At 41.9% G+C, this 115,343-nt stretch carries 107 protein-coding genes and 2 tRNA genes (2 of these 109 cut by a window edge); 47 read left to right on the plus strand and 62 right to left on the minus strand.

Annotation, left to right across the window (positions count from 1 at the left end):
- Positions 1-843, minus strand: the 5' portion of a protein-coding gene (yiaK, locus tag FO440_RS00470; RefSeq protein WP_144246272.1) for a 3-dehydro-L-gulonate 2-dehydrogenase. Its footprint begins 147 nt before the window's first position; only the first 843 of its 990 coding nucleotides appear in the window; its start codon is at positions 841-843; its stop codon lies beyond the left edge, outside the window.
- Positions 844-947: 104 nt separating this feature from the next.
- Between yiaK and FO440_RS00475 the strand changes: the two genes are divergently transcribed.
- The 3 genes from FO440_RS00475 to FO440_RS00485 all read left to right on the plus strand — a co-directional run bounded on the left by FO440_RS00475 (position 948) and on the right by FO440_RS00485 (position 3,467).
- Positions 948-1,451: a DUF5004 domain-containing protein gene (locus tag FO440_RS00475; protein WP_144246273.1), complete on the plus strand. Its 504-nt coding sequence runs from the start codon at positions 948-950 to the stop codon at positions 1,449-1,451.
- 56 nt (positions 1,452-1,507) lie between these two features.
- On the plus strand, positions 1,508-2,086 hold the full coding sequence (gene purN, locus FO440_RS00480) for a phosphoribosylglycinamide formyltransferase (RefSeq protein WP_144246274.1): 579 nt from the start codon (positions 1,508-1,510) through the stop codon (positions 2,084-2,086).
- Between the two features lie 157 nt (positions 2,087-2,243).
- The gene (locus tag FO440_RS00485; protein ID WP_144246275.1) at positions 2,244-3,467 is read left to right on the plus strand and encodes an MFS transporter; all 1,224 of its coding nucleotides are present in this window, start codon (positions 2,244-2,246) and stop codon (positions 3,465-3,467) included.
- 9 nt (positions 3,468-3,476) lie between these two features.
- Here the strand turns inward: FO440_RS00485 and FO440_RS00490 are convergent, their stop codons facing one another.
- Positions 3,477-3,839, minus strand: a complete 363-nt coding sequence (locus FO440_RS00490; protein ID WP_144246276.1) for a VOC family protein — start codon at positions 3,837-3,839, stop codon at positions 3,477-3,479.
- 232 nt (positions 3,840-4,071) lie between these two features.
- On the opposite strand from FO440_RS00490, the gene purH reads away from it, so the two are divergent.
- The 6 genes from purH (at position 4,072) to rodA (ending at position 11,526) form a co-directional block, all read left to right on the plus strand.
- On the plus strand, positions 4,072-5,604 hold the full coding sequence (purH, locus tag FO440_RS00495) for a bifunctional phosphoribosylaminoimidazolecarboxamide formyltransferase/IMP cyclohydrolase (protein ID WP_144248163.1): 1,533 nt from the start codon (positions 4,072-4,074) through the stop codon (positions 5,602-5,604).
- A 196-nt stretch (positions 5,605-5,800) separates the two neighbouring features.
- Positions 5,801-6,823, plus strand: a complete 1,023-nt coding sequence (locus tag FO440_RS00500; protein ID WP_144246277.1) for a rod shape-determining protein — start codon at positions 5,801-5,803, stop codon at positions 6,821-6,823.
- Positions 6,824-6,920: 97 nt separating this feature from the next.
- Entirely contained in the window at positions 6,921-7,757 is an 837-nt protein-coding gene (gene mreC / locus FO440_RS00505) for a rod shape-determining protein MreC (RefSeq protein ID WP_144246278.1), read from the plus strand.
- A complete protein-coding gene (locus FO440_RS00510) occupies positions 7,750-8,268 on the plus strand; it encodes a rod shape-determining protein MreD (RefSeq protein WP_144246279.1) in 519 nt (172 codons plus the stop codon). Before mreC ends, FO440_RS00510 begins: the two co-directional genes overlap by 8 nt.
- Positions 8,265-10,259, plus strand: coding sequence for a penicillin-binding protein 2 (gene mrdA / locus FO440_RS00515; RefSeq protein WP_144246280.1), 1,995 nt, complete (start codon positions 8,265-8,267; stop codon positions 10,257-10,259). The genes FO440_RS00510 and mrdA overlap by 4 nt, the downstream gene beginning before the upstream one ends.
- Complete coding sequence (gene rodA / locus FO440_RS00520) at positions 10,252-11,526, plus strand: rod shape-determining protein RodA (RefSeq protein WP_144246281.1); 1,275 nt, start codon at positions 10,252-10,254, stop codon at positions 11,524-11,526. The genes mrdA and rodA overlap by 8 nt, the downstream gene beginning before the upstream one ends.
- Before the next feature lie 72 nt (positions 11,527-11,598).
- Here the strand turns inward: rodA and FO440_RS00525 are convergent, their stop codons facing one another.
- Entirely contained in the window at positions 11,599-12,579 is a 981-nt protein-coding gene (locus FO440_RS00525; RefSeq protein WP_144246282.1) for a hypothetical protein, read from the minus strand.
- A 76-nt stretch (positions 12,580-12,655) separates the two neighbouring features.
- Between FO440_RS00525 and FO440_RS00530 the strand changes: the two genes are divergently transcribed.
- Together FO440_RS00530 and FO440_RS00535 are read left to right on the plus strand one after the other, a co-directional pair.
- Positions 12,656-13,237 (plus strand): thymidine kinase, encoded by a 582-nt coding sequence (locus FO440_RS00530; protein WP_144246283.1) that lies wholly within the window; start codon positions 12,656-12,658, stop codon positions 13,235-13,237.
- Between the two features lie 115 nt (positions 13,238-13,352).
- The gene (locus FO440_RS00535) at positions 13,353-13,721 is read left to right on the plus strand and encodes a response regulator transcription factor (RefSeq protein ID WP_144246284.1); all 369 of its coding nucleotides are present in this window, start codon (positions 13,353-13,355) and stop codon (positions 13,719-13,721) included.
- Between the two features lie 23 nt (positions 13,722-13,744).
- On the opposite strand, the gene FO440_RS00540 is transcribed toward FO440_RS00535, so the two are convergent.
- The gene (locus FO440_RS00540; protein ID WP_144246285.1) at positions 13,745-15,883 is read right to left on the minus strand and encodes a DUF6259 domain-containing protein; all 2,139 of its coding nucleotides are present in this window, start codon (positions 15,881-15,883) and stop codon (positions 13,745-13,747) included.
- A 229-nt stretch (positions 15,884-16,112) separates the two neighbouring features.
- Between FO440_RS00540 and FO440_RS00545 the strand changes: the two genes are divergently transcribed.
- Positions 16,113-16,292: a hypothetical protein gene (locus FO440_RS00545; RefSeq protein WP_246104144.1), complete on the plus strand. Its 180-nt coding sequence runs from the start codon at positions 16,113-16,115 to the stop codon at positions 16,290-16,292.
- Between the two features lie 20 nt (positions 16,293-16,312).
- On the opposite strand, the gene FO440_RS00550 is transcribed toward FO440_RS00545, so the two are convergent.
- Positions 16,313-16,672: a hypothetical protein gene (locus FO440_RS00550; RefSeq protein WP_144246287.1), complete on the minus strand. Its 360-nt coding sequence runs from the start codon at positions 16,670-16,672 to the stop codon at positions 16,313-16,315.
- A gap of 208 nt (positions 16,673-16,880) precedes the next feature.
- Here FO440_RS00550 and msrA point away from each other — a divergent pair, with 208 nt between their 5' ends.
- From msrA to FO440_RS00565, 3 genes are read left to right on the plus strand one after another with little or no spacing between them, the layout of a single operon-like run.
- A complete protein-coding gene (msrA, locus tag FO440_RS00555) occupies positions 16,881-17,513 on the plus strand; it encodes a peptide-methionine (S)-S-oxide reductase MsrA (RefSeq protein ID WP_144246288.1) in 633 nt (210 codons plus the stop codon).
- A complete protein-coding gene (gene msrB, locus FO440_RS00560; RefSeq protein WP_144246289.1) occupies positions 17,510-18,031 on the plus strand; it encodes a peptide-methionine (R)-S-oxide reductase MsrB in 522 nt (173 codons plus the stop codon). Before msrA ends, msrB begins: the two co-directional genes overlap by 4 nt.
- Before the next feature lie 36 nt (positions 18,032-18,067).
- Entirely contained in the window at positions 18,068-18,298 is a 231-nt protein-coding gene (locus tag FO440_RS00565; RefSeq protein WP_144246290.1) for a DUF4287 domain-containing protein, read from the plus strand.
- A gap of 26 nt (positions 18,299-18,324) precedes the next feature.
- On the opposite strand, the gene FO440_RS00570 is transcribed toward FO440_RS00565, so the two are convergent.
- From FO440_RS00570 to FO440_RS00590, 5 genes are all read right to left on the minus strand, one after another.
- Positions 18,325-20,520, minus strand: a complete 2,196-nt coding sequence (locus FO440_RS00570) for a glycoside hydrolase family 3 C-terminal domain-containing protein (protein ID WP_222103914.1) — start codon at positions 20,518-20,520, stop codon at positions 18,325-18,327.
- A 176-nt stretch (positions 20,521-20,696) separates the two neighbouring features.
- Complete coding sequence (locus FO440_RS00575) at positions 20,697-21,260, minus strand: cysteine hydrolase family protein (protein ID WP_144246291.1); 564 nt, start codon at positions 21,258-21,260, stop codon at positions 20,697-20,699.
- A gap of 25 nt (positions 21,261-21,285) precedes the next feature.
- Entirely contained in the window at positions 21,286-22,566 is a 1,281-nt protein-coding gene (locus FO440_RS00580) for an MFS transporter (RefSeq protein WP_144246292.1), read from the minus strand.
- A 66-nt stretch (positions 22,567-22,632) separates the two neighbouring features.
- Complete coding sequence (locus FO440_RS00585) at positions 22,633-23,250, minus strand: TetR/AcrR family transcriptional regulator (protein ID WP_144246293.1); 618 nt, start codon at positions 23,248-23,250, stop codon at positions 22,633-22,635.
- Positions 23,251-23,348: 98 nt separating this feature from the next.
- The gene (locus FO440_RS00590; protein ID WP_144246294.1) at positions 23,349-23,699 is read right to left on the minus strand and encodes a DUF1801 domain-containing protein; all 351 of its coding nucleotides are present in this window, start codon (positions 23,697-23,699) and stop codon (positions 23,349-23,351) included.
- A gap of 102 nt (positions 23,700-23,801) precedes the next feature.
- On the opposite strand from FO440_RS00590, the gene FO440_RS00595 reads away from it, so the two are divergent.
- Positions 23,802-25,565, plus strand: coding sequence for a c-type cytochrome (locus tag FO440_RS00595; RefSeq protein ID WP_144246295.1), 1,764 nt, complete (start codon positions 23,802-23,804; stop codon positions 25,563-25,565).
- Between the two features lie 293 nt (positions 25,566-25,858).
- Here the strand turns inward: FO440_RS00595 and FO440_RS00600 are convergent, their stop codons facing one another.
- The 5 genes from FO440_RS00600 to FO440_RS00620 all read right to left on the minus strand — a co-directional run bounded on the left by FO440_RS00600 (position 25,859) and on the right by FO440_RS00620 (position 32,238).
- Positions 25,859-28,411 (minus strand): phosphocholine-specific phospholipase C, encoded by a 2,553-nt coding sequence (locus FO440_RS00600; RefSeq protein WP_144246296.1) that lies wholly within the window; start codon positions 28,409-28,411, stop codon positions 25,859-25,861.
- Between the two features lie 35 nt (positions 28,412-28,446).
- A complete protein-coding gene (locus FO440_RS00605) occupies positions 28,447-29,571 on the minus strand; it encodes a TIGR03364 family FAD-dependent oxidoreductase (RefSeq protein ID WP_144246297.1) in 1,125 nt (374 codons plus the stop codon).
- On the minus strand, positions 29,568-30,872 hold the full coding sequence (locus FO440_RS00610; RefSeq protein WP_144246298.1) for a DUF5690 family protein: 1,305 nt from the start codon (positions 30,870-30,872) through the stop codon (positions 29,568-29,570). The genes FO440_RS00605 and FO440_RS00610 overlap by 4 nt, the downstream gene beginning before the upstream one ends.
- A 10-nt stretch (positions 30,873-30,882) precedes the next feature.
- A complete protein-coding gene (locus FO440_RS00615) occupies positions 30,883-31,557 on the minus strand; it encodes an HAD hydrolase-like protein (RefSeq protein WP_144246299.1) in 675 nt (224 codons plus the stop codon).
- Positions 31,558-31,656: 99 nt separating this feature from the next.
- Positions 31,657-32,238, minus strand: a complete 582-nt coding sequence (locus FO440_RS00620) for a helix-turn-helix domain-containing protein (RefSeq protein WP_144246300.1) — start codon at positions 32,236-32,238, stop codon at positions 31,657-31,659.
- A gap of 173 nt (positions 32,239-32,411) precedes the next feature.
- Here FO440_RS00620 and FO440_RS00625 point away from each other — a divergent pair, with 173 nt between their 5' ends.
- From FO440_RS00625 to FO440_RS00640, 4 genes are all read left to right on the plus strand, one after another.
- Positions 32,412-32,984, plus strand: a complete 573-nt coding sequence (locus tag FO440_RS00625; RefSeq protein ID WP_144246301.1) for an HD domain-containing protein — start codon at positions 32,412-32,414, stop codon at positions 32,982-32,984.
- 191 nt (positions 32,985-33,175) lie between these two features.
- Entirely contained in the window at positions 33,176-36,514 is a 3,339-nt protein-coding gene (locus tag FO440_RS00630; RefSeq protein ID WP_144246302.1) for a carboxypeptidase-like regulatory domain-containing protein, read from the plus strand.
- 20 nt (positions 36,515-36,534) lie between these two features.
- Positions 36,535-38,115, plus strand: coding sequence for a SusD/RagB family nutrient-binding outer membrane lipoprotein (locus FO440_RS00635; RefSeq protein ID WP_144246303.1), 1,581 nt, complete (start codon positions 36,535-36,537; stop codon positions 38,113-38,115).
- A gap of 278 nt (positions 38,116-38,393) precedes the next feature.
- Positions 38,394-39,719, plus strand: a complete 1,326-nt coding sequence (locus FO440_RS00640; RefSeq protein WP_144246304.1) for a PAS domain S-box protein — start codon at positions 38,394-38,396, stop codon at positions 39,717-39,719.
- 76 nt (positions 39,720-39,795) lie between these two features.
- Here FO440_RS00640 and FO440_RS00645 read toward each other — a convergent pair.
- From FO440_RS00645 to FO440_RS00670, 6 genes are all read right to left on the minus strand, one after another.
- Positions 39,796-39,868, minus strand: a tRNA-Phe gene (locus FO440_RS00645).
- Positions 39,869-40,484: 616 nt separating this feature from the next.
- Positions 40,485-41,453: a DUF5007 domain-containing protein gene (locus FO440_RS00650; RefSeq protein ID WP_246104145.1), complete on the minus strand. Its 969-nt coding sequence runs from the start codon at positions 41,451-41,453 to the stop codon at positions 40,485-40,487.
- Positions 41,454-41,474: 21 nt separating this feature from the next.
- Positions 41,475-42,164 carry a hypothetical protein gene (locus tag FO440_RS00655; protein WP_144246305.1) on the minus strand — a complete coding sequence of 230 codons (690 nt, stop codon included), beginning with the start codon at positions 42,162-42,164 and terminating at the stop codon, positions 41,475-41,477.
- A 19-nt stretch (positions 42,165-42,183) separates the two neighbouring features.
- On the minus strand, positions 42,184-43,692 hold the full coding sequence (locus FO440_RS00660; protein ID WP_144246306.1) for a RagB/SusD family nutrient uptake outer membrane protein: 1,509 nt from the start codon (positions 43,690-43,692) through the stop codon (positions 42,184-42,186).
- Positions 43,693-43,724: 32 nt separating this feature from the next.
- Positions 43,725-46,919 (minus strand): SusC/RagA family TonB-linked outer membrane protein, encoded by a 3,195-nt coding sequence (locus FO440_RS00665; protein WP_246104146.1) that lies wholly within the window; start codon positions 46,917-46,919, stop codon positions 43,725-43,727.
- Positions 46,920-47,573: 654 nt separating this feature from the next.
- On the minus strand, positions 47,574-48,599 hold the full coding sequence (locus FO440_RS00670) for a LacI family DNA-binding transcriptional regulator (protein ID WP_144246308.1): 1,026 nt from the start codon (positions 48,597-48,599) through the stop codon (positions 47,574-47,576).
- A gap of 439 nt (positions 48,600-49,038) precedes the next feature.
- On the opposite strand from FO440_RS00670, the gene FO440_RS00675 reads away from it, so the two are divergent.
- On the plus strand, positions 49,039-50,238 hold the full coding sequence (locus tag FO440_RS00675; RefSeq protein ID WP_144246309.1) for a trans-sulfuration enzyme family protein: 1,200 nt from the start codon (positions 49,039-49,041) through the stop codon (positions 50,236-50,238).
- Between the two features lie 401 nt (positions 50,239-50,639).
- Here FO440_RS00675 and FO440_RS00680 read toward each other — a convergent pair.
- Positions 50,640-50,712 (minus strand) — tRNA-Phe (locus FO440_RS00680).
- A 209-nt stretch (positions 50,713-50,921) separates the two neighbouring features.
- Here FO440_RS00680 and FO440_RS00685 point away from each other — a divergent pair.
- Positions 50,922-52,235 carry a (Fe-S)-binding protein gene (locus FO440_RS00685; protein WP_144246310.1) on the plus strand — a complete coding sequence of 438 codons (1,314 nt, stop codon included), beginning with the start codon at positions 50,922-50,924 and terminating at the stop codon, positions 52,233-52,235.
- 28 nt (positions 52,236-52,263) lie between these two features.
- The gene (locus FO440_RS00690; protein ID WP_144246311.1) at positions 52,264-53,091 is read left to right on the plus strand and encodes a (Fe-S)-binding protein; all 828 of its coding nucleotides are present in this window, start codon (positions 52,264-52,266) and stop codon (positions 53,089-53,091) included.
- Between the two features lie 6 nt (positions 53,092-53,097).
- Here FO440_RS00690 and FO440_RS00695 read toward each other — a convergent pair whose 3' ends face one another.
- Entirely contained in the window at positions 53,098-53,580 is a 483-nt protein-coding gene (locus FO440_RS00695; RefSeq protein ID WP_144246312.1) for a hypothetical protein, read from the minus strand.
- A gap of 46 nt (positions 53,581-53,626) precedes the next feature.
- Here FO440_RS00695 and FO440_RS00700 point away from each other — a divergent pair, with 46 nt between their 5' ends.
- The gene (locus tag FO440_RS00700; RefSeq protein WP_144246313.1) at positions 53,627-54,112 is read left to right on the plus strand and encodes an ABC transporter ATPase; all 486 of its coding nucleotides are present in this window, start codon (positions 53,627-53,629) and stop codon (positions 54,110-54,112) included.
- A gap of 76 nt (positions 54,113-54,188) precedes the next feature.
- Here the strand turns inward: FO440_RS00700 and FO440_RS00705 are convergent, their stop codons facing one another.
- Both FO440_RS00705 and FO440_RS00710 read right to left on the minus strand, forming a co-directional pair.
- Positions 54,189-55,337: a TlpA disulfide reductase family protein gene (locus tag FO440_RS00705; RefSeq protein WP_144246314.1), complete on the minus strand. Its 1,149-nt coding sequence runs from the start codon at positions 55,335-55,337 to the stop codon at positions 54,189-54,191.
- 57 nt (positions 55,338-55,394) lie between these two features.
- The gene (locus tag FO440_RS00710) at positions 55,395-56,576 is read right to left on the minus strand and encodes a formimidoylglutamase (protein WP_144246315.1); all 1,182 of its coding nucleotides are present in this window, start codon (positions 56,574-56,576) and stop codon (positions 55,395-55,397) included.
- 145 nt (positions 56,577-56,721) lie between these two features.
- On the opposite strand from FO440_RS00710, the gene FO440_RS00715 reads away from it, so the two are divergent.
- Complete coding sequence (locus FO440_RS00715) at positions 56,722-57,687, plus strand: NAD-dependent epimerase/dehydratase family protein (RefSeq protein WP_144246316.1); 966 nt, start codon at positions 56,722-56,724, stop codon at positions 57,685-57,687.
- Between the two features lie 54 nt (positions 57,688-57,741).
- Positions 57,742-58,359 (plus strand): YdeI/OmpD-associated family protein, encoded by a 618-nt coding sequence (locus tag FO440_RS00720; protein ID WP_144246317.1) that lies wholly within the window; start codon positions 57,742-57,744, stop codon positions 58,357-58,359.
- Positions 58,360-58,517: 158 nt separating this feature from the next.
- On the opposite strand, the gene FO440_RS00725 is transcribed toward FO440_RS00720, so the two are convergent.
- The 4 genes from FO440_RS00725 to FO440_RS00740 all read right to left on the minus strand — a co-directional run bounded on the left by FO440_RS00725 (position 58,518) and on the right by FO440_RS00740 (position 61,560).
- Positions 58,518-59,501 carry a type I phosphomannose isomerase catalytic subunit gene (locus FO440_RS00725; protein ID WP_144246318.1) on the minus strand — a complete coding sequence of 328 codons (984 nt, stop codon included), beginning with the start codon at positions 59,499-59,501 and terminating at the stop codon, positions 58,518-58,520.
- 111 nt (positions 59,502-59,612) lie between these two features.
- A complete protein-coding gene (locus tag FO440_RS00730; RefSeq protein WP_144246319.1) occupies positions 59,613-59,945 on the minus strand; it encodes a HepT-like ribonuclease domain-containing protein in 333 nt (110 codons plus the stop codon).
- Positions 59,938-60,231 (minus strand): nucleotidyltransferase family protein, encoded by a 294-nt coding sequence (locus FO440_RS00735; RefSeq protein WP_144246320.1) that lies wholly within the window; start codon positions 60,229-60,231, stop codon positions 59,938-59,940. Before FO440_RS00735 ends, FO440_RS00730 begins: the two co-directional genes overlap by 8 nt.
- 99 nt (positions 60,232-60,330) lie before the next feature.
- The gene (locus FO440_RS00740) at positions 60,331-61,560 is read right to left on the minus strand and encodes an NADP-dependent isocitrate dehydrogenase (protein WP_144246321.1); all 1,230 of its coding nucleotides are present in this window, start codon (positions 61,558-61,560) and stop codon (positions 60,331-60,333) included.
- Positions 61,561-61,705: 145 nt separating this feature from the next.
- On the opposite strand from FO440_RS00740, the gene FO440_RS00745 reads away from it, so the two are divergent.
- From FO440_RS00745 to FO440_RS00755, 3 genes are all read left to right on the plus strand, one after another.
- A complete protein-coding gene (locus FO440_RS00745) occupies positions 61,706-62,161 on the plus strand; it encodes a lipocalin family protein (protein WP_144246322.1) in 456 nt (151 codons plus the stop codon).
- A gap of 2 nt (positions 62,162-62,163) precedes the next feature.
- A complete protein-coding gene (locus FO440_RS00750) occupies positions 62,164-62,871 on the plus strand; it encodes a porin family protein (RefSeq protein WP_144246323.1) in 708 nt (235 codons plus the stop codon).
- 70 nt (positions 62,872-62,941) lie between these two features.
- On the plus strand, positions 62,942-63,355 hold the full coding sequence (locus tag FO440_RS00755; RefSeq protein ID WP_144246324.1) for a hypothetical protein: 414 nt from the start codon (positions 62,942-62,944) through the stop codon (positions 63,353-63,355).
- Between the two features lie 40 nt (positions 63,356-63,395).
- Here FO440_RS00755 and FO440_RS00760 read toward each other — a convergent pair whose 3' ends face one another.
- From FO440_RS00760 to FO440_RS24270, 3 genes are all read right to left on the minus strand, one after another.
- Positions 63,396-63,941: a hypothetical protein gene (locus FO440_RS00760; RefSeq protein WP_144246325.1), complete on the minus strand. Its 546-nt coding sequence runs from the start codon at positions 63,939-63,941 to the stop codon at positions 63,396-63,398.
- A gap of 48 nt (positions 63,942-63,989) precedes the next feature.
- On the minus strand, positions 63,990-65,801 hold the full coding sequence (locus tag FO440_RS00765) for a DNA polymerase III subunit gamma/tau (protein ID WP_144246326.1): 1,812 nt from the start codon (positions 65,799-65,801) through the stop codon (positions 63,990-63,992).
- 175 nt (positions 65,802-65,976) lie between these two features.
- Complete coding sequence (locus tag FO440_RS24270) at positions 65,977-66,267, minus strand: hypothetical protein (RefSeq protein ID WP_186292536.1); 291 nt, start codon at positions 66,265-66,267, stop codon at positions 65,977-65,979.
- Between the two features lie 229 nt (positions 66,268-66,496).
- Here FO440_RS24270 and rpsF point away from each other — a divergent pair, with 229 nt between their 5' ends.
- The 4 genes from rpsF (at position 66,497) to mtgA (ending at position 68,564) form a co-directional block, all read left to right on the plus strand.
- Entirely contained in the window at positions 66,497-66,862 is a 366-nt protein-coding gene (rpsF, locus tag FO440_RS00770; protein WP_144246327.1) for a 30S ribosomal protein S6, read from the plus strand.
- On the plus strand, positions 66,862-67,125 hold the full coding sequence (gene rpsR / locus FO440_RS00775; protein WP_067054791.1) for a 30S ribosomal protein S18: 264 nt from the start codon (positions 66,862-66,864) through the stop codon (positions 67,123-67,125). The genes rpsF and rpsR overlap by 1 nt, the downstream gene beginning before the upstream one ends.
- A gap of 17 nt (positions 67,126-67,142) precedes the next feature.
- Positions 67,143-67,586 carry a 50S ribosomal protein L9 gene (rplI, locus tag FO440_RS00780; RefSeq protein WP_144246328.1) on the plus strand — a complete coding sequence of 148 codons (444 nt, stop codon included), beginning with the start codon at positions 67,143-67,145 and terminating at the stop codon, positions 67,584-67,586.
- Positions 67,587-67,874: 288 nt separating this feature from the next.
- Positions 67,875-68,564 carry a monofunctional biosynthetic peptidoglycan transglycosylase gene (mtgA, locus tag FO440_RS00785; RefSeq protein ID WP_144246329.1) on the plus strand — a complete coding sequence of 230 codons (690 nt, stop codon included), beginning with the start codon at positions 67,875-67,877 and terminating at the stop codon, positions 68,562-68,564.
- Between the two features lie 45 nt (positions 68,565-68,609).
- Here mtgA and FO440_RS00790 read toward each other — a convergent pair whose 3' ends face one another.
- Positions 68,610-70,259, minus strand: coding sequence for an NAD+ synthase (locus tag FO440_RS00790; protein WP_144246330.1), 1,650 nt, complete (start codon positions 70,257-70,259; stop codon positions 68,610-68,612).
- A 124-nt stretch (positions 70,260-70,383) separates the two neighbouring features.
- Here FO440_RS00790 and gldB point away from each other — a divergent pair, with 124 nt between their 5' ends.
- On the plus strand, positions 70,384-71,433 hold the full coding sequence (gene gldB, locus FO440_RS00795; protein ID WP_144246331.1) for a gliding motility lipoprotein GldB: 1,050 nt from the start codon (positions 70,384-70,386) through the stop codon (positions 71,431-71,433).
- Positions 71,434-71,498: 65 nt separating this feature from the next.
- On the opposite strand, the gene FO440_RS00800 is transcribed toward gldB, so the two are convergent.
- The 3 genes from FO440_RS00800 to FO440_RS00810 form a co-directional block, all read right to left on the minus strand.
- A complete protein-coding gene (locus FO440_RS00800; RefSeq protein WP_144246332.1) occupies positions 71,499-71,684 on the minus strand; it encodes a hypothetical protein in 186 nt (61 codons plus the stop codon).
- A 108-nt stretch (positions 71,685-71,792) separates the two neighbouring features.
- Positions 71,793-72,812 (minus strand): beta-propeller domain-containing protein, encoded by a 1,020-nt coding sequence (locus FO440_RS00805; protein WP_186292537.1) that lies wholly within the window; start codon positions 72,810-72,812, stop codon positions 71,793-71,795.
- A gap of 124 nt (positions 72,813-72,936) precedes the next feature.
- Positions 72,937-73,647 carry a TlpA family protein disulfide reductase gene (locus FO440_RS00810; protein ID WP_144246334.1) on the minus strand — a complete coding sequence of 237 codons (711 nt, stop codon included), beginning with the start codon at positions 73,645-73,647 and terminating at the stop codon, positions 72,937-72,939.
- A 203-nt stretch (positions 73,648-73,850) separates the two neighbouring features.
- On the opposite strand from FO440_RS00810, the gene FO440_RS00815 reads away from it, so the two are divergent.
- Positions 73,851-74,729, plus strand: coding sequence for a cupin-like domain-containing protein (locus FO440_RS00815; RefSeq protein WP_144246335.1), 879 nt, complete (start codon positions 73,851-73,853; stop codon positions 74,727-74,729).
- Positions 74,730-75,243: 514 nt separating this feature from the next.
- Here the strand turns inward: FO440_RS00815 and FO440_RS00820 are convergent.
- Entirely contained in the window at positions 75,244-75,642 is a 399-nt protein-coding gene (locus FO440_RS00820; RefSeq protein WP_246104147.1) for a YybH family protein, read from the minus strand.
- A gap of 122 nt (positions 75,643-75,764) precedes the next feature.
- Between FO440_RS00820 and FO440_RS00825 the strand changes: the two genes are divergently transcribed.
- Positions 75,765-76,640 (plus strand): carbohydrate kinase family protein, encoded by an 876-nt coding sequence (locus tag FO440_RS00825; protein WP_144246336.1) that lies wholly within the window; start codon positions 75,765-75,767, stop codon positions 76,638-76,640.
- A 1-nt stretch (position 76,641) separates the two neighbouring features.
- Here the strand turns inward: FO440_RS00825 and FO440_RS00830 are convergent, their stop codons facing one another.
- A complete protein-coding gene (locus FO440_RS00830; RefSeq protein ID WP_144246337.1) occupies positions 76,642-76,923 on the minus strand; it encodes a GNAT family N-acetyltransferase in 282 nt (93 codons plus the stop codon).
- A 408-nt stretch (positions 76,924-77,331) separates the two neighbouring features.
- Here FO440_RS00830 and FO440_RS00835 point away from each other — a divergent pair, with 408 nt between their 5' ends.
- The 5 genes from FO440_RS00835 to FO440_RS00855 all read left to right on the plus strand — a co-directional run bounded on the left by FO440_RS00835 (position 77,332) and on the right by FO440_RS00855 (position 82,802).
- The gene (locus FO440_RS00835; RefSeq protein WP_144246338.1) at positions 77,332-78,429 is read left to right on the plus strand and encodes a vWA domain-containing protein; all 1,098 of its coding nucleotides are present in this window, start codon (positions 77,332-77,334) and stop codon (positions 78,427-78,429) included.
- 66 nt (positions 78,430-78,495) lie between these two features.
- On the plus strand, positions 78,496-80,007 hold the full coding sequence (locus FO440_RS00840; protein WP_144246339.1) for a sigma 54-interacting transcriptional regulator: 1,512 nt from the start codon (positions 78,496-78,498) through the stop codon (positions 80,005-80,007).
- 7 nt (positions 80,008-80,014) lie between these two features.
- Positions 80,015-81,277 (plus strand): metallophosphoesterase, encoded by a 1,263-nt coding sequence (locus FO440_RS00845; RefSeq protein ID WP_186292538.1) that lies wholly within the window; start codon positions 80,015-80,017, stop codon positions 81,275-81,277.
- Between the two features lie 24 nt (positions 81,278-81,301).
- Positions 81,302-82,198: a UbiA family prenyltransferase gene (locus FO440_RS00850; protein WP_246104148.1), complete on the plus strand. Its 897-nt coding sequence runs from the start codon at positions 81,302-81,304 to the stop codon at positions 82,196-82,198.
- Entirely contained in the window at positions 82,182-82,802 is a 621-nt protein-coding gene (locus FO440_RS00855; protein WP_144246340.1) for a class I SAM-dependent methyltransferase, read from the plus strand. Before FO440_RS00850 ends, FO440_RS00855 begins: the two co-directional genes overlap by 17 nt.
- Positions 82,803-82,842: 40 nt before the next feature.
- Here the strand turns inward: FO440_RS00855 and FO440_RS00860 are convergent, their stop codons facing one another.
- Genes FO440_RS00860 through FO440_RS00870 form a run of 3 tightly spaced genes read right to left on the minus strand, consistent with a single transcriptional unit; the run spans position 82,843 to position 87,086 of the window.
- Complete coding sequence (locus FO440_RS00860) at positions 82,843-83,535, minus strand: response regulator transcription factor (protein WP_144246341.1); 693 nt, start codon at positions 83,533-83,535, stop codon at positions 82,843-82,845.
- Between the two features lie 2 nt (positions 83,536-83,537).
- Entirely contained in the window at positions 83,538-85,184 is a 1,647-nt protein-coding gene (locus FO440_RS00865) for a sensor histidine kinase (protein WP_144246342.1), read from the minus strand.
- Between the two features lie 12 nt (positions 85,185-85,196).
- Complete coding sequence (locus FO440_RS00870) at positions 85,197-87,086, minus strand: alpha/beta hydrolase family protein (RefSeq protein ID WP_144246343.1); 1,890 nt, start codon at positions 87,084-87,086, stop codon at positions 85,197-85,199.
- 142 nt (positions 87,087-87,228) lie between these two features.
- Here FO440_RS00870 and FO440_RS00875 point away from each other — a divergent pair, with 142 nt between their 5' ends.
- From FO440_RS00875 to rfbC, 3 genes are read left to right on the plus strand one after another with little or no spacing between them, the layout of a single operon-like run.
- A complete protein-coding gene (locus FO440_RS00875; RefSeq protein WP_144246344.1) occupies positions 87,229-89,031 on the plus strand; it encodes a tetratricopeptide repeat protein in 1,803 nt (600 codons plus the stop codon).
- A gap of 38 nt (positions 89,032-89,069) precedes the next feature.
- Positions 89,070-89,372: a DUF4286 family protein gene (locus FO440_RS00880; RefSeq protein WP_144246345.1), complete on the plus strand. Its 303-nt coding sequence runs from the start codon at positions 89,070-89,072 to the stop codon at positions 89,370-89,372.
- Between the two features lie 3 nt (positions 89,373-89,375).
- Entirely contained in the window at positions 89,376-89,924 is a 549-nt protein-coding gene (rfbC, locus tag FO440_RS00885; protein WP_144246346.1) for a dTDP-4-dehydrorhamnose 3,5-epimerase, read from the plus strand.
- Between the two features lie 76 nt (positions 89,925-90,000).
- On the opposite strand, the gene FO440_RS00890 is transcribed toward rfbC, so the two are convergent.
- The 20 genes from FO440_RS00890 to FO440_RS00985 form a co-directional block, all read right to left on the minus strand.
- On the minus strand, positions 90,001-90,849 hold the full coding sequence (locus tag FO440_RS00890; RefSeq protein WP_144246347.1) for an OmpA family protein: 849 nt from the start codon (positions 90,847-90,849) through the stop codon (positions 90,001-90,003).
- 19 nt (positions 90,850-90,868) lie between these two features.
- On the minus strand, positions 90,869-91,531 hold the full coding sequence (locus FO440_RS00895; protein WP_144246348.1) for a DUF2461 domain-containing protein: 663 nt from the start codon (positions 91,529-91,531) through the stop codon (positions 90,869-90,871).
- Positions 91,509-91,916, minus strand: a complete 408-nt coding sequence (locus tag FO440_RS00900; protein WP_144246349.1) for a DUF983 domain-containing protein — start codon at positions 91,914-91,916, stop codon at positions 91,509-91,511. The genes FO440_RS00895 and FO440_RS00900 overlap by 23 nt, the downstream gene beginning before the upstream one ends.
- Before the next feature lie 33 nt (positions 91,917-91,949).
- A complete protein-coding gene (locus FO440_RS00905; RefSeq protein WP_144246350.1) occupies positions 91,950-92,222 on the minus strand; it encodes a hypothetical protein in 273 nt (90 codons plus the stop codon).
- A gap of 44 nt (positions 92,223-92,266) precedes the next feature.
- Entirely contained in the window at positions 92,267-92,842 is a 576-nt protein-coding gene (locus tag FO440_RS00910; RefSeq protein WP_144246351.1) for a DUF420 domain-containing protein, read from the minus strand.
- A 105-nt stretch (positions 92,843-92,947) separates the two neighbouring features.
- Positions 92,948-93,649 (minus strand): SCO family protein, encoded by a 702-nt coding sequence (locus FO440_RS00915; RefSeq protein ID WP_246104149.1) that lies wholly within the window; start codon positions 93,647-93,649, stop codon positions 92,948-92,950.
- On the minus strand, positions 93,649-93,996 hold the full coding sequence (locus FO440_RS00920; protein WP_144246352.1) for a cytochrome C oxidase subunit IV family protein: 348 nt from the start codon (positions 93,994-93,996) through the stop codon (positions 93,649-93,651). The genes FO440_RS00915 and FO440_RS00920 overlap by 1 nt, the downstream gene beginning before the upstream one ends.
- A 22-nt stretch (positions 93,997-94,018) precedes the next feature.
- Positions 94,019-94,750 carry a cytochrome c oxidase subunit 3 gene (locus FO440_RS00925; protein ID WP_144246353.1) on the minus strand — a complete coding sequence of 244 codons (732 nt, stop codon included), beginning with the start codon at positions 94,748-94,750 and terminating at the stop codon, positions 94,019-94,021.
- Positions 94,751-94,776: 26 nt separating this feature from the next.
- Positions 94,777-95,358: a cytochrome c oxidase subunit 3 gene (locus FO440_RS00930; RefSeq protein WP_246104150.1), complete on the minus strand. Its 582-nt coding sequence runs from the start codon at positions 95,356-95,358 to the stop codon at positions 94,777-94,779.
- Positions 95,358-96,248 (minus strand): heme o synthase, encoded by an 891-nt coding sequence (gene cyoE, locus FO440_RS00935; RefSeq protein ID WP_144246354.1) that lies wholly within the window; start codon positions 96,246-96,248, stop codon positions 95,358-95,360. Before cyoE ends, FO440_RS00930 begins: the two co-directional genes overlap by 1 nt.
- Positions 96,245-97,306, minus strand: coding sequence for a COX15/CtaA family protein (locus FO440_RS00940; protein ID WP_144246355.1), 1,062 nt, complete (start codon positions 97,304-97,306; stop codon positions 96,245-96,247). The genes cyoE and FO440_RS00940 overlap by 4 nt, the downstream gene beginning before the upstream one ends.
- A 139-nt stretch (positions 97,307-97,445) precedes the next feature.
- On the minus strand, positions 97,446-99,221 hold the full coding sequence (locus FO440_RS00945) for a cytochrome c oxidase subunit I (protein ID WP_144248170.1): 1,776 nt from the start codon (positions 99,219-99,221) through the stop codon (positions 97,446-97,448).
- Positions 99,222-99,338: 117 nt separating this feature from the next.
- Complete coding sequence (locus tag FO440_RS00950; RefSeq protein ID WP_144246356.1) at positions 99,339-100,514, minus strand: cytochrome c oxidase subunit II; 1,176 nt, start codon at positions 100,512-100,514, stop codon at positions 99,339-99,341.
- Positions 100,515-100,562: 48 nt separating this feature from the next.
- Positions 100,563-101,822, minus strand: a complete 1,260-nt coding sequence (locus tag FO440_RS00955) for a quinol:cytochrome C oxidoreductase (RefSeq protein ID WP_144246357.1) — start codon at positions 101,820-101,822, stop codon at positions 100,563-100,565.
- A gap of 12 nt (positions 101,823-101,834) precedes the next feature.
- Positions 101,835-102,419 carry a c-type cytochrome gene (locus tag FO440_RS00960; protein WP_144246358.1) on the minus strand — a complete coding sequence of 195 codons (585 nt, stop codon included), beginning with the start codon at positions 102,417-102,419 and terminating at the stop codon, positions 101,835-101,837.
- Complete coding sequence (locus tag FO440_RS00965) at positions 102,403-102,939, minus strand: DUF3341 domain-containing protein (protein ID WP_144246359.1); 537 nt, start codon at positions 102,937-102,939, stop codon at positions 102,403-102,405. Before FO440_RS00965 ends, FO440_RS00960 begins: the two co-directional genes overlap by 17 nt.
- A 3-nt stretch (positions 102,940-102,942) precedes the next feature.
- Positions 102,943-104,415 carry an NrfD/PsrC family molybdoenzyme membrane anchor subunit gene (gene nrfD / locus FO440_RS00970; protein WP_144246360.1) on the minus strand — a complete coding sequence of 491 codons (1,473 nt, stop codon included), beginning with the start codon at positions 104,413-104,415 and terminating at the stop codon, positions 102,943-102,945.
- Positions 104,416-104,436: 21 nt separating this feature from the next.
- Positions 104,437-107,484 carry a TAT-variant-translocated molybdopterin oxidoreductase gene (locus FO440_RS00975; RefSeq protein WP_144246361.1) on the minus strand — a complete coding sequence of 1,016 codons (3,048 nt, stop codon included), beginning with the start codon at positions 107,482-107,484 and terminating at the stop codon, positions 104,437-104,439.
- Positions 107,485-107,524: 40 nt separating this feature from the next.
- Positions 107,525-108,802, minus strand: coding sequence for a cytochrome c3 family protein (locus FO440_RS00980; protein ID WP_144246362.1), 1,278 nt, complete (start codon positions 108,800-108,802; stop codon positions 107,525-107,527).
- 339 nt (positions 108,803-109,141) lie between these two features.
- A complete protein-coding gene (locus FO440_RS00985; RefSeq protein ID WP_144246363.1) occupies positions 109,142-110,122 on the minus strand; it encodes a deoxyhypusine synthase family protein in 981 nt (326 codons plus the stop codon).
- A gap of 644 nt (positions 110,123-110,766) precedes the next feature.
- On the opposite strand from FO440_RS00985, the gene FO440_RS00990 reads away from it, so the two are divergent.
- Complete coding sequence (locus tag FO440_RS00990) at positions 110,767-111,909, plus strand: BamA/TamA family outer membrane protein (RefSeq protein WP_144246364.1); 1,143 nt, start codon at positions 110,767-110,769, stop codon at positions 111,907-111,909.
- 174 nt (positions 111,910-112,083) lie between these two features.
- On the opposite strand, the gene FO440_RS00995 is transcribed toward FO440_RS00990, so the two are convergent.
- Positions 112,084-112,869 (minus strand): O-methyltransferase, encoded by a 786-nt coding sequence (locus tag FO440_RS00995; RefSeq protein WP_144246365.1) that lies wholly within the window; start codon positions 112,867-112,869, stop codon positions 112,084-112,086.
- A 42-nt stretch (positions 112,870-112,911) separates the two neighbouring features.
- On the opposite strand from FO440_RS00995, the gene FO440_RS01000 reads away from it, so the two are divergent.
- Both FO440_RS01000 and FO440_RS24665 read left to right on the plus strand, forming a co-directional pair.
- Positions 112,912-113,769, plus strand: a complete 858-nt coding sequence (locus tag FO440_RS01000; protein WP_144246366.1) for a transglutaminase-like domain-containing protein — start codon at positions 112,912-112,914, stop codon at positions 113,767-113,769.
- 136 nt (positions 113,770-113,905) lie between these two features.
- On the plus strand, positions 113,906-115,343 hold the 5' portion of the coding sequence (locus FO440_RS24665) for a sensor histidine kinase (protein ID WP_222103915.1). It continues 104 nt past the right edge of the window; only the first 1,438 of its 1,542 coding nucleotides appear in the window; the start codon lies at positions 113,906-113,908; the stop codon falls past the right edge of the window.

The raw sequence follows: 115,343 nt of genomic DNA on the forward strand, positions 1-115,343 counted from the left end.
GATCTCTTCGATCAGGCCATCCGTCTGCTGGCCTGATTGTGGTTTAATGGCTATAAACACCTGCGACACGCCAAACTCCATCCCCTGCCCGGTAATTTGCTTTACCGATTTGCCCTGGCTCAGGATAGTTGCCAGCAGGTCAAGCACCATAGTCAGGCCCGAGCCTTTCCAAAACCCGATGGGCAACACCCGCTTTGAGTCGAGAATAGCTGTTGGGTCAGTACTTAAATTACCTTCATTATCATATCCGCCGGGAACAGGTAGCTGTTCGCCATAACTTTGGTACTGTAGTATTTTACCTATTGAGAATTGAGAAATGGCCATATCCAACACCACATGCCCGCCTTTGCGCGGCACTGAAATTACCAAAGGGTTATTACCTAAAGTTGGCGTAGTGCCATCCGAAGGAGCTACATTGGCTATAGTATTAGTAAAGTTAATGCCAATGTAACCGGCATCAGCCGCTTGCCAGCCGTAAGTACCACCGCGCATCCAGTGGTTAGTATTCCGGATAGCTACGCAACCTATCCCGTTATCTTTAGCAAGGCTGATAGCTCTGTCCATACAAAAAAGGGCGTTGATAATACCTGGCGCCAGGTTACCATCCCATTGCTCTAAAGCGCCAAATGCATTTATCAAAGTTGGTTGGTTATGCGCTTTGATCACACCCTCTTTGATATACCTTACAAACGTAGGGAAACGATTAAGCCCGTGCGTATAAACACCGTCGCGACTGTTTTCTGCAAAAACCTGCGCGCATAAGTCAGCTTTATTTGTTGGGAAATCAAGTTTAATCAAGACCCTGTTAAACTCGGCTTTTAGTTCTTCAAAAGGTATCCGCATAGAGCAAATATAGCTGCTAATAAAATAATACTGATTTAAAACAGTTATAATTGCCACAGGTTAGTTATCCATAACCGTTAATTTTTATTTTTGCTGTCAGTTAAATGAAACACAAATCACTATATCTAATTATAACAGCGTTAATATTAACGGGGCTATTTATCAATTCCTGTAAAAAAGACAAACAGGATTCTATAGCAATAACCTTGTCGGCGGGGAACTGGCAATTATCATCAGTAAGGGTAACTACCACTGTTGGTGATACGATAAAACTGGATACAACCTATAATACTGTATGCGATTCGCCCCAAGTGCTTAAATTTAATTTAGATAATACCTGTACCTACAAAAATTTCAATTGTGTAAAGCAGCCAACTGCCGTTGGGCACTGGAGTTTAACGCCAAACCGCCTCTTTTTAAACTGCGATATAGTTTGCAAGGACACAACGGCAACCGGTACTTCAAAGCCGTTTAGCTATGCGCAGATCTTTAACGCGGGCGATTATTCGCTGGTATTAATAACCGGGGATATACAAAACTTTGTAAGCAGCAAAAAGCGTACAGTTTTGCGGTATGGCTTTATTAAGCAAAAAACTGCGGTACAATAGTAATTAATTTTAGTAAAGCTTTATATTTGGGTCGTAACTAACTCTCTTTCGCAGTTTTGAAAAAACGAATAGCCATTTTTGCTTCGGGATCAGGATCAAATGCTCAGAAAATAATGGAGCATTTTAAACGCAGTACAGAAGCTGAAGTAGTATTGGTGCTTACTAACAACGCGCAGGCTTACGTGTTACAACGGGCTGATAATTTTGAGATCCCATCGCATATTTTTACCCGTCAGGAGTTTTATGAAACGGATGATATCATCCGCATGCTTAAAACCCTGCAGGTAGACCTGATCGTACTGGCCGGCTTTTTATGGCTGGTTCCGCAAACTTTACTGGCAGCTTTCCCTAATAAAATCATTAACCTGCACCCTGCCCTGTTACCAAAATACGGCGGCAAAGGCATGTATGGCGATAATGTACACAAGGCCGTTTTAGCCAATGGCGAAGAAGAATCAGGCATTACCATTCATTTTGCTAATGCGCAGTTTGATGAAGGTGAGATCATCCACCAGTCGAAATTTAAAATTGAGCCGGGCGACAATCTTGAAATGGTAAAATTTAAAGTCCAGCAGTTAGAACATCAGCACTTCCCCAAAGTGATCGAGAATTTGCTAAAAAAGATGAAGAGTTAATTGTTAACTCAATAATATATTGATCGTAGAGACACAATACATTGTGTCTCTTTTTGTTTTACCTGTTTATTAAAGACGCAAAGTATTGCGCCCCTACAATCGGTTAAAATAAATATATTAGCCTGCTGAAAGTTAAACCTGTTTACTATTAATCTTCATGCCCCAAAAACCGTCCACCAGCATCTTCCAGCTTGCCGTAATTGTTAGCGCACTTGGTTTTTTTGTTGATACTTATGATCTGTTATTATTTGCAATCATTCGTAAACCCAGCCTGGCTTCGCTTGGCTTAAACCCTGCTGAGGTATTATCAAAAGGCGAATTGCTGATCAGCATACAAATGATAGGCATGGTGATAGGCGGTATCATCTTTGGCATATTGGGCGATAAAAAAGGAAGGCTTAAGGTTCTCTTTGGATCTATATTGCTCTATTCTATTGCCAATATTTTAAACGGTATGGTAGTAACCTTAAATCAATATATCCTATTACGGTTTATTGCCGGTGTTGGCCTTGCCGGCGAATTAGGTGCGGGAATAACCTTAGTGAGCGAATTGTTACCCAAAGAAAAACGCAGCACCGCTGCAGGTTTTATTGCGGGCTTTGGCCTGTTTGGCGTGGTGGCGGCATCAATGATCAGTAAGATGGTTGACTGGCGGGCATGTTATTATGTAGGCGGCGCACTTGGGCTGATATTATTACTCATGCGGATCCAGGTGCAGGAAAGCACATTGTTTAAAGAGGCGCAACTGGGCGAAACAACCAAAGGCAACTTCCTGATGTTTTTTAATGATCGTAACCGCTTTGCAAAATATATGCAATGTATCCTGATAGGGCTGCCGGTTTGGTACATCATTGGTATTTTGGTTACTTTTTCTGATCAGTTTGGTAAGGCAATGGGGATAAACGGAGTTGAGCCGGGCTTTGCTATCATGTATCTTTACATGGCCATTGCCGCCGGAGATTTTAGTGTTGGCTGGCTTAGCCAGCGCTTACGAAGCCGCAAAAAGACGCTATTTATATTTTACGGTATAGCTATGGTATTTACCGTACTTTACTTTTTACAACACGGCGGCACTCCGGGCTGGTTTTACTTTATTTGCGCGGGACTGGGATATGGTGCCGGTTTAAATGTAGTGTACATTACCAGCAGCGTTGAGCAATTTGGCACCAATCTGCGCGCATCGGCTGGGATAAGCATACCCAATATGGTTAGGGGCACGCTGCCTTTAATGATATTGCTGTTTAAATTTACCCGCGAACTTTTTGGCAATTATTTAACAGGGGGATGGGTAACCGGCTTAATTATATTTGTTACCGGTATCACTGCTGCCTGGCTACTTGACGAAACTTATGGAAAAGATCTTGAGTTTACTGAAGTGTAATATTCCACATTAAGTAGATTGCTGCACAATAACGCAAACATGGCTTTTATCAAGCAACGCAAACTCTTTTAAACCCCAGGGCTGTAACTTTACTCGGGATAAGTTGGGATGAAACAATTTTATTTCCTTCGCGGCAAGTTCGTTATACAGCGTGTCAATATCATCGGTAGCTATTCTTATTTCAGGACGATCCTTTTGCGCGTATTCATCATCCTCAACTAAAGAAATTGTCACCCCATCACGGTCAATAATGTAGAATGCCGGTTTGGGTTCACAATATTTCACTTCAAAGCCAAGTACATCTATAAAAAGATCAAGGCCATCTTTAATATCCGAGTAGAATATTTTTGGTATTACTTTAATCAGTTTCATCTTCAATATGATTTGGTTTATCCAAAGTTGGTTAAAGTAATGATAGAATAAAATTATATTTTCAGTGTTAAAGTAAACAATTATACAGGCACAATTCACCGTGATATTAATTGTAAAAAAAGCCCGGTAAAATCAAAAATCGTCGACTTTCATTTTTCTTAAAAAAACTGATCCTCAATCTCTAATCTCTAATCTGTATTTCATACCTTTGCGGCTCAAAATTTTCCCGCAAATGAGCCAGTCTGTTGCAATTAAAAATGCCCTTATTTCAGTTTACTATAAAGATAACCTGGAGCCAATCATTCAAGAATTAAGCCGTCTCGGAGTAAACATATACTCAACCGGTGGTACCGAAACTTTTATCCGCAGCCTTGGGGTTGAGGTTATTGCAGTTGAGGACCTTACCTCTTACCCATCTATCTTAGGCGGCCGTGTAAAAACGCTGCACCCTAAAGTATTTGGCGGCATATTGGCCCGCAGAAATAACGACAGCGACAAACGCCAACTGGTACAATATGAGATCCCGGAAATTGACCTGGTGATAGTTGACCTTTACCCGTTTGAAGAAACTGTAGCTTCAGGCGCGGGACATGATGATGTGATCGAAAAGATTGACATCGGCGGCATCTCATTGATCCGCGCGGCTGCGAAGAATTTTAAAGATGTGGTGATCCTGGCATCAAAAGATGATTATGTTGAGCTTGCTGAAATATTAAAAACGCAGGATGGTGTAACCACTATTGATCAGCGTAAAAAATTCGCGCATAAAGCATTTAACATTACATCAAATTACGATACTGCCATCTTCCAATATTTTAACCAGGAAGAACCCCTGCCGGTATTTAAGCAAAGCATACAAACCAGCAAAACTTTACGTTACGGCGAAAACCCGCATCAACAAGGCACTTTTTATGGTAATCTTGATGCTATGTTTAACAGCCTGAGCGAAAAGGGTAAAGAGCTTTCTTATAATAACCTTGTTGATGTTGATGCTGCTGTAGCACTGATAGACGAATTTACCGAGCCAACAGTAGCCATATTAAAACATACTAATGCGTGTGGCGTAGCCACCCGCCAGTTTATTAAAGAAGCCTGGATAGATGCTTTAGCTTGCGATCCGGTTTCAGCTTTCGGTGGTGTGATCATTACCAATACAGAAATAGATGCTGAGACTGCTGCTGAGATAGATAAATTATTTTACGAAGTACTGATTGCACCTGCCTATACAGATGAGGCTGTGAAAATCCTTACTGCACGCAAAGGACGCATCATTTTGATACGCCAACCGGTTGAATTGCCGCAAAAACAGTTCAAAACATTGTTAAACGGTGTTATTGAGCAAGACAAGGACCTGGTGATTGAAGGCCCGGCCGAGATGAAAACTGTAACTGAGCGCCAACCGAGCGAACAGGAATTAAAAGATCTGTTCATTGCTAATAAGATCACAAAAAACACCAAATCAAACGCTATTGTGTTGGTTAAAAATAACCAGATGCTGGCAAGTGGAGTAGGTCAAACATCGCGCGTAGATGCCTTAAGGCAGGCTTTAGCAAAAGCCGAAGCATTTGGTTTTGATGTAAAAGGAGCAGTTATGGCATCAGAAGCGTTTTTTCCATTCCCTGATTGTGTAGAAATTGCTGCAGATGCCGGCATCACAGCTGTTTTACAGCCGGGTGGATCTATCAAAGATCAGTTGTCTGTTGATATGGCTAACCAAAAAGGTATTAGCATGGTTACTACAGGTATCCGTCACTTTAAACACTAATTTTTAGTGATTGGGGATTAGCTGATTAGAGATTAGTTATCATCAATCAACACTATTGTTACAGGGTTAAGCGTTGTTGTGTATGCGATTGGCATTTTTTTAATATTTTTAAAATAAACCGATCAACTATTTAACTTAATGCAACTTAGTCAACAAATTTTATCAACTTTGCAAATTATTTTGAAGCAAAAGAGAAATGGGCTTATTTAATTTTTTTACACAAGAGATCGCTATAGATTTAGGTACCGCAAATACCCTCATTATACATAATGATAAAGTTGTTGTTGATGAACCATCAATAGTAGCTTTTGACCGCACCACTAATAAAGTCATTGCCATTGGGCGCCAGGCCATGCAAATGGAAGGTAAAACCCACGACAATATCCGCACGGTAAGGCCACTTAAAGACGGTGTAATTGCCGACTTTAACGCTGCCGAGCACATGATACGCGGGATGATAAAAATGATCAACCAGGGCAAAGGATGGTTCTTCCCATCGTTACGTATGGTAATCTGTATCCCTTCAGGTATTACCGAGGTTGAGAAACGTGCCGTGCGCGACTCGGCCGAGATTGCCGGCGCTAAAGAGGTTTACCTGATCCACGAGCCTATGGCAGCAGCAGTAGGTATTGGTATAGACGTAGAAGAGCCAATGGGTAACATGATCATTGATATCGGTGGTGGTACTACCGAGATCGCAGTTATTGCCTTGTCAGGTATCGTGTGCGACCAGTCTATCCGCGTAGCGGGAGATAACTTTGACTCTGATATTGTTCAATATATCCGTCGCCAGCATAACATCATGATAGGCGACCGTACTGCTGAGAAAATTAAGATCGAAGTTGGTGCTGCATTGCCTGAATTGAGCGATCCGCCATCTGATTTTGCCGTACAGGGCCGCGACTTGATGACCGGTGTACCCAAACAGATCATGGTATCATACACAGAAATTGCACACTGCTTAGACAAATCAATTTCAAAAATTGAAGAAGCGATATTAAAAGCACTGGAGATCACGCCACCTGAGCTTTCTGCTGATATTTATCAAACCGGTATATATTTAACCGGTGGCGGCGCGTTGTTACGCGGTTTAGACAGAAGGATCTCTGCCAAAACCAAACTGCCTGTTCACGTTGCTGAAGACCCGCTACGCGCCGTAGTACGCGGAACTGGTACCGCGCTTAAAAATATTGGTAATTTTAAATTTTTAATGCAGTAATTTTAGAAGCAGGAATCAAGAGCCAAGAATCAAGAAGTAGATTTTACTTTAATTATCTTGTCTTTTGATTCTTGACTCTTGACTCTAACTTCAAACCATGCGTAACCTGTTAATCTTCATTACCAAGTACAACGCGTTTTTTCTGTTCATTATATTTGAGGTTACTGCGCTCATTATCTACGTTAAATACAACTCTTTTCAAAAGGCCACTTTTATTAACAGCACCAACCAGGTTACCGGCAATTTATATGCCCGTGTTGATCAGTTAAAAAGTTATATCTCTTTGCGCGAGGTAAATGACAGTCTTTCGCTTGAAAACGCCAGACTGCGCGGACAACTTAAAGCCTCTTATTATGTTGACTCTGTTGCCAAACATAAGGTAAACGATACCATTTACAAGCAGCAGTATGAGTATATAGATGCCGCTGTTATCAACAACTCTGTTAATCGCCGTAATAATTACATCACCATTAACAAAGGCAGCCGTGCAGGCATAGCCAAGGGCATGGGTGTAATTTGCCCGCAGGGTGTTGTGGGTAAAATTGTTTTTGTGGGCGACCATTTTTCGATCATACAATCCCTGTTACATAAAGAAACCATTATCAGCGCGGCTTTAGCCGGCACAAAGGACCTGGGCTCATTTACCTGGAGCGATAATCTGGACCCGCACGCAGGTTTGTTGTATGATGTTTCAAACAGCGCCTCACCAAAATTAGGAGAGATGGTGGTAACGTCTGATCTGTCTTTATTTCCGGCGGGCGTTCCTATCGGCAAAATATCAAACCTGCACTCAAAAACTGCAAAAGGTTCATTCCTGAATATGGATGTAACCATTGCCGTTGATTTTAGCAAACTACAGTACGTTTATGTGGTAGATAACAAGTTTGCTGCAGAGCAATTGGGACTGGAGGCCCAGCAGAAAAAAGATGAGTAGAGTGATCCTCCTTAATTTGCTCAGGTTTATAGCCCTGGTGTTTATACAGGTGTTCCTGCTCAAGAATATCAGTTTGTATGGCCTTTCTACGCCGTACCTGTATATTCTGTTTATTCTGTTATTGCCTTTTGAAACTCCTAACCTGTTGCTGTTTCCATTGGCATTTATTTTAGGTTTAACAATTGATGCTTTTTACGATACACCGGGGCTGCACGCCATGGCTTGTGTGCTACTGGCATTTGTAAGAGTGTTGTTCATTAGCATCACCGTACAAAAAGAAGGCTTTGACAACGAGCCCGAGCCTACGTTCAGTCTGATGGGGTTCAGGTGGTTTTTTACCTACACGCTTATTCTTACTTTATTTCATCATTTTTTTCTGTTTATACTGGAAGTATTCAGGTTCACAGAAATACAGTATACACTTGCGCGTGCGCTGTTAAGTTCAATATTTACCATATTTTTGATACTTATTTCGGGCCTGTTATTTTATAAAAATAAAGAGCGTAAATGAACCAGTATTTTGAACGGAGGTATATTATCGGCGGCATATTCATCACCCTTATACTGGTGCTGCTTGGCCGCTTATTCTACATCCAGATTATTGATGACAGGTATGCATTATATGCTAATAAAAATGTCATTCGCCCGTTTATTCAGTATCCCGCACGCGGCACTATTCTTGACCGTAACGGAAAAATATTAGTTACCAACGCGCTCGTTTACGACGTAAACGTTACACCCAAAGAAGTTAAAGCTTTTGATACATTAGCATTTTGCAAACTGCTGGGAATTGACAAAGCCGAATTTGATAAACGTTTAGCTAAAGCAAGAAAGTATTCTCCAAACCTGCCATCGCCGTTCGAGAAACAATTATCCCCACAATTATACGCATCGTTGCAGGAACGACTATCGGAGTTTCCCGGTTTCAGGAGCGGCCTTCACCCTATCCGCAGTTACCCCGACTCTATAGCAGCTCAGTTTCTTGGTTATATCGGCGAGGTAAATGATAACATCATTGCCAAATCAGGAGGATATTATCATTTGGGAGATTATATCGGCATATCCGGTGTTGAAAAAGCTTATGAAAATGTTTTACGCGGGCATCTCGGTATAAAAAATATGCTGGTAGACTCAAGGGGTGCACAAATGGGCTCCTATGCAAATGGTGCTTTTGATACACAGGTCGTTTCGGGCGAAAAACTAACCTCATCCCTTGATCTGCATTTGCAAAAGCTTGGCGAGAAGCTGATGCAGCACAAGGCAGGCAGTATTGTTGCGATAGAGCCATCATCCGGCGAGATATTGGCATTTGTAAGCACCCCAAGCTATGATCCTAACCTGTTGGTAGGGCATGACCGCAGCGTCAATTATAGTAAACTGAACGACGACCCTTATCAGCCATTTTTTATACGTCCGATACAGGCCAGCTATCCTCCAGGATCGTCATTTAAGCCGCTAAGCGCTTTGATAGCCATGGAAGAGGGCATTATCACACCTCAAACCACATATAATTGCCCGGGCTATTATATAGCAGGGAACCGCCGGATAAAATGCTTTCACGGCGAGCAGCATGGTACAGTTAACCTGGCAAGTGCCATAGCCGAATCATGCAATGGGTATTTTGATATGGTGTTTGAGAAACTGATAAACCGCCTGGGCCCCAAACAAACAGATTCTGCCTTTACATCATGGCGCGATAATGTGGCTAAGTTTGGCCTTGGTAGCAAACTTGATCTTGATCTGCCAAGTGAAGGCACCGGGCTTTTGCCTAAGGCATCGTTTTATGATAAAATGTACCATAAAGGTGGCTGGCGTTCAAGTACAGTAATATCGCTGGGTATTGGCCAGGGCGAGCTGGGTGCTACGCCATTGCAACTGGCCAATATTGAAGCTACTATTGCCAATCATGGATTTTATTACAAACCGCACCTGATCAAATCAATCGGTGAAAGGCAGGTGATTAAATCAGAATATACTGTTAAAAATTATGTGGGTGTTGACCCGCAATACTTTGAACCAGTAATTGATGGTATGCAGGCTGTGGTTGAACGCGGCACCGCTGTAACTTCAAAAATACCCGGTATAATAATGTGTGGTAAAACCGGAACGGCGCAGGTAAATGGCGTAGACAATTCTGTATTCGTGGCATTTGCCCCCAGGGAGAACCCCAAAATTGCTATAGCCGTTGTGGTCGAAAATGGCGGCCAGGGCGCCAGTTGGGCCGCTCCTATCGCCAGCTTTATGGTTGAAAAATATTTGCGCGACAGTATTACTGCTCGTCCGTCAGGGATTGATCCGCAACGTTATATGAATGCCGACCTGATGCCTGATATTTCAATATATATCAAGCAGCAGAAAAAGCAATTGCGCCGGGATAGCATCCGCCAGGCAAGGATTGACTCTATCAAGAAAGCGCAAGCCACCAAATCGGCAACAAACAAGAATCACAAACCTGCCGGAACAAATTATTTGTCAGCGTTAAAACCTAAAGACGATGAGTAACCAGCAACGCAGTTTCTTTTTTAATGTAGACTGGCTAACGGTGCTTATCTACTTGGCACTTTGCACTATTGGTGTACTCAGCATCCACTCGGCCGTGTTTGACCCTAAGAATGCATCTATTGTTGATCTGGACACCAATTACGGCAAGCAGTTTGTATTTGTGATAGTGGCTATTGTGCTGGGCATATTTATCTTATTGCTGGAAAGCCGCTTTCTCTCTGCCCTGGCCCCTGCTATATATGGCATCACTACTGTGTTGCTATTATTAGTACTGGTGGTTGGGCGCAATGTTGGTGGTAACCAGGCGTGGATCCCGCTACCCGGTGGCTTCAGGCTGCAACCTTCTGAGTTTGCCAAATTTGCTACCTGCCTGCTGTTAGCACGATATTTAAGCGGAACTAATGTTAAAGTAACCGAGATCCGATCATTTGCTATCGCGGCAGGGATCATCTTTTTCCCGATGATACTTATTCTGCTTCAGCCCGATGCCGGGTCGACCCTGGTATTTAGCTCGTTGCTGTTTGTGTTATACCGAGAGGGTCTATCGCCTTATTTTCTGATTCTGGAAGGGCTGTTCATCACCTTATTTGTGCTGACGCTTAAACTCAATAACCTGCCATTAATTATCGGGAGCATTATAGTGATTACCATCGCAATCATCCTGCTATTCAGGCGTAACCGAAAACTTATGATGACGCTGCTTATTGGTGCCGGTATATTGATAACCTTTGTTTTAAGCGTTCAGTTTCTTTACACCAAAGTATTAAAGCATCACCAAAAAGAGCGTATAGATATTGTATTAGGTATTGAAAGTGATCCGCATGGTAAAGGGTATAATGTTAACCAGTCAAAAATAGCCATTGGCTCGGGCAAACTCTGGGGCAAAGGGTACATGCAGGGCACACAAACCAAGTACAAGTTTGTGCCTGAGCAAAGCACCGACTTTATATTCTGTACTGTTGGCGAGGAATTCGGTTTCGCCGGATCTGTAGTAGTATTAGGGCTTTACCTGTTTTTGGTGTTACGGATCATCTACATCGCCGAGCGGCAACGATCACCCTTCTCGCGCATTTACGCCTATGGGGTGGCATCTGTCATATTCTTTCACGTGGTGATCAATATCGGCATGACCATTGGTATTGTACCGTCAATAGGTATCCCGCTGCCGCTGATCAGTTATGGCGGCTCGTCGCTGTTAAGCTTTACCGTAATGCTGTTCATCCTGATCAAACTAGACTCGAACAGGATGGGTATGATCTACGCGTAACCCCCCTGCCCCCTAAAGGGGGAGATTACTAAGCGTATTTAGGATATCACCAGTGTAACTAACCTCTGATCGCTAATTAGCATAGCGCCTTTTCAGCAGTTCAAAAAACTTGTTGGCGGTGTCGGGTTTACTGTCCCAATTATTTTTAACTGTATAGTTTTTAGTCAAAAACCGGTTAGCTTCTTCAAACGAGTTAAAGCGATTCAATATCTCAATAGCTTCGCTGTAAGCAAGGCTGTAACCATTAAACAGGTCTTTAATATAAAGCAGTTTGTCATTTAAAGTAATGGCCTGTTTAAGATTGGCTATGCCCTGCGTACCGGCTTGCTCAGTGATAGTAGCAGCAGCGGCCCTTTGTGCCGATATCCTTTGATTAATGGTTAATACCTCTTCTTTTTCTTTAGCTATCTCGTCGTTTTTTACTACCGGCTTAACAACTTCCATAACCGGCGCTTTAGGTTGCTCAACAGGCTTAACTTCTTCAACTTTTACTTCGGGTACAACCAGTGCCGGCTTTACGGGTTCAGGTGCGGCGGGGGCCGGTTCTTCTATTACTTCTTCGGCTATATCTTCTGTTACTTCTTCGTCCTCATAATCAGACTCATCCACCACCAGTTCATGCCTGATCACTTCGGGTTCTTCTCTTACAAATGAATAACTATCCTTTGGTGTTGTTGCCGAAAGATCAATATGAGCTACAGCTTCGTCATGTGTAGCAGCGTTGGTCTTTTCGGCTTCGGGCTGCGGCTCACGTTTGGGTTGTTGTACTACGGGTTCAAAAAACTTTTTTACTATAGGTGCAGGCTCTTTCGGTTTTTCAGGCTCAACGGGCTGTTTTGGCTCTGCAGGTGGCTGAACGGGTCTGTCAAGCTTATTTCGCTGGTTAAGCTTGCTTAGTATTTCGGCATGGTCTGCCAGAAAATGAGCGTTTGCCACAAACAGCTCCAGTTCAAGATCGTTTAAATTGTCAGGATTAGCTTCAATGTATTTATATTGGTCATTAAGCTCTTTTATTATGCCACCTATTTTATGAAATACCTCTAATTGCTTCATTACAATACTATAGAAAATTTGCTTATCAAAATTAAGCATTAAATTCTGATATTAGACGTTTACAAAAAGTTTACCAATGCAGCTCACCGAAGATATTTTTAGGCGAAAAAATGAAAGCGGTGGTGGTATTGAGGTTATTTGCGGGTCGATGTTCTCCGGCAAGACCGAAGAATTAATAAGACGGATTAACCGTGCCCGCTATGCCAAACTAAGCGTTAAGATCTTTAAGCCAAAGCTTGATATCCGTTATGACGATAATGACGTGGTATCGCACAACGCTACCGCAGCCGCGTCAACTCCCGTAAATAAATCGGCAGAGATACTACTACTTGCCGGCCACGCGCAGGTTGTAGGCATTGACGAAGCCCAGTTTTTTGACAATAAATTGCCTGATGTATGTACAACGCTTGCTAATAAAGGCATCAGGGTAATTATTGCAGGGCTGGACATGGATTTTAAAGGCCGCCCATTCGGCCCCATGCCTACGCTTATGGCCATTGCCGAATCAGTAACTAAAGTACATGCTGTATGCGTAAGGTGTGGCAACCCGGCGCTATATTCATACCGTTTAGTGCCCAGCAAAGAAAAAGTATTGTTAGGCGAAAAGGATAGCTACGAGCCACGTTGCCGCATTTGCTACCACAGCAAAGCTTTTTAAACGGCCGCTATTCATCATATTTCTGTCTTATTGGTCATAATTAAACTAAAATTTACTGTAGAGTAAAACAAAAAGCATATGCTTATTTGTTGTTGTATTATTACCTAACACTACAATGGCCAAAAAGATATTAATAATTGAGGATGATAAAGACATTAGAGAATCTATTGTTTATGTTTTGCAGGAAGATGGTTATGATGTGACCGCTTCGGAAGATTCAAAAATTTTGAGATCTGTAAATGAGCTTGCCCCCGATATGATATTATTGGATAACTGGCTCACCGAGTGGAAAAGCGATGCCAATGGCGAGCAGCTTAGCCGCGAACTAAAAAGCAATCCGGCAACCAGCCACATTCCGGTTATTATTATATCTGCAGTAAGCAACATTAAGGAAATAGCCGTAGCCGGTTTAGCCGACGATTATTTGCGAAAGCCTTTTGACGTAGCAGACCTTACTGCTATTGTTAAAAAGCATATTAAATAACAAAGCGTACGGTCCCTCAAAAATCATTGTTCCATCACCACCACTGCTGATCTTGGCGGAACTTCAACGTTACCATCGGTAGCAGTTTCGTCCTGGTTTTCTGGTGATACCAAAACCAATTTCCCTTGGTTAGGCAGGCTCACTTTGCAGTTAACTGTTTTACGTACAGGGTTAACCAGTACCACTGCTCTTTTCCCGGTTGATGTTGTAAATACCGAATATTTATGATCGCCGTTGGCAGATACTGTCGCGCCTAATGTATCGTGAAATACCCCATCCCATAGATAAGCTTTGTAGCGTTTACGCAACGCATCAATTTTCTTTCCATAATCAAGCGTCATTTTAAAATCAGTAATATGGCCTTTAAAGTTATAGGGTTCATAACTGATAATGTACCGATCCATCAAGATCAGGTTCAGCATTTCGCGGTCGTCAAAACCGTTTACAGCAACTATTAAAGGAGCTTGCGGATCAAGGTATCTGCATACAGGTATTGAACCGCCATTTATCCGGAAGTACGAGGTTGAATAGTACTGCATCAACCAATCCATATGCCCCTCTCCGGCAAACAGAAAATCAGGACTGATCTTATCCGCAGCCGCGCGCAGTTGTGACGCCAAAGGCATATCGCCGCCATAAATATACCCCGGCGCGGTGTAGCCGTGATCTGCGGCAAAACTATATTTAACAGGGCCATGATGGCAGTTCTCATCAAACAACCAGCCCGAACCGCCAAGGTCAAGTAGTTTTTGAAACTCTTTGGTAATTAAGTTGCGATATTCAGGACTTACAAAATCCATTACTGCCCGGCGGCGGGTGTTTATGCCGGCCAATTGCGTAGGTGTGTAGTAACTGTAACCGCCATGTTCATAAGGGATGCCATAAGGATCGGTAGCTGCGTATTTGTAAAGTTCTTTCTTATACCAGTCTTTAGTTTTATCTGCCCAGTTTAGCTTGCCGAACATGATCATTTTAACACCCATCGCCTGAATTTTAGCTATGGATGCTTTCAATTCTTCTTTTGTACCTAATCCCGGGTCTGTGTTTTGACTGGGGTCCCCTCCGTCTTGCCCATCCTCATTCCAGCCTACCAATTGTATGGCGCCTACGCCATTATCAGCACATTCTTTTCCGTATTGAACAATATCCTTGTATTTGACCCTGTAATCTTGTTCAGGCGAGCTGATCTGCAGTTGAAACCACGAATGCACATCGTTTATCCAGCCCGGTGTATGGGGTGCTTTGAACCAGGTATTGCGCCATTGTTTATACATGTCAACACCTGCGTGCCAATCGCCGGTATAACATTTCATGACCACGGGCACCAGGTTAATGTTGGTATGCGGATGGGCAAACACGAAATGGCATGTCCTGAATTCAAGATTTACCGCATGCCCGTCAATCTCATCGGTATTGGGTACCGGTGCGTTAACAGATTGTTCCACACCGGGATTTTGTACGAAAGTAAATTGCAGCAGGTATTGCTGATAAGGGTCTTTCATCTCCACGTACATACCCTGATCAGGTGCCTGGATCAAACAAAATATGCTCCGGTTCGAGTCGAAGGTTTTCATAGCGGTAAATGTGCCCCAGTAACCTTTGTCATTACCAAAATTAGGGAACAGCTCTACCGATTCCAGGTTACCATACCACATCGTTTTTACCTGCATTGGTGATGTGGGGGCCGGCCGGTTAAAATCACCTAAATAAGGATAGTCTATCGTTTCGACAGTAAGGTTTGAATTATTTTCGAGTGAGGCATTAAAAGTGAGTTCACCATTATTTAGTGTTACAATTCCGGTAAATTTCATGGGTAGTACACCACCATGATCGCTTGTAAGTTTATCCCAATGTATCCGTACTTCGTGTTCTGATATTTTTTCTACGTGGGCGGGTTGGCCCTGTCCTGATACATAGTTACTTCTTTGATTTGGCAACGGTACCAACATCCTGAAAGTAGCACCTAATTCTGCACGCTTTTCAATTAACCAATGGGTTGATTTACGTTCCATCCGGACCAGCGCACCATTATTAGCATCAAAAGCAACTAATAGCGAATCGTCCTGTATAATTATTTCTTTATCGCCAACCGGCGCTGCCTTTACACTAATAGTTGCGCATAGCAAAACACAGGCTATTACTAACTGTGATATAATTTTCATGAAAAAGTATTGCGGTTTATAACTTGTAAAAGTAAAGTTAATGATTAAGCTGAATAATCATTATGCTACCTGTTCATAGTACAAACATCAATTAATACCGCCGTAAATAAATATACCGCTGTATTATGCGTACCTTGCGGCATAATCGTAAAGGCATCCCGATTTACCGGGATGCTTTTTTTATTCACTAAAACCCACGTACCCTATGGCTAAATCCCAAGCAACTTTCATGAAAAAACAATTAGAAAAAAATCGTCAAAAAAAGAAAGAAGATAAAGCACAACGTAAACAGGATCGTAAAGACAACCCAACAAGTGGCGACCTGGACAGTATGATGGCTTATGTAAATGAATTTGGCGAAATTACCTCAACTCCCCCTGCTCCACCCAAACCAACCAACAGGGATTAACCTGTTTACTGCTAAATATTTCAGTCGTTGTAATGGCCGCGTTTTATCATATCCTTAAAGACTTTCGTTAAAAATACTTTATCCGTATTGCTTAAATGTCTTTGTTTTTCGTTACCGTTTATTTGGTAAGTAATATCGCCATGGCCATCACGCGAAGCAATTAAAGACTGACCGTCTTTTTCATACTTTGCAAAGCCGTTTGGCGTAATGCGTGTAATTTCGGTGCTGTCGTCACTAAAATAAGTACGGCCCACGTATTCAATTTTAACACCGCCGTTACCATCATCTTCAGAAATAACTACATGCCTGCCAGGTCTGCCGCAAGCTGTTATCATAGCTACAAAGCTTAATAGCGCTACTGTGATCTTTAAATTTTTCATTGTGTATTTTATTAAAATGAGCTAATGTTCAATTATTTAATGCAAACATAAACAATTATTATAGTACTATGCAATACATAATACTATTTATTTTATACTTATCTGCAAATTGTCAATCGTATATCACAATTTATAGAAAACGTTACTTTTGCCCTGTTTTACCCGTAACCGGCAATACGACACGTCATTTTTTACGTTAGTTACCCATATGAAAAAGATATTTTGTTTTTTACTGCTGATGCAATTTGCCGTATGTGGCGTGTTTGCATTGCCCCGTCAACCCATTGTTAACCATTCAAAACCTGCCACCTTAGATACCGCCACCTTTGCTACAGGCTGTTTTTGGTGTACCGAAGTAAAGTTTCAGCAACTAAAAGGGGTTAAAAAAGTGACATCAGGATTTGCAGGTGGCCATGTGGCCAACCCTACTTATGAGCAGGTTTGCACCGGGACAACAGGTCATGCAGAAGCCTGCAATATTGTTTATGACCCGAAAGTGATAACCTATGATGAATTGATCGAAGCGTTTTTTGTAGCGCACGACCCTACCCAGCTAAACAGGCAGGGTAATGATGTAGGCACTCAATACCGTTCGGCAATATTTTATCACAACCCGGCTCAAAAAGAAAAGGCTGATTATTACGTGAATAAGCTCAACGCCGAAAAAGCTTATAAGTCTAAAATTGTGACACAAATTGTTCCATACACTGTTTTTTACAAGGCCGAGGGTTATCATCAAAATTATTATAACCTGAACAGTAGCCAGCCGTATTGCAAATATGTTATACAACCTGAGCTGGAGAAATTTAAAAAGGTATTTAAAGACAAATTAAAGCAATGAGAACCGCATTAATTATAGCCGCCATTTTGTTGGGATCGGTAAGTGCTTCTGTGGCGCAACATCTTAAAACAACCGGCGGGCACGAAAATAATCCATATTACTCGAACACAGACACCAAGCATTTAAAGGTATCAGATGCCGAGTGGAAAAAGATCTTGCCGCCCGCGCTTTATGCTACAGCGCGCGAACAGGCAACAGAGCGACCCTTTACGGGCAAGTTCTGGAAAAGCGATGCCAAGGGAACTTATTATTGCGCGGTATGCGGCAACGTACTTTTTCGGTCGGATGCTAAATTTGCAAGCGATTGCGGCTGGCCCAGCTTTTTTGAACCTGTAAGAAAGAACGCGGTAATTTATCGCGAAGATGACTCTTACAACATGAAACGGATAGAAGTGATATGTGCCCGCTGCGACTCGCACCTGGGGCATATCTTTGATGACGGCCCCCCGCCTACCGGTAAAAGGTTTTGTATGAACTCGGTGTCGCTGGATTTTTTACCTGATGATTTTAAGAAATAAGCAATGATGATTACTTTGGTTTAAAATCTAACGATCATGTCATTCCAGGGATATTTAAATAACATTGAGGCCAAAACAGGTAAAACCGCGGATGATTTTAAAAAACTAGCCGAAGCTAAAGGCTTTACCAAAAATGGCCAGCTTACTGCCCAAACTAAAGCCGGCGATATTGTAAAGTGGCTGAAAGATGATTTCGAGCTTGGCCACGGGCATGCCATGGCTATTTACGCGCTACTAAAGGGTATTAAAAAAGAGGGCGACCAATAAAGGTACCCTCTTAAGTTACTTTCATTTTAATCCATTACCTTAAATTGTGACTTCAGTCGGATATCTGCCGATGAACTGCCAACCAACACATCAATCGGTTCGGGTTCAACCCTGAAATCGTGGATCTTTTCGTCATAAAAAGCCAGTTTGCTGCCCGGAATAGTTAGTGTAACTGTTTTAGTCTGGCCGGGATTTAGGGTGATCCGCTCAAATCCGCGTAGCTCTTCCATCGGACGTTTTAGGCTTGGCGCAACATCATGGATGTATAGCTGTACTACTTCATCGCCGGCCATTTTACCCGTATTTTTCACATCGACCGATACGGTAATGGCATCTGTCGCTTTGATCTGATTAGCCGACAATTTTAGGTTACTATAATTAAACGTAGTATAGCTTAACCCATGCCCAAACGGAAACAGCGGCTTACCGTTAATATACATATAGGTAAAACCTTTGGTTACATCATATTCATCCTGCGAGGGAACCTGATCTGCAGAGGCATAAACTGTCAAAGGCATCTTACCACCGGGATTGATATTGCCGAAGATCGCGTCGGCAATGGCGTTACCACCTTGTTCACCAGGCCACCAGGCCTCTATAATGGCCGGGGCGTGTTCTTTGATGTAAGGTATGGTTAACGGGCCGGCATTCATCAACACCACAATAGTGCGCGGGTTAACTGCCAGTACCGCTTTAACCAATTCTTCCTGGTTGCCGGGTAGTTCTAATGATGTACGGTCCTTACCCTCGGCCTCGACATTTAACGTGGTACCGATGTACAAGATAGCTACGTCGGCTTTTTTAGCGGCATCTACTGCTTTTTGCAATTCGGCTGCTTTATCAAATTCGGGCGCGTTTTTACGTGGTGGGGTTATTTCAGCACCGGCTGCGTAAATAATTTCCGTACCGGGGGCCATCCTGTTTTTAATTCCCTGCATGGGGTTCACCGCATTAATGGGTTTACCGCTGTAACCACCTGCGGTAAACATATCCGCATGCGGGCCAATTACAGCTATGGTCTTTATTTTATTTTTATTTAAAGGCAACAAATGGTCTTTATTGGTCAATAAAACCATTGCCTCTTGCGCGGCTTTTAATGCCAGATTGATGTGCTCAGGGCTGCCAATTACGCTCATGGGTATTTTGCTGTACGGCACCTTTTCCTGCGGATCAAACTCGCCCAGCAAAAAACGATCGCGCATTACGCGCGAAACCGATTCGTCCAGTTTAGCCTGTGTAAGCAAACCCTTGCTTACTGCGATGGGGATATATTGCATAAATTCTTTGTCCGAAAAATCGCAGCCGGCGTTGATGGATTTTGCTACGGCTTCTTCATAACTCATCTGCCCTTTTTCGTGACCGTTCACCATGGTATTAACCCCGCCCAGGTCAGATACTACAAAACCCTTAAAGCCCCATCGGTTTTTAAGGATATCGGTCAGCATCATATGGTTAATATTATTGGGCACCCCGTTGATGGCGTTGTATGATGCCATGATAGATTGCGCGCCGCCTTCAACAATACAATCCTTAAAATGGGGCAGCCAAAACTCATGCAGCATCCGCTCGCTTACAGTTGCCGATCTGCTGGTACGGTCGGTCTCCACATTATTAACCGCGTAATGTTTTAAGGTAGATACCAGTTTAAGGTATTTAGGATCATTACCCTGTAGGCCTTTAACGTGCGCCACGCCTATGCGCCCTGTTAAGAACGGATCCTCGCCAAAACACTCGTTAATACGTCCCCAGTACGGATTACGGCTCACGTTGATCACCGGCGACCGGTAAATTAAACCTTTCTTTTCGCCTTGAAAATTGGGGTCCTGGTGCCAGCCGTTGTAAATGGCACGCGCTTCGTCTGATATCGCAGTAGCTTCGGTATAAACCAATTTGGTATCCCAGGTAGCAGCCATGGCGATAGAAACCGGGAACATAGTTGTTGGCCGCGTCCACACAACACCGTGCAGGCTCTGGTTCCATTTATCAGACTTGATACCGAATTTAGGGATATCCGGCCCAACGTGGTTCAGGTATTCCGCTTTTTCCTCAAGTGTCATCCGCGATAGCAGGTCTTTTACACGTTCGTCTACCGGTTTGGTGTAGTCGAGGTATAAAGGTTTATCTGTGTCCTGAGCGAGTGACCTGTTGCCGGCCATCAGGGCTATCAACAAAAACAACAAGGCTGCTTTTATCGGACTACACTTGCGAGGTTTTAATTTCATTTTAGGATGTTTAATATTGGCGTGGTTTGAAACAATAGTTCTGTTTAACCATCACAAATATATTTAAAACCCACAGCCGCAAAAGCATTTAAACCCCTCAACACAAAATTGTTACCTAAATAAAGAGCGCTTACCTTTACCGGGTAAGCGCTCTTTGTTATGCTTTGGTTTGATGATTATTGTTTCTCCCAGTCGGCCACATTCAGTACATCTGCCTGGCGCGGGAAAACTTTTTCTGTTAATACTTTATGTACTTCGGCATCGCCATCGGCACAGCAATCAGCCAGTACGGTTAAGCGGTAATCCTTATCAGATGCCTCGCGTACGGTTGATAATACTACGCCGCTTGTTGCTATACCGGTTAAGATAAGATGCTGCGCGTTATAAGCCCTAAGGATCACTTCCAGATCGCTACCTGTAAAAGCGCTCACTCGGCGTTTGGCTACAATCACTTCGCCTGCCTGCGGTTTTAAGTCGTCATGTACGTGCATAAACTGGGCCATATCTACACTGGCAAATCTTTCCTTGCTTGCAGCGAACCCTTTATTGTTCATACTGATCTCTGGCGAACCCTCCCTAAAACCAACCACTACATAAATAATCGGGATGTTTTTCTCACGGGCAATAGCTATAGCTTTAGCTACATTGCCAAGAATAGCGGCGCTATCAGGCAGCATAGCTACTATACCTGCCTGCATATCCATCACTAAAAGCACGGTGTTTTTTGTGTTCTGTTCCATTTTGATGTTTTTTATGGTTTGATGTTTAATTAATTTTTTCTGATTCTATTATTTCAGCGGCCATATCAGGCTGGTCGGTTGTTTGAGCGATCCTACTCTTTTTGAAAAGCTGAAAGAATACCAAGGCGATAATTAACGCAATTATCCCTTGGCAAAACATGGTTAAAGGCGCGCCTATTTTTTGCGAAACTGTGCCTATCAACAAGGCGCCCAAAGGCAATACACCGAAAAACGACATGGCCATATAGCTCATTACCCTGCCCCGCATATGGGTAGCTGCCTCCATTTGTATAATGGTGATACAGGTTGACATGGGGGTTAAAGACCCTAACCCTATGATCATGGCAAAGGGCAATGCCAGCGGCAAATAACTTACGCGCGAAAACAGGATTAACCCGGTAGCCAAAACCACAATACTGCCTATCAGGATGGGTTTTAAGTCGGTGCCTTTTTTTACAGACGCCAGCACTAAACTACCAATTATGGCACCCAAACCCACAGAGCTGCTGATGTAGCCGTAAGTTGTAGCGTTGCCTTTGTAAACAACTTTGGCAAATATGGGTTCAGTGGTATCATAAGGTAAAACAAACAGGCTTAAGCTCACCAGCACCAATAGTATTATACCTATGGCCGGTGTTTCCCTGATATATTTAAAACCTTCGGCAAGTTCTGACATTACCTTTTTCTTTATAGTAGGTGGATTAAATTTTGGAAAATTCATTAACAATAGCGACGTGATAACAGCTATAAAACTCACCGCATTTAATGAAAAACAAATACCTGCGCCAAATCGCTGCAGCACAATACCTGATAAGGCCGGGCCAACCATCCTAGCAATATTTACCATGGCCGAGTTTAAAGAAATGGCGTTTGCCAAATCTTCTTTATTCTCTATCAGTTCCAATATCATAGGTTGCCTTGCCGGCACGTCAAAAGCATTGATGATGCCTAACACAACACTTAAGGTCAATATCTCCCAGATAACATAATGCCCGGTTAATATCAAAGCGGCCAGTAATATGGCCTGGATCATTGAGGCGATTTGCGTAACCAGCAGGATCTTATACCGGTCATAACGGTCGGCGACTACGCCGCCAAATAACGAAAGCAGGAACGACGGAAACTGCTGCGCGAAAACAGCAAAGCCAATCATCGAGGCAGAATGCGTGAGCGAATAGATCACCCAGATAACCGCCGTACGCTGCATCCAGGTACCTATTTGTGAGATAGACTGCCCGCCAAAAAATAACGCATAATTACGGTTATTAAACGCCCTGAATGTGCTTGATGATTTACTTTTTTCCATTAGCTATATTTACCAGCAACCATTTCGACATTTTTTGTCACTTTGTCGAAAACGATTCAAATTTTTTTACTTCTTTATCCCGTTCATGATCACGCGGGTAAAGGTCTTTACAACCGACTCGATATTTTCAAAATTATTGTCGATTATCATTTCTCTTTTGATGCCATGTACGCCGCTTAGCAACACAAAAACCAATTCTTTTTTATCCTGCTCTGCCACTGGTTTCAATTCGCCGCGTTCGATACCATAGTTTAAAATTTGCTTTAATAAAGCCCCTTCCTTTTGCATGATCAGCCCGTGATGAATCACTTTGGTTTTGTTAAAATCAGACATCGCGTCAGCATCCATACCCGCGTCAAGCGTATTATAAAATCCACGCCTTTCGCGCAGTATATTCAGCTTGGCAACACAAAACGCATTTATTTTTTGTTCGACAGTTTCAACACTATTTACCGCGACAGCAATAGCGCCTACCAAGTCTCCTATCTCCAACTGCATCACCGCATCGAAAATCTCGTCCTTACTCTTGTAGTAATAGTAAAGCGAACTGCGACCCTTGCCGATAGCTTTAGCCACATCGTCCATAGTTACCTTATAAAGCCCATGCACCTGGAACAGCCGTTTGGCCGCCTGCAGGATCTGGTCTTGTATGGCATCTTCTTTTATGGGGGTGGTTACAGTCATCTATTTAGTTAGAGACACAAAAGTAGATTATTTAAACATTTAAACAAATTTTGTCGAAAAGTTTATAATAAGTGAAGATAGATTTAACAGTTCGCTGACTATTGGCCGTTATTAATCAATTTAATATAGGTATTCAACTTATTTAGAACGATCTCTATCGGGATATCTTCATTAGGGTCTATCAACATTGACTCGTACTGATCTTTTGGCTTTATCCCTGGTGTCACTTCCTGCAAACTTTTATCCAAACAAAAGCCCAGTTTTAGCTTCTTTTTGTCGAGCCATAAATAAGCAAGTTTCTTGTCTTTATAAGTAAAGAACGGGATCTGGAATTTACGTTCATAAACAATTAATGGGTTAACGCTTAAAATAATGTCCCGTAATGCCAGCAGGCAGCTTTGGTAAGGCTCGGGCTTGGATAGATAGTAAGATTCAAGCGTTTTGATCATGAATGTAAATCTTAGCACTAATGTAAAATTTTTCAGAAGGTCCGCGCCGTCGTTTTCTAACCTTTTTATAAACAATGTGCAACAGCAGGACGTTTGCACTTTATGCCATTCAAAAAATACAGAAAATTCTGTCTGCCCGGAATCTTGTTTACCTTACTGCTGATCAGTTTTACCACAACCAAAAAGAAACCTTCATTTTTAAAAGCTGATCCGAAAAATGGCGGTCTTTATCTTCCGGGTGGTTTTGAGGCAATAACGGTTGCGGATAGTTTATCCGGCCGCGCGCGTCATTTAGCGGTAAATGCAAATGGCGACATTTATGTTAAGCTAAGGTTCCCGGACGATACCTCCGGCAACGTGGCGTTGCGCGATACTAATAACGATGGCAAAGCCGATATCATTAAACGGTTTGGCAATTATGAGGATAAAGGCTCGTACGGTACAAGTATGCGCATCCATAACGGCTACCTGTATTTTAGTTCGGAGACAAACGTTTACCGCGAAAAGCTAAACCCGGCAACGCTGATATCAGACGGACCGCCGGAACTGATCTTACATGACGAAAACGGGCAGCATGAGCACGACGCCAAACCAATAGCTTTTGATAATGCTGGGCATATGTATGTGGCCTTCGGCGCGCCGTCAAACGCCTGCCAGGTTGCAAACCGGGTACCGGGATCGTTAGGGATAAAAGGCTGTCCGCTGCTGGCCGAATATGGCGGAATCTGGCGCTTTGACGAAAACCGTGCGGGCCAGACTCAAAAAGACGGCAAGCGCTATGCAACCGGGCTAAGGAGTGTAGTGGCGATGGACTGGAATCAACAGGAAAATTGTTTATACGTGGTAGCGCACGGGCGCGATGATTTGCGGCTGCAATTCCCCGGTAAATATACCGCCTGGCAAAGCGCAGTATTACCTGCGGAAGAATTTTTAAAGATCAGGGAAGGAACCGATGCCGGCTGGCCCTATTATTACTACGACCCGTTTCTGAAAAAAAGAATGTTAAACCCCGAGTATGGCGGTGACGGTAAAAAAGAAGGAAATGGCGCAAAATTTATCAAACCAATTTTTTCATTCCCGGCACACTGGGCTCCGAATGATCTTTTTTTTTACACAGGCACGCAATTTCCGGCGCGTTATAAAAACGGGGCTTTTGTAGCGTTTCATGGCTCAACAGACCGGTCGCCATACCCGCAGGCGGGTTTTTTTATTTGTTTTGTACCATTTAAAAACGGTCAGCCTACCGGGTCTTGGGAGATCTTCGCGGATGGTTTTTCGGGCCGTGATACGGTTGTCAGCGCCAGTGACGCTGTTTACCGGCCAATGGGTATTGCCATGGGTGCAGACGGTTCATTATACATCAGCGAGACAGAAAAAGGCCGCATCTGGCGTATTGTATATAAAGGCGATAAAAGCAAGTTTGGTCAGCCCCAATTGGCAAAAATGAAGCTGAGAAAAAAGCTTCCAAGTTTCAGGACGCCGAATCCTGTCCGCGATAATTTAATGAAGGGAATGCTTAACGGCGGCACCAAAATTTATAATACCTACTGCGTTAACTGCCATCAGCAAAACGGCAAAGGCGACGGCAATATGTACCCACCGCTAAGCGGATCTGAATGGGTTACCGGCGGAAAATACATGGAGAAAGAGCAGTCCATAACCGTATTGCTGCAAGGTCTTAACGGACCAATAAAAGTAAAAGGCCTGCCTTATGATAACACCATGCCGCAACATAGCTTTTTAAGCGATGGGGATATTGCACAAGTGCTTACCTATGTAAGAAACAACTTTGGTAACAACAGCAGCCTGGTTACAACGGATGAGGTAAAGACTGTAAGGAATAGTTTAGGGTTAAGCAAAAAGTAGATCGTAATATACTAAAATCACCTTGCTATAAAACAAAAAACCCGGCGCATCATTACGATCACGCCGGGGTATTAACGTATTATTTGATCTTTTTATGTAGGGCTACGTGCAACGTGCGGCACTTTAACGGTGATCAGGTAAGTTCTTTTCTGGAATACCTAACCGTGAATCTTGAATTGTAGATAGGCCTTGAAGAGCCGGATTACCTGATAGCCGACCTGAACAAAGCCTTAACCAAAGCATCATTAATCGCAAAATCTTTAAGCGGCGTTAGCTAAAGTGGTATAACTATATTATACCACCCTGCCCATGTGCGGATCGCTAAAGCCTGTGCGGCCTGTTTCAACCCGGCCTGCATATCTTTTCTCGAACAAGTCATGACCTTTTACTTTCGCACTGAAATCGTACCAGTTATGGCTTTTGTCCAGGTTTAAAACCAAGCTTGTCTCACCCGACGGAACTACCGTTTTTACGTGGTTGTTTGTTTTATATGAATGATCAATAATTTCGACAACCTGCTGCTTTTTGGTATTATTCTTTATTTTAAGTACCACATTACCGCTAAGCTGATTGCTGGTTAGTCCCTTTTGGTAATCAACATGAATGTCAAGGGCTGGGTCGCTATGATCACCTTTAAACTCGCGGTAAAATCCGTTCGGGCCGTAAACTCTTAAATGATAATAATCATCGCCAAACTCATGCAGCGGCCAGCTATCAGCTAAACTGTCGCCGGCTGTTAACCCGTACGACCAGGTGCGCACATCTTCAAACTGTTGCGGATCGTCAGCTTTAACATATTTGCCCGGAGCATATACATTAAACGGAGCGCCAATACTTTTTTCGCCAAAAACTTTATTACCTGCTGCAAAGCTGATCTCGAAAACTTTTTTATCTGCATTTAGTTTTCCGTCAACATGCAATTCATAAGGCAGAGCACAAGCTGGTTTTATTCCCGCCTCCTGCTTGGCCATGTAAGGCGAGTCACCGGGGTTATGGTTTATAGCAGCGATCTCTGCCGGGTTAAGCAATTTATAAGTTGGCAGTTCCTTAAATTTTGCCTTATGTATGCCTTCTACAAAAACATTACGGGCTAAAAATTCGGGCGTTTCAATTTTTTCCCTATTATATGGCCTGAATGCAGTAGTGAGGTCGCCGCATATTGTACGGCGCCAATCACTAATGTTTGGTTCTACCACTTTTTTACCTGTCTTTTTACTTAAAAATCCCTCTAAAAACTGCAGGGTCGAAGTATGGTCAAATACTTCTGAATTCACAAAGCCGCCTTTGCTCCATGGTGATGCAATTACCATCGGTACACGGAAACCCAAACCTATTGAGCTTTCGCGGTCATATTTAGCCGGAAAACCCTTACGGTCATTTTCCTGCTCGACAGTTACAAACTCTACACGGGTATCTATTCCTTTTGAAGCAGCACCTGTTCCGGTTTTGTGAGAGTGTGGCGCTACAAACGGGGGCACGTGGTCGAAATAGCCGTCGTTTTCATCATAAGTAAGAATAAAGATGGTCTTTTTCCAAACCTCCGGATTCTGCGTCAATATGTCTAATACTTCAGATACATACCATGCACCATACCATGCCGCCGTTGGGTGGTCGCTAAAGTTTTCGGGCGCGCTTAACCATGATACTGTGGGCAGCTTACCGGTTTTCACATCATCCCTGAATTGGTATAATACATCACCCTTAGGTACCTGCACTTCGCGCTCAGTACCATTATCATCATACTTTAATGTGATCAGCTCATGATAATCAGGATCGTTTTTATTGGTACTAAAAGCTTTAAAGTGAATACTTTTTTCCCTGTCAGATAAACTATCAAACTGGCCTGGTTTAATTTTTTCTTTTTCTTTTTTAAAATCCTCCAGGTACTTCTGCATGTATCTCAGTTCAAGCTTCAGGTGATCAATATGCGCATCACCGGCTGCCAGGCCATCTATGTTTTTCTGCTTCTCGGCTATCATGCCCGGCAGTTTTTCTATACGGGCATCCAAGGCGTCTAAATGTTTTTGGTGCAGGTGGATGTTGTATTGCTCAAAAAACTCCAGCGGATTGTCCTGGAAATTTGATAGCCATGCATCCTGCTCGCCCTCAAAACCAACATCAATACTCATTTCGTTCTGGTAGCATTTCCATGAGATCCCGTGATCTTCCAAACGTTCAGGGAAAGTGGCCCATTTTAATGTACCATAGTCCATATCGTCGTTCCATACGTTGGCACGTGAGCTTTCATTTTGCTCTTCCCTTATAGTCCCTGTCCAAAAGTAAAGTCGGTTGGGGTTGGTACCGGTTAACGACGAACAAAAGTTCTGATCACACACGGTAAAGGCATCAGCCAGCGCATAATAAAACGGGAGATCTTCGCGGGTGTGGTAGCCCAGCGTTAAAGGCATGTGGCTGTATTGCTTTATGCTGTTCTTCTTTTCAACAAGCCACTGGTCAAATTTACCGTCGTTGCGGCTGTTTACCTGGTTTGACCATGAGTGCGGCAATGAACTCATCCATGTAGCTTTGGTGTTTTTTATGTCGAGATGAAAAGGCGCATAAGTTTCGCCTTTTTCGTTGGATTGCAGCCATACCTTATTTTTGTTAGGCAGATCGATGGCACGTGGGTCATTATAGCCCCTTACCCCTTTTAATGTACCAAAACAATGGTCGAAAGAACGATTTTCCTGCATCAGGATAACTACGTGCTCGGCATCCAGATAAGTACTGCCTTCAGCCGCGTTAATAGCCATAGCCTTTTGTATTGAGGCCGGCAACACACCGCTAACACTTGCGGCGCCGGTTAATAATGCAGCTTTCTTTAAAAAGTCTCTCCTGTTATCCATCTCTGTTTTTTTGGTACGTTAATATTAAGGATATTTTATTTTCTCGAAGTAAAAAACTCTTCACACAAACCGAATGATAAGGTCATTCCGTTACCGCCAACGCCATTTATTATGGTTACGCCGGGTTCAATTTCTTTGATCAGTTCGGTTTGGCCATTCATCATTTTAGGGTAGATACCATGCCATGACTGTAACAACTGCCAATCCTTAAAATTAGCGAATGTATGTAAGTAGTCTGTTATTAGTGTATTAATAAATTGCTTGTCGAAGGGGTCATGCACCAAGCCATATTCGTGCGAATCGCCGATGGTAAGTTCGCCACTGCCATTTTGCGATACCATTACGTGGATACCCCATTTAAGGTAATCGGCATATTGTTCTTCGTAACGTTTACGCAACGCGGGCAATGACGCGGCAACCTGGAAACCGGGATAATGGATCATGGATAAACCTCCGCATAATGACGGGCCGATACGCCACTCATCCGGCTGGCTTACCAAACGCATCATTTGCAGTTTACATTTGGTGATGTTGGTCTCTAAAAATAATTCCGGGTAAAGCGTTTCAAAATCAGCGCCGCTGCAAACAAATATTTCATCGGCTTGCCAGAACTTTGCTCCCGAGTAAACTTTAGGGTGTTCTATTTTTCTGATGGCCGTATTCCAGTGAAATTGCACACCGTATTTTTCTGCAAGGTATTTAGCTATCTGCCCTACGGCTACTCTTGATTCAACGATCATTTCTTCGCCGCTCCACAACGCGCCTTTCAACCCCTCCGGATTTACAGCAGGCGATTTAAGCAGTGTTTCTGATGCGTTAAGCAATCTGCAATCGCGGTGAGCGTGGTTTATATCTACATATTCTTTAATCACCTGCAATTCATCGTCATGATAAGCCAGGTGTAATGAACCAACCTCATCATGCCAGATGTTGGCTTCTTCGCAAATTTCTTTCCAGATGCTTCGCGATAACATAGCCCTTTCAAATAGCGGCCCTGTTTGCTGCCCAATTGGCCAGATCATCCCAAAATTGCGGATAGAGGCACCTACAGCCTGCTCGTTACGTTCAAAAACGGTTATGCTGTAACCGCGTTTGGCTAATGCGCGTGCGGTAGCAAGGCCAACTATGCCGGCGCCAATTATTATTGCTGATGGTTTCATGCGGTTGCAATATTCATATTTGTAGATTTGCCCTTGTCCTGGTTTCGGGCAATGCTTAAAAAATAAATTAATGACAGTACGGAACACGTGCCCCCTATAACGGCAACGGTTATTACGCCTTCCTGGAAAAAGGTACCCCAGCTGATATTTGGCCTGCCTAATTCTTTAACCAGTAAAACGCTCACACTGCCCAGATAACCCATAGAATCGGCCACGTAGATTAAGAAGCCTACGTTACCTTTAAAATGATATGAAGCCAGTAGTCTTTCAAAAAAGACCGCATTGTAAGGTACGTATCCAAAATAAAGGCCAAGGCCGGTAAGTGTCATCCAGGTCATAGGCCCAATTAATTTAAGGCCGAACAAAATGGTGCTCACTCCTATTAGTATACAGCCACCAATGATGAGGTAATGTATAATGCTGAATGCCTTCAGGTTTTTCTTTACCAGTATCAGCAGGCTCATAGCCACCAATACTATAATTGATATAATGGTATCTATCTGTGTAAATATGGCATTGTTTTTTACACCTAAACTGGCCCAGATCTCCACCTCAAAATTATCACGCACGTCGCGCATAATGGTTAACAGCACATAAATAACCAGGGTAAGTATTATACCCGGTAAAAACCTGGCTAAAAAATCCTTACGTTCGGCCGCGTCCATCGGCAGGCGCTTGGTGCGTAACTGAATATCTTCGGCAGTAGGCGGTGGCATCAGCTCAAGGCAAAAAACAAAGAGCAATAACGGCAATACAAACAGCGCGCCCGTTATAAATGGCATCTGGAATTCTGAGATATGGAACGAACTCATCAGCGTACGTGCAACAGTTTTCACAAAGCCCGAAGCAAATATCAGGCTGATGGAAAGTACCGCCGCCATAAACTCGGTAGACTTACGCCCCTCTAAGTATCCAAAAACCAATCCCCAGATCAGCCCTAACGGAAATCCATTAATGAAAAGGAATATGATATTGTATGGCGCAGGCACAATAGCAAAGCACAATAACGCCAGCCATGCAATACCGATTAATACCAGGATACTTTTAGCACGCTGGCCCGGCTTTAATTCAGATATAAACTTTATACCATAAAACTTACTCATGGTGTAGCCAATGATCTGGGCGATTACCAGCCACACCTTATAATCAATATGAAAATATTGCTGCCCGGTAAAGGTACCGGCAGAATAAGCCTTTCTGAATGCGTACATACAGGTATAAGCACCAAATGATGCCATTGCGGCAAATACCGATACTAACCCATAGGGCCATTTGGCAACCTTAGCGCGCAGCTTTTCCATACTGATAGGTCTATTGATTAATAATATCTACTACGTCGGCTATATCATCAATAATATGTGTGGGATGATAAGGCTCCAGCTCTTCACGGGTAAAGCTACCTGTGGTTACGCCTATCACATACTTACAACCGGCGTTTTGGCCTTCATTTACGTCAACCTCAGTATCGCCAACCTTAGCCACTTCGTTGGCATCGATAATGCCAAATTCGGCCATCATTTTTTGTATCATGTAAGGATGCGGGCGGCCTTGTTCAACCTCGTCTGATGCGATAAGATAATCTATCAACCCTTTTTCTTTCCATTGCAGCCTGTTGATGATGGTATCGGCTATAGCACGGGTAAAGCCGGTATTTAAACCGATCTTTATGCCCTGCGCATGAAGGCGCTCAAATGTTTCTTCAGTATGAGGGAATACCTCGATCTGGGGCGATGTACGATAAAAGTTTATCATGTGCTCCACAAAATCGTTGTGGATAGCCTGTATCAATTCTTCAGTTACACCTGTTTCATTTTTTAACAAGATGCGGATAGCCTCTATCTTTTTATAACCCATTACCAGGGCTATTTCATTAATTGGCGCGTCATAACCATGTTGGTTCATGGTCGACTTAAAAGCATTCATTACACCTATTTCATCTTGAATGGTGGTGCCTGCTATATCAAAAACTACTAATTTTATACTCATTACAAAAGGTTATAATTGTTCAACAATACTAAAATTAGTTTATTAATATTAAACTAAGCCTGTATTAAGAAAAAATTAATTTGTAATGGGTAAAGAGCTTTAAGCTTTCTTTTCTTCAAAGAAATAGATCACAAGTGTAGTCGCAATATCAGATCCCAGGTTTCGGGGAGTATGGGGTATCCTGCCGTCAAACAAGATAGAATCACCTTTTGATAGAACTATTATTTCATCATTGAACCGGTATTCTATTTCACCGGACAATATGTATTTATATTCATAAGCCTCGGTTTCAACCAATGGCCTTTTGGCATCAGGCTCAAGTTCTAATATCACAATATCAACTGTCGACTGCGATATATATTGGGTAAAGATCCGTTGATAATGAAAGCCTTCGGCATGTTCCTTCTCGAAGCGCTCATACTCGTTTTTGCGCTTAACCAGTATAAGCTGCTGGTTAGTTTTGGTATGGATGTCTTTGAAAAATATATTCAGGTCAATATCAAGCGCCTTAATAATATCTATCAACACAATAAGCGAGGGTACGGTACGGCTATTTTCTATTTGTGAAATTAGCCCTTTACTTACATTGGCACGGGTAGCCAACTCTTGTACAGTAATGTTTTTTTCGCGGCGTTTTTCCTTAATATGATTGCTTATCTGTATAATAATATCCTCTTCCATAGAAATAAAGTTGCGGCAAAGTTATATTTTGTTTAAAACCGTCAAGAATAAAATTTAGTTAATTAAAGTTAAATGATAGCATTTAGGTTAAACTTTGTATAGTATTTGTAAAACATATCATATAAATTTAACACTCACATAATCTCTGTTCGGCTAATTTGTTAAAAAATATCATGGCTGCAAATACTAATATAGATAAGGTAAATAAGGTGTTTTCATTATATGAAAAATATGGTGATGAAGACTACATAGGCGAACCTGTATCTCAATTAGAACATATGTCGCAAGCGGCAGAAATGGCCAGGATTGAAGGTTATGATGACGAAGTGATATTAGCAGCATTTTTTCATGACATAGGCCATTTATGTGCGGATGACAACGAAGCCGAAAGCATGGATGGTTTAGGCAATGTTGACCATGAAAAATTAGGTGCTGACTATTTACTTAACCTTGGCTTTTCTGGAAGGCTTGCAGCGTTGGTAAAAAGCCATGTTGTAGCCAAGCGCTATCTTACTTATAAATATCCTGAATATTATAATAAACTTTCTGACGCGAGTAAAGCCACCCTTGCTTTCCAGGGAGGCGTTATGACTGAACAGGAAGCAATAGCTTTTGAAGCTAACCCTGATGCCGATCTAATAATAAAATTCCGCGAGTGGGATGATGCCGCAAAAGAAACAGAGATCCCGGTTAATAACATTGATTATTTAAAATCGATCGCTATCCTGCATTTAGATAGTCAATAATTAAAATAACCCTCCCAAGGTTAATTTTTTGTAAGCTGATTGTAACCGCCCTGTTACTGAAAACCCCAGCTTAATATGTTCTACACGGTTTGTTCAACATAGCATAACATAGACTTAGTTTACAAATAATAAACAAAGTTTAGTATTGCTGCATGAAAAATCCCTTAATAATCCTTATTTAAAATTAACCGATGAAACAAATTTACCAACAATTTACAAAGGTAATGACAGTATTGTTGTTGCTTTTGGCCCCGGCTTTAGCGTTTGGGCAAATCAAGATCGGGGGTGTAGTAACAGACCAGAATAAACAACCCATCCCCGGGGTTTCAGTAAGAATTGGCGGTACGCAAGGCGGCACCATTACTGATATTGATGGTCATTATTTTATTACTGCGCAGGCAGGGCAAACCTTAACATACACTTATGTAGGTTATACAACCGCAAGTGTTATTGTTACTGATAAAACAGTTGTGGATGTAACCTTAATTGGTGACAACAAAACATTAAACGAAATTGTAGTTACCGCCCTTGGTGTTAAAAAAGAAACCAGGGTAATTGGTTATGCTACACAAACTGTAAAAGGAAGCGACTTAACAACCGCGCGCGACCCTAACCCTGTTAACGGATTAATAGGTAAAGTTGCCGGTTTATCAGTGGCGGCAACTTCCGAAATTTTAGGTGTACCTAACGTGACTATCCGTGGTGGTACAGTTACACTGTTTGTAGTTGACGGTTTGCCTATTAACTCGGACACCTTTGATTTGAGCCCGGACGACATCGACAGCTACACAGTTTTAAAAGGCCCTGCTGCAGCGGCGTTATATGGTAGCCGTGCACAAAACGGCGCGATTGTTATCACCACTAAAAAAGGTGATAAAAACAAAAAAGGTCTTACTGTTGATATAAACAGCAGTACGGTAATGAACAAAGGCTTTTTAGCGTTCCCGCGCATTCAGAACAAATTCGGACCGGGTGAAAATACCTTTTACACGTTTGTTGATGGTAAAGGTGGCGCACCGGGTGGCGTGGATAGCGACTATGACGTTTGGGGACCATATTTTGCAGGTCAGTTGATCCCGCAATATGATAGCCCGGTAGTTAATGGCGTACGCCAGGGTACTCCATGGACTGCAAGAGGCGCAAACAACCTTGCAAACTTTTTGCAAACCGGTTATCAAACTAACAATGAAATAGCTGTAGGTGCTAATGGCGATAACTATACCACCCGCGTTTCAGTATCTCAGCAACATCAAACAAGCTATATCCCGTCTCAATATCTTGATATTTTTAACGGTAACTTCTACGCGCAATTTCGTCCAATGCCAAAGTTAACATTCGAGGCAAGTATTGATTTTAACAGACAAACTACTGATAACTTCCCGGACGTTCAGTATGGTCCTAACAGTATCATCTACAACATGGCGATATGGACAGGTGCTGACTGGAATGTTAACGCACCCGATATTAAAGGCATCTGGCAGCCGGGTAAAGTAGGTACGCAATCTGTGTTTGCAGAATATACCCGTTACCATAACCCATGGTTCCTTACAGAGATCTGGACCCGCGGTCATTATAAAAATGATACTTACGGTTATGTATCAGGTAACTATAAAATTAACGACAACCTGAACGTTAGCTTAAAGAACCAGATAGATACCTACAACATATTACGTACGGAAGACCTTCCTTTTTCTGCCCACCCTTATGGCCGTGAAGGTAACCAGGGTGATTACCGTGAAGACCGTCGTGATCTGTTTGAAAACAACACTTTGTTGACTTTAAACTATGATTACACCGTTAATAACTTCTTTAATTTATCAGGTTTAATTGGTAGTAACCTGCGTAGCTTTAAATATAATTCAAGCTGGACATCAACTGATTATTTGATCATACCTGGCTTATATTCATTCAACAACACAAAAAACCCGATACAATCTACAAGCTTCAATTCGGCTGAACGCCAGTTAAGTATATTTGGCTCATTGGACTTGTCATTCGGCAAATATGCTACTTTATCAGGCACATACCGTGTTGAGCATTCTTCAGCATTCTCAAGTGTAGCTTCATATAGATATCCAAGTGTTTCAGCAACAACGGTAATATCTGATTACGTTACTTTGCCTGAAGCTATTTCTTTCTTAAAAGTTAGAGGATCTTATGCAAACATCCGTTCAGATGCTACAACCCCTACTATCGGCCCTGCTCCGTTTAATACTATTTCAGCATATGGAGGGCAGACCTTAAACAATAGCCCTACAAGTGATCCGTTATTTTTGAATCCATTAGGTTATGGCACCACTTATAACAGCCCTTATAACGGACCTAATTATTCATTGAACACGTCGTATTCAACAGCTAAACCCTACAACAATCAAACAGCAGGTTACGGTCCAAATTCGCTATTTCAACCTGGTATAGTAACGTCAACCCGTGTAAATTACGAAGAAGGGTTTGATATTAAATTTATTAAAAACCGCTTAGGCTTAAGCGGAACAGCTTTCCAATATATTGACGGTCCGCAAATTCTGGCTAACCCTATTTCAACTGCAAGCGGTTACACTACAGAACTTTTAAATGCGTTGAAAACTAAAAAAACAGGTTATGAGCTTTCTTTAACCGGCACACCGATAAAAGACCTAAGTGGTTTTGGATGGGATGTATTGGTTAACTGGTCTACCTACAAAGAAATTTATACAGAACTGCCTCCGGGACAATCAGTTTATAACACTTTCTTCCACGTGAACGACAGAGTTGATAAATTTTACGGTACCAAATTTGTAAGAACACCAGACGGCCAGATCATCTACAACTCGCCTGACGCAACAGGTAAAGGTGGTGGTGAACCATTGGTTTCTCCGACAAGACAATATTTAGGTCATCTTGATCCGGACTTTACCTGGTCTTTCTCAAACAGGTTCCACTACAAGAACATAGGTTTGAGTTTCCAGCTTGACGGCTCAGTTGGTGGTGTAACTACAGATTATGTGCACAACAAAACTATCCGTGGTGGTAGTAACGCCATAACAGCGGAAGGTGCGCTTGGTGATGCACGTTACCAGGACTGGCTGCATTACCCTGCAAACAATCAACAGCCTGATGCAAACTATAAAGGAACTTATGTAGCTAAGGGTGTGCAAATCTCAAACGGTGTAGCACCTAATTATGACTCTGCTACAGGTGCCGTTTTAAACTATGGTGCATTGCAGTACAAAACAAATAATACGCCGGTATTGGTGCAGGAGTATTCCAGTGAATACTACAATGTGGACGAGGCTAACCTGATGAGCAAAACATACACTAAACTGCGTGAGGTAACAATTGACTACACTTTCCCTAAAAAATGGCTGGAGAAAACTTTTATAGCTAAAGCTTCAGTTTCTCTTTACGGACGTAACTTATTGTATTTCTATAAAAACCCGGAGTTTAAAGACGTAGATCTGGATCAGTACGCTAATACACGTACTTCACTTACCGGCTTACAATCTCCTTCAGTACGCAGCTACGGGATTAATTTAAAAGCTTCATTCTAATTTAAAATTGGATAATGATTATGAAAAAGATATTTAAAATTTATTTACTGCCGGCGCTTATGCTATTGACAGTAAACAGTTGCAAAAAAAGTTTCCAGCAACTGACAGTAAACAACAACGTACCAACAAGTGTACCGTCATCGTTACTTTTTAACGGAATATTAAACAGTATGGTTGATTTTCCGGATAACTCAAATGAGATATACTGCCAGTATTATATTTACAACTATAACTATTACGGTAACAACACCTACAATTTAGGTTCTGGTGATAACTACTACACAGCCTTAAAAAACGTAACGTTAATGGAGCAACAGGCACTTGCAGTAGGATCGCCGGCGGTTAATCCTTACAGTGCTATGGGTAAATTTTTCAGAGCCTATTTTTTCAGCAAGATGAGCCTGGAAATGGGGGATATCCCAATGACACAAGCTTTAGGTGGCCTTAGTATGTTAAAGCCTAAATATGATACACAAAAGGCTGTAATGATACAATGCCTTGCCTGGTTAGAAAGTGCAAATACCGACATGGCGGGTTTAATAACCGCAGGTGGCAATACACTTGAGGGCGATATATTTTTTAAAACTGACAACCTTAATCATTGGCAGAAAGTTATCAACACCTTCAGAATAAGATTGCTTTTAGAGCTAAGCAAAAAAGCTGCTGATCCGGATTTGAATGTTCCGGCACAATTTGCCACCATATTGGCATCTCCTGCCAAATACCCACTGATGGCAAGCGCTGATGATAATGTGCAATATATTTTCCTTGACCCAACAAATTATTATCCTCAAACTCCGGATAACTTCGGTCAGAATGGCTCAAGACAAAACAGCTCGCAAACTTACATTCAATTGCTTACTACTTTGAAAGATCCAAGGGTTTACGTAACTGCAGAGCCTGCACGTCATTTGGTTGACGACCTGCACCAAAGCCCAACTGATTTTGCATCATTTGTTGGTGCAGACCCGGGTGAGGATTTAGGTGTGATGTATGCTAACGCAGGTTTAGGTGACTATTCGTTTCTTAGCAGAAAGCGTTACTATTCAACCTATACGGGCGAGCCCAGCATCCAGATCGGCTATCCTGAACTAATGTTCAACATAGCCGAAGGCATTAATCGCGGATGGGCTCCGGGCAATGCAGAAAATTATTACATAGCGGGCATACAAGCGTCTATGGCGTATTACAGCATCCCGGCAACCGGAACTTTTACTGCTTATTTTTATCGTCCGGGTTCAAAATCTACGGCTGATCTAACTAACTATGATGCTTTTCCTATTACTACTAACTGGAACACTTATTATGCTGCGCCTACCGTTAAATACACTGCAGGCGCAGCAGGTTTAACTCAGATATTGCAGCAAAAATACCTGGCATTATTCCGTCATTCAGGTTTAGAGTCGTATTTCACTTACCGCAGAACAGGCGTTCCAAACTTTACAACCGGACCGGGTACAGGTAACGGCGCACGTATAGCTTTGCGTTTCCAATATCCTTCAAGCGAGCAGACTGCCAATACGGCTAATTATAAAGCGGCATTGGCAAGCCAATATGCCGGTAATGATGATATTAATGGCAAAATGTGGCTGTTACAATAAAGTTCATTAAACCATATTCTTTTCAACAAAAGCGGGCTTGTCTCGCTTTTGTTGTTTGTAACCTTTGGAAGCGCTAATAATGCGGCACCTACTCCAAAAGGTGTTTAAAAACCAAAAGCTTATTTCTTGAGTGAAATAAGCTTTTATGTTTTGTTCCGATAGAGATATAACTTCCTTACCTCCGCTTTAACTATAAATAATATCACTCAAATTTTCCTCAGCAGCACTTTTAAATAACTATCTTGCAATTATTATCTATTGATTAACTTTTATTTAACATGAAGGAAAATATATTAACAAAATATATATCGTTTTATAAATTCTGGAACAATTATGCTGATTATGTGAAGGGCGTTATGCATGTGCCCGCTAAAAACCAGCAAAGTCATGATCAGTTATCAAACCGTCTTTTTACCCATACCATCATTTATGCATTGCCTGTTGCTTTCCTGGCACTTATTCCGACAACAATTATAGCATTAAATCAAAAAAATCCCTTTTTAGCATTGTTCGGAATAGGTATTGTTCTCGCTGTTACATGTACAGCATTTAACCCATATTGGTCAATGTCTTTACGTAAATTTACCGTTTCGGCCGCGTTAGTCGTTATGGCAGCTGTACTTATAGTTGCCAGGGGCACCTTTTCTATAGGCTATATTTATTTGCTTGCATGCAGCGTTTTTTATGCGCTGCACTTATCACATAAAATTGCAATTCGCGCTGTTTTGGCTAACCTCATATTTTGTATATTATTTTGGTTCATTATTGCTTTCCACCTTATAAAATCCGGTCCGCTTGCTACTACATTAACCTGGGATTGGCTGATACAATCTATTAATTTTCTGTTTATCAATATTGTAATTGTTGTAATGATCCGCTATACGATCGATCACCTGGAACACACTATGAAAGCTGAAAATGATGCTCACCAGCAACTAAAAGATGAACTGCGGGAAAAGCAATTATTAAATGACTACTTGCAGGAATCAGAAAGCAGATACAAAACACTTTTTTCATTAAGCCCATCTGCCAAACTAATTTTCGATAGTAAAAATTTACGTTTCCTTGAAACCAACAAGGTAGCATCTGAAGTATATGGTTATTCTGAATCTGAATTTCTGACTATGAAACTAACAGATATTCACTTAAAAGGAGATCTGCCTGGCTTCCTAATCAAGCATTCTGATAGTAATAATACTAACAATGTAGCATCTCCCGTTCGTTCGCGTCATTTAAGGAAAGATGGGAGCATGATTGATGTGGCACTATTGGGTAATGATATCAACTTTAAAGGTAATCTGGCGCACATTCTTGTTGTTAATGACATTACACGGCAGATTAAGCAGGTAAATGCAATTGAAAAACAAAATGCTAAACTAAGGGATGTAGCGTATATTCAATCGCATTTAGTACGATTGCCTTTAACAAAGATCATGGCGCTAACCGAATTAATTGTTGATGAATTTACAAGCCACGGAGATCAGGAATTATTAAAGGCATTGGCGCATTCATCAGTTGAGTTAGATAACATGATCCGCAAAATAGTATACGAGAGTGCCGATATTCTGGCCGAACTGGATAGACAAGCGGGCGAAAGTTATTGATGACCTATGTTGTTTACGGCTACCGACATTACTTCCAAACAAAAAAGCCCTCAGAAATTAATCTAAAGGCTTTCTGTGGTATCAGCTGGGATCGAACCAGCGACACAAGGATTTTCAGTCCTTTGCTCTACCGACTGAGCTATGATACCGTCCATTTAAGAACTGCAAATGTAGACTGAATATAAGCTACTTATAGCCAACAAACGAAGAAACTAAGGCCAAGTCTAATACTTTACATTGAAAGTGCGCCAAATGAGTACCGAAACACTAAATTACACCGAACCCCAAATCGTAACAAGCAACGACCTGTCAAAGCGTTCGTATATTGAATTCTATTTAAATAACAAAAGAGTTCGCTGATATTCTCAATCAACGAATAAGCCCTAACCGAGCTAAGTCCATTCCTGAGCGAAACGCCTTGCTAAAGTTAGTTATTTTAATTATGAAATTACTGATTCTACTCACTAAGTTAGCTGATACATCAACATACAGCCACTTCGTTTCAAGGTAGTACAACGTAAATATGTACCCCAAAAGGAACCCACCATATTTAGTTATATGTCCACCTTGCCTTAATGCTTCTGTTCAGCAGTGAGCTGTTCGAGAATTCGCTCGACATTAAATCTACTGCAATGACAAACATTAAACACTCGGCCATATTGAGTTAAAAATTTGAAACGAGCTTTATCAATTCACCTTTGTAAACAAAAAACCCGGCGCATCATTACGATCACGCCGGGGTATTAACGTATTATTTGATCTTTCTTATATAGGGTCGCGTGTAACGTGCGGCACTTTAACAGTGATCAGGTAAGTACCTTCCTGGAATAGCCTTACGGTAAATCGTGGGTTAGCACTATATATCCGGGCCGATGTTGGTGTCCAGCCTGCGTCAAATTTTGCAAATTTGCTTGGGATACGGTAATAAATAGTAAACCCTTGCGCAGCTCCCTGGTATGGGAAAGGTGTTATTTCAAAATTACAGGTTAATGATGTATCAGATACAATTACAGGGTGAAACTTGGCAAAAGTTGTAAAGTCGCTTCTGTCACCACGTGTAATATATTCATTATTTTTAGGGTTAAACGGAACACCATTTTCATCAACAATTTTTAAAATAGCCAGTGTACCTTTAGGCGACAGCTTTTGAACCGTAACCGGCGGGTTGCCCGTATCACCATTTGCTGAACTATTATCCTGGAACCAGGCGCTTCCACCTGCATCAATTTCGGCTACATCGCCTTCAACTAAATTCAAGATACCAATATTCTTATACGTTTTTGTGCCGTTCTGGTTTGTAGCGCTGATATCAAATTCATATTTACCTAAAGGAACATTGATAGAACTATTGTAAAAAGTGAAACCGCCTGTATGTTCGTTAAATTCAAACGCAGGTGTATTCACAATCTTACGGATGCTATTAAGTAATGCTAAAGTAGTATCAATATCCGGGTAAAATTGTGATAGAAATACATAACGCGGACGATTTTTATATAAAGAGTCGGCATGCTTGTGCGTAACGGCATCACGAATATCCAACAATTTATAGGTAACCGGGGCACTTGAGCCATCATTATCGACAGCAGATGTCTGCACCACATAGCCTTGTGGAATTGGGATAGGGCTATCACGGTAACGGATCTGTGAACTTAGAAACCCATGTGGCGCTTTAACACAAGCGGCAACGCTGGCTACTGTGAAGACAGCGATCAAAATTTTATAATTTATTTTCATTGTTAGTTTATCTAAAGTTTATTAATTGACTACAGCATCAAAATAGGTAAACGTATGGTTGTTGCTAAGTACATGCAAAATTCCTGTTGTGGTAATTATACCCGTGGTTTGACAAAGCACAGTGAATAATTGTTTAGGATCAGCTGCCAGCACACCGGAAATATCAACGGGCACCGGTCCACCTGGCGTCAATGGAAGCACTTTAGTAAGATATATATACTGTGGATCTGTGGTAAAAATGTTGTTTGTATAATCGGTAGTTGGCCGCAAATTTATCAGCCTTTTTTCACCATCAAGCGCAGTAGCATAAACACCAGTTTGCGTTAAATTATCACGCGTATATTTATCTTTAAACATGTAGGCCCTTAACGAGTCTTTAAGTGATGTAAAATCAAGCGAATCAAACTTCAGTTTAAAATTTTCATCATTTAACTGAATCTGCAATTGCGTTTGTTTGGCCAAAATGTAATTATGGATTGAGTAGTTGGTAAGTGCAAAAAAGGTACCGCTGCTGTTAACATCGTTCTTTAACTGCATTTTATCTATCATAATTACCAGCGTATCAAATGCATGGTTTGTTTTCAGATAATCATACGTGGTCATGTTAACATTAGCCTTAAATAAGTCACCGCCAATCACATAACTCTTTTTACACGACAACAACCCGGTTGCCGCAAATAACAGGAGCGCAAATATTTTTATATTTTTCATTTTACGATATTTTAAAGGATTACAGTTTACCTACCCAGTAAGGGGTTTGTGTTAGCGTCAAATCGTCCTTAAACATGGCAGGGTCAATTGGCCAATAGTTTGCACCTAATGCAAGTTTAGTATCACTAAAGCTTGAATTATATTGATCTATAAAACCTGATAAGGGATTGCTAACTTTTTTGGTACGTACAAGATCATAAAAAGATTGTCCTTCATAAAACAATTCCCGCAGCCTTTCTTCAAGTATGGTTTGTGCAAGCTCATCACCCGATTCTGATGTTATTGAATGAACAAGCGCCCTGTTTCTTACTTTGTTAAGTAAAACTATTGCTTCAGCATCTCTGCCCAAGTGGTTTAAGGCCTCGGCGCGCAGCAACATAATATCTGACAATCTAAAGATGTTCAGATTGTTAGATAATCTTGGGTCGTTTTTTGCAGATCCATCAGCATAAGTAATATTGGCATATTTAATTGTTTGCCCGGCATTCGATTCAGGCTGGAAAAAGTATTTTTGATACCTGATATCCTTTTTAGAATCTGTATCATTAAACAATTGTTTAATGTATACGGTGCTTAACGGCCATTCTAAATTGGATTTACTATAAATGAAAGGGAAGCTCAATGTAGGTGCGTAGCCAGGATTATTAGGACCTGCAAGGGCTATACCTTCACTTTGGCCATAGCTGATATTGATCTCAAAAATACCTTCTGAAGATTTACCAATAAATATCTTACTAAATTGAGACGTATCTTCTACCAACTGGTACTGGCCATTGTCAATTACTTGCCCGGCAGCTACATCACAAGCGGCATAATTGTGCAGCCAAGCTTGTATGTGGGCCTCTAACGCAAATGCGCTTCCTTTATTTGCCCTTACAGCTTGTTGTGACGGATCAGTATAACCAAATACCAGGTCATTTTCTGCAATTTTCAAATCAGCTAAACATTGTTTCAACACATCGGCAGCAGGTGTGCGCGGTATATTTTTTGCCTGGCTTATATCCAGATCAGGCGTTAATTTCAACGGGACGTCGCCCCATATCCGGCTCATGTAGAAATAAGTGAAGGCGCGCAAAAAATAGGCTTCACCAATAATTCTTTGCTTATCGTCCTGGTTTGCAAAAGTGCCAATCGGTATATCAGGAACTTTAACTATGATCAGGTTTATTTGCTGTAGTAACTGGTAGTAGTTTGTCCAATTCCAAAAGCCACCATCTACGTTTAAGCCTGTAAACTCTCCGTTCGAAATATTATAGGCCGCGTCGTCCTGGCCTGAGTTAATGCTAAACTCTAACGCGGTAGCATCACCATACACATGAAATGATGTCTTGTTAAGCAATGCAGAGCGTAAAAGGGCATATGCGCCAGCTATAGCCGTATTTGCATCAATACCATTTGTAAAATAAGCACTGGTAAACGTAGAGTTGTGAGGCTCAAGGTCAAGTATCTTTTTACAAGATGTTGTTACACTTACTAATCCGGCTATCAATAATAACCCGGCAGTGTATTTTAGTTTCTTTATTTTCATTTTCGTTTTTTTTGAATCCACCTGAATAATTATTATAAGCTTAAATCAAGGCCCAGCGTAAACTTTTTAGGAATTGGATAGCCGCTGCCGTTATAAACACCATAAGCATCAACCTCTTCAGCATCAGGCACATTTGATTTTTGAAAGATGTGCAGGTTATCAACCATGCCATATACTCTTAAACGGCTTATGTGAAGACTACTTAAAACAGCTTTATTAAATGTGTAACTAAGCGATACCGTTTTTACGCGCAGATAATCTCCATTTTCAACCCAGGCTGAGCTTACAGCTGCATATTTGTAATGGGTACCGCTTACTGAACTTAAAGAAGGATAGGTAGCATTATCTCCCGGATTTTTCCAGTAGTTGATACCTGAAAGATCAGGGAACGCGCTATGTGTAATGTCATGATACACATCCGGGTCACCGTCATCATTAGGCACAAGGTGAGATAATTTACCTACTAAATAATCATTATAGATCTGACGGCCCAAAGTGAATGTACAGAATATTGATAGTGACCAGTTCTTATAACCAAACACGTTGTTAAAACCACCGGTAAATTTGGGATTAGGGTTACCTGCGGGCACATAATCTGTTGCATCAAGAACCCCATCACCGTTTGAATCTTTCCATATTGGGTCGCCCCCTTTAAACGCGTAACCATAAAAGTTAATTGGCGCGCCGGTAACCGGATTAATTGGTACATCAGCATCTGTTTTATAGATACCTGTTTGTTGGAACAAATTAAACTCATTTATAGGCTGACCTTGCCTTAACAGATATTTATCTAAATAAATATCACGTCCGCCATTTGGCAGGGCCGTGATCTCACCTTGGTCATACGCAATATTGAAGTCCGTTTCCCACTGAAAAGTACTGGTTGGCTTAAAATAATGTGCTATAAATGAAGCTTCAACACCTTTGTTCTGCGTGCCTATTGAGTTAGTATAAATAGTTTGATAACCTGTTGTTACCGGTAGTACTAAATTAAAAAGGCCTTTACTTGTATTCTTAACATAGGCATCAGCAACAAAACTAAAGCGGTTATCAAGGAATGCCAGATCAACACCGATGTTATATTGCTTGGAATGTTCCCAGGTGAGGTCTTTATTACTTAAACCGGCACCAAAATTAGGCGATATAGCTGCCACCCCGTTATATGTGGTAGATAGGTTTTCGCCGGTTTGGGGGCTTTGGCTGCCTGAAAAGCCACCAGCGCCAATACTGTAAGCGTCAAATGCCAGGTAGTCATTCCCCCCGTCCGGCTGCCTGCCTGTTATACCAAAACTGCCACGTACTTTAAACATACTAAGCCAGTTACTTGCAGATTTCATGAAAGGCTCATCACTAACCAACCAACCGGCAGAGATAGACGGAAAGAAACCTACCCTGTTACCAGCTCCAAATTTTGAGGATGCGTCTGCATTCAATACGCCTGATAATAAGTAGCGTTGCTTGAAGTCATAGTTAACCCGCAAGAACTCAGTTGATATGCCGTTTTCAAGCAGGTCTGAAAAAGCTGTTGAGCTGTTTTTGTCCAAAACCTTTACAACCGAGATCTGATCGTTTGGTATGCCGTCTGCCGCGGCGCTGGTTGCCCGGTAGTTGTGATATTCGGCGTTTTGGCCTAATAACACGTTAAGGTGATGGTCTTTATTTAGCGTGGTACTATATTGAAAATTACTACTTACTAAATAATTTTCAGAATTATCAACAAAGCTCGAAGCATATCCATAACCACTTTGCCTTACTGCGCCCGGTGTAAAGGTATCTTTGCGGCTACCGGCGCTTTCATAAGACAATACTGAGTTAAATGAAAAGTGATCAGATATTTTCCAATCAATAGTAGGGCTGATGGTAACACTATTATTAGTGTTATTGTCGGTGTTGTTAACTGTACTGCCAAACAGGTAATCTTTATTAGCCTGTGTTAAGTATAAATTTGATGAGGGCAGCGGGCTATTTGCGTAATAACCACCAGTGAACGGGTTTACGTTACCACTAATGTCGCTAAGCGATGTAGGTCTGTCAACCCGGTAAAAACGTATTTGTGTACTGATCTTAAAACGTGGTGATATGTTTAAACCAACCGTACTGTTAATTGAGTAACGTTTTAGGCCGGTTTTTTTGATAATACCAGATTCATCATAATAATTTATGCCATAGCGATAATTAACCAAGTCATTGCCACCGGTTATTGATAACTCATAGTTATCAACTACGCCGGTTTGATATAATTCTTTCCTGTAATCATTGGCGTTGTTAAATGCAGGATTTAAGGTATCCGTTAAAATTTGAGGGATACTCTCCAGGTTGTTATAGTTTCCGTAATGATCAATAAGCGCAAGTTTTGCTCTCGTCTCTTCTGCACCTGTAAGTACTTTATCTAAATTAGGCCTGCCTGTAACGCCATGGTAGGTTGAGAAATTTATACGGGTTTTACCGGCAACGCCTTTTTTAGTGGTGATAAGAATTACACCGTTAGCGCCTCTTGAACCGTATACGGCTGCCGCAGACGCATCTTTTAATACAACAATATCGTCTATGTCGCCAATAGGGATGCCTGCTAAAACATCAGTACCCGTGCCAGATCCATAATTAATAGCGGCGATATCTTCGGTACTTTGTGGCACCCCGTCAATAACATATAAAGGACCTGATAAGGCCCTCGCCAGGCTGGCTTTACCTGCCTGCGTGCCCGTGTTACTATTAATATCACGGCTTACTGCCGTGTTACCTCTTAACACCACGTTGCTTCGCACACCCGGCTCGCCCGAAAAATTCTGGACGTTCAAACCAGCGACACGTCCTTGCAGTAACGCGTCAAATGTTGGTGCAGGTATGTCGGCAATGGTCTTAGGATCAATAGATGTAATCGCGGCAGTAACCGTTCTTTTCGCTACAGACTGGTAACCGATTACCACAACATCGTTCAATGTTTTTTGATCTGTTTTAAGAACGATTATTAAGTTTGATTTTGCTTCGGTTATATTAATGGTTTGGGGGATATAACCAAGCATCCTGATGGTAATTGATTTACCGGTTGGTACTTTTAATGAGAAAGAACCGGCAACATCGGTAGTAACACCTAATGTTGTGCCTGTTACTACAACAGATGCACCCGGTAGCGTCTCGGATCCATCTTTTACTACTCCCGAAACAACAACCGCCGGACCAGTGACAGGAGCGTCTTGGGCTTTTACAGCAACGGTTCCCAAAACCATTAGGATATTGAGAACGCATGCATAATAAAAGATTTTCTTTTTGTATAAGAATTTAATCATAATTAGAATTTGAATGAGCAGTTAATTATTTTGAATTTTTTCGGCAATGCCGTTAGCGGTGGGGGTTAATTTTAATTTACTTTTTATCCATGCAGTATTATTTAGTTAAAAAATATATTTATTATGATAAAACGTTTTATCAAATGAAGCGCTAAAACAGACCTGCCATAAATCCTCAAATAAATTAAAATCTGGCCTTAAATCTTTTAAATAAGCTGTTTTATATAGCTTATAATCTCTCAAACAGTTGATGCATTATCAGATCAACTATCTTAAAAAAAGTTTCAATGTAGATTTTATTTCAAACTTGTATATACAATTTACTAAAAATTAGATAAATCGTTTTATCAATTGCTACGCTGTACTACTTATTTTGGCAGTAGTGTGATCCAAATATAGAATAGTAAAATGTTTTATCAAACACAAAACCTATGTTTTATTAAAAACACATTAAATTTTATCGTATTTTCAATTTGATATGGAATTTTTTATAAAAATCATTAAAATAAGTTACATAATTGTCGATAAAAATTGACCAACTTGAAAAATATACAATTTTTAAGTAATTATTAAAGCCACAAAATCAATTAAAATCTATTTAAGATTACTTGTAGAACCTCTTTTAACTATTTCAGCGGGAATTTGAAGTTTAATTTTCGAAATATCATATTTTTTACCACCCATTTGCGATAATAACATATCAATTGCTGATTTTGCAATATCATAAGCGGGTTGTTTTACTGTAGTAATACCCGGAGGGTAAAATTCAAAGATCTCGTTTTCATCAAAACTCAGCATGGCCAGGTCATTGGGGATATTCAGGCCAAGTTCGGTAATGCTTTGCAGCCCCATAATGCCCAGGTAATTGGTAGTAAAAAACAACGCGTCCAGGTGTTTTTGTTGTTTGATAAACGCCTTTATCAATTTTACGGCTTTATCCCTATCGGTATCAAAAGGTATTTTTAAGATCCTTTTCTGATCATCATTTAATCCATGGGCCTTAAGCGCATCGGTATAACCCTGCATCCGGTCTTGCAGCTGTATCAATTCAATATCGGCAGTGATCAGGCCTATATTGCTATAACCTGAACTGATCAGGAACTCAATAGCCGTATATGAACTATTATAATTGTCTACCAATACGTGCGGAATATCCAGCCCCGGGAAATAGCCGTCTATCAGTACAACAGGTTTGTCGTTATTAACCAGGTTCTGAACTTCTTGCTCCAGGCCTTTAAGCGGGGTGATAATATAACCGTCAACCTGCTGACGAGACAACATCCTGATAACATCTTTGCCCTTTTGGATATTATTGTTGGTGCTGCAATAAATTACACCGTATCCCTGCTTTTCGGCTTCTTCTTCAATTACTTTAGCCATTGCACCAAAAAATGGCCCGCCAATAGCTTCAACCACAAAGCCTATAACTTTTGACGACCCTGTGCGCAAGCCCACCGCCATGCGGTTAGGTTCATACCCGTTCTCGCTGGCTATTGCTAATATTTTCTCTGAAATTTCTTTGCTTATGCGCCCTTTGCCGTTTAACACAAATGACACGGTTGTTATTGATGTATTGGTAAGTTTTGCAATATCTTTTATCGATATCTTCTTTTTGATCATGACAATTGAGCGCTGAAAACTCAGGGTTAGGGGTAAACGGCTTTATTTATAAATCCATCAATAAGCAAAGCATAGCGATATTTGCTTAAATTTTAATGATAATAACAGTTAAGTTTACGGAATAAAGGCCTGCAAGCCCTTTATGCATTAATTGGTCCTTGGGCTAAATATAATAATGATTAATCGATTTACTATATTTTGATAGGTAAAATAAAAAAATCATCCCGGAGAGGCACCCCTGCATCATGATTTTACCGGCCGATAACTGAAAACGAGCGATAAATTACCAAAATGTCACCTTCGCCATAATTTCCTGACAACAAATTTGTTACTAATGTCAAAATATTTTGACGGGCATAGTTCCGTTTGTACATTTGTTATAAGGCATGTTATATATATTGTTACCCGATACTGCCATAACCAATTTTAACAACTTATTATGGATATTTCATTTATTTTAAATGAACTGGGCGAAGACCGGGAAAACTATTTTAATGCGGTTGCACCACCTATTGTGCAAACCACAAATTTCGCTTTCAACACGGTAAGCGAGCTGAGGGATGCCATGTCTGACGAGTTTGATAGCAATATATATTCGAGAGGGCAAAACCCTACAGTTAATATCCTAAGAAAAAAGCTGGCGGCCCTTGATGGTGCCGAAGATGCTTTGCTGTTTAACAGTGGTGTAGGCGCTATCAGCATTGCCGTGCTGTCATTATTAAAAGCAGGCGATCATGCTATCAGTGTTAAGTCGCCCTATAGCTGGACAAATAAGTTATTCGACAAGATCCTGCCTAAATTTGGCATCAGCACTTCTTTTGTTGACGGCACTGATTTTAAAAACTTTGAACAGGCCATATTAAGCAATACACGCCTGATATTTTTAGAAAGCCCTAATACTTATAACTACCAGTTGCAGGATCTTAAAAAGATAGCTGCCATTGCTCAGTCGCGCAATATTATTACCATTATTGATAATAGTTATTGTACGCCTTTATTTCAGCAACCTATAAAGATGGGGATAGACGTGGTTGCACAATCGGCTACAAAATATATTGGCGGGCACTCTGATGTGGTTGGCGGGGTTTTAACCGGTAGCCGTGCAATGATAAAACGCATTTTTGAAAACGAGTTTATGAGCATGGGCACCACCCTATCGCCAAACTCGGCCTGGCTTTTGTTAAGGGGGCTAAGAACCTTACCCCTCAGATTAAACCGCAGTTTTGAAAGCGCCAAACTGATCACCTCATGGTTAAACCAACACGAAGCCGTTGAAAAAGTGATATGGCCCTTTAGCCCTGATTTTGAACAGGCAGCGCTTGCGGCCGAACAAATGCAAGGCTGCGGCGGCTTATTCAGCATCATTTTAAAAGACTCGTCGTTCGAGAAGATAGAAAGCTTTTGCAATAACCTGCAGCATATACTGATAGCGGTATCATGGGGAGGGCATGAAAGTTTGGTGATACCGGCTATTGCGTCTATGAAAAAAGAAGATTATTGCGCCGATAACAAACAACACCAGTTAATTAGACTATATGTAGGTTTGGAAGATCCAACTTACTTAGTTACAGACCTTAGTAAAGCTTTGAACAAAATATCTTCTGGTACAAAGCTATTAAGCAGCGAACTAACGGAATAATAGCGAGAGTATCTACCTAATAAGAAGGAAAATACATCATATTGCAGTAAAATTAGGCGTTTGTATGCTGCAAGGCAAAGATTATTCATCAATAATTTAGAAGTATTCCCTTGTAAATTTAACGGAAATCAATTCTTATTGTTTCCGTATTTACAATTTACACCTACGACAGTTGACTACAAGGAATCTTAATAACTCAATTTAAAAAAAAGTGTAGCAAGGACACAGATGCGCCAAATCATTTTAAAAATATGATCCTACAACACAGATAGCATTAAAAACAAGAAAAAATCAAAAAATCAATTTAGTGATTAACAGAATTAAAAACCTGCATTTAGAGATTGTAGAGGCCCTTTAAATACAAAAAGGCTTTCTTCATGAAGAAAGCCTTTTATATGCTGTGGTATCAGCTGGGATCGAACCAGCGACACAAGGATTTTCAGTCCTTTGCTCTACCGACTGAGCTATGATACCGTCCGTTTAAGGACTGCAAATGTAGACTTTTTTTTGTTTATCGATAGCTTTTTTTGAAAATTTTTCAGCACATTTTTTCATCAGCAATTAACTGCACAGTAAATCAAACAATTACACCGTATAATTATTTTTTAATCTGGTAAACGCTTGTCGATATTTTTATAGTTGGCGGATAAGTCTATCTTTGATTAAATTACTATGCACGCATAATGATTTCACAGATATTGTTTAGCATTATTTTAATTGCCGCGATTTATCTATTCAGCAAAAACGCGGGCAAGATACGCCGTAATATTTTGTTAGGTCGTGATGTTAACCGGTCTGACCGCCGGGCCGAGCGCTGGCGAGTAATGGCAAAAGTTGCTTTAGGGCAAACCAAAATGGTTAAACGCCCGGTGGCGGCCATAATGCACTTTTTTATTTACGTCGGCTTCATCATTATCAATCTCGAGGTTCTGGAGATCATGATAGACGGCATATTCGGCTCGCACCGCATATTTTCAAAACCGCTGGGGAGTTTATACGGCTTACTGATCGGCAGTTTTGAGGTACTGGCAATTTTAGTGCTGGTGGCCTGCGTAGTTTTCCTTGCACGCAGAAACATTGTCCGCCTGAAGCGTTTTAGTGGGACTGAGATGACCGAATGGCCCAAAAGCGACGCCAACTATATCCTGATCATAGAAATATGCCTGATGACGGCTTTTTTAACTATGAACGCTGCCGATTATAAGCTGCAGGCTTTACACTTTGGCCATTATATAAAAGCGGGCAGTTTCCCGGTCAGCAGTTTAATTGCCCCTTCCCTGTCGGCAAACCCTTACTCATTAGAAATTACCGAACGGGTTTGCTGGTGGTTCCACATTATTGGGATTTTGGCTTTTTTAAACTACCTACCCTATTCAAAGCATTTTCATATCCTGCTGGCTTTCCCAAATACATGGTACTCAAATTTAGAGCCGAAAGGCGAGTTTTCCAACATGGCATCGGTAACCAACGAGGTAAAAGCCATGCTTGATCCGTCTTTTGTGCCTGAAAATAATGGCGAGCCGGCAAGTTTTGGCGCTAAAGATGTAACCGATCTCACCTGGAAAAACCTGATGGAGGCCTACACCTGTACCGAATGCGGCAGGTGTACATCTGTTTGCCCGGCAAATATTACGGGTAAGCTGCTATCGCCCCGCAAGATCATGATGGATACCCGCGACCGCATAACCGAAGTGGGTAATAATATAGATAAACACGGCAAAGACCACCAGGACGGCAAAACGCTGCTTGACGACTATATAACCCGCGAGGAACTTTGGGCCTGCACTACCTGCAATGCCTGTGTTGATGCCTGTCCCGTAAATATTAACCCGCTTGAAATTATAACAGAAATGCGCCGTTATGTGGTGATGGAAGAATCGCAGGCACTGGCAAGCCTGAACAATATGTTCGGTAATGTTGAAAATAATGGCGCCCCGTGGAAATATAGTAATGCGGACAGGTTTAACTGGGCGGAGAAATTGGGCAGTGGGCAGTAAACAGTTTGCAGTTATGACAAAATAAGCAATGGAAAATCAAAATAATTCCGAAATCGAAATTCCGAAATCCGAAATCACGATACCAACCATGGCCCAAATGGCTGCCGAAGACAAGCAACCCGAGATACTGTTTTGGGTGGGCTGCGCGGGTAGTTTTGATGAGCGGGCGCAAAAAATTACGCGCGATATCTGTAAGATCCTGCATCACGTAGGCATAAGCTATGCGGTATTAGGCACTGAAGAAAGCTGCACCGGCGACCCTGCCAAACGTGCCGGTAACGAGTTTTTGTTCCAGATGCAGGCCATGACCAATATCGAAGTATTAAATGGCTACGATATTAAAAAGATAGTAACCGGCTGCCCGCATTGCTTTAACACCATAAAGAACGAATATCCGGGATTAGGCGGTAATTATGAAGTGATCCATCACTCGCAGTTGATACAACAATTGATTGACGAAGGTAAATTAAAAGCCGATGGCGGCGAAAGCTTTAAGGGCAAACGCATTACATACCACGACCCTTGCTATTTAGGCCGCGGCAATAATGTGTACGAAGCCCCGCGTAAAGCTTTAGAAGTGTTAGATATCGAGCTGGTTGAAATGAAACGCTGCAAAAGCAATGGCCTGTGCTGTGGTGCCGGCGGCGCCCAAATGTTCAAAGAACCCGAGAAAGGCAACAAAGACATCAACATGGAACGTATTGACGAGGTGATAGCCATTAACGCGCAGGTAGTAGCTGCGGCCTGCCCATTTTGCATGACCATGTTAAGCGACGGGGTAAAGAACCACGAAAAAGACCAGGAAATTAAAGTTTTAGACATCGCGGAGATAACCGCACGGGCAAACGGGCTGTAAAGTACCTTACAAGTTCTTCATCTTAAAATAATTCAGCGCTTCTTCCAGGCTGTCCAGTCGTTTTGGTTCCATATTCTTTAGCGGGATATTAAGCACATTGGCCATCGAATCTATGTTGCCTTGCCTGTCGTTATACGTTTGCACAATAATGTCGTCGGCTTTTGCTTTTAACTTTAGCATGCCTGTAGTGGCATCGCCTGTATAAGATATGCTGTCCAGTTTTTGCAGTTGAAAAGAAAAGTACTCTTGTTTGTTATTTTGATAGGTTTTACGCAGGCGGATAAAAGAATCGTCGGTTAGCAAAACCTCCCATTTTTTTAGCTTGGGATCTATGGATGGATCAAAGGACTCTGACAGGCATTTATTACCCCAGCTTAGCCAGTCCTGGTCTGTCATGCCGGCAACAAAGCATAAGCTGATCGCGGCAGCTGTAATAAATGAAACAATGAACGCTGATTTTTTATTCTTTAACAGAACTGATTTTAGCATGACAACAAAACTACAGGCCTAAGTTAATAATTTGATAACTTTGTACATGCAATTTTCTGAAAATTCAAGGGTATGGATCTACCAGTCTGACAAAAAACTGACTGACGATGTGGTGCAACAAATACAACAACGTTTAAACGGCTTTACTGCCGAGTGGACCGCGCACAACAACCAGCTTAAAGCCAAAGCCGAAATCCGCTACAACCGTTTTTTAATACTGATAGTTGACGAAACACAGGCCGGCGCCAGCGGTTGCTCTATCGACAAATCGGTTAATTTTATGAAACGCCTGGAACAGGAATTTGGCATCAGCCTGTTTGACCGTTTTAACCTGGCTTACCGCGATGCCGACGAAGTATTATCCCTGCCCCGACATGGCTTTGAAGAATTGCTAAAGCAAGGCAGCATCAACACCAATACCATCGTATACAATAACCTGGTACAAAACCTGTCTGAATTACAAACCAAATGGGAAGTACCTTTTAAAGATAGCTGGCATATCCAGCTTTTCAGGGATTTGGTTACTGTTTAGAAATTCTTAGTCCAAAGTCCTTAGTCTTAAGTCAGATTTTACTTTCGACTTAAGACTAAGGACTATCGGCTTAAGACTATATCTTCCCCAATAACTCCGCCAGTTTATCTTCCAGGTCTGTACCGCGCAGGTTTTTAGCTACGATCTTTCCATTAGGATCAATCAGGAAATTGGCCGGTATTGACTGAACAAGATACAATACAGCCGCTTCGTTTTTCCAGAATTTAAGGTCAGATACCTGTGTCCAGGTTAGGCCGTCGCTTTTAATCGCGCCCTGCCAATCGGCTGTAGCACCGGGCTTATCTAACGATACACCAAGTACGGTAAAGTTTTTTCCTTTATATTTATTATAAGCTTTTACAACATTAGGATTTTCTGCACGGCAAGGGCCACACCATGACGCCCAAAAATCCACCAAAACATATTTACCCCTGAACGAAGATAATTTAACCTGGTTACCGTTTACATCCGGCTGTGAGAAATCAGGCGCCATGCTTCCTATATCGGTGACTTTTTGATCATCAATTGATTTTTTGATCATTTTGGCTATTTCCAAATCTTTTAATGACGGATCAAGGCTATTATACAGGCTTTCTACTTCCGCAGGCGCAGCGCCCTGTCTGCCCAGTAAGTTGATCACCATTAAGCTGATATAACTTGCCGGGTGCGCGGTAACAAAGCCTTTTAAAATTACCTCCTGCTTATCCTGCAGGGTTTTCATCCTGCCGGCTATTTGACGCTGAAAATCCTGCGAGTTTTGTTGGCTTTGCGGTGCGGCATTTTTCTCGTCGTTGACCTTTTTGGCCTCGTCGTTAATTGGCTTTAACAGGTTGGTCAGGTATTTATCATCATCATTAACTGCAGAACCGGTTATTACGCCTTTGCTTACAGAATCCTGGTTTGCTGTAACCGTTGTCGTGCCTTTATCCAGGAAAAAATTAAGCATATCGGGGGTATTGCCTAAATTCTTGTATCCTACTCCCAAATGATCTATCACCAATAAAGAATTTGACGGGGCCGGCACAAAACCGCTGATGGTAAAGCTTCCGTTAGCAACTAACGATGAGTCGACAACCTGGTTTGCACCTATCGAGTAAAATAAATAAGCCCTCGCCGGCGACCCTACATTGCCAACCTTGCCGGTAACTGTAAAATTAGAGGTTGCTTCCTGCGCGAAGAGCGCGGAAGGTAATAGGGCTATGATAAAAAACAATAATTTCTTCATGAACTGTATTGATACTATAAGCTTGATTAACGTATAATCAGGGTATGGATTGTATTCTTAGGTTAATTTTTGATAAGTGCGCCACCAAAGATCAGGCATTTCGCCGGCTACTGCTGTTTTATAATCCTCATGACGGCAGGGAACCAGGTGGAAACGTTCGTTTTTTGAACCACCTGTTGGATATGGCACCTGCATCCACCAGCGGTCTGATTTTTTGCTCTTTACAAACACCAGCTCATGGTCATCATGCCTTAAACTGGTTTTATAGATCAGGTATTGAGATTTTGGACTAAGCGGGAAATCTTTCTTGCGATTATATACCCCATCAATAAAATACCAGATCATTTGTGATAGCAGCATAGCCGTTTGGCCATTACTATCATAAGCCGGGTTAAATTCGTAAAAACCTATCGAGGTTAGCTTGTCATTAAATCCCGCGTAGCGGCAGATCTGGCAAGCCTCTTCACCATAAAAACCGTTTGGCTTAGCGTTGGCATTAGCCGCCGCGTCTGACGAACGGATAGCACCGATATCAAAGCTCAGCATATTAGCGTTGCGGATGGTGGGTTCGGTAACGGCTATATTATTACTTAGCGTACCCAAACGGTGTGCATCGAAATACAATTTATCCATCACCCGTAAACTGTCCTGGCTGGCAAAATAAGTTTGATAACCCAGGTTGCTGAAATTAAACAGGTAATTAGGCTCATGCAGGAATATCTTGCTAAGGTATGATTGCGAGGTGGTTTCAATACCATCATGCAGTTCATCATCCTCCAGGTCAAAGTGCGAATCGATCACTACCAGGTCGACCTTTTGCTCCAGTGTTTCATAACCCATGTATTGCGCGTAGGTAAGGTCCTGTCCCCCGCCTATTATCAGCGGAATGATATCCATCCTTATCAGTTCGGCAACAACGGTTTTAAGTGCGAAATAGGTATCGGTTACCGTATCGCCCTGGCGGATGTTTCCTAAATCGACTATCTGCGTGCTATAAGCGCCTTCATTTAGCTGGTACAGTTTTTCGCGGATATAATCGGGTGCCAACGCGCAACCCGGGTTATTTATAGCGTGCCTGTCTTCCTGTACACCAATAATAGCAATATCCGCCGGCCGTTCCAGGTCGGGAAAGTCACTAACATACAGATCAACCTTGCTGCCTAACTGGCTGGTGTAATAACCGTTTTTAGGTGCAATAGTATCCAGGTTAATGGGTGTAAAGAAATCAGATAAAGACATGTTTCGATGTGCAAATAAGCAGTTACGCAAATATGCAGATAGATGTGCGGATGTGCAAATAGATGTTCGAATATGCACATTAAACAGCACTTGCATATCTGCGCATCTATCCGCACATTTGCACATCTGCACATTTGCAAATTACATGATACTTATAACTGGCGCGACAGGTTTTTTAGGAGCAGAACTGGCTAAACAATTGGCCGATAAAGGCGAAACCATCCGTTGCACAAAACGCGAAACCTCCATTATCCCCATGTTGCTGTTGCCTTACACCCAGATACAATGGGTTGTGGCCGATATGCTGGATGTTTTTGCGCTTGAAAACGCGCTGGATGGCGTAACACAAGTGTATCATTGCGCCGCGTGGGTATCATTAAGGCAAGCCGAAAAGGCCCCCATGATACACACCAATGTTAACAGCACGGCCAATTTAGTTAACCTGTGTCTTGACCGTGACATTAAACTGGTGCATGTAAGTTCGATAGCAGCCATAGGCCAGGCAAAGCCGGGCGAACTGATAACCGAAAATCATCATTTAGATATAGCTGCCGAGAATGATGGTTACGCCATATCAAAGCTTGAAAGCGAAATGGAAGTATGGCGCGGTATAGCCGAAGGACTGGACGCGGTGATAGTTAACCCTTCTTTAATTATCGGCGCAAATGCCGGTACAGAGGGTAGCGGGCAACTTTTTGAAACCGTACGCAAAGGGCTTAAATTTTATACTGAAGGCACAGCGGGATTTGTAGATGTGGAAGATGTTGCCAAATGTATGATTGCTCTGATGGAAAGCGATATTACCGGGCAACGCTACATTATCAGCGCCGAAAACCGTAATTATAAAGAGCTTACTGCCGAAATAGCCAAAGGCTTTAACATTTCACCACCCGCTAAACTGGCCAAACCCTGGATGATGGAACTGGCCTGGCGCGCTGCTGCCGCTTATGCCTACCTGATCCGTAAATCACCAGCCATAGACAAAGTTGCCGCACAATCGGCATCGCAGGTGAAGGATTTTGATAACAGTAAGATCAGGTCGGCAATAGCTATTGAATTTAAGCCGATAAGCAGGTCTATTATCGAGATCTGCGAGCGCTTAGCCAGTTAAAAACTTGTACCTGCACCATTGATGAATTAACCTATAAATTATTAACTTGGTGTTATGGAACAATATGATCATCGTATAGACGCTTACATTGGCAAAAAACCGGCCTTTGCGCAACCCATATTAAATCATTTAAGGGCGTTAATGCATTCCGTATCTCCGCAGATCACCGAGACCATAAAGTGGGGCCACCCATTTTTTGAATATAAGGGGATATTTGCCAACATGGCCGGCTTTAAAGAGCATTGTGTTTTTGGTTTCTGGAACAGTTCAGCACTGGTAGACCCTCATGGTGCCATACTTCGGGGTGAGGACAAAGAATCAGCAGGTAATTTTGGCCGCATTACAAAATTATCTGACCTGCCCAGCGATGACATTTTAAAGGATTTTATTTTGCAGGCCATCGCTTTAAAGGACAGCAATTATCAGCCACCCGCAAAAACAACGGCTGCAAAAGCCCCGAAAGCCGAAATACCCATGCCCGATTATTTTGCCGAAGCATTGGCAACAAATCAGAAAGCACTGGCAACCTACCAGGATTTTAGCCCCTCATGTAAACGCGAATACCTGGAGTGGATAACCGAAGCCAAAACCGAACCCACCCGCCAAAAACGCATTGAAACAGCTTTGGAGTGGATGGCAGAAGGCAAATCAAGAAATTGGAAGTATAAGTAAACACTTATTAAAAAACAAGGGTGTCATGCTGAGGCTCTCGAAGCATGCGGGCCGGGCCTTACGCTCACCCTTCGAGAACCTCAGGGTGACACCCTGATTTGTATTTTTTTTCAGCATAAGACTTACGAAGTTTTAAAAACTTCGTAAGTCTGTTTTAACTATGCTATGAAGCTTTCCAAAATTTTAAAACCACCTTCAGTTTCCAGTTCAATCTTGTCAATTGTTTTTGGTAACAGGATACACTCTCCCATTTTTACAGGATAAGTTTCGCCATTGTAGTTGATGGTGTAGGCACCGGCAAGGCAAACATGGATCACAAACGAGTCCAGATTGCTGTAGTCTTTGCTTGTGCCTTCGGTAGCATCTAAAACACTGGTAGTAAAGTATGGGCAGCTAACCAGTTGTACGGTTTCGTCCTTTTCGGGCGTGTATTTTGTTTTATAATCGCCATAGTAATGATAATCTATCGCGGCCAAAGCTTCTTCGGTATGCAACTCGCGTTTATGTCCGCTGGCATCTACACGGTCAAAATCATAGATCCGGTAAGTAATGTCTGATGTCTGCTGGATCTCGGCCAGCAATAAGCCTGCGCCAATGGTATGCACACGGCCGGCAGGTAAAAAGAACACGTCACCCTCGTCAGCGGTTTCTCGGTTCAGCACATCCATCAAATGGCCGCTGTTAAACTTCTCCAGGTATTCTTCCTGATTCAGTTCTTTGTTAAAACCGGCAATCAGGGTCGAACCCGGATCAGACTCGATGATATACCACATCTCGGTTTTACCGAATGAATTATGGCGCTTTTTAGCCAGCTCGTCATTAGGGTGCACCTGGATAGAAAGGTCTTCGTTGGCATCAATAAATTTCACTAATAGCGGGAAGATATTGCCGAAGTGTTTGTACACTTTCTCGCCTACAAGGTCGGCACCGTACTGCACCAACAGGTCTGCAAGCGACTCGCCGTTTAAAGCGCCGCCTTCAACGATTGAAACATCAGACTTTACACCCGAAATTTCCCAGGTTTCGCCGCAATTTGGCAGATCGCCAAAATCTTTATGCAAATAAGTTTTTATTTTTTGGCCACCCCAGATCTTGTCTTTGTAGATGGTTTTGAATTTTAACGGATATAATGTTGCAGACATATTGTTTTGAATTTGATGCTAAGTTATCAGTAAAACACGAAAAGAGAAAAGTTGATTTGATTTATTAGATTTTGCGTCGAATATCGAACCTAAATAAAAAGCGTTGAATACTTAAATAAGCGTTTTTATTTGTTTAATTAAATCCGGCAGATAGTTTTGGATAACGTCCCAAATGATTTGATAATTTATACCAAAATAATGATGAGCAATTCTATTACGCAGGCCCCTGATTTTGTGCCAATCGATTGATGGATTAGCATCTTTTATTTCGTCCGGCAAGCGGTTGGTAGCTTCGCCAATGATTTCGAAATTTCTTGCCACTGCATCGATAGTTTTACTATCTTCAGTAAATTCTTCAAAAGTCAAAGATTCAGTGTAGCTGATGATCTTTTCAGCACTATCAAGGATATCCTCTATCAAAAGCTTTGGATAACGCTCAGACATAAATAATTTGAGGGTCTATTAAGTCTAAATATTTTTGTTTAATCCCTCCTCTCGAAACTAGATCAACTTTGCAGTTCAGTTTCGCTTCAAGTTCATCGGCAAGCGTGACAAACTCAATGCCTATTCGATCATTAAAATCAACAATAATATCTACGTCGCTTTCAGCAGTAAAATCATCGCGTACAATTGAGCCAAATAATCCTATTGAAGCAATAGGATACCTTTTTACCAAATCGGGCTTTAACCTGGTAAGTAAATCTTTTATGGCAATTAATTCTGCGCTCATATACAAATATAATCAAAACCAATATCGCATTAATAAAAAAGTCCGCATAGAAACTATACGGACTTTCAATATTACGTTAAGACGCAAAGTATTGCGTCTCTACTTACCCAACTTCTTTTTCAAGTTCTCGTCAATTGCTTCCAAAAACTCTTCGGTGTACAGGTAATCAGTACCGTGCTCAACTTTTGGTTTTATGGTAATGGCCAGATCTTTGGTCATTTTACCGCTTTCAACTGTTTCAATACAAACTTCTTCTAAAGCTTTGCAGAAGTCTATCAGTTCCTGGTTGCCGTCAAGGATACCGCGAAACTCTAAACCACGGGTCCATGCAAAAATAGAGGCAATAGGGTTAGTTGATGTCGGGCGGCCGGCCTGGTGCTCGCGATAGTGGCGGGTTACCGTACCGTGTGCAGCTTCAGCTTCCATTGTCTGGCCATCAGGTGTAACTAAGGTAGAGGTCATTAAACCTAATGAGCCAAAACCTTGTGCTACCGTGTCAGACTGTACGTCGCCGTCATAGTTTTTACAAGCCCAAACAAAGTTGCCGTTCCATTTAAGGGCAGATGCCACCATGTCGTCAATTAAACGGTGCTCATAAGTAATGCCCGCGTCAGCAAATTTTTGCTTGTAATCATTTTGATAGATCTCTTCAAAAATATCTTTAAAGCGGCCATCGTATTTTTTAAGGATGGTGTTTTTGGTAGATAAGTATAAAGGCCAGCCTTTCATCAATGCCTGGTTAAAACAAGCATGTGCAAAGCCTTTTATTGATTCGTCGGTATTGTACATGGTTAAAGCAACACCATCGCCTTTAAAGTTAAATACTTCGTATGATTGTACTTCGCCACCATCTTCAGGAGTAAAGGTTACGGTAAGCTTGCCTTTGCCTTTAGTTAAAAAATCGGTAGCGCGGTACTGGTCGCCAAAAGCATGACGGCCAATGCAGATAGGCGCTGTCCAGTTTGGTACCAAACGCGGCACATTGCTCATTACAATAGGCTCGCGGAAAACAGTGCCATCCAGTATGTTACGGATAGTTCCGTTTGGCGATTTCCACATTTGTTTCAGGCCAAATTCTTCCACACGCGCTTCGTCAGGAGTGATGGTAGCACATTTAATACCTACACCATATTGTTTAATAGCGTTTGCAGCATCAATAGTTACCTGGTCATTGGTTTCATCACGATATTCTAAACCAAGATCGTAGTATTTAATATCCACATCCAGGTACGGAACAATCAGTTTATCCTTTATAAACTTCCAGATAATGCGGGTCATTTCATCACCATCCAGCTCAACAACCGGATTGTTTACTTTAATTTTTGACATAGCAGGTGTTCTATTTTTTTATCTAATGGCTTCAAAGATATAAAATAGACTTTATCAATAATTGTATGTAATTGTAAAATAAGTAATAAATTTTAAATAAATTCGAGGCGATATTACTATCGATATCGTTAAACAATGCCGGTGCATGAAAAAACCTTTACTCTTTATTGCAATAATTGCCAGTGTAATTATTGGCTGTAAGCTTGATGAATCTGGCTTTAATAAAAGTTCAGCCCCGGGTACCAACACATCTACACCAAATACAAATGCCTCTATCGTAGGTATGTGGTTTGTAAAAACGCAAATTACAAAGGGCAGCGCCCTGGGTATAGCTATTGATGATACTACTACTACTTTTACGCCTAAAGACTATTTTACGTTTAAGAGTGATAAAACTTTCATTTATTCTGAAGCTGACTCAGCATCTGTAACAACAGGCACATATAATTACAATGCTTCGGCTAAAACGCTTGCACTTACAAATGATGTAGGTACTTTTACTGTCAATAAAGTAACTGCCGACAGCCTTATCCTTGGCACACATATTTCTATACCTGCGTATAGTACAGAAACCGATGTCATTTTAAAATTCACACACTAAAAATGAAATATTTTATAAAAGCTATTTTTTCATTATTGTTTGTTTGTTTACTTGCAGGTACGGCAAAAGCCCAGATAGGTTATAACTATGCCCAGTATGATCTGGGGCTGGGCCTTGATATCAACAAGGTTTATGGCGATGCGCAAACTATTAAAAGTTCTAAATCTGCCCATTTTAATTTTAACGTTAACGCCGGGCCATATATCAACTACATTATTGAAGTGCAAACCGGCGTTTTGCAGGGCGGCGATTCATTAACAACCACAACCGGCAGGCAATTTAAAAATAACTTTAATGCGGTAATGTTTAGGGCACAGCTGCAAATGGGTGAAATTCTTGACTATGCAGATAAGCCCATCCCTAATGCTTTTAAAAATTTATACATATCGTCCGGCGTTGGTTTTGTAGTTAACCATATCACCAATATTAACAGGGAATCTATCCTCACCCCGGGGTTTTATACACCCGGCGAGCTAAACAGCAACGAGATCGTTATCCCGGCGCGCATAGGATATGAATTTAAGGTATACAACAGCTATGATGAGCCTGCCTTTAAAATTGACCTGGGTTACCAGTATAACTTTGTGCTGGGCGACAGTTTAGATGGCTTTACTGCTGGTACTCAAAAAGATCATTATTCGCAATATTCCATCGGCATAAAATTCGCAGTAGGCAGTAAAACATCATATAGAAAACAAATTCCGTATTGATCATTATTTTGATGGCATAATTGATTTTGGCAGGGTTTTTTCTATGTATCTTTAATAAAAGATTTAACCCATGAACACTGATCCATTTGACAACGAAAACGACGACAGGGACAGAACCCTGAAAGACGAACTTGGCGAAACCATTGACCAAGATCAATTAAGGTATAACGCCGATGATAACAGCTATGAGCTTGATGTAAAAGGCGACGATCCTGATTACGACCACCCGGATCCGTATAATACCTCGCAAAAAAACGGTGCTGACATGAACTCAACCTATGATGAGGCTAACCCCTATGATGTGGTTGACGAGTATATCCCGAACGAATCGTTAGAAACAGATGTTGACCAGTTAGGCATGCACGTAGATGACGGCGAAATTGTTAATGTAGACCCGATTGATGCCTTGCTTGCCCATACTCCCGAAGATGACCGCGATGACCTGGATGAAGAAGGGTATCCTAAAAATGACAGGCCGAGATAAAACTAACAAAAAACAAAAACGCCCTTTAATAAGGGCGTTTTTATTTGGTAAAAGTTACCTGGTAGCCTTTATGGTAATACCTGCCATCCAACACGGTCGAGGTAGTATCAAGCGCAACCCAGGTCATTTCTGTGGGTGTTAAGTGCGTAACCCTTACAGTGCTGAATGTACTGTTAAAAAACGGATTTGAAGATAATTCGATATAGAGTACATTATCAGTAACCGACAATTTATAGGTACCTGTTGGTTGTGCGAAAGAATTAACCAGGCCGGTATAACTCACGCTTTTATTCCTGTCATTCAATGTTACGTTAGTAAACAGGTTATTTACATAAGTGCCGGAGATAATAGTATTTGATGTATCATAAAGCTGCAATGTAGTTTGTTTAGCTTTCCATAGGGATGTTAAATAAGCGTTGTCAACCCTTGGCCCGTTTACCACTATTCCTAAAACAGTTTGATCTGTAATCTCTACATCGTCAGCCTTGGGTGCCGGAGGGGGTGCAGGCGAGTCAAGCTTGCATGAGCCGGCAAACATGATGCCTGGTATAACCAATGCCAATAATAGCTTAAAACATTTCTTCACCTAATTTACTAATAAAGCAGTTTGGCTAAAGGTAAGTGTTTGCCGCAATCAATCAAAATCAAGGTTAAAGCGCTTGCGCAGCTCGGCCAGTTGGGGATTTTTAGCAGCCATGTGCTGGTATTTTTCAAGGTCTGTATAGGGGCGTTTGGCCACTACCTGTTTATCAACGCGCGCGTTTACCTCAAGGTCAAAGTTTTTAAGCGTGGTGCGCATATAATTTAAAAAGTCGGCCCTTTCTGCTTTAAAAAGATCTTCCTGCACTTTATTGCCTACAACAATTTCAAAAACATACGGCCGCAGCATAGTAGGTGCTTCGGTTATAAAAACTGGCAGCAGGTTCATTTTGCCTTCGCCCTTTATTTTAGCAGCATAGACGTTCCACTCCCTTAAAAAATCGTTAAAGGTAAAATCCTCTTTGGCATCACCTTTCAGGTAAGGGTCTTCCTCTTCAACTATACTCTCTTTTACGTTACCTATATCTTTTAAAGAAGGGATTTTTATGGAAGTAGTACCGGCATTAGGTATAAATGCAGGCTTTGGTTTTTCTGCAGCGGGCGGCTCTTCTTTTACGCTTTCTGCCGGTGCCTTAACCGGTTCTGTAATTTTTGGCGATGTAACATAAGTTGCCAGCGCATCGCTTACCATGGCAACCTCATTGTTTACAGCAACCGGTTTTGGTGTGCTTACTGTTGAGGTATCAGGTTTTTTTTTTAGCTGCTCGTTAGTATCGGGCATTGCAGTTAGCGGCGTGGTAGCCAGGCTAAACACCGAGAGCAGGTGGCACATTTTAAGCAAAGCCAGTTCGACCTGTAAGCGTTGGTTTTTGCTGAGCTTATAATTAAGATCGCACTGGTTGGCAATATTCATTGCCGATAACAAAAACGACACATTTGCCGCCTGTGATTGCTGAAGGTATTTGGCTTTAATACCCTCGCTTACTTCTAATAATTTTAAAGTGGATGGATCTTTGGTCACCAGTAAATTGCGGAAATGTTCTGACAGGCCCGAGATAAAATGCGCGCCGTCAAAACCTTTGTTCAAGATCTCGTCGAAAAACAATAAGGTTTTAGCCGTATTTTCCTGCAATAAACTGTCTGTTATGTTAAAGTAGTAATCGTAATCCAGTATATTCAGGTTATCAATTACCGCGCGATAGGTAACATTGGCATCAGAAAAACTTACGATCTGATCAAACATCGATAAAGCGTCGCGCAAGCCGCCATCTGCCTTTTGGGCGATGATGTGCAGGCCGTCAACCTCATATTTAATTGTCTCTTTTTGCGCTATTGATGCCAGGTGATTAGCCATATCATCAACACTGATGCGGTTAAAATCAAATATCTGGCAGCGCGAAAGTATGGTGGGCAGTATTTTATGCTTCTCGGTAGTGGCCAGTATAAATATGGCATAATGGGGCGGCTCTTCAAGCGTTTTCAGGAATGCGTTAAACGCAGCCTGCGACAGCATGTGCACCTCATCAATAATATAAACCTTAAAACGGGCACCCTGTGGCGGTATGCGCACCTGCTCAATCAGGCTGCGGATATCGTCGACCGAGTTATTTGATGCCGCGTCAAGCTCATGAATATTAAATGAGTTACCATTTTGGAACGATACACACGACGGGCAAACGCCGCAGGCCTCGCCGCTGGGCTGTAAATTGGTGCAGTTAATGGTTTTGGCAAGGATACGCGCGCAGGTAGTTTTGCCCACACCACGTGGGCCGCAGAATAAAAATGCCTGCGCCAGCTGATTATTTTTAATAGCGTTTTTTAACGTGTTGGTGATATGTTGCTGACCAACAACAGTTTCAAAAGTAGCCGGGCGGTATTTGCGTGCCGAAACAATAAAATTATCCACAGCTACTAAGTTAGCAAGATTTTACTTTACCTGAAAGCGCCGGGACGGATTGTTGATAAAATGAAAATTAAGAAAAATGCTGTCACCCTGAGGCCCTCGAAGGGTGAGCGTAGGCCCGCCCTCATGCTTCGACTAAGCTCAGCATGACACCCCTATTTTAATTCAATATAATATACTATTGCAATTCCTCTTCCGGCAGATGGTCGTCGTCCGGGTCAGGGTTGGTCAGATCATAATCGTCTTCGCCCGGCTCATTAGTGTCATCACCTACGCGGATCTCGTTCAGGTCATCTATATCTTCTGCCTCATCTTCAAACTCTTCGTCGTCAAAATCTTCATCATCCTCATCTTCATCGGTCCAGTTACTTTCTGAAAAATCCTTTTCGCCCGGGGCCTGGAAATAGATGGTATCATACATGAAATTCGAACTTTCTGTTCTGTCGTTGTTAAAGTCGGTAAATTGCATGGCGGTAATGTTTTGTTAATTAATAGACACCCGAACTTAGGCTTATGTTTTGTATTACATGTTAATTTGGTGTTTTATTTTTATTAACAAAGGTTGATTGCCCAACCTCATTAACTACCTGTATATAAGCTGTTATAAAAAACATGCTTTAGTTGGATAAATAAATATTTCTTCCTACATTTGCAGCCCCGAATTGTCGGGTAAATAATTAAAAATTAAAGCAATAACAATGCAACAGTACGAAATCGTGATCGTTCTAACCCCGTTGTTATCAGAAGAGACTGCTAAAGAGGCAATAGCCAAATACAGCAAAACCCTTACTGATGGCGGAGCCGAAATTGTCCAGGAGGATAATTGGGGTTTGAGAAAATTAGCGTACCCAATCCAAAAGAAAACTACAGGGTACTATCACTTAACTGAATTTAAGGCTCCAGGTGAATTAATTAACAAATTGGAAGTCGAGTTAAGGCGCGATGAGCGTGTTTTGCGTTTCCTGACCATAGCTTTGGATAAACATGCCGTAGCTTACAATGAAAAAAAACGCAGCGGTGCTTTTAACAAAAAACCGGCAGCTAAAGTGGAGGAAGCAAACTAATGGCAAACGACCAAATTAAATACGTAACTGCCCCTAAAGTAGAGGACAACCGTAAAAAATACTGCCGTTTTAAAAAGAACGGTATCAAGTACATCGATTACAAAGACGCTAACTTTTTATTAAAGTTTATTAATGACCAGGGTAAAGTATTACCACGCCGTTTAACCGGTACTTCATTAAAATTTCAGCGTAAAGTGGCTCAAGCTGTTAAACGTGCGCGCCACATCGGTTTATTACCTTATGTTACAGACTCATTAAAATAATCAGGAGGTAAAAGACAATGGAAGTTATTTTAAAACAAGACATAAAAAACCTGGGTGATAAAGACGATGTAGTAACCGTTAAACCAGGATATGGCCGTAACTATCTTTTCCCGAAAGGTTATGCCGTATTAGCTACTGAATCTGCACGCAAAGTTTTAGCTGAGAACCTGAAACAAGCTGCATTTAAACAAGAAAAAATACGCAAAGATGCTGACGCTATTGCCGCACGTTTAGAAGGTGTAACCCTTACTATCGGTGCTAAAGCCGGCGAAACCGGTAAGATCTTTGGTGCTATCAACACTATACAAGTTGCTGATGCCTTGAAGAAAGAAGGTTTTGACGTTGACCGTCGCCGTATTACTTTTGACCAGGATCCGAAATTTGTTGGTGATTACACCGCAATTATCAACCTGCATAAAGAAGTTAAGGTACAAGTACCTTTTACAGTAGTAGCAGAGTAATTTTATTTCGAATATCGGATTTTCGATTTCGGAATTTGAATTATAAAATATAAAAAGGTGTTGAGCGATGCTCAACACCTTTTTTATTTACTCCTCTGCCCCACCGACCGTTAAAGCGTCCACGCTTTAACGTATACCCTTAGTGAGCGTCCACGCTCACGATTATTTATGCGAGCGAAGACGCTCGCTTTATCATTCAGTAAAGCGTGGACACTTTACTGTGCGGTTCAGATACAAAATCCGAAGTTGAACATTCGAAATCCGAAATAATTAAGATATTTTCGCTGCATGAAAGGTCTTGGCAAACTTATCTGGCGCTTCGTAAAATTATTCCTGATACTATTTATTGGCATTACCGTGTTTTGGGTAATACTCTACCGTTTTGTAAACCCGCCCGTAACCTGGCTGATGATCACCCGTGGCTTTGAACGCAAAGCCGACGGTAAAGAATGGAAGATAGACAAGCAATGGCGCGACTTTGACGATATTGCCGACCCCATGAAACGCGCCGCCGTAGCCGCCGAGGACCAAACCTTTTTAGAAAATCACGGCTTTGATTTTCATGCCATAGAAAAAGCTATTCAAAAAAACTCGCGCAGTAACAAACTCATTGGCGGTAGCACCATATCACAACAAACAGCCAAGAACGTTTTTTTATGGCCCGGGCGATCTTATGTACGTAAAGCTTTTGAGGCCTATTTTACCCTGCTTATAGAGATCTTCTGGAGCAAACGCCGCATTATGGAAGTGTACCTGAATGTAATTGAAATGGGCGATGGCATATACGGTGTTAACGCGGCGGCGCAGGCATATTTCCATAAAGAAGCATTTGATCTGAACCGCCAGCAGGCAGCGGCTATCGCATCCATATTTCCCAGCCCGCTCAAGTGGTCGGCTACCAACCCTACCGAGTATTTACAGCACCGGCAATACCTGATCATGAAAAATATACGCAGATTGGGGCCAATGGATTTTTAACCTCGCCCCCTACCCCCCTAAAGGGGGAATGTCTAAAGATTTATTTTATTGCAAATACTTCCCTACAATCGGCATGCGCCTGCCCATACCAAAAGCTTTTGGCGATACGCGCAGGATGGGCGGCGTCTGGTAACGCTTATGCTCAGCCAGGTTGATCAGCTTTATTGCACGGTAAACCGTTTGCTCATCGTAACCCATTTTAATGATCTCGGCAGATGAGCAGCGGTGCTCAATGTATTCGGCCAGGATCTTGTCGAGGATATCGTATTCAGGCAATGAGTCCGAATCTTTCTGCCCGGGCCTTAACTCGGCCGATGGCGGTTTGATAATCGAGTTTTCAGGGATGATCTCGCGTTCGCGGTTAATGTACCGCGCCAGCTCAAAAACCTGTGTTTTATAAACGTCACCGATAACAGAGATACCTCCGCACATATCGCCATACAGAGTACCATAGCCCACAGCGGCCTCGCTTTTATTTGATGTGTTGAGCAATATAAAACCAAACTTATTGCACATGGCCATGAGCAATATGGCGCGGCTGCGCGACTGGATATTCTCTTCGGCTATGTTAAATGGCAGGTCCTTAAACTGCGGCTGCAGCGCCGTTTCAAACGATTCGGTAATATCTTTTATAGCGATGGTCTGACTCATGCAACCCAGGTTATCTACCAAGTCGGCAGCGTCTTTTATAGAGTGGTCGCTTGAGAACTTTGAGGGCAGCAGCACCGCCATCACATTTTCAGGCCCCAAAGCCTCGGCAGCCAAAGCACAAACCACAGCCGAGTCTATCCCGCCCGACAATCCCAGAATCGCACGACTAAACCCGGATTTCTTAAAGTAATCGCGGATACCCAGGATCAACGCGTCATGGATCTGCGCGATATCGCTTTCACGTTCGGCTTTTACGGTCGGTGTATGATCAAATGAGATCCCGCCGTTATCATTTAAAGTATAATAGGTTATGCTTTCCTCAAAGTAAGGCAGCTCATCAACCAGTTTGCCGGTATTATCAAATACCAATGACCCACCATCAAATATCAATTCGGTTTGTGCGCCTACGTGGTTTACATAAAATAAAGGCAGGTTATAGCGTGCGGCATTATCTTTTAAAATAGCAATACGCTCTTCGTCATGGTTATAAGCAAACGGCGATGCCGCGATGTTGATCATCAGGTCCGGCTGTTGCTTGATCAGCGTGTCCATTGGCCGGGTAATGTACAGCGGATTCTCAATGGTGTTCCACAGGTCCTCGCAGATGGTCAACGCAATGCGCTTGCCCTTAAAGTCAATGCAATTAAACTCGGTTGATGGTTCAAAATAACGGTACTCGTCAAATATGTCGTAATTAGGCAGCAACGCTTTGTTTACAATTGCCTTAACTTTTCCGTCCTCTATAAAATAAGCCGAGTTATTTAAGTCTTTACCCTCGGTTTTGTTATTGGGGATAGGGATGCCGATGATGCAGGCAATGTCGGTACACTCGGCAGCTATTTCTTTTGCGGCTGTATCGCACTGGTTAATAAACTCGCTAAACTCTAAAAAATCGCGCGCCGGGTACCCGCAAACACATAACTCGGCAAACACAACCAGGTCGGCGCCATTTTGCCGTGCTTTTTTTATGTGCTGGATGATGTGCGCGGTATTCGACTCAAAATTTCCAACGTGATAGTTAAGCTGGGCTAAAGCTATTTTCATTAATATAAAAAATTATCGTTGATGAACCTGTTATGGGCTGTCGCCCATTTGGTTCATAATATATTACAAGTACCTGTTTGCACCTAAATGCAAATAATAAATTAATTTTGCTGAAAGTATAAAAATGATAGCATCCTTATATAAGTTCAAACAAATTTATTTAATTTTTATTATCGGGGCCTTACTAACTGCCTGCGGCCGCAATAAAAAAATTGATGTAAGCAATATACCAATTGATGTTAAGATAGAGCGCTTTGATCATGATTTTGACGGTTTGCGTACAAAACCCATGGCGCAACAAGCTGCTTTCCTGCAAAAAAAATATGGCGACTTTTACCGCGACTATACCAGCCAGATCCTGGAAGCGGGTAGTATTAAAGATACCGGCTATTTTAGCGTGCTGCGGTCTGTGTTTAAAGGCCAGGCATATGTTGACCTTAAACATGATGTAGATGCCCTGTATCCCGGCGAGCTAACCAAACAGGAAACCGAGCTTACCGATGCTTTTAGAAGAATAAAATATTACTATCCGCAGAAAAAACTGCCTAAGGTTTATGCTTACTTTTCGGGCTTTAAAGCGCAAACCTCTATTGGCGATGGTTATTTTGGCATCGGGCTTGATCTTTTTTTAGGGGCTGACTCGCGCTTCTACCCTGCATTGACCGAGGTATTCCCACGCTATATATCAAGGCGCTTCACGCCCGACAATATTACGCCACGTGTTATCGAGGGGTTGGCACGCGAGGATATGTTCCCGGAACCTGACGCGGATAAAACACTGCTGTCAAAAATGATCTATGCCGGCAAGATCTTGTATTTTATGGACCAGATATTGCCCGATGTGCCCGACACGATAAAAATTGGCTACACCACCAAACAGGAGAAATGGTGCAAGGAACACAGATCAGTTATATGGGCCTATCTTTTAGATCAAAGCCTGTTGTACGAAACTGATTACCAGAAAATACAGACTTATACCAACGAAGCGCCGTTTACACCGCAACTTGGCGAGCATAATGAGTCGGCACCCAGGTTAGGCATCTGGACTGGATGGCAAATTGTTAAAGAATATATGGAGAAGCGCCCTGACGTGACCTTGCAAAAGCTAATGGAAAACAGCGACGCGCAAAAAATACTGAACGATTCAAAGTACCGGCCCAGGGATGACCAGTAGGCTTAAAACAAAAAGCGTCCGGTAAGTAATTTACCGGACGCTTTTTTTATATACTGTTGTACAGATTACTTAATGATAGTGAACACCGCTTTAAGGCCCACACCAACACCCACAGCCATAATTACGTTAGCCACAGCCGAAGCATGTTTAAAATCCGCGAAGCGTAAATAAACACCCACCAAACCTATAATTACTGCAATGATCAATAATATGTAATGACGTTCTGAATTTGCTTCTTCCATTGAGCTCATAATGCGTATTTTTTTGTTGGTACAAAAATAGAAATGTTTACCGAAAAAGGAATAGCGTTTTAAAGATTTTAAATATTGTTTCAATCACGCAGGAAAGTTGATATTCTACTACCTGATATCCCCAAAATGCACATGCTCTGTTATCGCGTTAGCATCATTTAATAACTGTATGGTTGTTGACGGGCCAAGGTTTAGCGGGGCGGTCCACGAGCGCAATGCCCATACTACTTTTTTGTCCGGCGTAACTTCAATAGCCTGTACCGGTTGGTTTTGCGGATCGATCTTGCCGGGGCCTTCCCACGAATTAAACCAATTGTTAATTAACGTATTGCCATTGGCCAGGCGGGTGGCTATCTGCGGCTCGGGGAAACTATAGTCGGGAATATCGCTCATCATGTACTCCCACACTATCTCGCCCTTGCGGTTAACTTCCCGGGCGTATGATGTTCTGTGCCCCTCGTGTCCACAGGCCAATATATTATCGTTTTTTAACGGCTCGACAGACCATACGCCCGGCATATCGATAGACAAAAGTTGCTTGCCGTTAATATCATATTCGCAGATCTTGCCCAGGTCCATATGTGCCACCAGGATATTACCATCTTTAGTCAACCTTGCATGACGGAACTGCCCGTGAGTTCCCGTACCTTTTGTAGGCAATATAAACTGGCGTTCTAATTTGTTTGTTTTGATATTCATTACAAATAGTTTGGCAGTGTCGCCATTCTGGATAAAAACTACGTGATCATTCCCGATTGGTTGCGCGGTATGTGTTTCATGATTTTTTGGGGCATCATAATTCCAGAGCACGTTCTTGTTTTTGTCTATCAGTGTAACACCAAACTGGTGAGCAAAAAGAATATTGCCATTTTTCATCAGCACGGCGTCGCTTATCTCTCCCCTGCCCGTAGTATCAATGTATGACCATGTTATTTTGCCGTTACGCACAATATACATTTTACGGTCTTTGGCTTCGCCTGCGTAAAAGAAATCAAATTCGGCAGGGCCCTTACCCGGCAATACCGCGGGAGCGGTTTGTTTTACAGGGACAGTAGTTTGCTGCGCTTTAGCATGATTAATAGATCCGGTTAACAAAAGCAATAAAATAACACGATTTGAAAAAGACAAGTTGCACCTGTACTTAGTTTTTATATGAGTCATAAAGGCATCTTAATTAGTATTTAAAATTACCCAATGATGGATAGCTTATAAAATATATCAGGGTTAAAATGTGCAATCGTTGCCGTTAAAGCTATTGATCATTATGGCTTATCAGGAAATCTACGTCGTCTTTTAATTTTTTGTAATTCATATTAAATGCTTGCTCTTCAGTTACAGTTATAGATTTCCCATCCGGCCCAACATAATTAACAGCAACCGCAGCCCCTTCTTCATCATATTTAACAATTTGCTTGTTAGTTGTTACCATATAATTTGTAGGGTACCCTCTAAAATGTTTAAAACCACCAATGTTTATCTCATGAATATCGTCTGGTACTTGTGTAATAGATGGTACAATATAAATTGCATTATCATACAAAGCAGCAAGCTTTTCGGTTTCCTCCCGGGTGTTCCAAAACAATACTATAAAATCAATTTTATCTTTATAAGCTTTCGTTATTTTGTTTAAAGCGGGAATCTCGGCACGGCACGGGGCACACCAACTTGCAGATACTGTTATTAAAACAGGCTTTTTCATTTTACCAAGGCTGATAGTTTTACCTTTTAAATCCTTGAACTGATGATTACCCAAATAACTGTTGGTGATACAACGGTTGATGGAATCGTAATAAGTTTGGGCCCGCTTTTCATCTTTGGCATCCCAGGCTTTATTACAATCAATAAGGTATTGTTTTACTAAAGGCTCGGTATCAGCAAACATCTTTTTTGGTTGATTGGCAGTTTGCGCGTAACAAATTGTTTGGGCTATACAGCATATTAACCCAATTGCAAGGTTTTTCATGGTTTAAGATTTAAGTTTCCAATAAACGCTGTTAGCAGCAATGTAGTATTCGGTTAAATACATTTAGCGCAAATTTGCCGGCCCACGAAAAAAAATAACAGTAGCTTAATATACTGCGTTATTTAATTTCGTTATTTTGTTGTATTGGGTGTAAGTTGCGCAACTTGTTTGCGGGGCAATATGTTCCTGATCCGAAATAATATATGAGCTTTATTCTGCACCCAATTGATACTGTTGACACCATTTCGCCACAGGATTTTAAAAAAAACTACCTTGATCCACGCCGGCCGTTGGTTATTAAGCACCTCACCGACAACTGGGCCGCACGCGAAAAATGGACTCCAGAATTTTTAAAGCAAACTGTTGGCAATAAAGAGGTGCCTTTGTATGACAACTCAAAGGCCGATCCGTCAAAGCCTATTAATTCGTCGGCTGCAAAAATGCCTTTTGATAGCTATATCGATCTGATCATGTCGCAGCCAACCGAGTTGCGCATTTTCTTTTTTAATATATTTAAACAGGCTCCGCAATTATTAAACGATATTGTTTTGCCTAAAGACTTGATGGGTGGCTTTTTAGAAAGCATGCCGGCCATGTTTTTCGGCGGATCAAACTCGGTCACTTTTTTGCATTATGATATCGACCTGCCGCATATCTTTCATACCCATTTTGGCGGACGCAAGCATATCATCCTGTTCGAGAACAAGTGGAAACGCCGTTTATACTGTATCCCTAATGCTACCTACGCTTTAGAGGATTATGATGTGGCAAACCCGGATATCAAAAAATTCCCGGCCCTTGACGGCGTTGAGGGTATCGAACTATTTTTAGAGCATGGCGATACCCTGTTCATGCCTACCGGCTACTGGCACTGGATGAAATATGTAGAAGGTGGCTACTCATTAAGCCTGCGCGCCTGGGATGCGTCTATGGCCCGCAAAGCAGCAAGCGTATATAACCTGGCCATTAAAGGCGGGGTAGACAGCGTTTTAAAAATGGCTTTTAAAGGCAGTTATGCACGATACCGCGAAAAGCTGGCTGTGAAATGGGCGGATAGAGCTTTAGCGGCGGGGAAACCGTAATTGCTATAATGCTTGATTGAACGCGTCGCAGCGCTCAATTGCCATTGTGCCTTTGTTACTTTCGTTGATGAAAGTAACCAAAATCAAGTCAGCAAAGAGGCTTCTTTGCGCTCTTGGCTTTTGCCCTGCAGTCCAGGTAAAACCTCGGGCCGCGCCTCTTTTGCCCCGCTATCGCACCCACATTGCCTCCGCTTCAGCAAAACCTGCGGATGCCCGTGCCAACTCACAAGGCCACCATTGTTTTACCTTCCCTCACCTGAAGCTTTTTTGCTGACACACTGTTCTAACAATAATTTTGTATCTGAATAAAATTCAAAAAAAGAAGCGCAAAGGCCAGTCAGGGCGCGCGGCCGGGAGTCTGGCCCTCGGGTGGTGGCAGCGATCGGCCTGACTTGATCTTTTGGTTACTTTTGGATCAAGCCAAAAGTAACAGCCATAGCGGCAATTGAGCGTTACCAAGCGACAATAAAGCGTGTAATAAACCAAGGCCACTAACTGGTATGATCACAAACAATCACCCACTTACCATCAATCTTTTTAAACCATAAAGTATAATAACCACCAACATCACCTTTATCCGCTTTAAATGCCAACCGCCAAACACAAAGGCATTTTTAGCGTCAAGCACTTCAACCTTTAAAATATTAAAAGCAAGTTCACCCATTGCGGCTTTGTCGGGATAGCCTTTTTTATAATTATTAAGCGTGTTCTGCCAGCCATAGGTAGGCGCGGTTTTTCCTACAAACATCAGCGAATCCGACTTCCAGTAGCCCTGCATAAAAGTTTCAACATCGCCACGGTTCCAGGCCTGGCGCTGATCTTCCATCACTTTTAAAATGGCTTGGCGGTCTTGCGCATGTAAAACCATGCAGGTGCTTAATAGCAGCAGGCATGAAAGTAAAAGCTTTTTCATTAGTGTTTGATTTGAGGATTTGAAAATGAGCCTAATCGGTTAAATATAATTAATCACTAACAATTGGCTGATGCTAAATCAAAAAAACATTTTAGCTTTGAATTTTAAGTACAGCCTGAATTATGAAGAATAGCATATTGTGTTTTGGTGAAGTTTTATGGGATGCCTTTGGCGAAGAAAAAGTAGCCGGCGGCGCAACCATGAATGTAGCGTTCCATTTGGCGCAGCAAGGTGCAAAGGCTGCTTTTGCCAGCAGCGTGGGCACCGATGCTTCGGGTGCCGAGCTGGCAGATTTTCTGAAAGACAACGGCTTGTTCAGCGAACTGATTCAACATGACTCAACGCTGCCAACCTGCGAGGTTACCGTGCAATTAGACGAACACCAGCAGGCAACTTATATTATCCCCCAGCCTGTAACCTGGGACAATATTAAACCACAACAAGTACTTACCGCATGTGCTAAAAATGCCGCTGCCGTTGTGTTTGGCAGCCTGGTTTGTCGTGAAGACACATCGCGCAATACCTTGCTGGACTTACTGGACGTAGCGCCGGGTCTGAAAATATTTGACGTGAACCTGCGCCCGCCGCACTACACCTTAGAAACCATACAAACCCTGGCCGCGAAAGCTAATGTGGTAAAAATGAACGAAGAGGAAGCCGACCTGCTCATCAGCGATACCGGTGGCGACCTGAAAGATAAAATGACCGCGTTCCGCGAGCAATACAATACCCAGACTATTTGCGTAACCCGTGGCGCGCATGGCGCCATTGTATGGCACGACGGCGAATTTTACGAGCACCCGGGCTTTAAAGTTAAAGTAGCGGACACTGTGGGTGCAGGCGATTCTTTTTTAGCAACTTTTATTGTAGGACTGACCAATAAATTACCTATGCAGCAAGTGTTAGAAAGGGCTTGCGCGGTAGGATCATACGTTGCCAGTAAACGCGGCGCAACACCGCGCTATGTTGATGGTATTGTGGATTTGATGACGAAGTAAATTACGCTAGTAACCGCTCCCATTTAGGGTGCCGTTTCAGGTAAACTTTGACGTACTCGCAATACGGCACTATTTTATCATTGTGCGCTTCAAGGTATTTAAAGGTTTTTTCAACCAGCGCGGCGGCTACGCCCCTGCCCTCTAATTCCTGAGGGACTTCGGTATGGATCAGGAAGAACTTGTCGTCCCTTTGCTTATAGTCAATAAAAGCGCGGTGTCCGTCAACAAAGAGTTCAAAATTGTGGATAGCCTGGTTATTTATGAGTTGTAAGTCTTCGTACATGAAATAAAGGTATAAAACACCTTCGATTTAAAAGCCTGCTTAAACTTTATTTTAACAATTGGTGGCAGCGTAATTGATCGATCAATTTTTAATTTATAATACTCTTATAAACAACTATTTATAACGTTATACAGCATAAAATCACTGACATAAAAGTTGTGCCAAACTGTATCTTGAGATTCACAATAAGAAATTAATTATTTTATTATCAACAGATTGCAAAAACAGGTGTACCAAGTGTTCCAACTGTCACACACTCGCGTGGTACAGCACAGCACTATCCCCGCACATCCCGATAGCTATCGGGACACCACTATTGTCATAGCTAACTAACAATTCAACTTAATACCCCTTCATACCAAACTTTTGCGCAAAATATTCCGTTATTTTATAACTGAAAGGCAAAATATGCGTGGTTTCGGATTTTCGAAGTTTACCCCCAACCAAATCCCGAAAGGCGGATTTGAAGAATTATTAAAACTATTCCTGGAATTGCTCAACTATACCGCGGGCGATGCCGGCGAAGCTTTGGCCTGGCTGAACGAGCTTGATAAACAATACAACATCACCAATGACGATTATGGCATGGGCGATTTTATTGACGAGCTGAAGCAAAAAGGCTACCTGAGCGATGACAACCAGAATGGCGGATTTAACATCACTGCTAAAACAGAACAAAGTATCCGTCAATCGGCTTTAGAAGAGATCTTTGGCAAGCTTAAAAAGTCAGGCAAAGGCAATCACCGTTCGCCGCAAAGCGGGCAGGGCGATGAACGCAACTCAGAGCACCGCGAGTTTGAATTTGGCGACAGCCTTGACCAGATAGACATGACGCAATCTATCCATAACGCCCAGGTCAACCATGGCATCGGCGATTTCATGATGACCGAGCGCGACCTGGAAGTAGAGGAAATGGATTATAAAACCCTTACCTCTACTGTGTTGATGATAGATATATCGCACTCCATGATCCTTTATGGCGAAGACCGGATAACCCCGGCCAAGAAAGTAGCCATGGCACTGGCCGAACTGATCCGCACCAAGTACCCTAAGGATACGCTGGATATTGTTGTGTTTGGTAATGATGCATGGCCTATTACCTTGCAGGACCTGCCTTATTTGCAGGTAGGCCCTTATCATACCAATACCTATGCCGGCTTAGAGTTGGCTACTGATCTGTTGCGCCGACGCAAGACATCAAACAAACAGATCTTTATGATAACCGACGGTAAACCCACCTGTTTAAAGGAGGGCACTAAGTATTATAAAAACAGCATCGGCCTGGATAGAAAGGTGGTAAATAAAACCTTAAATATGGCAGCCCAATGCAAGCGTTTAAAGATCCCTATCACTACATTTATGATAGCTAAGGACCCTTACCTGCAACAGTTTGTGCGCCAGTTTACAGAAACCAATGGCGGCAAGGCATTTTATAGTTCGCTGAACAACCTGGGCGAATACATTTTTGAGGATTACGCTAAGAATAGAAGGAAGAACGTGAGGTAAGCCCCCCCCAGCCCCCTAAAGGGGGAGTAATTGAACAATACTAACTACCTAATGACAAAATGACTAATGACAAATAAGCTAATTAATATAACAACCCTTGGCCAGTTAAAGCAGACCGGCTACAAAAGCGAATCGGTAAAGGATGAACTGCGTCGCAACCTGATCACCCAGCTTCAAAAGAAAGAAGAAGGTGGCTTTGAGGGCATCATCGGTTTTGAGGATACCGTAATACCTGATCTGCAGACGGCTATCCTGTCGCGCCACAACATATTGCTGCTTGGCTTACGCGGGCAGGCTAAAACACGTATTGCCCGTTTACTGGTTAACTTACTGGATGAATATGTACCATATATTGAAGGCTCAGAATTGTTTGATGATCCGCTGAACCCTATCTCATGGTTCGGGCATAACATCGTACAGGAGAAAGGTGATGATACACCTATCGGCTGGATCCACCGCAGCGAGCGCTATACTGAAAAACTGGCTACACCTGACGTTACCGTTGCCGATTTGATCGGTGATGTTGACCCTATCAAGGCCGCTACCATGAAGCTGACATATTCTGACGAACGGGTTATCCATTTCGGTTTAATTCCGCGTGCGCACAGGGGTATCTTTGTGATCAACGAGCTGCCCGATCTGCAGGCAAGGATCCAGGTTTCGCTGTTCAACATCCTGCAGGAAAGGGATATCCAGATCCGTGGCTTTAAACTACGTTTACCACTGGATATCCAGTTCGTGTTTACCGCCAATCCTGAAGATTATACCAACCGCGGATCAATAGTTACGCCGTTAAAAGACCGTATCGAGAGCCAGATCCTGACGCACTACCCGCGCTCTGTTGAAATTTCACGCAAGATCACACAGCAAGAGGCATCGCTTACACAGGCACAACGTACAGCTGTTGAAGCCGACGGATTAGTGAAGGACCTGGTTGAGCAGATCGCATTTGAGGCACGAAATTCAGAGTATATCGACAAAAAATCGGGCGTATCTGCACGTTTAACCATATCGGCTTATGAAAACCTGATCAGCAATGCTGAGCGCCGCATGATCATTAATCATGAGGACCGCACATTTGTACGTATTGCCGATTTCCTGGGCGTTATCCCGGCTATTACAGGTAAAATAGAATTGGTGTATGAAGGCGAATTGGAAGGCCCGGCTAAAGTGGCTAATATCCTGATCGGCAAAGCTATAAAAAGCCTGCTGGTTAAGTTTTTCCCTGATCCGGAGAAAGCAAAAAAAGCAAAAGCACCTAACCCATACGCCGATATCATCAACTGGTTTAGCGATGGCAACAGCCTTGCAGTGCTTGACGACCTGCCGCTTGCCGAATATAAAAAGGTGCTAAATTCTGTTACCGGTTTAAAGGACCTGGTTAAAAAATTCCACCCGCGTTTGGTAGAGAGCCAGCAGCTGATCCTGATGGAGTTTGTATTGCACGGGTTGGCCGAGTTTTCGCAATTGAGCAAGGGCTTTTTAGATAATGGCTTCGCTTTTTCGGATATGTTTAACAGTTTGTTTAATTTGCAGCCTGATGACGACGATCTGGACCTGGACGATGATCGTTACTAAAGGATAAATGCAAAGTCAGTTTTTCATTATTATACTACTGGGCCTCGGCCTGTTATTGTTCGACCAATATTTATTCAGCGGCTTCGCGGCCGCTTTTAAAAAGAAAAAGTGGGCCGGCAAAAAGAGCTTTAAGATCGGCTATACCATATTTTCTGTAGCGTTGATCATCGGCACGGTAGTCAGTATTTATGTCAAGATCCCGGTTGGTATACGTGCCGGGTTTTTAATGGTGTTTTTTGTGCTAATGATTGTTAAGGTCACCTTCCTGCCTTTTGTTTTGGCCGATGATATCAGGCGGTTAATTGCCCGCCTTAAACCCAAACCTGTGGTGACATCCCCTGTTCAGGAAAAAGCGACTATCCCACGTTCAGCGTTTTTAATGAAAGCCGGCTTGATCACTGGGGCGGTCCCGCTGGCATCTATAGGTGTCGGTATATTGGCGGGCGCTTATGACTACCGTGTACGTAACCAAACGCTTTACCTGCCTAGCTTGCCTAAAGCTTTTGACGGGCTTAGAATAGGGCAGATCTCTGATATTCACTCAGGCAGCTTTTATAACAAGAAAGCGGTGTTAGGAGGGGTAGAAATGCTGCTGGGCCAAAAGCCCGATGTCATATTTTTTACCGGCGACCTGGTTAACAGCCGTACAGATGAAGTACGCGACTACCAGGATATTTTCAGCAAAGTAAAAGCACCACTTGGTGTATTCTCTACCTTAGGCAACCATGATTACGGCGATTATGCAGATTGGGCATCGCCGCAGGCTAAAGCAAAAAACCTGCAGGACCTGATAACTACCCATAAAAATATGGGCTGGGATATTTTATTGAACGAGAACCGCCGGTTAAAGGTTAACGGCGAAGAAATAGGCATATTAGGCTGTGAGAACTGGGGCGAACTAAGCCGCTTCCCTAAATACGGCAAAATGGAGCCAACCATAAAAGGCACTGAAGACTTGCCGGTTAAACTTTTATTATCGCATGATCCGTCGCATTGGCGGGCACAGATCTTGCCCCACTACCCTCAAATAGATGTTATGTTCTCGGGCCATACGCATGGGATGCAGTTTGGCGTGCGTGCAGAGCATTTTCAGTGGAGCCCGGTTGAGTATGTATATAAAGAATGGGCGGGCCTGTATAATGAAGGAAACCAGCAATTATATGTAAACGTGGGCTATGGCTTTTTAGGTTTTCCGGGCAGAGTTGGAATATTGCCGGAGATTACGATATTTACATTAAAATCTGCCCATGCCGCTTTAGCCAAAGCATAACAGCAAATGGGCATTTATTCATAAATGAAAAAACTAATAAAGCCTGTTTTTGATTTTATATTATTCAGTAACTTCTTCATGGCCCTATGTGCTGTCGCGCAGGGATTGGTTACCTTCCATTTAATTGGTTCAAAGCAGCCCATTTATACCATACTGGCGCTTTTATTTACTTCGACAATAGGCATTTATAATTTTTCGATCTTGCTGACAAAGCCTGAGTCACCCGAAAAATCTCCGCATTTACGGGTACGCTGGTTCTTCGCGCATCATCGGCTGATGGTTACATTTACTATCGTATCCATTCTTTCGCTAATTCCGTTATTCTTTTTAATATCAACTGAATCAAGAATATTACTGATCTTTTTGGGCGTTATATCAGTTGCCTACAGCCTTCCCTTGTTCACACTTGGCGATCAGAAATTTGGCCTGCGTAATATCCCAGGCCTTAAGCAATTTCTGATAACCCTGGTGTGGACAATGAGCACTGTTTTATTACCGATACTTGAAGCACAGGATATGCACCTCGCCAATATCAATTTGCGTGATACCACTATCCTGATCGCAAAGCGGTTTTTATTCATTGCAGCGTTAACTGTTCCGTTTGATATCCGCGATCTTTTTGAAGACCGCGAATCGGGCCTTAAAACCATACCCGTGGCAATAGGCGAAAAGCGCGCGTACCTGTATTGCCAGTTCCTGCTGGCCGGTTACATTGTGTTGCTGTTTTTATACCGTAACAATGGTTTCAACACCGACTTTTTTGCGCTTACCCTAACCGCTATTTTAGCCGGCTGGCTTATCTTTAAATCAGAGTGGAAGAAGAATGAGTACTATTATTTTTTTTATTTGGATGGGGTATTGATTGTGCAATATGTGATCTTGATAGTGTTTAACTGCATGTCACATGGCATCAAACTATGATAACTCAGCCTGGTTCTATGATAGGCTGTCCCGACTGGTTTACGGCAAAGCGCTAATTAATGCACAGGTATACTTATTGCAGTTTATTAAGCCAAATTCAAATATCCTGATTGTTGGTGGTGGTACCGGCTGGATATTGGAAGAACTGGCGAAAATTCATCCTACCGGCTTAAAGATTACTTATATTGAAATATCAGCAAATATGATGACCCTGTCAAAAAAAAGATGGGTAGCTGATAACCAGGTTACTTTTATTAATAGCGCTGCCGAAGATGTAGCCGCAACTACCCGGTTTGATGTACTCATCACACCCTTCCTGTTTGATAATTTTAAGGAAGAAACACTGCAGAAAATATTTGCCCACTTACATGCCCAGCTCAAAACCGGCGGCATATGGCTCAACACAGATTTTCAGTTAAGCGGCAAATGGTGGCAAAACGTGCTGTTAAAGAGTATGTTTATTTTTTTCAGGCTGATCTGTGGGATTGAGACATCCGTTTTACCGGATATTGAAAAGGAATTTAACTTATATAAGTACAACGTAATTGCCGAAAAAACCTTCTTTGGCGATTTTATACTCTCAATCGCTTACAACAAAAGCTAACTAAAAAACAATGGCAACCTTTTGAGTTGCCATTATATTTTTATCCGGCGTAAGCAAATTTATATCCTACCCCTCTTACAGTTTGCAAATATTGCGGGTAATCAGGGTTTGCTTCTATTTTTTTGCGGAGACGTACAATGTGCATGTCCAGCGTACGGGTGTTTACGTCGGCGTTATATCCCCATACTTCCATCATTAGCTCCTCGCGGTTAATTACCTTGTTTTTGTTTTTCAGGAAATATAGCAAGATGCGGTTCTCCAATATAGTAAGCTCAACTTTACGTCCATCACGAATCAGCAAGTGCGTATTTGGATGGTGCTCCATGTTTGCAAATGTGTAGGTTTCTGATTTATCGTTATTCAGTGCAAATTTTATCTTGTTCTCTATCAGCGCGACCACCACGTCCATATTAAATGGCTTGGTAACATAATCAGATACGCCAAATCCGTAGGCGGATATTTTGTCGATATCCTGCTGTTTGGCAGTGGTCATTATTACCACGCCTTCATAACCTTTTGCACGCAGATTGGTGCAAACTTCTTCACCTTGTTTGCCCGGCAGCATCCAGTCAAGCAGTACAATATCCGGTTGTTCCTCTAAGATCATTGTTTCTGCATCGTCGCCGTTATTGGCTTCCAATACTTTATAACCTTCTGATTGTAAACGCTCTGCAACCAGGAAACGCAGGTTTTCATCATCTTCAACAAGCGCAATCTTAATTTCTTTATTCATATCTAATTTGCGTATGGCAGTGTTACAATAAACTCAGAACCAACATCAACTTTACTCCTGACGGTTATATCGCCATCCATAAAGTTTACCAGTTCTTTGCAAAATGCAAGGCCGAGGCCAACACTTCCGTTTTGATTATATTGGTTTTCTAATCTATAAAATTTTCTGAATATATTATTCAATTCATTTTTAGGAATGCCGATCCCTTTATCGATAAAAGAAAATATAATATTACGCTTTTCAAGCGCTATATCTATAAAAAGTTCTTTCCTGTCGGGGTGTGAATATTTATAGGCATTCTCTATCAAATTCTGGAAAACGCTGCCTAATAACACGGTATCTGTGTAAAAGAATTTGGCATCCTTATCTAATGAATAATCCAATTTAAAATGCGGGTATTTTATTTTAAAAGTATCTATGTACCCTTTCACAAACGAATCGATCTTTACCTTATCTTTTTTTATGGTGATGGATTTATTTTCCAACTGCGTAAATGACAGCAATTTGGTCATCAAATCATTCAGTTTATCGGCCTCTTCATCCAGTATTTTGCCATAGTGCTTACGTTGCCGTTCAGTAAGCTCGTTATCACCTTTAAGGTTTGAGCCCGCAATTTTTATTACGCTTACAGGTGTTTTAAACTCGTGCGTAAAATTGTTGATGAAATCATACTGCAGCTTAAACATTTTAAGGTTGACACTCAGGTTTCGGTAAATGAGCCAGCCTATCAGCATAAAAACCGAATAGATCAAAAACAAGATACCCGCTACCGGTAAAAAGCGGTGATAGATCTCGCCATTCAGGTACTCGCGCGGCGAACTGAAATACAGCTTATAATCGGCAAAAGCACCAGGTAAGGCCACCTCATCAGTAATGATCCTTGAATGGTCAATATCCGGCGGATCATACGTAACAGGTCTGATGTAAATCGCGCTGTATAATTCAGGGTGCACATTTTTTATCCTGAGTTTGTATGGGTCAAGATAAAAGGTCATCATGTTTTGCTTATAAAACGACTCGGAGTTCCCTGCTTTTTGAAGATCATGATAGCTTTTCAGATCTGCCGAAACAGGGATATTTAAAAAACTGACTTTGCCAGGCCTGGTATTGTAAAACGCGGCCTGCTGGTCTGCGCCTGGCCCTTTCAGGGTGTCGTAACGTGCTATGTAGTCGTTTAACTTATCGGCCATCTGCCTGAAATCGTTGACGTTGGCGTCATCATCATTTTTTGATTTATGCACCAGGCGTTTACCGGGGTAATATTCATAAACCGATTTGGCCGTTATCCCCAGGTTACTATTGGTTATACTACCTTGCAAACGGCTGCCCACAACTACCTGGAAAAAAACTATCTTATTTACAAAAACATAGTTATGGAAAACAGAATCGGCATATTTAGCAGCAGACGAATAATCAAGCAGCCCTGAATATAAGTTTATCTCGAAGATCTTATTCTTGTAAAGGTCATTATAAGGGCTGATGGTTTGGTCGGCAACGTTGCTTTTCTTGGATGAGAAATCGCCCTCAACACTTTTTGAAGTTAACTGGTAAGCCACTACCAGGCCCACAATTAATGTTACCGACACCAGCACCAGGAAGGTAACTATCAGCGTAAAGTTTTTACGATAAACCGTGTTTGGCCCTTTCATGGCTAACGGTGGTTAGGGTTTAACATGCATATTGGCATCAAGAAACTTCTCAATGTCCGCATAGTTTTGCATCCGCCTGTTTTCGCCGCCCTGTGATCCGCGCTCATACTTGTTAAGAGAATATTTTACAGCCGGGTTATGCTTCTGTAATTCACGAATATAATGATTTACTTCGCTAATGTTGGCGCGCTGGTCTTTATAGTCCTGGAAAAACAACAACGGGACAGTAGGCTTTTCAGGATGAAATACCGGCGATATAGAGCGCAGCAGGTCAGCATCCTTTTCCGGGTCGCCAATGGTGGCATACATTTTTTGCAGTATCGGCTTATAGTATGCCGGGGCCGTTTTAATATAGGTAAACAGGTTGATCAGTCCATTTTGTACAATAGCGCAGTTATACATTTTGGGGTTAAATGTAATAGCGTACAAAGCGGAAAAACCGCCGAAACCACGCCCGTAAATAGCTATTTTTTTAGGATTGGCAATTTTATTGGCAATAAGCCAGTTTACGCCATCTGTAATGTCTTGCTGAATTTTACCGCCGACTTCTTTAAATCCTGCACTATAAAAAACCTTGCCGTAGCCGGATGATCCCCGGTAATTTACCTGGAAAACCGCATAACCCCTGTTTGCCAAAAACTGCACTTCAGAGCTGTAGTTCCAAGAGTCGCGCATGCCAAATGGCCCATCGTGCGGTATAACCACTACGGGCAAATTTGTCTGCTGGTCTGTATGGGGCAATGTCAGGTAGCCATTTATTAATGTGCCGTCGCTTGCGGTATAGCTAATTGCTTTCTTTTCGCAAAGCGCGTTCGGATCAATGCCTGAATAGTCGGCAAGTTTAGTAAGCTTGTTATTTATACGATCAAAAAGATATACCGATCCGCGATTACGGTCTGTATAGCTTTGTACAATAAATTTTCGTTCTGCACTATCCCTGTCGGTAATATTTACCTCATAGCCGCTAAGCTGCTTGTATATAGTTTGGTATACCTCTTTAATTTCGGGGTCAAAAAAATGCTTCTTTGGTTTGGCATCATCCCAAGCTACCAGTTCAAGCCGGCTTTTTCCTTTTGAATAATCAACCCTTTGAATGTCCGTATTTTTATCGGCGTAAATTACACGGGTTTCCTGTCCCGTAACAGCATTTATCTCAACAAAGGCAGTTTTGTCACGCCCCACGTTTGACAGTGCGTAGAAATTTTGAGCAATACCGCTAAAAGCTATAGGCCTTACATAATTCCTGAAGTTATTCCTGATGATTGGTTTAAACTTTGCCTTATCATTAGGGCGATATAATATCGTTTCATCAACGCCATCCGTAGCTTTAATCAGGCGGATATTGGCATCAGCATCAACCAGCCACTCTGTAATATTACCCGGGTTTACCAGGTAGGTTTGTAATTCGCCACTCTTAATGTTTAACCGGTAAACATCAAAATTGGCCGAATCGCGTTTATTCAAACTTATGGTTATGATATCAGGCGTTTGCCTGTTTTTATTCAGGATCCTGATACTGGCTTTTCCTTCAGAAAGCAGTACCCTTGTTTTCTGTGTATTCAGATCCAACGCCATCATCGGGTGCTCATCGCCCGGTTTTTCCTGGGTGAAAAGTATCTGGTCATCATAGGTCCATGTGTAATCGCCACGTACAGAGAAATCACTGAAAGATGTCGCCATCATATTCTCCTCGTCTTCAATTGCCTGGATGCAGATATTTTGCTTGCCGTTGTATTTTTTTAAATAAGAAATAAACTTGCCGTCGGGCGATATTTTAAAAGCAGTTTTTTCAGGAATTTTAAAAAACTCACTTACAGGTATTTCTGCCGCCTTCTTCTTAACACACGAAGACAAAGCTGCCGCCACAACAATCACTAATAAAATCTTAAAACTCCTCACCATTTATACCGTTTCAGCTCAGGTTAATTTATAATCAGCTTAAATTATAAATTTAACTTAGCTTTATTAAAAATGTCACTACAATTTTACCCGATGTTAGCGTTATATGATTAACCGTTAACTATTAAATATTTATTTTTATACAATGAAGCAAATACTGGTGATCTGTTTTCTTGTTGCTCTTTGCTTCTCAAAAGCCTTTGCGCAAAATGATGAGCTGTTATTAGCTAAACAATATAGCAGCAACGGCGAATATCAAAAAGCGCTCGACATTTACCAGAAATTGTATAAACAGGATAACGATACGTATTACTTCAACTACGTTAAAACCCTGATATCACTTAAAAAATTTGATGATGCAGAAAGCGCCACCAAAAAGATGATTCGTAAACATCCCGGCGATAACGAATATGTTGTTACCCTCGGGACAATTTACACACAGCATGGCGACGTTGATAAAGCCAACACGCTGTATGATGGCCTCATTAAAACCCTGCCGGCCGATCAAAATACCATAGCTGTCTTAGCCTCGCAATTTTACCAGGGCACCAATGTTGATTATGCCATTAAAACCTTTTTGCAGGGGCGCAAGCTCTTGCATAGCGACGATGTATTTTCATATGAACTGATCACGCTTTACCGTTTTAAAAGAGACAAAGCCGCGCTTACGGAAGAATACCTGAACATACTGCCTCAAAACCCATTATTTATAAGCCAGGCAGAAAATGCATTCTCTACTTTGTTTGAGGGCGATGCCGACTATGATCTATTGCGTGTGGCTTTGTTAAAGCGGATACAAAAAGATCCGCAGCAAGTTGTTTTTGTAAACTTATTAACCTGGCAGTTTTTACAGCAAAAAGATTTTGACCAGGCCTTAAACCAGGCACTGGCATTAAACCGGCGCACCAATAATGACGGCAGCGATATTTTTGAATTATGCCATACGCTGGTTTTTAATGAGGCTTATGATGCGGCTATTCGTGGTTATGAGTATTTGATCAGCAAAGGCAAAGACGAGCAATATTATGTATCTGCCAAAATTGAGTTGCTTAACACCAAAAGCTTAAAGATAACTACAGGAAAATACACGCAGAATGATCTGACAGAACTTGAAAAGAATTACATAGACTTGCTGACCGAGTTTGGCCAAAATAGCTCAACCGCTTTTGCCATGCAAAAACTGGCTAACCTGCAGGTATTTAAATTGCATAAGCTAAATGAAGCCCAAAAGGTATTAGAAGACGCAATAAAGATCCCGCAAGTGCAAACCAATTTGCTGGCCTCTTGCAAACTTGATCTTGGTGATGTTTATTTACTGAACAACCAGCCATGGGAAGCTACCTTGTTGTACAGCCAGGTAGAAAAGGAATATCCCAATACAGTTATGGGGCAGGATGCCAAATTCAGAAATGCAAAGTTTGCTTATTACACCGGCGACTTTACCTGGGCCAAAGGGCAGCTGGATGTTTTAAAAGCCGCCACCTCACAATTAATTGCAAACGACGCGCTTAATTTGTCGCTACTAATTGCTGATAACATTGCTACCGATACCAGTGGTAAAGCCTTAAAAATGTATGCCCGGGCCGACTTGCAGATCTTTGCCGAGCAGCAAGACAAAGCCATCAGCATACTGGATAGTATCAATGTTAAATTCCCCGATAATAAGTTAAGCGATGATATTTTAATGGCAAAAGCACGTATAGCCATTCAGAAAAAAGACTATGCCGATGCCGTGACCGATCTGAAGAAAATAGTAGCCGAACACCCTACCGACCTTTGGGCAGACGATGCGGTTTATATGCTGGGCGATATTTATGAAAATCAGCTTAATGACAAAGAACAGGCTAAAGCCTATTATCAAAAAATCATTACAGATTACAGCGGCAGCTTATATATAAACGATGCCCGTAAACATTTCAGGGCATTACGCGGCGATGCTGCATCTTGATTTAATAAACTATCTTATATTTTGTATTTTTGCACTATATGATAATTTATAATGAAACCATAATAGTTGATGAAGCTATTCATAAACAATGGTTAGGCTGGATACAGAATGAATATATACCCATGGTAATGAAAACCGGCCATTTTAATTCATATAAGATCTTAAACGTACTTGACTCGCCAAATGAAGGCGTTACCTATTGTATACAATATCTAACAGATTCCCGTGATAAATACAATCAGTTTAATAAAGTACATCTACAAAGATTACAGGCTATCCATCAGCAAAAATTCGAAAATCAATTTGTCTTGTTTAACACTTTAATGCAAACCGTAAACTAAAAAATGAAAATTACAGAAACCAGTATTAAGGGATTGATGGTAATTGAGCCGAAAATATTTACCGATAGCCGCGGCTACTTTTTTGAAAGCTACAGCAAAGCAAAATTTGCCGAAGCAAGCATTAACATTGATTTTGTACAAGACAACCAATCATGCTCTAACAGGGGCACGGTTAGGGCGTTGCATGCGCAATCTGCGCCCCATGCGCAAACTAAATTAGTACGCGTGATACAAGGCCGTGTTATAGATGTGGCTGTAGATGCCCGTAAAGATTCGCCTACCTTCGGAAAGTATGAAACCATTGAGCTAAGCGCCGAAAACCAAAAGCAATTTTTGATTCCGCAGGGATTTTTACATGGCTTCGCTGTTTTAGAAGATAACACCATTTTTGCGTACAAGGTTGACAACTACTACAGCAAAGAGTGTGAAACAGGCGTACGCTGGAACGACCCTACCCTTGCCATTGACTGGGGCATCCCGGCCAATGAAGCTATCATATCAGACAAAGACCAAATATTACCATTGTTTGCTGATTGGGTAAGCCCGTTTTAAATCTAACATCAAAACATATAAAAGCGAAAGGCTAACCATAATGGTTAGCCTTTCGCTTTTATGATTCGTTCTATTTTTATTTTGTGATCAGGTTATACAACTCGTCCAATTTAGGGCTAAGCACAATCTCGATGCGGCGGTTTTTAGTACGGGCATCGTTGTTATCAGCCGGGTCAATAGGTTGGTACTGGCTTTTACCTGTAGCGGTTAATCTATGCGGATCTATCTTTTCAACTTCGGTTAAGTAGCGGGTAACAGATGTTGCGCGTAATACGCTCAGGTCCCAGTTATCTTTGATCTGACCAAGGTTAATTACTTTTTTATCATCGGTGTGGCCTTCAACTGCCATATTGATATCCGGTTCTTTGTTAAGCACTTCGGCTAATTGTTTTAAAGCAGCTTTACCACGCTCGTCAATTACAATGCTGCCGGAAGGGAAAAGTAATTTATCGGTTAATGAAACATAAACCTTACCATTCCTGATATCAACAGTTAAACCGTTTTGCTGGAAACCAAGCAGCGCCTTTTGCAGTTTATCTTTAAGGGCATTGGTGGCCTCATCGCGTTTACGCAAAATATCTTCTACTTCTTTTAGGCGCTCTTCCCTTTTTTTCAGATCGCTTGATAGTTGATCCATTTTTGAGTTGGTCGAAGTCAGGTTACTATTCAACGCGTCATAATTACCTTTTAAAGTATTATAGCTTTTGCGTTGGTCGGCAAGCTCGCTTTTCAAACCGGCAATTTCATGGTGCAGGCGCGCGGTGTCACTTTGCAGTTGTGATGATTGTGCTTCTAAATTAGTGGTACGGGTAAAAAGCGAGTCACGCTGTGCCAGCATGGCTTTATACTTTTTGTTAGACAATATCTGGCATGAGTGTAATGTCATTGACAGCAGCAGGGCAAATAGTAAGTACTTTACTTTCATTATGTATCGGGATTTAAGGTTAAACAATAGCGTTGCGTAAAAAAATATTAAGCGGATATATTTTGCTGCACAATTGTGCAATGGTATCAGCGGCCTTATCGCTCATGATCTCTTTATCTGTTAAGCTGTGCATGGCAATAAAGCTTTTTAGCTTTAACAGTTCAATGTTTTCATTATCGGCGGCATAATCGCGCGGTAAGGTTTTTAGCTTGTCCTGCGCCCTAAAATCGCCAAATAATTTAACAAATTCGGGGTTGTCAATAATTACTGTCAGGTCATGGCCATTATAGTCAATTTCCTGGCGGATGGCTTTGAGATGATTGGCCTCGGGCATCCAATAACCGCCGGCGATAAATGATTTGCCGGGCTGGATATGCAGGTAATACTCGGCGCCACCTAATTTGGTACCGGTAGTGGGTAAACTAATGCCGAAGTTATTTTTATAAGGTGTTTTATTTTTGCTGAACCTGATATCGCGGTAAATACGCATCACACATTTTTTAGCATCCAGGTCTGCCGATAAAGCCGGATCTATTTTATGCATCAATTTGATCAGCTTAGCTGTAAAATCGATCACGTTCTCGCGCGCCAGGTCATACCGTTCTTTATTGGCCATAAACCATTCGCGGTTGTTGTTATCAACAAGTTCGTTTAAAAAATCAAGTGTTTGCTGTTGTATCATCTACATCTAAATAAGGCTGATAATGTATTTTTGGCGACAACCAATACAATAGTAATACCCTCGAAGCCCTGAAAATTACCGGAGCAAGTAAAAAGCATCCGCCAATAACAACCCCGCAATATAACCAGGGCGAAGTTGTGTTACGCGTAACCACATAAGTCAATACGGCAATGGCAAATGAGGTAGCGACATTTAAAGCGTAGCTCACATACATTGCGGCATAAAAGTAACCGGGCTCAATTTCAAAGTGCATGCCGCAACGCGGGCAGTCGATATTAATTTTGTTGGTAGCAAGGCTGTAAACCTTACCGCTAAACATGTCTCCCCTGCGACAGCGCGGGCATTTGGCGTGTAACATTGCCCATGGTTTGGATGTTGTAGCCATATTTAACAAAGCCTTGCAGGCTCTTAATAAATTTTAGTTTAAATGAAGTTTTTCGTCGCGCATATTAAGGTTAATATTTTTGCGACGATACTTTTTATACCAGATATACCCCACCACAGCAATAGCGATGTAAGGGGCTGCCAACAGGTACATGATACCATGATTTAAACCCATTGCTGTTGTTCCGCCATTTTTAGCGTTTGCCTCAACAGATGCGGTACACATGGCGCATTGTGCATGCACAGAGGTAACACCGAAGGCCAATAATGCGGCGGCTGTAAATAGCAGTGTCTTTAATATCTTCATTTGTACAAATTTAGCTATAAAATAGCATCAAAAACAGTATTAAATTAAAAATGGTAAAAGGGCTTTATCATTAAATAAACTACTACCCCGCTCGCGGTAACAAATAACCATATCGGGAAAGTCCAGCGTACCAGTTTGCGATGTTTTACTACCTCCATTTTTAACCCGTAGTAAAAGCTCAATAACACTAATGGTAAAACGCCCGCGGCAAGTATGATGTGCGGGATTAATATCGACAGGTAAATTTTGCGCTGCAGGCCATATATAACCAGCTCATCACCCAGCACTTTACCATCGCCGTTTAAATCTCCGTAAACGGTTTCATTACGCATTAAATAATGGAATAAAACGTATGATACCAGGAAAAGCGATGAAAGACAAAAAGTGATAATATTCAACCTTTTATGGACAGTGATATTACCTTGTTTTATAAAGTATAATGATGCCAGTAAAAGCACTGTACAAGTGCCATTGAGCATTGCGTTAAGCATTGGTAAATATGGCGTAAACGCCGGCGCTACAGCAGGCCCGGGTATCATGTGGCGGTTAAGCAGCACAACCAGTAGTATTACAACTACGGTTACAATGGCTACAAAACGAAATATAAATTTATCGGTCATTATTTTTGAGAGTCAAGAATCAGGATGCAAGAATCAAGATCTTATTATTTTATGATTTCATTCAATTAAATTACTCTTGATTCTTGACTCTTGCGTCTTGAATCTCTAATAAAGCGGTTTATCATTCTTCCGCAATTCTTCGGCTATCAATACCTTAATTTCATCATTCAGTTTGGTGATATCCTTTGTTGATGTACCCGAATAGTAACCACGAATGCGCTTTTCCTTATCTATCAATATCAGTTTGTCACTGTAGATAAAATTGTCATTGTCAACCTTTACAGCATCTACCAGGAAGCCTTTACGTGCCAGTGGATAGATAACCGATGTATCGCCGGTTAAAAACAGCCATTTAATGCCCGGCGGCTTGTACTGTTGTGAGTATTTATGCAGTACCGATACCGAATCGCGCTGCGGGTCTACCGTGATGGATGCAAAGCATACCATGTTGTTTTTGGCGTAATCCGACAACAAGGCGTTAACGTTCTTATTTATAATATTGCAAACAGACGGGCAATGCGTATAAAAAAAGCTGGCTACAAATATCTTGTCGTCAAAATTTTTAGCGGTAACAGCTTCGCCGTTTTGATCTGTTAATTTAAAATCGGGCAGTTTGTGGTAGATGGTGTCCGGGATAACCTTGCCATGAAACTTATGGCTGGTTTTAGCCAGTTGCTTTGGCCCGAAAAAAGGCAGCGGCATGTACCTGTTTTTGCCTTCGGCGGTAAGCAAATAATATAAAAATCCCGGTAATGCCAATATCATTACCAGGATCAATACTTTTTTTACGGCGCTTATATTGCTCATTATAACCTCAGCGTAATCCAGTGGTGACTCTCGTTAGTCAATACCAGGATCAAACCGATAATAAACAGAATAGGCACTAAAATAGAATAAACCAGGCCTACCTTTTCAAACTTTAAGTGCATGAAAAAGGCAACAATATAAAATGCCTTGAATAGTGTTAAAACAATGTATACCGGGTTAGCCACATTTATAGGCATATGGCCATTAGGCACCATATAAAGTGCTATAAAAAACTCGACACAAGTAATGGCTGACAGGATAAGAGCCACTTTTATAATTCGGCCTCTTGTCATTGTATCTCCATGATCGCCTTCGGCGTGATGAACTTCTGTTGGTTCTGATGACATAATATATATCAGGTTAAAATGATCAAACTAAATAAAAGAAAGTAAATACAAATACCCAAACAAGGTCTACAAAGTGCCAGTAAAGGCCAACTTTTTCTATCATTAAATAGCTTCCGCGTTTTTCGTAGGTACCTGCAAGCACGTTAAGTGTAATGATGATATTGATGATAACCCCGCTAAATACGTGGAAACCATGGAAACCGGTAATAGTAAAGAACAGGTTAGCAAACTGGTGCGCGGTCATTTGCTGTTGTGCAAGTGCCGGTAAGTTTTTCGGATCAAAAAACTCTTTTAGCGTTTCAGCATTAGGTATTGCAGACCACCAGAAACCTTCGCTGTGTAAGTGGTTCCACTCTAAGGCCTGGCAACCCAGGAACATAAAGCCTCCTATAACTGTAGCTATCATCCACCATACAACCTCTTTTCTTGCCATACGATGACCGGCCTCAACCGCCAATACCATGGTAACAGAACTTAAGATCAGGATGAATGTCATTAAACCTACAAACACCAGCGGAGCGCCATGCTCAATTGATGTACCCGGTACTGACTGGAATACTTCAGACGCTATTGGCCAAGTTGACGCGCTGAAACGTAACGCACCGTAAGATATCAATAATGAAGAAAAGGTAAACGCATCCGACAGGAGGAAAAACCACATCATCATTTTACCATACTCAACATTAAACGGAGATCTTCCGCCCGACCATGGTGTTGTTTTTAGTTCATCAATTTGTGTAACTGTTGCGCTCATTTGTTTTTAGCTATAGCGTTATTAAATTATTGGTTCAAAAGTAAAAAAACATACAGATAAATCCATATAATATCTAAGAAATGCCAAAAAATAGCTGTCATTTCCATTCTATATAAATTCTTTACCTGTGGTATACGTTTAATGCTGCCGCTCAATGAGCTTGCCAACCATATCAGGCCGCCTATAACGTGCAGTAAGTGTGCCAAAGTTATTACGTAAACAAAAGACCGTGTGGCATTAGGGTCAACCAGGTAGATCTTCATTTTATAAGCCAGCGTGTACCAGCCATATAACTGTAGAACTAAAAATGCAATGCCTAGGCCTATGGTTACCCATAACAAGCGTTGTTGCTTATCAAAATCAAGCTGCTTCGCCGCTTTCGACGCGAAGAATAATGTGATACTGCTTATTACCAAAACAATGGTACTGAACCTGAACGACTCGGGCAAAGCTATGCCAAGCCCTTTGCCGCTACCACCAACGTAAACAATAAAGCCGCTGGTAAAGGCCGCAAAAAGCATAAAAGATGTAAATATGAAAATCCACATCACAAATTTCTTAGCTCCCAGGTTTACTTTATCTTCTTGCTGCTGTATCTGCGCCATCATTACTTTCCTATAAAATCAAATAAAAACATCAATTGCACTACCGGCAAATAAAAAAACGATCCAAACATGAGCTTGCGTGCTTCTTTTATTTGCAGGGTGCGTAACAAACCGGCGGCCTGGTACAAAAATATCAAACTGCAAACCAGTGATATACCGCCCACATAATAACCGCCATAATGGTAGATGGTTGGCAACAAACTAACCGGCACCAATATCACTGCAAATATAACGGTGATAACGGCACTTGCCCTGTCCCTGTTTTGGGTTGGCAACAACCTGAATCCTGCCAGTTTATAATCATCATCCAACACCCAGGCAATTGCCCAGAAATGTACAAACTGCCATACAAATTGTATAGAGAATAATATCAAAGCTATTTCATCAATACGGCCATGCGGTTGCCCTGCTACATAACCTATTAACGCGGGTAATGCCCCAGGTATGGCGCCTACAAAAACCGCGATTGGTGATTTCCTTTTTAAAGGCGTATAGGCAAAAGCATATAATAAGATAGAAAATACCGACAATAAACCGGTAAGTATGTTAAGCGTACCTAAAATATAGGTACCGGCGATACCCATACCTAAACCCAGTACCAATCCCTGCCCGGTAGTCATTCGTCCTGCAGGCATGGGGCGGTCCATAGTGCGTTTCATTAATTTATCCAGGTCAACCTCTATCACCTCGTTAAAACAGTTGGCAGCGGCTGTAACTAAAAATCCACCTGCAACCAGTTTCAGCCAGTTTACCCACATGGTTGTGCTGTATAATGATCCCCAGGTATTACCGCCATTTGCTTTTACCGCTATGATAAAAGATATCGATGCCGAAAACACCACCAGGAATGTCAGCCTGAATTTGATCAGCTTTGAAAAATCAGCCCACTTCATTTGCGCCCTCCCTGTATACTCACCGACTGGTATAAATTAAGCATTAAATAATATTGGGCGCCAAACACTAAACTGGCCAACAAAATATGCGCTGCCTGTGCAAATGGTGGTAACGATAAGTATGATAAAAATATACCGCTTACAATTTGCAGGGCGATCATTAAAAAAGTAAAACTCATTATTTGCTGCTGCAAAGAATGGCGGCTAAACGCCCGCCTGATCAACGCATATAAAACCAGGTTGATCAACAGCACCAAAGTTGCCACATCCCTGTGACGGGCAAAGATATCACCCGCGTTTTTAATCCACTCCGACCGGTAACCACCCTGTAAACGAGTAGATACGGCGTCGATCTTTTCACGCACCTCTGTACCAAAAGTAATTTGTAGCACGCTGATGACCAACGCGAATAAAGTAATTATATGCGTCACCGGGTTAATGTTCAGCTTCGGCCTGCCGCTAACCTTTGCCAGGTGATAGGTGGTAATACATATAGCCAATATTGCTAATGCTAAAAGCAGATGCACAGTAATTATCCACGCTACTAAATTGGTTGATACCACTATCGACCCTAACCAGGCCTGGAAACCTATCAGCACCAAGTTAAAAATACTTAAAAAAGGTATAAGCTTATTAACGTCGCTATAGCTAAAAGAATAAACAGCTGTCAGCAATAAGAAGATACCTGAAATTGCGCCTATCAAACGGTTCACGTACTCTGTCCACGTTTTGGCAACATTAAACTCTTCAGGGATCAAAATAGATTTGTCTTCGCGCAGGCGACGTGCAAGGTCGCTATAACCAAATACGTCAAGGGTTTTAGCAAACCGCTGATTTTTAGCAAGACGGCCGGCAACATATTTCTCTTTGTAATTTGCAGGCAGATCAGACAATTCTGTCGGCGGTATATACCTGCCAAAGCATTTTGGCCAATCCGGGCATCCCATTCCAGACCCGGTACTACGCACTACACCACCGGCCAATATCAACACAAAAAGCAGGGCTATACTTAAAAGGTTAGTCTTGCGGAATCTGTTTTTTGATTTTGGGTTACTCATTGGGATGTTTCTAACAAATTAGGGCGCCTAAAGTGAGTGGTGAATTATGAGTATTGAGTTTTGGGTATAATTACACAACTCATTACTCACTACCTGCCACTCACCTCAAACGCCCTAAAAGATCAGATCGGTATTTATATTATTTTACTTCTTCGTTAGCTTTTTGTGTACTTGTCCACTTGTTAAGCGCTTCTAAACCTGCAGGATTATCTTCAAAATCATGCGGAAGGTTTGAACTCATGGTTTGTGAAAGTGGCGTTGTTTGTAATATATAATCCTCTTCAGCACCCGGTTTGCTATAATCATATGGCCAACGGTATACGCTTGGTATTTCGCCCGGCCAGTTACCGTGTAAATGTTCAACCGGGGTTGTCCACTCAAGGGTATTTGCCTGCCAAGGGTTTTGAGTAGCTTTTTTACCGAAGAAAATAGAGCTTATAAAGTTGTATAAGAATGCAACCTGCGCACAAGCCGACATAATTGCCGCCCATGTAATAAACATATTTACTGATAACCAGCGCTGCATTGAAGCAAACTCTGTAAAGGCATAGTAACGACGTGGTACACCGTCAAGGCCCATAAAGTGCATTGGGAAGAATACCAGGTAAGCACCTATAAATGTTAACCAGAAGTGCAGGTAACCTAATTTTTCGTCCATCATACGGCCAAACATTTTAGGGAACCAGTGATAAACACCGGCAAGCATACCAAATATAGCTGCCGAACCCATTACCAGGTGGAAGTGGGCAACAACAAAATACGTATCATGCAAGTTAATATCTAATGCCGCATTACCTAAGAAGATACCGGTGATACCACCAGAGATAAAGAATGACACCATACCGATAGCGAAAAGCATAGCAGGTGTAAACCTGATATTACCGCGCCAAAGTGTAGCCAGCCAGTTAAATGTTTTTACTGCCGATGGTACCGCGATGATCAATGTAGTAATCATGAACACACCGCCCAGGAACGGGTTCATACCCGTAATGAACATGTGGTGGCCCCATACGATAAATGATAATACCGTGATACCGATCAATGAATAAACCATCGCGTGGTAACCAAAGATAGGTTTACGTGAATTTACCGACATGATCTCTGAAGAGATACCCATCGCCGGCATAATTACGATATATACTTCCGGGTGACCCAGAAACCAGAATAAGTGCTGGAACAAGATAGGGCTACCACCTTCAAATGGCATTACCTGTCCGTTTACAACAATGTCTGATAAGTAAAAGCTTGTACCGAAACTACGGTCAAATATCAATAATACCACACCGGCAACTAAAACCGGGAATGATAATACACCCAAAATAGCGGTCAAGAAAAACGCCCAGATGGTTAAAGGCATTTTCCAAAGGTCCATACCTTTAGTACGCATGTTCAATACGGTACTTACGTAGTTGATACCACCCATTAATGATGATGCCACAAAGCAAACCATACTGATCAACCACAAGGTCATACCCAAACCTGAACCTTTCATTGCTGTAGGTAAGGCTGATAATGGTGGATATATTGTCCAACCGCCACCTGCCGGGCCTTTTTGTACAAAGAAAGATGATAACATGATCACACAGGCAGTAAAGAAGAACCAGTACGACAACATATTCAGGAATGGCGATGCCATATCACGCGCGCCTACCTGTAATGGGATCAATAAGTTACTGAAAGTTCCGCTCAAGCCGGCTGTTAACACGAAGAATACCATGATGGTACCGTGTATAGTAACCAATGAAAGGTAGAACTCAGGGTCTAAACGTCCTTCGGGAGCAAAACGGCCTAATAAAGTTTCTAATAAAGGGAAAGATTTATCAGGGTATGCTAATTGGATCCTGAACAATATAGATAATAGCATGGCAATAACTGCCATAGTAATACCTGTGATCAGGAATTGCTTGGCAATCATTTTGTGATCCTGGCTAAATACGTATTTAGTAAGGAATGTATCGTGGTGATGCTCGTGACCCTCTTCGTGATGTGCTACTCCGTGATCGTGAACTGCTAATGTTGACATAATCGCTAATTAATTGTTTAACGCTAACCTATTTTGTGTAATACTCTTTTTCTGATCTGCTGCGGCCAGTTTCAATTCTGTTCTTAACGCAGGGGTTAAGTACGGTTTTTGTTTGGCTAACCATTGGTTGTACTCGCCCTCGGTAACAACACGTACAACTCTTTGCATGTTGTAGTGGCTGCTTCCGCAAATTTTGTTGCAATAAAGCAAGTACTCAAATTTAGGATCATCTACTTTCCTGCGCATTTCCTCAGTAGTAATAGTAGGTGTAAATTTGAAGAAGGTTGGCAAACCAGGTACCGCGTTTTGCTGCACCCTGAAGTGAGGCATATAAACGCTATGTATTACGTCCTGTGCAAATATGTTTAAGCGGATAACTTTGTTTACTGGCAATACCAAAGTATCAGCCTGTAAATCATCCATACTGTTTTTGTCTTTAAAGTCGATACCTAATTTGTTGGCACCTGCTGTTAACCTGAAATCTTTTTTACCTAAAATGCCGTCCGGTCCTGCGTAACGGATCTCCCATGCAAACTGGTGGCCGGTAACATCGATATTGATATCACCTTTAACCGGCGAGCTGTTTTCTACCTCTTGCCAGGTAAAGAAACCAAATATTACCAATACAGTTAAAACGATAGCCGGTATAATGGTCCAAACTTTTTCAATGGTATTATTGTGTGGTAAAAAGTAAGCTCTGCGTTTATCTGAATGTTTGTAACGGAATAAGAAGCTAAACAACAAGATCTGCGTGATCACAAATACAAATAAGGTGATGCAGGTAGTAGTTAAAAACATCGCGTCAATTTTAACACCATGTTTCGATGCAGCCTCAGGCAGGGTCATGCTACCTTGTTCGGTTATGTCCCAAAAGGCAGCACTTAAGCCAACAACCATAAATATCAGGCATATTGTACCCATGATATTATTCCAGTTGGTGCCTTTTTTACCTTGTATCTGCTGGCTCAGGTCATATACTCTTAATATCTTGCCTACTACGCCAATAGCTATTGAAATTAATACAAATAGCAGTACATAGTAACCTACGCTTAACCAGTTAACACCCGGTTTAGCTGCAGCATCGGCAGTGACAGTTTGAGCCATTAGCACGTTAGTGCCCAAAAGCATAAACACTGCTAAAGACGCAAGTAACTTTTTAGAATCTATTATTTTTTTGAATGCCATTGTATTCGTCGTTTGGTATTCTGTATTGTGTTGCAAATTTAACAATTATTATATGTGATGATGTAAGCTCTCTTGCAGGAACGGGTGATTTTTTGGCACCAATGATTTGAATTTGCTTAATGCTGTGAAAAACAAGAAAGTAAATAATCCGGCGAAGCCTAAAAATGTTCCTATTTCCTGTACACCAAAACCTCTGCCTTTAGGGCCTACAGTAGCAGGCATGATCATGATATAATAATCAAGCCAGTGGCCACATATTAAAATGATACAAGCTGTTTTTAGTACAGGCACTGCACGTTTTGAATCGCGGGCCATCAATACTAAGAATGGTGCTAAAAAGTTTACTACTATGTTTAACCAGAACCAAGGTTGGAACTCAGGCTCCCATCTTTTGTAGAAATAAGCTGCTTCTTCAGGTATGTTAGCGTAATAGATCAACAGGAACTGTGCAAACCACAGGTAAGTCCAGAAGATAGAGAAGCCAAACATTAACTGGCCAAGGTTGTGTAAATGATCTACAGTAACCCAGGTAAAGTATCCTTGTTTACGCAATGAAATAAGCAATAAGGTGATCACCGATAAACCGCTTACCCATAAGGCAGCAAAGTTATACCAGCCAAACATGGTTGAGAACCAGTGCGCGTCTAAAGACATGATGGTATCGAACGCGAATAAAGGAACTGTAAAACCAAATATCGCTAAGAAAGCGGCAGAGATATTAAAGCTCTTCTTGTAATTGAACATACCACCCAACTCATCCTCGTTGTTTGAGTATTTTACCAGCATTAAACCAAGTATGCTATAAGCAATCAGGTAAAATGCCATGCGGACAAAGAAGAAAGGGATATTTAAGTAACCAGATTTACCTGCAATAACTGCATTGTAAGCCTCGCTGCCTTTAGTGGTGATCTCTTTCGGAGCCCACTCTTTATAAAGCATTGTACCTTTTATAGTTTGATGGCCTTCTTCTGTAATAACTTGTTGCGGTGTAAAAATACCCAACGCTACAACCAATATTAATATGGCAGCTGCATAAGGCAATACCTTAGCAAACGCCTGGGGCACCCTTAATATTGATGCCGACCATCCTGCCTGCGCTGCATACTGCAGTGCGCAAAAGAATACACCTGCTATACACACACAAGTAAAGTAGTACCCGCATAGCAATAAGTTTGCAAATTCGCGCTCTGTGTTAAGGAAAAATCCTAACGCTATTGCTACAATACCTACAACAATAGCAACCAAGCTGTAAGTTTTTAGCTTACCGCTAAATTCAAATTGTTCGTTAAAACTATTATTAGTTTCCATTAATCTCAATTCTTATAAAGTTTGTAAATGGTGAACATACATTACTACTTTCCAACGTTCTTCTGGCGAAAGCTGTGAAGCGTAAGAACCCATAGCGTTTAAGCCGTAAGTAATTGTATGATATATCTTACCATCGGTTAAATCTTTCATTGCACCACCCCGTGATGATTGTCCTTTAGAGTATGATGGCGGCGCCGGGAAACCATGTGCTACCACTGTACCATCACCTTGCCCGGTTTTGCCATGGCATGGCGAGCAAAAGGTCATGAATAAAGCTTTACCATCTTCAATGTTTTTTGAAGTATTAAATAATATGCTTTTTACCTCAATGCTGGCCTGGTTATATCCTTCTGTAGTTTTTGGATAATCAAATCTTGTAAAACCTACAGGGGTAGTACCTGCCGGTGGTAACTGTGCTGTTTTACCATCTTTAAAATTCGGATTTTTCTGATCCGGATCAAAAGCGATCTTTTCATACATATTGGGGGCATATTCCCATCCGGTGCTTCTCTTATCATTGCATGACGTAGTAACTATCGATGCAGCAATGGTAACAACCGCAATACCCAATATTCTAAACTTATTCATAGCTAACATATTTTCTGTCGTTATGCTTAATTTCAACTGCTCCTGCTTCTTTAAGCAAGCTTGTAATGTCTTCGTGCGGGGTGTTTCCTTTAGCGTCAATAGCTATAACAAACCTGTCGTTAGTTGCCCTTAGGTCCATTACCCTTGGTGCACGGCCCGGGAAAAGATGCGTTGAGTAAAAAAATGTAAAGGCCATACCAAATGAAGCAAATAATACCGACCACTCAAATGTAACCGGGATAAAATCCGGAACAGCGAAGTGAGGTTTACCACCAATGTTCATTGGCCAGTCATGCACCAGGAAGTAGTACACCATGGTAAATATGGTTGTGCCACCCAGGCAGCCAAACATAAATGCCGCATAACCTAAACGTGAATCTTTAATACCTAATTTTGCCTCAATACCGTGTATTGGCATTGGCGTATATACATCATAAATAGGAATGCTATTTTTCTGTAGTTTGTCGATACCGTGCATCATTTCATCCGGATCGTCAAAAAGGCCTAATATATATTTGGTGCTGCTCATAGTTTATACGTTTTCATATACTGATACATCAACACTATCAAATTTCTTCAATGAGTTTTTGTAGAATTCAACCTGCTCCGGATCAAGATGTCCGTCTTTAATTTGTTCCAACTTAGCTTGCTCGCTTTGTTCTTTCAGTAGTAATTTAACCTCGGCCATTGCTATTGAAGGCAATACGCGGATAAATAATAAGAATAAAGTAAAGAATACGCCTATTGATCCGATGAATACTGAAACATCTATCCAGGTTGGGTAAAACATAGCCCAGCTTGAAGGGATATAATCGCGGTGTAATGAGGTTACGATGATCACGAAACGCTCAAACCACATACCGATGTTTACAATGATTGACAACACCCATGACATTGGGATATTGGTACGTACCTTTTTAAACCACATTACCTGGGTCATTAACACGTTACAGCCGTACATCATACATGCTGCCCACCAGTACGGACCAATAAACCTGTTTAAGAATGTATATTGCTCGTATTCGCCGCCAGAGTAGTAAGCGATAAAGAACTCAGTGATATAAGCCACACCTACTACCGAACCTGTTACAAGAATGATCTTGTTCATTGATTCGATGTGGAACATGGTGATATAGTTCTCAAGACCTAATACCTTACGGGTAACCAGCAATAGTGTTTGTACCATGGCGAAACCCGAGAAGATAGCACCCGCAACGAAGTATGGAGGGAAGATGGTAGTGTGCCATCCCGGCTCTAACGAAGTTGCAAAGTCCATGGATACAATGGTGTGTACTGAAAGTACCAGTGGAGTTGAAACACCTGCCAATATCAATGACACGGTTTCAAAACGCTGCCATGTTTTTACTGATCCTGTCCATCCGAAAGAAAGAACAGAATAGATACGACGGTATAAACCTGTTCCACGGTCGCGGATGGTAGCGATATCAGGCAATAAACCTGTATACCAGAATACCAATGATACCGAGAAATAAGTAGAGATCGCAAATACATCCCAGATAAGCGGTGAGTTAAAGTTAACCCATAATGATCCGTATTGGTTAGGTAATGGCAAGCAATATAATGCCATCCATGGACGGCCCATGTGTGATACTACGTAAGTAGCGGCGCAAATTACCGCAAAGATCGTCATCGCCTCGGCAGAGCGGTTGATTGAGTTACGCCATTTTTGACGGAATAACAATAATACCGCAGAGATAAGCGTACCGGCGTGACCGATACCTACCCACCACACGAAACCGGTGATGTCCCAGGCCCAGCCTACTGTTTTATTTAAACCCCATGATCCTATACCAAACCAAAATGTCCAGCTTACTGCAAACACCCAAAGCAAAGCGCCTAATGATGCAAAAGTAAAACCGATCCACCAGGCTTTATTAGGTTTATTTTCAACAGGGCGCAAAACGTCATCCGTAATTTGGGCATAGGTTATATCCTTACCCGTAATTAACGGTTCCCTTATTATTGATTCTTTATGAGATGCCATATTATATAGCTATTGTAAAAATTAAGCTTCTGATTCAGTTGTGTTTCTAACCTTAACCTGGTAACCAATACCCGGCTGTACGTTTAATTCTTCAAGAACGTAGTATGTTCTTTCGCTCCTTAGTGCTTTTGATACTTCAGAGTCCGGATCATTTCCGTTACCGAAAACTATCGCGTTTGCAGAACAGGTTTGTTGGCAAGCCACTTTGATATCGCCATCTTTAACAGGGCGTTTTTCAATTTTAGCCTGTAGTTTACCTGCCTGGATACGTTGGATACACATTGAGCATTTTTCCATAACACCACGGAAACGTGTAGTTACATCAGGGTTCAATACCAATTGTGTATGTTGTTCTGCCAGGTAGTTTTCAAAACGTGAATCGTTCCAGTAGTTAAACCAGTTGAAACGGCGTACTTTAAACGGACAGTTGTTAGCGCAATAACGTGTACCTACGCAACGGTTATAAGCCATGTGGTTTAAACCTTCTGACGAGTGAACGGTAGCTAATACCGGGCATACGGTTTCGCAAGGTGCGTGGTCGCAGTGCTGGCAAAGCATTGGCTGGTGCACAACAGATACATTGTTCACATTTTTCAGCTTGTCAATTTCGTGCTCTTCTGTAACGCTCTTTCCGTCTTCGTTAAAGCTGTAGTAGCGGTCAATACGGATCCAGTGCATCTCACGACGGCGGCGTACCTCGTCACGACCAACAACCGGAACGTTATTTTCGGCGTTACAAGCTACCACGCAGGCACCGCAACCGGTACAGGCGTTCAGGTCGATAGCCATAACCCAGTTGTAGGTAGGTCTATCGTAATTTTCCCATAAGCTCTTGTAATCTTTATGTTCGCCATCCTTACCGCTGTTTTTGTAAGGATTTTTCTTGTATTCAGTAAATGAAGCTTCGCGGATAACACTACGTCCCTCGTATGAGTGGTGAGTTTGTGTTTGAGCAAGGATGATCTGATCGCCTGTCGGAGAAATTTTTGCAACCGCGTTAGTTTGTACCGTACCGTTACGGAAGCTATGCAGCGGGAAAGCGTTTTTACCAATGCCTGATTCAATTACCGCGCCGCCTTTAACACGGCCGTAACCTACCGCTACTGATATGGTTCCTTCTGCCTGGCCCGGTTGTAATAACACAGGTAAAGCTATTGAAGTACCGTTAGCGTCGATAGTGATCACATCACCTTCCTGTAAATTTAATTTCTTAAGGTCGGTAAGTGACATGGCTGCAAAGTTATCCCAGGTAACTTTTGATACCGGATCAGGCAACTCTTGTAACCAAGGGTTATTTGCATGCTTACCATCGCGGATAGCTGAGCTTTGGTATAAATGTAACTCGTATGCTTTATCACCAGAGGCAACTAAAGCTGCACTTTGGGTCAAAATGGTTTGTGCAACAGCATTCAGATCACGGCTAAACGCGTATGAACCTGCCGGTTTAGCGGCTGCTTTAACAAAACCAGTTTGCAATAAAGTTTCCCAGCCTTTTTGGCCTGATAAACCACCTAATGCTAAAATATTCTTGTCCCAGTTATTTCTAACGTAGTCATAATAAGTTTTAACGGCATTGTTGCTCCATATCAATAAGCTTTCTTCTGCCTGGCGGGTATTGTAAACCGGGTTAATGGTTGGCTGTAATACGGTGTGGTAACCTGCAATAGCGCTATCATCACCCCATGACTCTAAATAATGGTGGTTAGGCGCAACAGCGGTGCTTAAAGCAGCTGTTTCGTCAAGACTTGCAGCAAAAGTTACTTTCAAAGGCACTTTAGAAAGCGCTTCTGTTATCTCTTTTGTATTATAGTAATCATAAACCGGGTTAGCGTCCAAGAATATTACTGCTGCAACCGCGCCTGATTTAGCTTCGTTGATAAACTCTGCCAGGTCAGCATCATTACCTTTGTATTGATTTGAATTGTTATCCAGGTCAATAGTAGTACCGTAGCTACCTAATGCAGCGTTGATGGCGTTAACCAGTACCTGCGTAGCAACATCGTTTGATCCGGCTACTACCAGGGCTTTACCTTTTGCTGCAACTAATTCTTTAGCGGCAAGGGTAATGGCATTATTTGTAGCGTTGTCCGCTAATTTTTTGCTTCCCGGTAAAGTAGTACCGGTAATAGCGTTGTATAAGTTAATTAAAGCAACACCTTCTTCAGAAGGTTTTAACGGATAACGGTTATCAGCGTTGGTACCTGTCAGGCTCATACCGGTTTCAAACTGGATATGTCGTGACATTTTCTTAGCCTGCAGCGATTTGTTGTTCCTGTTTGATACGTACTGGCGGGTAAACTCTTCGCCGGAGATCCAGGTACCCAGGAAATCAGCGCCGAAGCTTACAATAACGTCTGCTTTATCAAAATTGTAGTGCGGCAATACCGCTTTACCAAAGCTGTTTTGGTTAGCCTGTATAATACCTGTATAAGATACCGCATCGTACATTACGTGCTTAGCGGTTGGGTATTCGGTAATAAAATCAGCAATTACAGCTAATGTTGAAGGGCTGCTGATGGTTGAAGATACGATAGTTATTTTCTTGCCTGAATCTTTGATCTTAGCAAGCTCTAATTTAACATAATCATCAAGATCGCTCCACTCTTTTCCTTCGCCGTTTAATAATGGGGCTTGTACGCGGCTAACATCATACAGGTCTAATACTGATGATTGTGCCTGCGCGCTTAATCCGCCTTTAGCTAAAAGGTCATTCGGGTTACCTTCAACTTTAATAGGGCGGCCTTCGCGGGTTTTAACCAAAATAGCGTGGCCTTCATAAGTTGAAGAATAGTAGTTGGCTACACCCGGGGTAACCTCTTCCGGCTTAATTAAGTAAGGAATAGACTTATGTACAGGTACTTTCTGACAAGCTGCCAGGGTAACCGCGCCCACACCAAAGCCCACCGCCTTTAAAAAGTCGCGACGAGGGGTTTTTCCTAATAAACCTTCTCCGCTCAAAACGTCTTCAATAGGAATAGGCTCCCCGAATTCGTGTTTATTTTTCTCAACAAATTCTGGGGTGTTGTTTAGCTCTTCTAAACCTTTCCAGTATTTTTTATTGCTATCCATTTAAGCTATAGTATAAACTGTAATGCTAAGTTCTGTTATATTAATAATGGCATTTGCCGCACTCTATACCACCCAATTGCGCAGGTGTAACTTTCACGCCTTTTTTAATCAGGTCGTGAACCGCTATCATATTTTCGTAGTAAGCGTTGCCTTTCATATTAATGTCTGTGCGTTTGTGGCACTGTATACACCATTTCATTGTTAATGGTGAATATTGATAAACCTCTTTCATGGTCTCAACAGGGCCGTGGCATTGCTGACATTTGATACCGCCAACTTTAACGTGTTGTGAGTGATTGAAATAAGCAAAGTCAGGTAAGTTGTGGATACGGATCCATTGGATAGGCCTTGCTTTCAGGCTATCATATTTCTGAGTTGCCGGATCGTAACCCAAAGCGTCATAGATCTTGTGGATCTCAGGCGATTCGGTTTTAACAACCTTGTGGCAGTTCATACAAACGTTTAATGACGGTATTGAAGCATTCTTAGATTTGAACGCGCCCGAGTGGCAATACTGGCACTGGATCTGCATTACTCCGGCGTGCAGATCATGCGGGAATTTAATAGGCTGTACCGGCTGGTAACCCTGGTGCACGTTAGTGTTCCATAAAGCTACCCATGTCCAGCTGCCCATGGCAATGGTACCGCAGAAAATGATAAAGAATACTAATTTTTTATTTTTTAAGATCCGCTTTACCAGCGCGTATTTGTCAGCTTCAACTGCAGCACCTTCAGCAACTACAGCTTCTTCAGGCAATAATCTTTTGCTGCCTAACAAACGCTCTAAAGTTGCTGTAACCCTGTTTAATACCAGGATAATGATCAGCGCGATCACGATCACACCAATCAGCGCGTAAACAACTAAATCGCTTGGGCCTTTATCTTCAGCAACAGCACCACCTGCAGGAGCAGCTTTAGCTTTATCATCCTGGATCTTTTTCCAGTCTGCACGTACATAAGCTACGATATCTGCAACGTCCCCGTCAGATAAACTTGGGAACGATGGCATCACAGACTGACCAAAATCAGTAAATATTTTTACTGCTTTTTTGTCACCTGCTTTTACCAATGCCTGGCTATCGTGTACCCAGCTGGCTATCCATTTGTCATCAGTTTCTGATGCCAGGGTTGGGCCTAATGCCGGACCAGTCATACGTGTGTCTATCTTATGACACCCGGTACAACCGGCAGACTTGAATGTGGCTTCGCCTTTTGCAGCGTCGCCTTGCGCCTTAGCAGAAATTCCCCAAACAGTAAAACAGGCAAGCAGTAAAACTGACCTTGAGAATTGTTTAAAAATTAATGAGATGCTTCTCATAAAGTTGTATTGATGCTAAATAGTTATTTGTATAGTATTGTGAAAGATGAGTTATGGCCTCGGCTTTTCTCTAATTTTTCAGTCACAAAAGTATAATTTATTAAATAATCGCTGACAAATAAATGACAGTAAAACTAATTTATAATTATTCTAAATAAATAAGAATTGGCATTTTATTTGCAAAATTAAGCGGGTTTTTATTACTCTGATAGTCAGTTAAATATTAATATTACAGAAATGACAACCCGTATAAGGTTGTCATTTCTATTTTATCTCTATTATATAGTGTCACAATAACACTTTATGCACCACCCGATGAAGGTGGGATACCAAGGTGGCTTATTGCCCCAGCAACCAGGCAAAAATCAGCGGCGCAACAATGGTTGCATCACTCTCAACAATAAACTTTGGCGTGTGGATATCCAGCTTGCCCCAGGTTATCTTTTCGTTTGGTACGGCACCCGAATATGAGCCGTATGATGTAGTTGAATCAGATATCTGGCAGAAATAGCTCCAGAACGGAATTTCAGGCATTTCCATATCCTGGTACAGCATTGGCACTACACATATCGGGAAATCGCCGGCTATGCCCCCGCCTATCTGGAAAAAGCCAATGCCTTTGCCTGACGAGTTTTTTACATACCAGTCTGCCAGCCATGCCATATATTCGATACCGCTTTTCATGGTAACGGCTTTGATCTCGTTTTTGATCACGTACGACGCGAAGATATTACCCATGGTCGAGTCTTCCCAGCCCGGTACTACAATAGGCAGGTTCTTTTCAGCTGCGGCCAGCATCCATGAGTTTTTAGGGTCTATTTCATAATATTGTTCCAGATCGCCGCTTAACAGCATTTTGTACATGTATTCATGCGGGAAATAACGCTCGCCGCTATCGTCAGCATCTTTCCATATTTTATGGATATGCTTTTGCAGCCTGCGGAAAGCTTCTTCCTCAGGGATACAGGTATCGGTTACACGGTTGTAGTGGTTCTCTAAAAGGTCCCACTCATCCTGCGGACTCAGATCACGATAGTTTGGTACACGTTTGTAGTGTGAGTGCGCAACCAGGTTCATAATATCCTCTTCAAGGTTGGCGCCTGTACATGAAATAATAGCTATTTTATCCTGGCGGATCATCTCGGCCAATGAAATACCCAGTTCGGCGGTGCTCATGGCGCCGGCAAGTGTTACCATCATTTTTCCGCCTTCAAGCAAATGGGTTTCATAGCCTTTGGCGGCATCCATTAAAGCGGCAGCATTAAAGTGCAGGTAGTTTTTCTCAATAAACTGGGATACGGGTCCTTTAGTTGTGCTCATGTCTGTACATTTCTGATTAATGCCGCAAAAGTAGGTATTTTGATGATAACGGAATTTTAAATTTTAAATGTTAACATAGAGGTAGTGACTCAGCCCGATCCCGATAGCTATCGGGACTCCGCTGGTCGGCCCTCTCTTTCGCAAGCGAGAAAGAGGGCTTTGAATGTCTACCATCAATTAACAACCCTCTTTCCGCCAAAGGCGAAGAGAGGGTCGACGAGTGAAACGAAGTCGGGGTGAGTAAACACCACCACCATTTAACTACCAATTTTTTCGTATCTTTAAACAAATCCAAATCTCACAGGCTAATCAGCCTGCCAAAAAATGCGACTTATTTTCACATCGCAAAAAATCAAAATATTACATTCGTTCTTTGATATTTTAAATCAAATTCCTGTTTTACAGCATATTACACAAAAACATTACTACCGGCATTAACCCCGATGCCCGAAAAACAGCAATTTTTACTACCGGCAAAACGCATGATACCCGATAAATGGCAAAAATTACTACCGGTATAAGTATTGATACTTGAAAAACGCCTCTTTTTACTACCCGCAAGAGCAGTAACACCGGTGTGAAAAATTTTTATAGTCCATTAATAACTGCCCCTTTAAGTTTATCTTAGGCCCGTTAAAATACATATGAAAAAACTTTTAGTAATCCTTATCACTTCCCTAATTGCTGAAAGTTTTGTACCGGCTTTCGGGCAGCAGCTCATCCCCAAATTTATCCGTAAAATGTATTTTGAAAAGGATACCAGCAAGCGCAGCAGCTTTGTGGTTTTGCCTATCTTGTCGTCGGCGCCCGAAACGGGTGTTGAGGTTGGAGGTGCCGGGCTGTATTCTTTTTATGCCGATACCCTGCATCACGAAACCCGGGTATCTAACATTTATGCTTACGCGACAGTTACCACCAAGGGCCAAAACAGGTTGAACTTAAGTACTACCTACTGGTCGCCGCAAAATACCTATCACTATTATGCGTCAATTAGCCGGATAGATTTCCCGATAGATTTTTACGGGATCGGCAACAACACCCATAAGGCCGACGCGGATAACCTGGGCCAGAAACGTTACCGCTTAACCCTTGAGGCGCAAAAACTGATTGCCAATAACATATATTTTGGTTTTGTGGGCGGCGGTTATAAATATGATTTTAAAAGCGCAGACCCGACAGGGATTTTTGACACCAGCCCGCTGGTTCAGGATCGTACCGGCGGCAGCTTTGTGTACGTGGGCCCAAGTTTTATTTACGATACACGTAACAACAACACCTACACCACCAAAGGCATGGTTGTTAACGCCTACTACAATATCATGCAGGGCGTTTTTGGCAACAACATCTATCAGGGCGGATTCTTTAACATAGAATATTCGCAATTTTTCCTGCTGGCAAAGAAACTGGTTCTGGGGCTTGATGTGCAGGAACAAAGCCTGACCGGCGGCCGCTCGCCGTTTTATTTATTGCCACAGATGGGCAGCGACGAAATGATGCGCGGCTATTACGAAGGCCGTTACCGCGACCGTAACTACCTTGCCGGACAAGCTGAACTGAGATATCGCCTGAGCGAACGTTTTGGGGTGGTTGGCTTTGCAGGTACGGGCGAAGTGTTCCACTCGGCATTTACCTTCCAGGCCTTAAAACCTGATTTGGGTGGCGGCCTGCGCTACTTCTTTGACGTTGAAAAAGGCCTTAGCCTACGCGCCGATTACGGCATCGGCCAAAAACCAACCGGCGAAAAACGCGAAAGCGGCTTTTATATCGGGTTGGGGCAGGCGTTCTAAATTCCTTAGTTGTTATTTCGATACGAGCCCGCCTGCCGGTGGGCAGGGAACGAGTGAGAAATCTATACACGTGCATGTAGCCAACCTGTCTTGCATAGATCTCTCCCGTTGTTCGAGATGACACGTAGGGATTATCTGCACATCCGCACATTTGCATACCTGCAAATCCACTCGTCAAAACCTGATCACAAAATCCTCTTTAACCTGTCCTTTTCTAAAGTACACCAACCCTATCCAAAACAAGTCGACAGTTACAGTTACCTGCGGATGCGCTTTAATCTCCGCCCAGGCTTCTTTCATACCTTCGCTCCAGTATATATCATCAAATATCAGCAGTGTATGTTCATGTACCTTTGGCAGGCACCATTCAAAATATTTAAGGGTAGCGTCTTTTTGATGATTGCCGTCTATAAACACAAAATCCAGTTTATCCAGTCCGTCAATTACGCCGGGTAGCGTATCATCAAAGTTGCCGGTTATCAGTTCAATGTTATTAAGCGCCGCTTTTTTAAAGCTTTCCTTAGCTATTTTGGCCGTTTCGGGGCAGCCCTCAAGCGTGTAAACTTTAGCAGAAGGCGCGGCTTGTTGCAGGTAAATAGAGGTTGTGCCCAAACAAGTGCCCAGTTCAATAATATTGGCAGGTTGCAAGTCGGCCACCAAGCGGTACAGCAGTTGCGCCAGCCGCGGCGGTTTCAAGGCGTTTTTAGCAATATCGGCTATCCGTTTTTGTTTGTTATTGTTTACATGCGATCCGGCCCCAAGATCTGTTATGGTGATCATTCTATCGTCATTTAACAAACCGTTACGGATGTTTTCAACCGTCTGGTATACTTTTTGGGCATCGAAATCGTAAATAACTTTATCAACCAGGCGATATACAAATGGCGAATGCAGGCCGTGCCTGCTTTTGGCTTTTAGGCGGTATAACAGGTAATCTTTAGCAAACCTTATATTAAACATGGTTGTAAAATTATATAAACCTTTGTATTTTAGCAGTACATAATGATAAATCTGACTGAAGTTAACTCATTGATACGCCTGCTGGATGATCCCGATCCGGAAATATACAGCCATGTTCACGAAAAATTATTGTCGTACGGCATAGAGGCTATAGAGCATCTCGAGTCGGCTTTTGAACAGGCTTTTGACGCCATTCAGCAGGAACGCATAGCCAACCTGGTGCATGAGATCCAGTTTGGTACTGTAAAAAATGACCTTAAGCTTTGGTACCAGGGAGGTGCTTTTGACTTGTTACAAGGCATCCTGATCATCAACCGTTACCAATACCCTGACCTTGACGAGCAAAAGATAATTAACCAGATAGAAGCCATTAAACGCGATATCTGGATCCAGATGATGAACGAGGCCAGCCCGGTTGAACAGATTAAGCTGATCAACCATGTTTTTTATCATATGTATGGCTTTAGCGGTAATACCGCCAATCACCAGGATCCGCAAAACAGCTACCTGAGCCAGGTAATGGAAACAAAAAAAGGTAACCAGATCTTGCTGGCCATTATTTATTCTGTAATTGCGCAAAAGCTGGATATCCCGGTGCACGGCGTAAACCTACCGCAGCATTTTATATTGGCCTATCTTGACGAAAGTAAAGAAAGCGAATTTGAAAGTGGTATACTATTCTACATAAATGCCTTTAACAAGGGCCTTATTTTTGGCCGCCGCGATGTGGATATGTTTTTAAAACAGCTTAACCTCAGCTTCGATAAGCAGTTTTATGAGCCCTGTTCAAACACAGACATCATCAGGCGCGTATTGCGCAACCTCATCAGTTCGTATGAGCATTTAGGCTCGTCAGAAAAAGTTGATGAATTGAATGAACTGTTGCGGATATTAGCATAAAGCAAATGTTGCCTGAGAGGCCGGGTAAAGGTTTCTCATCTTATTATTCATCCCTTTGTTTATTGGTTTCGTCCCATTTGTTTTACCCGTTTGCGGGCATGCAATTATATTGCGCTATATTTAGTCAATATAATTTATGGAAACACCGCAGGCCACATCCATTATCAATAAGATCGAGGTTATTTTAGTAAGCCTGTTTTTGGCCATTTCAGTATTTGATCTACTAAAATACGTTGCCGAATATGACCCAAATACAATGCCGGCCTATGACTTTATCAATAGCGGGCTTACTTATTCGCCCATTAGCAATTACCTCGTACCATCATTATGCCGCTTCCTGGTTCTTTATTTCAGCTACCTGTTGCTGCACTTTGTTATCATTAAAAACATTGCCAACCGGGTACAAATCACCTTAAATATTGTACTTGTATTTTTATTGTTTGTTATTGCAGCTACAGCTTATGGTGTTACCGAAACCTGGTTAAAAGCTTACCTTTTTAATAATATTAATAACCCTACTGATGATCACCAGGCTGTTTATATTAACCTGTTTGCCAAAAACTTTATAAATATCCTACCTTATTTTGCCCTATACTGCGCCTATTGTTCTGTAAAATACAACCCTGACATACTGCTTAAAAACATTGTCGGCCTTGATGTACAACCTGTAAAAGCACTGGCGCTTCGCGATTGCTTTGTGATCTGCATAACCTGGTTTATTGTATTTTCTATTTTATATATCGGGCAATTTTCAAACCCGGTCATGCTATGCTGGAAATATGTAGCATCGGTAAGTATTATGCTTTACGCGTTTTCATCATTAGTACTTATCCCCTCTTTAAAAGCCGATGGTAAAAAAATTCGGCATTATTTTATTGGGATGGGATTGGCTACAGCAATTATAATACTTCTATTGGTTTGGCTATTCCGTTATGTATTCCAAACACCACATTACATTCAATTTATTATACCAATAAATGCAGTTATACAGTTAGGTTTAGTAGCACCGGCTGCCTGGTATATTTATGAAAACCGGCAAAAAAGCACCGCCGAACTGACAGGTTTAAAAACCGCGCTGGGCCAATCATCAGCCAATCTTGATTTCTTGCGGTCGCAAATTAACCCGCACTTTTTATTTAATGCTTTAAATACACTTTACGGTACCGCACTGCAGGAAAACGCCGGCCGTACCGGTGAGGGTATTCAAAAATTGGGCGACATGATGCGCTTTATGCTACAGGAAAACCAGCGGGATAAAATATCGCTTACACGCGAGGTGGAATACCTTAAAAACTATATAGACCTGCAGCAATTACGTGTGCAAACATCGCCGGATATTTTAATAGAGACCATCATTGCCGAACAGTTAAATTACCTGCAGATTGCCCCTATGCTGCTTATCCCTTTTGTTGAGAATGCGTTTAAACATGGCATCAGCTTACAGGAACCGTCGCATATCAAGATCAGCCTGCATACGGATGAAACACAATTATTTTTTGACGTGCATAACAGCAAACATCAAAAAAAGAACAATGACCCAGAGCGCGATAACAACGGTATAGGGTTAGAAAACG

Source organism: Mucilaginibacter corticis, from assembly GCF_007558865.1.
Lineage (GTDB): Bacteria > Bacteroidota > Bacteroidia > Sphingobacteriales > Sphingobacteriaceae > Mucilaginibacter > Mucilaginibacter corticis.

Bases quoted from the DNA above. Each gene is read 5' to 3' on its own strand.
- FO440_RS00475 (WP_144246273.1), top strand. From the start codon at position 948: ATGAAACACAAATCACTATATCTAATTATAACAGCGTTAATATTAACG.
- FO440_RS00485 (WP_144246275.1), top strand. From the start codon at position 2,244: ATGCCCCAAAAACCGTCCACCAGCATCTTCCAGCTTGCCGTAATTGTT.
- FO440_RS00490 (WP_144246276.1), bottom strand. From the start codon at position 3,839: ATGAAACTGATTAAAGTAATACCAAAAATATTCTACTCGGATATTAAA.
- purH (WP_144248163.1), top strand. From the start codon at position 4,072: ATGAGCCAGTCTGTTGCAATTAAAAATGCCCTTATTTCAGTTTACTAT.
- FO440_RS00500 (WP_144246277.1), top strand. From the start codon at position 5,801: ATGGGCTTATTTAATTTTTTTACACAAGAGATCGCTATAGATTTAGGT.
- mreC (WP_144246278.1), top strand. From the start codon at position 6,921: ATGCGTAACCTGTTAATCTTCATTACCAAGTACAACGCGTTTTTTCTG.
- FO440_RS00510 (WP_144246279.1), top strand. From the start codon at position 7,750: ATGAGTAGAGTGATCCTCCTTAATTTGCTCAGGTTTATAGCCCTGGTG.
- mrdA (WP_144246280.1), top strand. From the start codon at position 8,265: ATGAACCAGTATTTTGAACGGAGGTATATTATCGGCGGCATATTCATC.
- rodA (WP_144246281.1), top strand. From the start codon at position 10,252: ATGAGTAACCAGCAACGCAGTTTCTTTTTTAATGTAGACTGGCTAACG.
- FO440_RS00525 (WP_144246282.1), bottom strand. From the start codon at position 12,579: ATGAAGCAATTAGAGGTATTTCATAAAATAGGTGGCATAATAAAAGAG.
- FO440_RS00530 (WP_144246283.1), top strand. From the start codon at position 12,656: ATGCAGCTCACCGAAGATATTTTTAGGCGAAAAAATGAAAGCGGTGGT.
- FO440_RS00535 (WP_144246284.1), top strand. From the start codon at position 13,353: ATGGCCAAAAAGATATTAATAATTGAGGATGATAAAGACATTAGAGAA.
- FO440_RS00540 (WP_144246285.1), bottom strand. From the start codon at position 15,883: ATGAAAATTATATCACAGTTAGTAATAGCCTGTGTTTTGCTATGCGCA.
- FO440_RS00545 (WP_246104144.1), top strand. From the start codon at position 16,113: ATGAAAAAACAATTAGAAAAAAATCGTCAAAAAAAGAAAGAAGATAAA.
- FO440_RS00550 (WP_144246287.1), bottom strand. From the start codon at position 16,672: ATGAAAAATTTAAAGATCACAGTAGCGCTATTAAGCTTTGTAGCTATG.
- msrA (WP_144246288.1), top strand. From the start codon at position 16,881: ATGAAAAAGATATTTTGTTTTTTACTGCTGATGCAATTTGCCGTATGT.
- msrB (WP_144246289.1), top strand. From the start codon at position 17,510: ATGAGAACCGCATTAATTATAGCCGCCATTTTGTTGGGATCGGTAAGT.
- FO440_RS00565 (WP_144246290.1), top strand. From the start codon at position 18,068: ATGTCATTCCAGGGATATTTAAATAACATTGAGGCCAAAACAGGTAAA.
- FO440_RS00570 (WP_222103914.1), bottom strand. From the start codon at position 20,520: ATGAAATTAAAACCTCGCAAGTGTAGTCCGATAAAAGCAGCCTTGTTG.
- FO440_RS00575 (WP_144246291.1), bottom strand. From the start codon at position 21,260: ATGGAACAGAACACAAAAAACACCGTGCTTTTAGTGATGGATATGCAG.
- FO440_RS00580 (WP_144246292.1), bottom strand. From the start codon at position 22,566: ATGGAAAAAAGTAAATCATCAAGCACATTCAGGGCGTTTAATAACCGT.
- FO440_RS00585 (WP_144246293.1), bottom strand. From the start codon at position 23,250: ATGACTGTAACCACCCCCATAAAAGAAGATGCCATACAAGACCAGATC.
- FO440_RS00590 (WP_144246294.1), bottom strand. From the start codon at position 23,699: ATGATCAAAACGCTTGAATCTTACTATCTATCCAAGCCCGAGCCTTAC.
- FO440_RS00595 (WP_144246295.1), top strand. From the start codon at position 23,802: ATGCCATTCAAAAAATACAGAAAATTCTGTCTGCCCGGAATCTTGTTT.
- FO440_RS00600 (WP_144246296.1), bottom strand. From the start codon at position 28,411: ATGGATAACAGGAGAGACTTTTTAAAGAAAGCTGCATTATTAACCGGC.
- FO440_RS00605 (WP_144246297.1), bottom strand. From the start codon at position 29,571: ATGAAACCATCAGCAATAATAATTGGCGCCGGCATAGTTGGCCTTGCT.
- FO440_RS00610 (WP_144246298.1), bottom strand. From the start codon at position 30,872: ATGGAAAAGCTGCGCGCTAAGGTTGCCAAATGGCCCTATGGGTTAGTA.
- FO440_RS00615 (WP_144246299.1), bottom strand. From the start codon at position 31,557: ATGAGTATAAAATTAGTAGTTTTTGATATAGCAGGCACCACCATTCAA.
- FO440_RS00620 (WP_144246300.1), bottom strand. From the start codon at position 32,238: ATGGAAGAGGATATTATTATACAGATAAGCAATCATATTAAGGAAAAA.
- FO440_RS00625 (WP_144246301.1), top strand. From the start codon at position 32,412: ATGGCTGCAAATACTAATATAGATAAGGTAAATAAGGTGTTTTCATTA.
- FO440_RS00630 (WP_144246302.1), top strand. From the start codon at position 33,176: ATGAAACAAATTTACCAACAATTTACAAAGGTAATGACAGTATTGTTG.
- FO440_RS00635 (WP_144246303.1), top strand. From the start codon at position 36,535: ATGAAAAAGATATTTAAAATTTATTTACTGCCGGCGCTTATGCTATTG.
- FO440_RS00640 (WP_144246304.1), top strand. From the start codon at position 38,394: ATGAAGGAAAATATATTAACAAAATATATATCGTTTTATAAATTCTGG.
- FO440_RS00650 (WP_246104145.1), bottom strand. From the start codon at position 41,453: ATGAAAATAAATTATAAAATTTTGATCGCTGTCTTCACAGTAGCCAGC.
- FO440_RS00655 (WP_144246305.1), bottom strand. From the start codon at position 42,164: ATGAAAAATATAAAAATATTTGCGCTCCTGTTATTTGCGGCAACCGGG.
- FO440_RS00660 (WP_144246306.1), bottom strand. From the start codon at position 43,692: ATGAAAATAAAGAAACTAAAATACACTGCCGGGTTATTATTGATAGCC.
- FO440_RS00665 (WP_246104146.1), bottom strand. From the start codon at position 46,919: ATGGTTTTGGGAACCGTTGCTGTAAAAGCCCAAGACGCTCCTGTCACT.
- FO440_RS00670 (WP_144246308.1), bottom strand. From the start codon at position 48,599: ATGATCAAAAAGAAGATATCGATAAAAGATATTGCAAAACTTACCAAT.
- FO440_RS00675 (WP_144246309.1), top strand. From the start codon at position 49,039: ATGGATATTTCATTTATTTTAAATGAACTGGGCGAAGACCGGGAAAAC.
- FO440_RS00685 (WP_144246310.1), top strand. From the start codon at position 50,922: ATGATTTCACAGATATTGTTTAGCATTATTTTAATTGCCGCGATTTAT.
- FO440_RS00690 (WP_144246311.1), top strand. From the start codon at position 52,264: ATGGAAAATCAAAATAATTCCGAAATCGAAATTCCGAAATCCGAAATC.
- FO440_RS00695 (WP_144246312.1), bottom strand. From the start codon at position 53,580: ATGCTAAAATCAGTTCTGTTAAAGAATAAAAAATCAGCGTTCATTGTT.
- FO440_RS00700 (WP_144246313.1), top strand. From the start codon at position 53,627: ATGCAATTTTCTGAAAATTCAAGGGTATGGATCTACCAGTCTGACAAA.
- FO440_RS00705 (WP_144246314.1), bottom strand. From the start codon at position 55,337: ATGAAGAAATTATTGTTTTTTATCATAGCCCTATTACCTTCCGCGCTC.
- FO440_RS00710 (WP_144246315.1), bottom strand. From the start codon at position 56,576: ATGTCTTTATCTGATTTCTTTACACCCATTAACCTGGATACTATTGCA.
- FO440_RS00715 (WP_144246316.1), top strand. From the start codon at position 56,722: ATGATACTTATAACTGGCGCGACAGGTTTTTTAGGAGCAGAACTGGCT.
- FO440_RS00720 (WP_144246317.1), top strand. From the start codon at position 57,742: ATGGAACAATATGATCATCGTATAGACGCTTACATTGGCAAAAAACCG.
- FO440_RS00725 (WP_144246318.1), bottom strand. From the start codon at position 59,501: ATGTCTGCAACATTATATCCGTTAAAATTCAAAACCATCTACAAAGAC.
- FO440_RS00730 (WP_144246319.1), bottom strand. From the start codon at position 59,945: ATGTCTGAGCGTTATCCAAAGCTTTTGATAGAGGATATCCTTGATAGT.
- FO440_RS00735 (WP_144246320.1), bottom strand. From the start codon at position 60,231: ATGAGCGCAGAATTAATTGCCATAAAAGATTTACTTACCAGGTTAAAG.
- FO440_RS00740 (WP_144246321.1), bottom strand. From the start codon at position 61,560: ATGTCAAAAATTAAAGTAAACAATCCGGTTGTTGAGCTGGATGGTGAT.
- FO440_RS00745 (WP_144246322.1), top strand. From the start codon at position 61,706: ATGAAAAAACCTTTACTCTTTATTGCAATAATTGCCAGTGTAATTATT.
- FO440_RS00750 (WP_144246323.1), top strand. From the start codon at position 62,164: ATGAAATATTTTATAAAAGCTATTTTTTCATTATTGTTTGTTTGTTTA.
- FO440_RS00755 (WP_144246324.1), top strand. From the start codon at position 62,942: ATGAACACTGATCCATTTGACAACGAAAACGACGACAGGGACAGAACC.
- FO440_RS24270 (WP_186292536.1), bottom strand. From the start codon at position 66,267: ATGCAATTTACCGACTTTAACAACGACAGAACAGAAAGTTCGAATTTC.
- rpsF (WP_144246327.1), top strand. From the start codon at position 66,497: ATGCAACAGTACGAAATCGTGATCGTTCTAACCCCGTTGTTATCAGAA.
- rpsR (WP_067054791.1), top strand. From the start codon at position 66,862: ATGGCAAACGACCAAATTAAATACGTAACTGCCCCTAAAGTAGAGGAC.
- rplI (WP_144246328.1), top strand. From the start codon at position 67,143: ATGGAAGTTATTTTAAAACAAGACATAAAAAACCTGGGTGATAAAGAC.
- mtgA (WP_144246329.1), top strand. From the start codon at position 67,875: ATGAAAGGTCTTGGCAAACTTATCTGGCGCTTCGTAAAATTATTCCTG.
- FO440_RS00790 (WP_144246330.1), bottom strand. From the start codon at position 70,259: ATGAAAATAGCTTTAGCCCAGCTTAACTATCACGTTGGAAATTTTGAG.
- gldB (WP_144246331.1), top strand. From the start codon at position 70,384: ATGATAGCATCCTTATATAAGTTCAAACAAATTTATTTAATTTTTATT.
- FO440_RS00800 (WP_144246332.1), bottom strand. From the start codon at position 71,684: ATGAGCTCAATGGAAGAAGCAAATTCAGAACGTCATTACATATTATTG.
- FO440_RS00810 (WP_144246334.1), bottom strand. From the start codon at position 73,647: ATGAAAAACCTTGCAATTGGGTTAATATGCTGTATAGCCCAAACAATT.
- FO440_RS00815 (WP_144246335.1), top strand. From the start codon at position 73,851: ATGAGCTTTATTCTGCACCCAATTGATACTGTTGACACCATTTCGCCA.
- FO440_RS00820 (WP_246104147.1), bottom strand. From the start codon at position 75,642: ATGAAAAAGCTTTTACTTTCATGCCTGCTGCTATTAAGCACCTGCATG.
- FO440_RS00825 (WP_144246336.1), top strand. From the start codon at position 75,765: ATGAAGAATAGCATATTGTGTTTTGGTGAAGTTTTATGGGATGCCTTT.
- FO440_RS00830 (WP_144246337.1), bottom strand. From the start codon at position 76,923: ATGTACGAAGACTTACAACTCATAAATAACCAGGCTATCCACAATTTT.
- FO440_RS00835 (WP_144246338.1), top strand. From the start codon at position 77,332: ATGCGTGGTTTCGGATTTTCGAAGTTTACCCCCAACCAAATCCCGAAA.
- FO440_RS00840 (WP_144246339.1), top strand. From the start codon at position 78,496: ATGACAAATAAGCTAATTAATATAACAACCCTTGGCCAGTTAAAGCAG.
- FO440_RS00845 (WP_186292538.1), top strand. From the start codon at position 80,015: ATGCAAAGTCAGTTTTTCATTATTATACTACTGGGCCTCGGCCTGTTA.
- FO440_RS00850 (WP_246104148.1), top strand. From the start codon at position 81,302: ATGAAAAAACTAATAAAGCCTGTTTTTGATTTTATATTATTCAGTAAC.
- FO440_RS00855 (WP_144246340.1), top strand. From the start codon at position 82,182: ATGGCATCAAACTATGATAACTCAGCCTGGTTCTATGATAGGCTGTCC.
- FO440_RS00860 (WP_144246341.1), bottom strand. From the start codon at position 83,535: ATGAATAAAGAAATTAAGATTGCGCTTGTTGAAGATGATGAAAACCTG.
- FO440_RS00865 (WP_144246342.1), bottom strand. From the start codon at position 85,184: ATGAAAGGGCCAAACACGGTTTATCGTAAAAACTTTACGCTGATAGTT.
- FO440_RS00870 (WP_144246343.1), bottom strand. From the start codon at position 87,086: ATGGTGAGGAGTTTTAAGATTTTATTAGTGATTGTTGTGGCGGCAGCT.
- FO440_RS00875 (WP_144246344.1), top strand. From the start codon at position 87,229: ATGAAGCAAATACTGGTGATCTGTTTTCTTGTTGCTCTTTGCTTCTCA.
- FO440_RS00880 (WP_144246345.1), top strand. From the start codon at position 89,070: ATGATAATTTATAATGAAACCATAATAGTTGATGAAGCTATTCATAAA.
- rfbC (WP_144246346.1), top strand. From the start codon at position 89,376: ATGAAAATTACAGAAACCAGTATTAAGGGATTGATGGTAATTGAGCCG.
- FO440_RS00890 (WP_144246347.1), bottom strand. From the start codon at position 90,849: ATGAAAGTAAAGTACTTACTATTTGCCCTGCTGCTGTCAATGACATTA.
- FO440_RS00895 (WP_144246348.1), bottom strand. From the start codon at position 91,531: ATGATACAACAGCAAACACTTGATTTTTTAAACGAACTTGTTGATAAC.
- FO440_RS00900 (WP_144246349.1), bottom strand. From the start codon at position 91,916: ATGGCTACAACATCCAAACCATGGGCAATGTTACACGCCAAATGCCCG.
- FO440_RS00905 (WP_144246350.1), bottom strand. From the start codon at position 92,222: ATGAAGATATTAAAGACACTGCTATTTACAGCCGCCGCATTATTGGCC.
- FO440_RS00910 (WP_144246351.1), bottom strand. From the start codon at position 92,842: ATGACCGATAAATTTATATTTCGTTTTGTAGCCATTGTAACCGTAGTT.
- FO440_RS00915 (WP_246104149.1), bottom strand. From the start codon at position 93,649: ATGAGCAATATAAGCGCCGTAAAAAAAGTATTGATCCTGGTAATGATA.
- FO440_RS00920 (WP_144246352.1), bottom strand. From the start codon at position 93,996: ATGTCATCAGAACCAACAGAAGTTCATCACGCCGAAGGCGATCATGGA.
- FO440_RS00925 (WP_144246353.1), bottom strand. From the start codon at position 94,750: ATGAGCGCAACAGTTACACAAATTGATGAACTAAAAACAACACCATGG.
- FO440_RS00930 (WP_246104150.1), bottom strand. From the start codon at position 95,358: ATGATGGCGCAGATACAGCAGCAAGAAGATAAAGTAAACCTGGGAGCT.
- cyoE (WP_144246354.1), bottom strand. From the start codon at position 96,248: ATGAAGTGGGCTGATTTTTCAAAGCTGATCAAATTCAGGCTGACATTC.
- FO440_RS00940 (WP_144246355.1), bottom strand. From the start codon at position 97,306: ATGAGTAACCCAAAATCAAAAAACAGATTCCGCAAGACTAACCTTTTA.
- FO440_RS00945 (WP_144248170.1), bottom strand. From the start codon at position 99,221: ATGATTGCCAAGCAATTCCTGATCACAGGTATTACTATGGCAGTTATT.
- FO440_RS00950 (WP_144246356.1), bottom strand. From the start codon at position 100,514: ATGGCATTCAAAAAAATAATAGATTCTAAAAAGTTACTTGCGTCTTTA.
- FO440_RS00955 (WP_144246357.1), bottom strand. From the start codon at position 101,822: ATGGAAACTAATAATAGTTTTAACGAACAATTTGAATTTAGCGGTAAG.
- FO440_RS00960 (WP_144246358.1), bottom strand. From the start codon at position 102,419: ATGTTAGCTATGAATAAGTTTAGAATATTGGGTATTGCGGTTGTTACC.
- FO440_RS00965 (WP_144246359.1), bottom strand. From the start codon at position 102,939: ATGAGCAGCACCAAATATATATTAGGCCTTTTTGACGATCCGGATGAA.
- nrfD (WP_144246360.1), bottom strand. From the start codon at position 104,415: ATGGCATCTCATAAAGAATCAATAATAAGGGAACCGTTAATTACGGGT.
- FO440_RS00975 (WP_144246361.1), bottom strand. From the start codon at position 107,484: ATGGATAGCAATAAAAAATACTGGAAAGGTTTAGAAGAGCTAAACAAC.
- FO440_RS00980 (WP_144246362.1), bottom strand. From the start codon at position 108,802: ATGAGAAGCATCTCATTAATTTTTAAACAATTCTCAAGGTCAGTTTTA.
- FO440_RS00985 (WP_144246363.1), bottom strand. From the start codon at position 110,122: ATGAGCACAACTAAAGGACCCGTATCCCAGTTTATTGAGAAAAACTAC.
- FO440_RS00990 (WP_144246364.1), top strand. From the start codon at position 110,767: ATGAAAAAACTTTTAGTAATCCTTATCACTTCCCTAATTGCTGAAAGT.
- FO440_RS00995 (WP_144246365.1), bottom strand. From the start codon at position 112,869: ATGTTTAATATAAGGTTTGCTAAAGATTACCTGTTATACCGCCTAAAA.
- FO440_RS01000 (WP_144246366.1), top strand. From the start codon at position 112,912: ATGATAAATCTGACTGAAGTTAACTCATTGATACGCCTGCTGGATGAT.